The sequence below is a fragment of the Neorhizobium alkalisoli genome, from assembly GCF_007829835.1.
GTDB lineage: Bacteria > Pseudomonadota > Alphaproteobacteria > Rhizobiales > Rhizobiaceae > Neorhizobium.
The window spans coordinates 499,340-607,703 of the sequence record NZ_VIWP01000004.1 but is presented as its reverse complement, the minus strand read 5'-3'; the positions used below and the strand labels follow the sequence as shown (position 1 = coordinate 607,703).

Genomic DNA, 108,364 nt, shown 5'->3' with positions numbered 1-108,364 from the left:
CCAGCCGTCGATCAGGACGAAGAACAGGATCTTGAACGGCAGCGAAATGGAGGTCGGCGGCAGCATCATCATACCCATCGCCATGGTAATCGCCGCGACGATCATGTCGATGACGAGGAAGGGCAGGATGATCAGGAAGCCGATTTCGAAACCGCGCCGGATTTCAGACAGCATGAAGGCCGGGACGAGAACGCGGTAATCGACCCGATCAGCCGTACCGACCGACTGGTTGCGCTCGCGGGCGATCTCGACGAAGAGCGCCAGATCCTTGTCGCGCGTATTGGCCGACATGAAGGTGCGGAAAGGCTCGGCAATCCGCTGTACCGCTTCCGCCTCCTGGATCTGGTTCTGCAGCAGCGGCTGAACACCGTCATTCCAGGCACGATCGAAGGTCGGCGACATGACGTAGAAGGTCATGAACAGCGCCATCGAGATCAGCACCATGTTGGACGGCGAGGACGCGATGCCCATGCCCGACCGCAGGATCGAAAACGCGATCAGGAAACGCGGAAAGCTGGTCACCATGACCAGAATGCCCGGCGCGACCGAAAGGACCGTCAAAAGGCCGAAGGTGCGGATGATCCATGCGGCTGCCGAGCCATCGACCGGCAGATTGAGCAGGTCGGCCGGCGACTGCTGGGCCAGTGCAAGCCCGGGCACTGCCAGCAGGGCGACAATGATGGAAATCAGCCGAATCATACGAGCACACGGATCCTGAACACCTATCTGAAATCCCATCGTCCCAAGGCAAGGTCAACCGCCTAACGGACCGAGGTCGCAGTCGTGAACAGGAAGATGCATCCCCTCGCCTCCAGCGTGCGTCAGGCGTGCCGCAGCTCGCGCGGAAAGACGGTACAGCCTTGCACAAGTCTCGGCGTCTAATCGTTGGAGGATCATTCATTGTGTGGCGAAGGGGGTCCACTCGAATCAGTGACGGCATCGATGACTGCTGACGATCTTCCAGGATCGGTCGGAAAAGACGCGCTCACGCCGCCACGTTTCGCCACATCCCATTCTCTGCACCATCCGGGGTCGTCGCCGCGCGTGGCCCGAAAGACCATCGATCGAGGACATGCCATTGAACTCCGTTAAGCTCAGCGTTTGCATCCCCACCTATAATCGTGCGCGTCACCTGCACGACTGCCTGTCGCGGTGCCTGCGGGAATTCAATTTCGACTTTCCCTACGAAATCGTGGTCTCCGACAACGCATCGACCGACGACACTTATGACGTCGTGCAGGAATTCCTCGCGCAGGGTGCACCGATCCGCTATTTCCGCTCGCAGAAGAATGTCGGGATGATCCCCAACATGAACAGCGCCTTCCGTCTCGGGCGCGGCGAATATCTGACCTATCTTGCCGATGACGACCGCCTGATTCCCGAGGAAGTGGCCAATATCGTCCATTTCCTCGACGCCAACCAGAACGTCACCGTCTGCCACGCACCGTGGTTCATCTATGACGCCGTCGAGGAACAGGATGGCACCCCGTTCTATCGTATCGAGCAGGATACGATATTCCCGAAGCAGAGCTTTGCGGATGTCTTCAATTTCATGTTCCGCGGCCATGTCTTCCCCGAGGTCGCGATCTATCGCGGTTCGGCGCTGCGGGCCGCTTGGGTTCCGCGCGAAATCTGCTTCTTCCCCTTCACCATGCTGGCGCATTTCCTCGACGAGGGTGATGTCGCCTTCCGCAAGACGCCCTTCTATCGTCAGGTCATCCGTTCGGCCGTCGAGCGCGACCGCGCACAGGGCGGCCACGAGATCGCGATGACCGGCTGGGACCAGTATCGCGGCGGTCTCGAATATTTCCTCTATTTCGGTGCCAAGCGCGGCAAGGTCGGCACGAGCGAGAACGACCGGGCAACCCAGGAACATCTCTGCAAGACCTTCACCATGGAGCGCATGGCCGTCGCGATCCGGCTTCTCGTCGCGCAGCGCGAATTCCTGAAATGTTACGAGCTCTACTGCCGCATGGAATTCGGCGGCATGGGCGGTCACAAGCAGCTGGCGGCAATCCGCGATGGCCTGCCGCTTGCAGCCGCGCTCGAGACCCTGGCTGGCCAGCTACATGCCTCTGCAGGTGTCAACCGCCTGATCATTTCTGGCTTTACCGATCCCTGGACGATCAGGGAGCGTCTCGCCAAGGTCCGTTTCCCCGAAAAAGTGACGACGACGGGCGAGCCGACCGACCATACCGACGAGATCATCGAACATTCGGCCGTTCTGGTTTCCCGCGCCGACCAGCGCGACCACTTCCTGTCGCTCGGCTACATGCCGAACCTCGTGTTCAGCCAGGACGATCTGATCAAGACGATCGTCCTGTGATGACGGCGCCGCCGGATCCGGCATTCGGCGGCTCTCATGGAAACCCGGTGGGACATATCGGCCAGAACCGCGGCCGCCGGACAAGGAAAGCCCGATAAGGGAACGCCCTATAGGGAGCAATGAAGTGAAGGCTGTTATTCTCGCCGGTGGGCTTGGCACGAGGATCTCGGAAGAGACCCATCTGAAGCCGAAGCCGATGATCGAAATCGGCGGTCGCCCGATCCTGTGGCACATCATGAAACTCTATTCCGCCCATGGCGTGAACGAGTTCATCATCTGCTGCGGCTACAAGGGCTATGTGATCAAGGAATATTTCGCCAACTACTTCCTGCACATGTCGGATATCACCTTCGACATGGCCTATAACGAAATGCAGGTGCATCGCCGCAATGCCGAGCCATGGAAGGTAACGCTGGTCGATACCGGCGAGGCGACGATGACCGGCGGCCGTCTGCTGCGGGTCGGTGACTATCTGCGCAACGAAGACTGCTTCTGCTTCACCTATGGTGACGGCCTCTCCGACGTCAATATTACCGAACTCGTCAAATACCATCAGGGCCACGGCAAGCTTTCGACCGTGACCGCCGTACATCCCCCGGGCCGTTACGGTGCTCTGCAGAGGGATGGCGAAGCCGTTACCGGCTTTACCGAAAAGCCGCGCGGCGACGGCGGCATGATCAATGGTGGTTTCTTCGTTCTCTCGCCAAAGTGCCTCGACTTCATCGAGGGAGACGCGACCCCCTGGGAATCGGCGCCGATGATGGACCTTGCCTCGAACGGCGAGATGATGGCCTTCGAGCACCAGGGGTTCTGGCAACCGATGGACACGCTGCGCGAAAAGAACATGCTCGAGGATCTTTGGGCCTCCGGCAAGGCGCCGTGGAAGATCTGGTCATGATGCCGTCAGCACGGCCTTCCGCCCGTTTCTGGGCCGGCAAGCGTGTGCTTTTGACGGGGCATACGGGGTTCAAGGGCAGCTGGCTTTCCCTCTGGCTCGAAAAGCTCGGCGCCGAGGTGACCGGCATATCGCTTGCCCCTTCCACCGATCCCAGCCTGTTTTCGCTGACGCGGCCAAAGCTTGCCGCGAGCCATTTTCAGGACATTCGTGATGCCGACACGATGCGGCAACTGATCGATGCCGCAGATCCGGAAATCGTGCTGCATCTGGCTGCGCAGGCGCTGGTTCGCCCAAGCTATCAGGACCCGCTCGGCACATTCGCGACCAATGTCCAGGGCACCGCCAATATTCTCGATGCCATCAGGCATGTCGCTTCGACCCGTGTCGTGGTGGCGATCACCACCGACAAGGTCTATCGCAATCTCGAGCATATCTTCCCTTACCGCGAGACCGACCATCTCGGTGGCCACGATCCATACAGCGCCAGCAAGGCGGCGGCGGAGCTGGTGATCGCCAGCTATCGCGACAGCTATCTGCGCGCGGCGGGCAAGGCCGTCGCCAGCGCCCGTGCCGGCAATGTCATCGGCGGCGGCGACTGGTCCGCCGACCGGCTTCTGCCGGATGCAGTGCGCGCCTGGCAGCCCGGCTCCGTGCTTGAAGTGCGGCGGCCCGAGGCCAAGCGCCCGTGGCAGCATGTGCTGGAGCCGCTTTCGGCCTATCTCGTATTGGCCGAACGGCTCTGGCACGATCCCTCACTGGCCGAGTCCTTCAATTTCGGGCCGGCGAGCCATGAAGCCGCTTGCGTGCGTGACGTGATCGAGATCGCCCGGACCGCCTATGGTCGCGGCGAGGTCGAATATGGCGATGGAACGAGCGGCCCGCACGAGGCGAACTGGCTGGCTCTGGAAACCGCCAAGGCACGGCAACTCCTCGGCATTGCGCCGCGCTGGCCACTGGAGGAGGCCGTTTCCCGCACCATGCTTTGGTATCGCGCTCTCGCCGAAGGCGCCGACGCCCGCACGCTGTGCGAAACCGACATCAATGAATTCGAGAAGATGCAATGAGCCGATTTGAAATTACCGACCTTTCCCTCTCCGGCCTGAAGCGGATCGAGCGCAAGAATATCGGCGATTCGCGCGGTTTCTTTTCGCGGGTATTTTGTGCCGAAGACCTGGCCGAAGCAGGCTGGGTGAAGCCGATCGCCCAGATCAATCTCAACCGCACGAGCCGGACCGGCAGCTTGCGCGGCATGCATTTCCAGTATGCACCGCATGCCGAGATGAAGCTGGTCAATTGCATCAGGGGCCGCATCTTCGACGTCGCAGTCGACCTGCGGGCCGGATCGCCGACCTTCCTGCAATGGCACGGAGAAGAGCTTTCGGCCGAGAACCGCCGCTCGCTGCTGATCCCGGAAGGGTTTGCGCATGGGTTCCAGACGCTGAGCGACGATTGCGAAGTGCTCTACATGACCTCGCACCCTTATGCGCCGGACGCAGAGGGTGGCATTGGCGCGCTCGATCCGATGGTCGGCATTACATGGCCGCTGGAGATCGCCGACATTTCCGAGCGCGACAGCAACCACCCTGCCCTCAGCCAAGCATTCGAAGGGATCAGGCTGTGATCCTTTCCAAAAAGCCGGCGGGCCGGTCATGAGCGCAAAAGTCCTTCTCACCGGTGCAACCGGATTTGTCGGAAGACAGATCCTTCGAGCGCTAGCCGATGCCGGTACATCGGTTCGTGCCGTTGTACGGGAAGGCTCGGAGAGCCGTCTTCCGGCTGACGTTTCCATAGAGAAGATCATCGCAAGCCCGGACATATTCTCCGAAAGCGCCGCGTGGTGGCAGGCAGCCTGCGAGGGGATCGATACCGTCGTCCATGCTGCCTGGTATGCGGAGCCCGGCCAATATCTCCAGTCGCCGCGCAATCTCGACTGCCTGGAAGGCAGCCTGGAAATGGCGAAGGGCGCGGCAGAAGCACGCGTGCGCCGCTTCATCGGTATCGGCACCTGTTTCGAATATGATCTGTCGCTCGGCATGCTGAAAACCGATGCGCCGATCCGGCCGACGACGCCCTATGCCGGCGCCAAGGCCGCGACCTTCATGGCGCTTTCGCAATACCTGCCGTTGCGACATGTGGACTTTGCCTGGTGCCGGCTTTTCTATCTCTATGGCGAGGGGGAGGACGCGCGCCGGCTGGTGCCCTATCTTCACCAGAAGCTTTCCGTCGGCGAACCGGTCGATCTTACCAGCGGCAACCAGATCCGCGATTTCGTGGATGTGGCCGAGGCCGGGCGACAGATTGCCGCCGTGGCGCTGGGAGAGACGAAAGGACCGGTCAACATCTGCTCCGGCATTCCGATTACAGTGCGGCAGATGGCCGAGCGGATCGCCGACGAATATGGCCGCCGCGACCTCCTGCGCTTTGGCGCAAGACCCGACAATCTCATCGATCCGCCCTGCGTCGTCGGGGTAAAAGACCAATCCATTCCGGTTTCCGGACTTAAATGACAGGAACGATTTCCATGACCGAAACGAAAGCCCCAAAGACCGAGTTCGAAAAGGAAGTCGAAACGCGCATCGCCGCCGTGCCGGAAGATGCGAAGCTGAAGAGCGACGTTTCCGCCTTCATGCATTCCTCGATCGAGTCGAAATATTCCTACAATTTCTTCTGGCTCGGCCGGCCGATTATCCAGTACCCGCAGGACATGGTCGCCCTGCAGGAGCTGGTCTGGGAGGTGAAGCCCGACCTGATCATCGAGACCGGCATTGCCCATGGCGGTTCGCTGATTCTCAGCGCCACCCTCCTGTCCCTGCTTGAAATGGCGGAAGCTGCGGAAAAGGGCGAAACGGTCGATCCGAACAAGCCGAAGCGCAAGGTTCTCGGCGTCGATATCGATATCCGCGCCCATAACCGCGCTGCGATCGAAGCCCATCCTTTCTATCCCCGCATCGAAATGATCCAGGGGTCGAGCGTCGCGCCTGATATCATGGACCAGGTCCGCAAGATCGCGTCCGGCTACAAGAAGATCCTCGTCTGCCTCGACAGCAACCACACCCACGAACACGTGCTGAAGGAACTGGAACTCTACGCGCCGCTCGTCAGCGTCGGCAGCTATTGCGTCGTGTTCGACACGCTGGTCGAAGACCTGCCGAAAGAACTGGCCGGCGATCGCCCATGGGGTCCGGGAGACAATCCCAAGACGGCCGTTTTCGAATATCTGAAGACGCATCCCGAATTTGCGATCGACAAGTCGATCGAGAACAAGCTGCTGATCACGGCTGCTCCGGACGGCTACCTGAAGCGCATCGCCTGATACGGCACCATTCGAGGGTCGGACGGGTGATCGTCCGGCTCTCGCAGTTTCACTTTATATATAGGCAATAAAAAAGGCGGCCGAGCCATGCTCAGCCGCCTTTTCCATTTCACATTCAAATCGTGGGTTATTCGATGACGAAGCTGCGCAGCAGGATCTTTGCGACCTTGCCCTGCGAGCGCAGGCTGGCGCGTTCCTGCAGGTCGTCGCGCAAATACTGGAAGCCGCGCGGACCTTCGATCTGCTGCAGCGAAACGGTGCGCAGATAGGCGAGGATATCCTGGTGAACGCTTTCGGCGGTCGCCGCTTCGGGCGGGCCGTTGAAGGCAAGCGCCACTTCGAGCCGTACCCAGTTGTCGGACGGATAGGCAAGATTGGTGGTGATCGGCTCGAGCAGAACGACGCCGTTCGCCTCGGTGGAGATATGGGGAAGTCCCTTCTCGCCACCCTTGCCCTTTTCGCCTTCCTTGGCGGCAGCCTCCGCCTCGGCCTTCTTCTGGTCGGCAAGCGGATCCTTCGGGGCGATCATGCCGCCCACGACCCAGCCACCGCCGGCGCCGACAAGCGTCAGCACCGCCACGCCGGCGATCAGCATCACCAGCGAGTTTTTCTTCTTTTCGGTGCCTTCACCGGGCTGTGCTTCATCCGCCATCTTGGTTTCAGACCTTAAAGCGTCGGGGCCTTAAGCCCCATCATCATCAGAAGGGCGAGAACAGGTCGACGACCTGTTGGCCGACCGGCGGCTGCTGCATTTCCGTCAGGCGGCCGCGGCCACCGTAGGAGATGCGGGCTTCGGCGATCTTGTCATAGGAGATCGTGTTCTGCGAATCGACGTCCTGCGGACGCGCGATACCGGCGACGTTCAGGATACGGATCTCGTGGTTGACGCGGACTTCCTGCGAGCCGCTGATCAGCAGGTTGCCGTTTTCGAGAATGCCGGTGACGACGGCGGCGACGAGCAGATTGAGGGTTTCAGACCGCTTGATCTTGCCCTTGCCGTCGGAATCCGTGTTCGAGTCGGAGCCGAGATCGCCAGTCGCCGCAGCCTTCGGCGTCCAGCCGAAGAGATTGGCAACACCTGCGCTCCAGGTAAGGCTGGTCGAGTTCTTGCGGCTGCGCTCCGTCTCGTTGTCGAAGTTCGCCTTGTCGTTGATCTTGATATCGACCGTCAGGATGTCGCCGACGTTCAGCGCGCGGCTGTCCTTGAACAGGGCTGCCTGGCTGTCGGACCAGAGCGAATAACCGTTGGCCATATGGCGCGGCTGCTTCGGATAGGACGCCATCTGCGTCGTCTGCGTATATTGCAGGCCGCTGCCGATCGGGCTCATCGCGGGGGCGTTGCCGATTTCCTTGATGGTCTGGCTCTGGCAGCCGGCCAGGAAAAGGACGGCGACAATGGCTGGAGCGGTTTTCATCATGTCGGGGCTTTCACGGGCTGGGGACGCTTGGATGTGTTCGGATCGGAGGCCGCCGAAATGATCGTCGAGATCATACCGGCCTTTTCAGGATCCATTTCGCTGAGGAAGAGCGCCGACTGGCGCGCCGGCAGCTGCATGATGATCGCCGCGGCGATCTCCATCTTCATCTGCTCGAGCTGCGGTGCTGCGGCATCCGGCTTCATCGTCTTGAAGATATCGACAAGGCCGGCCTGGGCGCGCTGCACGAAATCGTTGCGGCGCTTCAGCCAGTCCTGATACTCGGTCGTGCGGCTTTCGAGTGTCTTGATGCGATCGTCGACATCGGCCTGCAGCTTTTCCAGCTCCTGCTTCTGCAAGAGATAACGCTGGTCGCGGGCCTGGTCGGCAATATTGCCGCAGAACTTCTGGATTTCGTCCTGGCTGGACGTCGCGGCAAACGAGGCCGGATCCGGCTGCTGCTGGGCGCCTGCCTGGTGAACCAGAGCCAGAAGCGCACCGGCGACAACGACCCGGCGAACGAGGCTGCGGGAAACCGTGAAGGTGATCAGATTATCCGTCATTGGAGAACGAGCTCCGCCTGAAGTGCGCCTGCCGACTTGATGCCCTGCAGGATTGCGATGATACCGTCCGGCTTGACGCCGATCCTGTTGAGGCCGGCGACGAGCGTGCGCAGATCCGGGCCGTTGAGGATCGCCACCTGGCCGCCGTCCTTCATCGCCATGATGTCGGTATTCGGCTGCACGGCAGTCTCGCCATTCGAGAAGGGCTCCGGTTGGACGATCTGCGGCGTCTCGGTGACCTGAACGGTCAGCGTGCCGTAGCTGACAGCGACGCGCGAAACCTTGACGTCGGCGCCGATGACAATCGTGCCGGTCTTTTCGTTGACGACGACCTTGGCAGGCGTGTCCGTCTCGACCTGAAGGTTTTCGATCTCGGCCATGAGGCGGGCAAGATCGGCCGTCTTCGGCTTGGAAACGACCACTTCCTGGCTGTCACGCGATTCGGCGATCGGCGCGCCATACCGGCGAGCGGCGTAATTGTTCACCGTATCGGCGATGCGGACGGCAGTGGAGAAATCCGGGTTGCGCAGCTGCAGCACGAGATTGACCGAATCCTTGAACTTGGACGGCAATTCGCGCTCGATGATCGCACCGTTCGGGACGCGGCCGGCGGTGGTGACACCTTCCGTCAGCGTCGCCGCCTGGCCCTGCGCCTGGAAGCCGGAAACGATCAGCGAGCCTTGCGCAACGGCATAGATCTGGCCGTCCGCGCCGGAAAGCGAGGTCATGACCAGCGTGCCGCCGCGCAGCGAGGTCGCGTCACCCATCGAGCTGACGCTGACATCCAGGCGGCTGCCGGGGCTTGCGAAAGGCGGCAGGTTGGCTGTGACCATGACGGCTGCGACGTTCTTGGCATTCGACTGGCTGCCCTGGGTCGAGATGCCGAGGTTCTGCAGCATGGCGCGCATCGACTGATCGGTGAAGGGTGCGGAACGCAGGCTGTCGCCGGAACCCTGAAGGCCGACGACGAGACCATAACCGATCAGCTGGTTGTCACGGCCGGCCTGCAGCGAGGCAATGTCCTTGATCCGGGCGATGTCGGCGGTGCTTGCCGCCGCTGCGGCGAGCAGGCCAGCGGCCAGCACGAACAGGCCGATAATGCGGGTATATCTCATTGATCAAGGACCTGTACTGAACCGTCGGGCATGACGGTACCGCTGACGGTAATGCCCGAATCGGAATTGCGAACCTTGATGATGTCGCCGACCGCCGCATCGTCGAGCGACATGCCAGCCGCCGAGATCGACATGCCGCCGACGTTGAAGGCAATCCGCACATTCTTGCCGCGGGTAATGGCAAAAGGCTCGCGCAGCCCGGAGAGCGAGATGGTCCGGCCCGGAAGCAGCGTGCGCTTGCTGACCATGCCGGCAACCTGCCGGATCCTCTTGGCGTAGTCGCCGGAGAGGTTCGGGTTGGTGACCTCCACTTCCTGGACGCGGTTCTGGGAAATGACCTCGCCGGGATAGATGATGGAGAGCGGCACGACGGCCGTATTGGACTCGGCAAAGGCCGGCCCGGCCATCACGGCGCAGACAAGCGCCAGAGCCGAGACCGACTTCACTGCTGCATTCACATTCTTCCGGCGAAACCTCATGTCTGCCCGTCTCCTGTTTTATTTCAGGTTCTTGCTGACGATCGAAGCCATCTCATCTGCTGTGGTGATGACCTTGGAGTTCATTTCGTAGGCGCGCTGCGCGGAAATCAGATTGGTGATTTCCTTGACCGCATCGACGTTCGACGATTCCAGATAGCCCTGCTTCAGATAGGCGTAGCCCGGGTCGTCGGGAGCTGCGACCGTGGCCTGACCCGAGGCGAGCGTTTCGCCGAACAGGTTGTCGCCGAGCGGCTGCAGGCCGGCCTCGTTGGCAAAATTTGCAATGGTCAGCTGGCCGACCTGGGTGAACGTGGTGTCGTTGCCGATACGCACGTTGACTTCACCGGAACGGCTGATCTGGATTTCGCTGACATCGGCCGGGAAGGTGATGTTCGGGACGACGGCATAACCGTCGATCGTCACCAGCTGGCCCTGGGCGTTCTGGTTGAAGGCGCCGGCGCGGCTATAGAGCGTCGTGCCATCGGGAGCCTGAACCTGGAACCAGCCACGGCCGACGAGCGATACGTCGAGCGGGTTTTCGGTCTGGGTCAGTTCGCCCTGCGTATGGATGTTACGGACGGCCGAGGTCTGAACGCCGAGACCGATATTGGCGCCTTCCGGCACGATTGCCTGGTTGGCACGGTTCGGCACGCCCTGGGCGCGTTCGCTTTGATAGAGAAGGTCGGAGAATTCCGCACGCGCCCGCTTGTAGCCGGTCGTGTTGATGTTGGCGATGTTGTTCGCAATGACTTCAAGATTGGTCTGCTGGGCATCCATGCCCGTTGCGGCGACGGCAAGCGCTCTCATGTCTTCGTCCTTAAAACTTTAGATCTGCATCTTCGTGATTTCGAGATATGCGGAGACGATCTTGTCGCGGAACGAGAGAGCCGTCTGCAGGGACTGCTGTGCTTCCAGGACGGCATCGACCACTTCGCGGGTGTTCGCCTTGCCCTGGATGCCCTTGAAGGACATCGCTTCCGCGCCCTTCAGGCTGTTGACCGTCTCGGTCGCCATATTACCCAGCATCTCGCCGAAGCTCTGGCCAGTTGCCTGGCCGGGTGTCAGCGCGGTGCTGCCAAGGGCGTTGGCACCCAGCGTGCCGAAAGTGGAAGAGCTCTTGTCGCTCGTGACCTCATCCAGACCACGGGTCAGGGAGAGAGAGCTTACGTTTTGAACCTGGTCAATCATTGTCCGGCCTTCAGGAGATCGATGGTAGAGGCGATCAGTTCGCGCGTCTGCTTGATGGTCTGGAGATTGGCGTCATAGGAGCGGTTCGCTTCCCGCATGTCGGCCATCTCGATCAGCATGTTGACGTTCGGCATCTTGACCATGCCCTTGGCATCTGCAGCCGGATGATCCGGATCGTATTCCTCGACGAACTTCCCCTTGTCGACGCCGATCTTCTTGACGCCAACCACATCGACGCCGCTCGTCTTGTCCAGCTGCTCACCAAACGTGATCAGCTTGCGGCGGTAGGGGTCGGCACCGGGCGTGTCGCCGGTCGAACGGGCATTGGCAATGTTTTCGGAAACGATACGCAGACGCGTGGACTGGGCCTCCAATCCCGATCCAGCGATTTTCAGGGAGGCCGATAGCGGATCCATTTGCTTACCTCTTGACTGTCAGCAGCATCATGCTGTGGAACGATTTGACGAGACCGGTGCTCAGTTCGTACTGGCGCTTGATCTCGCCGCCTTTCGAAAGTTCATCGGCCAGCGATACGGTATTGCCGGATTCCTGCACGCCGATTTCGTTGTCGAGTGCGGCATCCTTGACCTCGACCTGATCGCTCAGCTCGTTGGCGGCGAAATGGGCCGGATTGGTGCGGGCCATCGGGATGTAGCTCTTGTCGAGCACCGCCTCGAAAGGCGTGACATCCTTGGATTTGAAATGTGGGGTATTGGCGTTGGCAATATTGCCGGAAACAACCTCCTGGCGCACGGAAAGCCATTCGGCTTGGCGGGACGCGAGACTGAAAAGCTGAATCGGTTGCATAGGCTTTACTCCATCTTCTATTAGGAGCCTATGCGAGTAACCTTGCGTCGGACTTACGGCTTTCCTGGAACCTGGTCTTTGTAAACTTCACCGCTGGATGTAATGATCACCCAGCGGCCGTCCCGCTGTTCCAGGGAGGCGAGCTTGGTGTTGTCGGGAAGGATTGAGCCGACCCGCACCATGTACATGCCCTTGCCGTCCTCGATCAGAGCTCGGCCGTTGGCGACGTGCAGCAGCTTGAAATTTCCCCTGCCCGGAAACGGTTGATCTTCCACGAGATTACCGTCCCGCTTCTCTCCCAGGGAAGAGGTGGTCGCAGTGGTCAACGCATCCATGGGGTCGGCCGGCGGAATGAAATCCTTGGTATTGTCGATCATCGCCAGTGGAGAGACGCTGAAGACTGCGCGGGGCGCGGTCGGCGGCAGGTCACGGGTGTGATCCATCGGATCGACATTGAGGCCGAACTTGTCCTCGTTCAGAAAGACGTACCATGGGAAGAAAGCCGAGGCCGCAGCAAGGGTTACCCCCGTCGCAACGAGAGCCCGGTCGGCGAAGCGCGATGCGTTCTTCTTCTTTGCCCGTGACATGGATTGGCTCATCTCTTTGCCTTTCATTCCAAATTACCTTCTCGCGATAGCCGATTGCGCTACGGGCTGGCCCGCGGCGGCACGCAGTGCGTTTGCCAGATCGGCATAGGCGTCTTCCGCCGGGTCATCGCCCGGCGTCTGCTTGAGAACATCGTAGATGACCGGCACCTGCTTGATCGCCATGTCGAGATCGGGATCGCTGCCGGGGCGGTAACCACCGATCAGGCGCAGGTCGCGGGTTTCCTCGAAACGGTGGACCAGTGCCTTGAGGCGCGAGACCAGCGTCTTCTGATCCGGCGTCCAGGCCTTGGTTGCCAGACGCGAGATCGAGGCAAGCGGGTTGATCGGCGGATAACGCCCCTCTTCCGCAAGCGAGCGGTCGAGAACGATATGGCCGTCGAGAATGCCGCGCGTGGAGTCGGCGATCGGGTCGTTGTGATTGTCGCCATCGACGAGGATGGAGATGATCGCCGTCACCGTGCCGGTTTCCTCGACGCCCGGGCCAGCGCGTTCGAGAAGGCGCGGCAGCTCGGTGAAGACGGAGGCGGGATAACCACGGGCGATCGGCGGCTCACCGGCGGCAACCGCGACTTCGCGGATCGCATGGGCAAAACGCGTGACGCTGTCTGCGATGAACAGGACGTTGTCACCCTGATCGCGAAAGTGCTCGGCAATGGTCATGGCGACGAGCGGTGCCATCTTGCGCAGCATCGGACTTTCGTCGCTGGTCGCAACGACGCAGATCGATTTCGACATGTTCTCGCCCATCGTATCTTCGATGAACTCGCGCACTTCGCGACCACGTTCGCCGACCAGTGCGATCACCACCTTGTCGAAGGCTTCGGCACGCGCCAGCATGGACAGAAGCGTCGACTTGCCGACGCCGGAGCCCGCGAAAATGCCGAGACGCTGGCCAAGGCAGAGCGGCGAGAAGATGTCGATGGCACGCACGCCGGTCCGAAAACCGTGTTCCACGCGGGCACGGGTCATGGATGGTGGCGCAGTCGTATTGATGGAACGGGCGTTCTGCCCCTTTTCAAGTGGGCCTTCACCATCGATCGGTTCGCAGAGCGAATTGATCGTACGGCCGCACCAGCTGTCATCGGGAGAAACCCGGAAAGCGCCCTGATGGATGATCGTGTCGCCGACACCGATCGGCTCGCCCGGTTCGATCGGGCAGACATAGATGAGATCCGGCTCGACACGCACGACTTCGCCGAGATGCAGGCCGTTCGGGCTGCGATGGGCAACGAATTCGCCGAGGTGGACGAGCTTGGACAGGCCGGTCACGGTATAGTGGCCGGCCGCAATGGTACGTACGCGGCCGCCGTTGACGACCAGCGCCGATGGCTCGGCATAACTTGCGGTCAGCGCGGCGAGCGCGGCGAGCCTGCCGCCCGCAACCGACTGTTCTATCGCTGCTTCGATCATGCCTGCCTACTGCCGATTACGAATTGGAGCCGCCGAGGGTCTTGATCGCATCCTTCATCGAGCTCTCGCTGTCCTGCATCAGGGAGGAGATGCCTTCGAAGGCGCGGTTGACCTGGATCAGCTCGGTCATTTCACCGATGCCGTTGACATTCGACTGCTCGACATACCCCTGGGCGACCGAGGTATCGAAGCGATCAACCAGCGGCTGCGGATTGTCGACCGGAATGACGCCTTCGTTCTCGTAACGATTGAAGCCCTTGGTGATATCGGCCGTGAACAGGCCGAGCGTCGCGACCGCCTGGTCGTTCTGGCGGATGATGCCATCAGCGCCGACCGTCGGCGGGCCGCCGTCGCGATTAAGCTGGATCGGCGCGCCGCCGGCATCAAGCACGGCAAAGCCACGGATCGACTTCAAGGAGCCGTTCTCGTCCATGGTGAAACGGCCGTCGCGGGTCAGAACCTGACCGGCCGGCGTGTTGATGGCGAACCAGGCATCACCCTTGACCGCGAAGTCGAAAGGGTTGCCGGTGCGCTCAAGCTGGCCGGTCTTGGTGGACAGATAGTCATTGCCCTGGGTCACGAAGGCGATCTTGGCGCCGATATCGTTCTTCGTCTTGCTCAACACCTCGTCGAACTTCACTTCCGTGGAGCGGAAGCCGACGGTGTTCATGTTGGCCATATTGTCGGCGATAGTGTTCAGGCGGCGCTCAAGCGCGATCTGGGATGACACACCGACGTAAAGTCCGGATTGCATATCATTTGCCTCCGTGTTCCAGGGTATTGCACGAGACCCGGGCGGTCCGCATGCCGTTTGCATGAAAGGGCAAAACAGCCCCATTCACCGGACATTCCCGTCCAATCCTGGCGGAACCTATTTAAGAAGACTTGCGCGAACCTGTTCGGCCAAGCCCTTGGCCCGGTTCATGCCGCAGCGCACGCCAGAACCAGCCTCACGCAAGCCAGAAGCCGTATCTCGGGGTCAAACAACGATCGGTGAAGGTACGCGATGATTATTATTATTGGTTTCGTGATCATTGTCGGCTGTGTGATCGGCGGCTTCATGGCAGAACACGGCCCTGTCGAAAGACTGTTCCAGCCTTACGAACTGCTGATCATCGGCGGCGCCGGCGTCGGCACCTTCATCATGTCGAATTCGATGAAGGTGGTGAAGGATTCGGGCAAGGCGCTCGGCGACGCTTTCGGCAACAAGGTTCCTAAGGAACGCCACTATCTCGACGTGCTCGGCTGCCTTTATTCGCTGATGCGCGACCTGCGCACCAAGTCGCGAAACGAGATCGAAGCGCATATCGACAATCCGGAAGAATCCTCGATCTTCCAGTCCTCTCCGAGCGTTCTGAAGAACAAGGAGCTGACCTCCTTCATCTGTGACTATGTGCGCCTGATCATCATCGGCAATGCACGGTCTCACGAGATCGAGGCGCTGATGGACGAAGAAATCGACACCATCCTGCACGACAAGCTGAAGCCTTATCACGCGATCACCGCGATCGGCGATTCCTTCCCGGCAATCGGTATTGTCGCGGCCGTTCTCGGCGTCATCAAGGCGCTCGCATCGATCAACGAATCGCCGGAAGTTCTGGGCGAGCTGATCGGCGCGGCACTCGTCGGCACCATGCTCGGCATTCTTCTGTCCTACTGCATCTGCAACCCGATCTGCTCGCAGATCAAGATCGTCCGCACCAAGCAGCACCGCCTCTACATCATCGTCAAGCAGACGCTGCTTGCCTACATGAACGGCTCGGTTCCGCAGGTTGCGCTCGAATATGGCCGCAAGACCATTTCCAACTACGAACGTCCTTCGATCGACAGCGTCGAACAGGAAATGATGAACCCCGGTGGTGAGAAGGCAGCCTGACGATCATGAGTGAAGCGACGCAATCTTCTCCCACGATGGACCTTGCGGTCCTCGCAAAGCTGACCGGCGGCCTTGGCGATCGCAAGACCGTCGAGAAGATCAGCGCCGATTTCGGCAGCCTCTATACGGAGTTCCTGCCGGACGTCTTTCACAGCGAAACCGGTATCCATATCGGCGTCACCTATGGCGGATGCCGCTCCGGCCTGATGACCAGCCTGATCGACGACCTCGGCGACGGCTACGCCCTCAGCGACGGCGCATTGCGCAACTGGTCGCCGAATTTCGTGCTCGGCTGCAACAGCACGTTCATCATGGCGCTGATGGAGCTGATGCTTGGTGCAGCGCCCGACACCGTGCTGCAGTCGACCGAGCGGAAGCTTTCCGATATCGAGCTCGACCTCGCCACGATGGTGTTCGAGCGTATCGCCAACGTATTGCGCTCCGGCGTCAATGCTGCGGGTGGCTTCGAGGCCACTCTCGAAAAGCCCTATAATTCCGAAGGCCGCCCGAAGCCGGAAGTTCCGGCAGCGCCGGAATTCGGCGTGGCGATCCGTATGGGCCTGGAACTCGGCAAGGTCAAATCCGAATTCGCGCTCATCATCCCGCAGCGCGCCTTCCTCAAGACGAATGTGGTTGTGCCGCGGGCAAAGGGCCAGGCCGGCAAGAACCAGCAGGAATGGACCGATCGCATGAACGAGCAGGTTCGCCGCTCGCAGGTGACGCTCGAGGCCCGTATCCGGCTGCAGAAGCTGACGCTCGGCACGATTTCGCGCCTCGCCGTCGGCGATGTCATCGCTTTCAAGGACAAATCCGATGTGCAGGTTCAGGTCAGCGCCAATGGTCGCGACATGTATTCGTGCGAATTCGGGCGCTCGGGCGAGCGTTATACAGTCCGCGTAAAGGATAATATCAGTACTGAAAATGAAATTCTCACACACCTGATAGGCTAGAAGGCGCCCTCTCTGCAGCGGCATTTCCGCGAAGGCAGGCTGACGCAAGTTTCAACGGGAATAATGGTTTCATGGCAACGAAAAAGACCCCCATCACCGAAGACGACTCCCTGATGCCGGTCGGCAACGAAGCCGAGCTGGATCAGGCCATCGACGACCTGCGTGGCGTCTTGAAGGCAGATGAAGACGGTGGCGTGCCTGGTTTCGACGCCGATTTCGGCGCGGCCGGCGGCAGCAGCGATTTTGCGCAGTCTTCCGATTTCGGCGGCGAATTTGGTGCCGATTCCGGCGTGTCTGATTTTGGTGGCGCCAGCTTCGGCGGCAGCAGCTTCGACGACGATATGTCGTCGGGTGGTTCGCAGCGGGAAGCAGGCTCGGCGCTCGATGCCAATCTAGACCTGATCATGGATATCCCGATCGACGTCGAGATCGTGCTCGGCACCAGCCGCATGCAGGTCTCCGGCCTGATGAGCCTTGAAGAAGGCGCCACGATCGCACTCGACAAGAAGATCGGCGAGCCGGTCGAAATCATGGTGAACGGCCGCCGTATCGGCAAGGGCGAGATCACCGTACTGGAAAATGACGATACCCGCTTCGGAGTGAAATTGACCGAAGTCTTGAGCACCAAGCGCGCCTGATCCCGGTGTAGGGACAGAGAGGGAAGACCATGATGGACTTTGAAGATTTCGGGAGCGCAGTGTCAGCGCAACCGTTGTCCCAGGCCGAAAAGGCGGCCGCGGTACTGCTTGCCATGGGCAAGGGTGTCGCCGGCAAGCTGCTCAAGTATTTTACCCAGAACGAGCTGCAGACGATCATCGCCTCGGCACAGACGCTCCGCGCCATTCCGCCGGACGAACTGTTGCAGCTCGTCAACGAATTCGAAGACCTGTTCACCGAAGGCACCGGCCTGATGGACAACGCGGCCGCCATCGAGGGCATCCTCGAAGCCGGCCTGACGCCTGAAGAAGTCGACGGCCTGCTCGGCCGTCGCGCCGCTTTCCAGGCTTACGAATCCTCGATCTGGGACAGGCTGCAGGATGCCGATCCGGCATTTGTCGGCGAATTCCTGGTCAAGGAACATCCGCAGACCATCGCCTATATCCTGTCCATGATGCCGTCCTCGTTCGGCGCCAAGGTGCTGATGCAGCTGCCGGAAGCACGCCGCGCAGACGTCATGAACCGTACGGTCAACATGAAGCAGGTCAGCCCGAAGGCCTCGCAGATCATCGAAAACCGCGTGATCGAACTGATCGAAGCCATCGAGGCAGAACGCAACTCGACCGGTACTGCGAAGGTTGCCGAACTGATGAACGAACTCGAGAAGAAGCAGGTCGATACCCTGCTCGGCTCGCTCGAGGACATCAGCAAGGAATCCGCCACCAAGGTCCGCCCGAAGATCTTCCTCTTCGAAGACCTCATGTACATGCCGCAGCGCAGCCGCGTCATGCTGCTCAACGACATTGCCGGCGACATCCTTACGATGGCGCTGCGTGGCGCAAGCAACGAGATCAAGGAATGTGTCCTGTCGTCGATCAGCCCGCGCCAGCGCCGCATGATCGAATCGGATCTCGGTGTCCAGGGTGCGGCACTCAATCCGCGCGAAGTGGCCATCGCCCGCCGTGCCGTTGCACAGGAAGCGATCCGTCTCGCCAATGCCGGCCAGATCCTGCTCAAGGAAAAGGTCGAGGAAGAAAAGAGCGAAGAAGAGAAGGCCCCCGAGGCGGCCTGATCAAACCATCATGCACGAGGAGAAGACGGAGTGGACTGAAGTCCGCTCCGTCTTTTTTTGTCCGGGATGCCGCATGCGTCCGAAAGACGGCGGCGGTCGACGGGATATCCCCCGGTCTTTTTGTTGACTCGATTACCCGATACCGCCTCACAGGCTAGACTGTCGGTACGGCCGCAGCCGATTCGCTCGATGGAATGGCGCCTTGTCTGACGAAGATAAAGACAGCAAAACAGAAGACCCAAGTTCCAAAAAGCTGTCCGATGCAGCCGAAAAAGGTAACGTTCCGGTCTCTCGCGAAGTACCGCTCTTCGCTTCGATGCTGGCCTTCTACGTCTTTCTCGTATTCTTCCTGCCTTCCGGCTTCGCGCAGATCAGCCAGGTTCTGAAGGATCTCTTCGATCGGCCCGAGCAGTGGCAGATGGAGAATACCCAGGACATGGTCTCGCTGGGCGTCCATCTTGGCTGGGCGATAGCAAGCTTCCTCGCGCCGGTAATGATTCTCTTCATCCTGTTCGGGCTTGGCTCGTCTTTCGCGCAGAACATGCCATCCTTCGTGCTCGAACGGATCAGACCGCAGTTCAGCCGCATATCGCCGGTTGCCGGCCTGAAGCGAATATTCAGCATCACCGGCCTCATCGAATTCGCCAAATCCGTCTTCAAGATCTTTGCGGTGGCGCTGATCATGTATCTCGCCCTGCGCGGCGAATATTTCGCCGTTCTCGACGCGATGTTTTCCGACCCCCAGGTTATCCTGGTGAAGCTCAACGCGATTGCCCGCAAGATGGTGATCGTCGTTCTGGCATCGGCAGCGCTTCTGGCAATCATCGACCTCTTCTGGACGCGGCACCACTGGTACCAACAGCTGAAAATGACCAAGCAGGAGGTCAAGGACGAGTACAAGCAGGCGCAGGGCGACCCGATCGTCAAGTCGAGGCAGCGCTCGATCGCCCGTGACCGAGCCCGCCGGCGCATGATCAGCAACGTGCCCCGCGCCACGCTGGTGATCGCCAACCCGACCCATTATGCGGTGGCGCTTCGTTATGTACGCGAGGAAAGCGACGCGCCCGTCGTCGTTGCAAAGGGCCAGGACATCATCGCGCTCAGGATTCGCGAGATTGCAGAGGAAAACGATATTCCCGTTTTTGAAGATCCGCCGCTAGCGCGCTCCATGTTTGCGCAAGTCTCGGTGGATACTGTCATCCCACCAGTCTTCTACAAGGCTGTGGCAGAACTCGTGCACCGGATTTACGCATCCCGGTCGCTCCAGAAACGGACACGCTAAGCGTCATGAAAAAATGCGCCTATTCCCTCGAACGGGAAAAGATCGTCGCTACCGCCCTCAGCCCCGTCGCATCCGAATTGCGTCTGCTGGACGCTGGCGACCTGATTTCTCTGCTGCGTCTCGAACGCTATAGCAGTCTGTCCGACCTCGTCTCTTCCGCCGCAGAGCTCTATTTCCATCCGGGCACGGTCAGCTTCGGCGCCGGCGGCGATTTCAAGCTTGAATGGAATGGTCAGCCGGAAGTGGTGCTGGACCTGGAAATCAAACCACGTGGCGTCTCCGTCTACGCTCGCCTGACGCTCGCTGACCAGAGCGCGGGACTGGAAATCGACCATATCTCATTCCAGAATCCGTCTGAAAATCCGGATGAAAACACCGATTTTCTGGCCCGCAGCCTGCTCGACGCCAAGTTCGTCGCCGCAAGCTCAACGTCGCACTGACGCCGAAACCACCCAGCAGTCTCCGACCGCCGCGCTTCGCATGTCCGATTGGACGTAAGGCGCCTAGTGAATGTAGCCAAGGCGAATCGCCTTGGCGATCGCCTGGATGCGGTTGACCGAATTGAGCTTGATCGTCGCCGATCCGAGATAGGCGTTGACGGTGTGGACCGAGAGACCGAGCTTTTCGGCAATTTCTTCGCTGATCCTGCCATCACCGGCCAGCTGAAGGCAGGCCACCTCACGCTCGCTCAGTGATTCGGCCGGCATGCTGCGCCGTTCGTCGAGAGCCAGAAGATCCATCATCACCTGGCAGCTTCTCACATGCTGGTCGATGATCAGGTCGCTTTCGAGGGCAAGCGAACCCGCGAGGAAAGCCACATAGCCATTTCCAAGCGCGCCGAGGCGAACGGGAAAGGCGACACCGGAAAAGGGTGTGGCCCGTTCATCGAGCTGCCGCACCAGCGAGGAAAACTCGCCCGCTTCCGAAAAGGCGCCGTTCTCCGTGCCGGTCCAGATCAATGGCAGGACCGACATTTCGATATGGTCGAGAAAGATCTCGCCATACCCTTCCATCAGCTGATCCTGCTGCTCGGCGGCAAGCACGCCCCAGTTCTCCAGCTCGCAGACGAGCTTGCGTTTGTTCGGAAGCCCTGCACCAGCGACCCTGAAGACGGCAAAGTTGCGGGCACGCAGGTTCTTCTGCATCGCGACGAGTTTGGGAAAGACATCGGAACGGCTCGAGGCTCGCTGCAGGCGCAGATACTGGATGCTGCCCGGCCCATCCACAACGCCGCTGCGGGAAAACCCCATGCCCATTTACCCCTGTTCTAAACGAGATTGTTGCGAACTGCGTAAGCAATCGCTTCCGAACGTGTCTTGGTGGCCGTCTTGCGCATCACGCTGGTGATGTAGTTGTTGATCGTGTTGCGGGAGATGCCGAGAATGACGGCGATCTCGTCGCTGGTCTTGCCTTCCGCGATCCAGAACAGGCATTCCAGCTCGCGTTCCGTCAGTTCGAAATCGCGCTCCGCCTTGGCATCGCGCGCTTCGGCAAAACTTGCACCATAGGCCGCGAAAAGTCCGACTTCGCGCAGACGTTCCTGCGACAGGATGATGCCTTCGGAGAAGAGAAGCATCAGAGAGAAACGGGTTTTTCCGACGCAGAAGGTCAGGGCGCAATATTGGCGGCTGATATTGTCCGGCGGAGAAATGTCATCCGGCAGCAGCGAGAAGCTCGGTGTCAGAAGCGACAGGCATTTTTCGAGCTCTGTAGAGCGGGCATATCCACTTGCCAGATCGGCGCCCAGACGCCGCACGAGATCGAAAGGCCAGTTTGAGGTGACGATGAAGTCGAGCCCCTGTTCCTGGACGAGATCGTAACGGGCAAGAAGGAAATGCGATGCGCCGACATAGTCGGCCAGAAGCCGCATCACGGCCTGCACGTTGTTGGATCTGGTGGAAACCGAAAGACGCCTCACGAGCTGCTCGCGCGACATGATCCTGGAGCCAGCCGGATCCTGCGGGCGGCGGCTTTCCGGTGTCCTGTCTGCCTCTGGCAACTCCATTCGCGATCTGCTCCCCGGACACGCTACGACCGCAGTCGCGCGTGTCGGTTTCATCAAACGACGTATGATAGTCCAGCCTGAAATGCCTTGAACCGCCTCCGGATTATCAAACCCGAACCCCAGAATCAAAACACCGCAAACCAAGCTTCTCCATCCTGAAGCCGGAATTTACCGTACGAATCATAGTTATTTTAGGAAATGGTGCAGGAATTGCTATGGCCGCGGGGGAACTTTCCCCGGCTAAAGCCGAACCAACTTTGGCATTGTTATGAGCAGAATCCGCCAAGTATGTGGCAAGGTTGAAAGAAAAGGCCGGGCAAGCCCGGCCTTCCTTGATCATATTTTCGTGATAGGTACTCAGGCTGCCTTGTCGACGGCCCACTTGCGGAGAATTTTTGCGGCCCGCTCTTCGGAGATCTCGACCATGCGGGCGAGGCGTTTCTCCGGACCTTCCTTGACGCGGCGGTTGAAGCTGCCCTCGTCTTCGCCACCCATGAAGTCGTCGCCCCCGTCAAAACCGAAGTCCGAGCCGAAGCCTTCCATGAGCGATGGGCTTGCGCCGCCCGGCGAGAAGTCGGGCAGTTCGAGACCTGCGCCTTCTGTCGCGAGTTCGCCAGCCGCACTGCCACCACCGACGGTGCGGATGAGCGGGCGCAGACCAAGCCAGACCACCAGGAAGGCGACCAGGACGAAGGCGAGCGAGTTGATGATGCCACCGATATTGCGGTTCAGCACTTCCATCATGCTCGGGCCGGTCGCGGCGTCATCCAGCAGCTGGGTCTCGACGAAATCCATGGCGGTCAGCGTCACGACGTCACCACGGTCGGCATTGATGCCGGCGGCCGAGGATACGATCTTCTGCATTTCGGCCAGGTAGGCGTCGATCTTGGCCTGATCGACAGGTTCGCCGACCATCTTGGCGATACGTCCCTTGTTGACCACGACGGCGATCGAGACCTTTTCGATCTGGTAGCCGTTCTTGGTCGTCGCGACGGTCTTCTGGTTGATTTCGTAGTTGGTCTGCTCTTCCTTCTTGTCGGACTGATCGGAAGATTTCGGACCATTATTGCCACCGGCCTGCGGTGCGGCCTGCGGAACGTTCTGTTCGACAGTGGTGGCGTTGTCTGTTTCGGTCTGCTGCGACTTCGAGGCTTCCTTGGTCGTGCGCACCGAGCGCTCGACACGCGAATTCGGGTCGAAGACGGTTTCCTGAGTCTGCTTGGCGTCGGTATTGAGCTGTGCGGTCACGCTGGAGCGAAAGTTGTCCATGCCGAGGAAGGGCGCGAGCGCCTTGTCGATATTGCTTTCGATTTCCTGCTGGACGGACTGGACGACGCCCAGCGAACGGCTGATCTGGCTGTTGCCGCCATCATCACCGGAAGCGAGCAGCTGGCCGGTCGAATCGAGAATCGTCACGTCCTCGACATCGAGGCCCGGAACGGCCGAAGCAACGAGATGACGAATGGACGAAGCGGCCTTGCGGCCGGTGGACGAGCTGGCGCGGATCATGACCGACGCGGTCGGCTTCTGCTCACCACGCCGGAAATTGCCGACATCGGGCATAACGATATGGACGCGGGCTGCGGCAACACCTGCGATCTGCTGGATGGTACGGCCGATCTCGCCTTCAAGGGCGCGGACGCGGGTGACTTCCTGCATGAACGAGGTCAGGCCGAGAGAGCCGACATTATCGAAGAGTTCGTAACCGGCATTGGCGCTGTTCGGCAGGCCACGCTCGGCGAGCAGCAGACGTGCCTTACCGGTCATGCCGACAGGAACCTGCACGCTCTTGCCATCCGTGCCGACTTCAAATGGAAGATTGGCTTCTGCAAGTGCGATGCTGACCTGGTTCAGGTCCGTGGTCTCGAGGCCCGTATAAAGGGTCTCATAGGCCGGTTTGTTCACGTAAAGTGCGGCGGCGAGCACAATAGCCACCGAGACGACGCCAACTGCGCCAAGAGCAATCAATCGCGTCTGGCCCAAATTGGCCAGATTTTTAAAGATTGTTGAAAATTGAGCCAACAGATTCATTCTGTTCCCACATCGTCACACAAGATATCGAGCCTATGCCCGAGGCCAACTTAGTTGCCGAAGCTTGTGCGAGCGTTTCGAAGGCGCAGGGCCTTCGCAGATGCGGTAGAGGGGTGGGAGCCCTGCCGCAGGCCGGTTTTCAGGCCTTATCAGAAGAAATCGAAGTCGCCTGCGGCCTTGTTGATCGGCTGCGAGTGACCGTGGCGCAACCCGTTTGCCAATGCCTTCTGCATGTCGGCAAGCTTGACGAGGCTGAGTGCCGTCGAGACATCGACCTTCCATTCGGTCGGAATGCTCGCGGTGACGGTATCGATGAATTCTGCAAGACCGCGCGTCTTCTGAACCGCGAGGTCGATGCCCTGCAGCACTTTCATGCTGTCGGGATGCTGGAGGATCTGCGGACCGCCGAGTTCCAGAACCTGGGGCTCGATACGCTCGATCAGATAAGCGACGTCGTGAAGTTCCGATACGAGACGCATCAGGACTTCCGGCAGGGATTCCTCGAGGGAAGCGGTGTTCGGGGCGACGATCTCGTTCATGGCTGTCCTCGTATGGATCCCGCTTGCTATGCTTAAAAGAACTCGATCGAATCTTCGACTGGCTTGACGGGAGCACGAACCGGACGCTGTTCGAGCGCAACGGTTTTCTGGGTTTCTGCACCGGTCAGCGGATATTGCCGCGCGCGACCGCTGGAGGGCCAGAATTCGAGCTTGCGGCCGTGATCGCCACCGGTCGAGGAACCGACGATCGGAATGCCTTCATCCTTCAGGAACTGCATCGCGAAGGCGGCATTCTGTTCGCCGACATTGGAAAAGCTGGCAATCGTCTTGGCGCCGCCGAAGATCTTGGCTTCCAGCCTGTCGCGGCGGGCGCCCTGCTTCAGCAGGCCGTTGATCAGCAATTCCATCAGATGAACGCCGTAGCGGGTGGCGTCACCGCCGGAGGTTCCTGCCCCGGCCGTGCCGGGAAGCAGGAAATGGTTCATGCCGCCGACTCCCGTAACGGGATCACGAAGACAGGCAGCCACGCAGGATCCAAGGATCGTCGAAAGGACGACATTCGGATCGTTGACGACCTTCCACTCCCCCTGGATGATGTGAATGCGCCTGGCAGCGGCGGCATCGTTCATTTGAGCGCTCCGAACACTGCCTCGATGGCAGCCTTCATCTTTTCGATGGTGAACGGCTTGGCGAGAACGTTGTTGGCGCCGAGCTGGGCAGCCCGCTGCACAAGAGCGCGGTCGCCCTGAGCCGTCAGGATGATGAACGCCGCCTTCTTGGTGGTCGGGTTGGCGCGTACGGCCTGCAGGAACTCGATCCCATCCTTCTTCGGCATGTTGAAGTCGGAAATGACGAGGTGGTGTGGCTGCTCGGCCATGATCTTCATGCCCTGCTCACCGTCACCGGCGGCAGTGATTTGCTTGAAACCGAGCTGTGTCAGTGCGTCGCTGAGCAGCAGGCGGCTCGTCACCTGATCATCGACGATCAGCACTTTAATTTTTTCAGCGAGGGACATTATTCGGTACCTTCTTTTCGGGCGGCAGTTAACTTCAATATTTCTTCACCGATGGAGCCTAGCGGCAGTTGATGCTCGACGGCCCCAATTTCATGGGCGACCCTCGGCATGCCGTAGACCACACAGGTCTTTTCGTTCTGGCCAATCGTACGAGCGCCTGCGCTGCGCATTTTCAGCAGACCGGAAGCCCCGTCGCGACCCATGCCGGTCAGGATAACCCCGACGGCATTGCGGCCAGCCAGTTCCGCGACCGAGTCAAAAAGAACATCGACAGACGGCCTGTGGCCGTTCACCGGGTCCTTTTCGATCAGCCGGCAACAGGGCGCCGACGGATTGACCACCTGCAGATGCCGTTCGCCACCGGGCGCTAGATAGACCTTGCCAATCTCCAGCCGTGCGCCATCGGTCGCTTCCTGCACTACAGGAGCGCAGATACGATTAAGCCGTTCAGCAAAACTTTTGGTAAACGTGGAAGGCATATGTTGAGTAATTACGGTCGGTGGGCAGTTTTGTGGAAACTTTTGCAGCACTGCGATCAGCGCTTCGACACCACCGGTTGATGAACCGATCGCCACAACCTTGCGGCCGACGCGGTATTCAGTTGCCGGTGTCGCAACCGGAACCGGCGCGGCGACGACCTGCCGGCGACCGGAGCGGGCCGCAGCCTTCACCTTTTCCGCCAGATCCACGAAAGGACGGGCATCGCCCGGAACCGGCTTGCCGACGCAATCGAAGGCACCGATTTCCAGCGCAGCCAGCGTCGCATGGGCGCCGTGATGGGTCATGGTCGAGACCATGATCACCGGCATGGGGCGCAGGCGCATGATCTTCTCGAGGAATTCGAGCCCGTTCATATTGGGCATTTCGATGTCGAGCGTCACCACGTCCGGGTTCAGCTGCTTGATCGCCGAACGCGCTTCCATGGCGTCGCCGGCCTGGCCGATGACATTGACTTCCGGATCGGAATTGAGGACGGCCGTGATCAGGCCGCGCATGGTCGGGCTGTCATCGACGACAAGGACTCGTGCCGGAGCGCTCATACTTTCCTCCCTGCAGACTTGCCGGTGTAGCGGTAAGTCGTGATCCCGATATTATCGAACGCGTTCTTCGCATCACCGGACACCCGTTCGGAGTGGCCGATATAAAGATGCCCCCCCTCGGGCAGCAGCGAAGCGAAACGCGACCAGATCTTCACCTGGGTCGGTTCGTCGAAATAGATGACGACGTTGCGGCAGAAGATCACGTCGAAACCGCCCTTGAACGGCCACTGGGCCATCAGGTTGAGCTCGTTGAAGGTGATCAGCTTCTTGACGCGGTCATCGACCTGGAATTTGCGGCGGCCACCGGCATCGACTTCACGGAACCACTGCTTGCGCATGGCCGGGCTGATCGCTTCCAGAGCGTTCTCGTCATAGATACCGGCGCGCGCCGTGGCGAGGATCTTCGGATCGATGTCGGTCGCAAGAATACGGAAATCGTAATCGGCGGCGTTCTGAAGGGCAGACAGAACCGTCAGCGCGATCGAATAGGGCTCCTGTCCGTCCGAGCAGGCGGCAGACCAGATGCGTACACGACCGCCGCTCTTGGCGCGAGCAATCAGGCCCGGCAGGACTTCGTCGCGCAGGTGCTCGAAATGATGGTTTTCGCGGAAGAAGCGCGTGAAATTCGTGGTCAGGTGCGACAGCATCTCGCGGCGGGCGGCAGCGCCCTCCTGCGAAGAGACCAGCGTGCAATATTCCCGGAAGCCCCTGAGCCCCAGATTGCGGATATGCTTGGACAGTCTCGAATAGACGAGAGAGGCCTTGGAATCGTTGAGATAGATCCCCGCATCCGCATAGATCATCGCAGCGATCTCGGAGAGATCGCGCCGCGTCAGCGGATATTCTCCGCTTGCCAGGACTTCATCCGGCGACTGCCGGCTTTCCATCGCACCTAAAGACATCATGCGGCTTCGCTTTCCTGCTCCGGGAAGAGGGCATCCAGCTCGATCATGCAGATCATCCGCTTATCGATCGCCAATATGCCTCTCGCATACTGCCTCTCGAGATCCGACGAGATCTCGGGGACAGGCTGGATATTGTCGTCGGTAATCGTAAGGATATCGGAAACAGCCTCGACAAGCAGGCCGACGATCCGATTTTTGAACTGAGCGACGATGATCACGTGGCGATCGGTGGGCTCGGCTTTCTTCATGCCGAGCCGCAGCGAAAGATCCACGATGGGCAGGACGGCGCCGCGCAGGTTGATCATCCCTATCACGTAGGGCGGAGCATGCGGCATCGGCATTGCCTGGGTCCAGCCGCGGATTTCGCGGACCGACATGATGTTCACCGAGAATTCCTGATCGCCTATCCGAAAGGCGATCAGTTCCTTGTTTCCCTGGGACATGCTCTTCATGACATCCGACATGCAGGTCAGCCCGTGGCAGCCAGAGACATTTCAGCCCGGAGCGACTGACCGCGGGAAGCGGCGACAACTGCATCGACGTCAAGGATGAGTGCGACGCGACCGTCACCGAGAATGGTGGCAGCTGCGATGCCCGGAACGTGGGTATAGTTGGCTTCGAGCGACTTGATGACGACCTGACGCTGGCCCTGGATGGCATCGACCATCAGCGCGCGCTGACCGCCGCCTTCGGATTCCACCAGCAGAGCGACACCTTCGACCGGGTTGGCCTGGGTGGCGCGGAAGTTGAGGATGCGACCGACATCGACCAGCGGGCAGAAGGAGTTGCGGATCGAGATCAACCGCTGCGTCGCGCCGAAGGAATGGATGGCGGATGCTTCCGGCTGCAGGGTTTCGACGATTGCCGTCAGCGGCACGACCAGGGTCTGGCCGGCGACCGTGACGACCATGCCGTCGAGGACGGCGAGCGTCAGCGGCAGGCTCATGGTGAAGGTCGAACCGAGACCCGGACGCGAGGAGATCGAGATACGACCGCCGAGTGCCTGGATCGAGCGCTTGACGACGTCCATGCCGACGCCGCGGCCGGAAATGTCGGAGATCTGGTCTGCGGTCGAGAAGCCCGGTGCGAAGATCAGGTTATCGATTTCTTCGTCCGAGAGGTTTGCATCCGGGCTGATCAGGTCGTTGTCGATCGCCTTCTGCTTGACGCGCTCGCGGTTAATACCGCCGCCATCGTCCTGCAGTTCAATCAGGATGCGGCCCGAACGATGCTTTGCGGACAGCTTGATCGTGCCTTCCGGATCCTTGCCGGCGGCCTCGCGCTTTTCAGGGCTTTCGATGCCGTGGTCGACGGCATTACGGATCATGTGCGTCAGCGGTTCGGCAATCTTGTCGATAACCGTCTTGTCGACTTCGGTGTTTTCACCTTCGGTGACGAGGCGGATCTGCTTGCCGACCATGTCGGCCACTTCGCGAACGATACGCGACATGCGCTGGAACACCGGCTTGACCGGCTGCGCGCGGATGGCCATGACCGAGTCCTGGATCTCGCGGGTGAGCTGCTGCAGCTCTTCGAGGCCCATGTTGACGGCCGAGGTGCCGGTCGCATCGTTTTCGATGACGCTCTGCGAGAGCATCGCCTGGTTGATGACAAGCTCGCCGACGAGGTTGATCAGGCGGTCGACGCGATCGAGATCGACGCGGATCGTCTGGCCGGCGGCAGCGGCAGCTGCTGCGGCATTGTTCTGGGCGGCGTTGTTCTGGGCTGCAGCGGCAGGCGCTGCGGCTTCCTTCTTTTCGACGCGGGCCGCGGCAGCAGCGACCTTGCTGACGTCGGAAGCAGTCTGTGCGGCGGAAACGGCAGCAGCAACGGTTTCTTCGACAGCCGAAGTCTCCACGGCCGGCTCGTCATCGAGAGCAGAAAGATCGAACGGTACCGGAACCATCGGCAGTTCTTCACTCGTCTCAGCGGCGCCAACCGGCTTCACTTCGAGATCGCAATCCCATTCGGCAAATTCGAAGACGGCGCGGATGTCGTCCTCGCTCTTTTCGGTGGTGACGAAGATCGTCCAGCCGAAATAGGAGGCTTCCGGATCCATCTTGTCGAGGTCCGGGAGAGAATCGATGTCGCAATGAATGCTCATTTCGCCGAGACGCGAGAGATCGCGCAGCAGCAGAGCGGCTTCATTGCCCTTGGAATAGAGTTCGCGGCGCGGCTTGAAGGTGACTTCGAAGGTCGACGTCTCAGGCTCGTCGTCGAAGGAGAACGGGATCGGCTGGAAGCCGCTCTCGTCCGTCGGCGCCGGCATCGGAGCGGCCGGCGCGGCAGCAGCCTTCGGTGCCTCGACATGGGCTGCCGGAGCGAGCGTCTCGCCATTGGCAAGCGCTTCGAGTTCCTTGACCAGGCCGCGGCTTCTCGCCTCGTCGACACCACCGCCATCGCGGGAGGCGGTGACAAGGTCGGCCAGCACGTCGGCCGACTTCAGCATGACCTTAAGAACATCCGGGCCCGGCTCGAGCTTGTTGGAGCGGACGCAGTCCAGCGTCGTCTCGAAGACGTGCGCAAAGGCAACCAGGTCGTCCAGACCGAAAGCACCGGCTCCTCCCTTGATGGAATGAACGGCACGGAAAACGGCATTGACCGTTTCGGGGTCGCGGTCCCCGTCGTTCAGCTTAAGAAGACCCGATTCCAGTTCGGCGAGCTGTTCTTCGCATTCCTGGAAAAAGATTTCTTTGATTTCGTTCATATCCATGGGAAGGAATCCTGGCTCAGGCGGTTACACGCTCGATGGCATCGATCAGTTTGGCAGGGTCGAAGGGCTTGACGATCCAGCCCGTTGCACCGGCCTGACGGGCACGGTTCTTCTTTTCTGCGTCGCTTTCCGTCGTCAGAACGAGGATCGGAACGGCGCGGTATTTTTCGTTGCGGCGAACGCCTTCGATGAAACCGAAGCCGTCAAGGCGCGGCATGTTGATGTCGGTCACGATGACATCAGGATTGCAGCCTTCCAGGACTTCCAGGCCTTCAACGCCGTCCTCAGCCTGAATGGTCTCGAAGCCCGCATTATTCAGGGTCACCAGAAGCATGTTCCGGATCGTCCGTGAATCATCCACGGTGAGTACTTTCTTTTTCATTTCTTAGATCTCCTTAGCGATCAAAGTGTCGAGGTTGATGCCGATCAGCTGCATCGTCTTTTCGAAGGCATCGGAGGCTTTTTCGACGAGGAAGGACTTTTTGTCGGCCTTCCAGGTCTTGGCTCCGGCAGCCAGTACCTGCACGCACTGCACACCCATTCTCTCCACGCCCGAGGCGTCGATCACCACGTTGCTGCCGCGCATGGACATCAGCTTGCCATGCAGAGCCGTTGCTTCGTTGAGGTCCAGGACCGAAGGCAGCTTCAAACTTCCCGATGCGGCTTTCTTGGCAGCCATCAGCTAATTCCTTGTTTCTTCTGGTAGAGGTGAGCAAAATCGTCCGCGCTCTCGGTCGTGATCCGGCCGATGGCTGCAGTCGAAGGTTCAATCCGGGCAGCGGCAGCGCGGGTGCGCGGCGCATCTTCATAACCCTGGTCGTAACGGCCCTGACGGGCGATACGGAATTCGCGAACGGTGCGGCCAAGTTCGAGGATGACCGTGTGCAGCTCGTCGGCATTTTCGCCGGAGCGCTGTGCAAGGGCCGCCGTCGAGGCAAGCTCGCCGCCGATCGTGCCGATATCGGCGGTCACGCGGTCGAGGCCCTCGGCCTGATCGCCGGCGGACCGGGCAATGCCGGAGATGGAATCGTTGATATCGGAAACCTGGCGGACGATACCGTCGATCGCACCCTGCGTGCGGTGAACCATCTCGACGCCGGCATCCACCTGCGTCTTGGTACCGTTGACGAGCGTCTTGATCTCGCGGGCCGCATCGGCGGAGCGCTGCGCCAGCGCGCGCACTTCCTGGGCGACGACGGCAAATCCGCGGCCGCTGTCGCCGGCGCGGGCGGCTTCGATACCGGCATTGAGCGCGAGCAGATTGGTCTGGAAGGCGATCTCGTCGATCACCCCGATGATTTCGCCGATCTTCTCGGCGGACGCTTCGATATCGGCCATGGCATTGATGGCCTGGCCGACGACCTTGCCGCTTTCTTCCGCGGCGCGGCGGGTGGCGGCGGTGGCCTTTTCGGCGGCAACCGTACCGACGGCCCCTTCCCTTACCTGCGCTGCCAGCTGCGACAACTGATCACCGGCATTCTGGAGACGGCCGGACTGTTCCTGAGAGGCGCGGGCGAACGTATTGGAAAGCTCGGAGAGCGAACCGGTCAGGTTTCCGGCGCGCGCACCGGCACCGTCGAGACCCTGGAAAGTGGTGCGCATGCCGCCGAGGGCTTCGTTCAGAAGCTCGGCAAGCTCGCGATAGGCATCCGGCACATCGGCCGGGAGAGAAATGGTCAGGTCACGGTCGGCAAGGGCGGCGATGACCGACATGAAAGTTTCGACGGCTTCGGACTGATCGGCAACGCGCTGGTCGGCAAGAGCGCGCTGGTGTTTCTGGCGCTGCTCGTTGAAGCGCAGCGAGACGGCAATCTCTACATCGACCATGACGAGGCGGATGATCGCGCCGACGAGGTCGAGCATTTCCTGTTCGCGCTTGCGGCCGGTCGGCAGGAAGGAGCGCGAGGTCATGTCGGAAATCGCGCCACTGACGAGATGCTCGAGCATCACGCCATGACCGGCGACATGCCAGCGCGGGTCGAGGCCGATGCGGCTCTCGGTATCCGACAGAAGCTTTACACGCTCGGCATAAAGCGCATCGAAGCGGGCATCCGTCAGGACGCTCCAATGCGAAGCCTGCAGGTCATGCAGGCGTTCGATCTGGTTTTCGCTTTCGAAATTGCGAGCGGCCTCGGACGAGGACTGGAAACGGTGGAAGAGATCGCGCAGGCCGGCCTTCAGATGCGGCTCCAGCTGCGGGCGACAGCGGCGGACAAGATCGCAGAGTTCGCCGTCGAGGCCGGCAAACGCAAGGCGTTCGCCGAGGCTACCCGCCTGGCTCCGTCGCCCCTGTTCTGTCGGCATGTCCTGCACCAAAGCATCTCCGCGTGAAACCGACCAGCCCGTATGGACTGGCGCATTGCTGCCGCGTCAGATGGAACCGGAAAGATACGGATTGGCCGCCAGGACGGACGATAGGGTCCGGACTGGCAATACATTCACCGCAAAGCGTTTCTTGGATCTGAGCATGGCGAATACCGGATCGGTACCGGTACGGCTCTGCGGCTTCATGCCTGGTGGGAGATCCCCCGATCACCCATCCCGCCGTGTCCTCTAATATGTATGGTTAATTCCTTGCGTGAAGGTTAATAGCTGCAACGACTTGAATGCTTTTGATTCAAATACAAACAAGTAATTTCGCACTGCAGCAACCAGTCTTCGCGAAAAACGCGAAGCCTATCAGAGCATTTCAATTTTCCGGCGGATAGATCAGATCGGCGAGCGCGCGCTGGCCGTCTGCGCTGCCGGTCGATGCCAGGGCCTGGAAAATCCTTACTGCATCCGGGCGTCTGCCGACATTCAGGTAGGAATAACCGCGCAATAGCAGAAGATCATTCTGCTCCGGTACGATCTGGGCGCGCTGGTCGAGTGCGATCAATGCCTGGTTATAATGGCCAAGCTTGAAGGCGTTAACGGCGCGGTTGGAAAGAATGGCGCTCTGCAGTTCGACCGCACGCGTGTTCGGCTGTTTTGCCGCAGCTGCTGCCGCAGAAGCATTGTCGGTGAGGCCGACCCTGAGATAGGCGAGGCTGCGGCCATAGGCGGCATCCGAACGCGTGACCTGCGATGAACTCGCAGAAGCGGCCTCGAAGGCCTGAACCGCCTCGAGCGGCCGGTTGAGATCCATCAGGCACCATCCCCTCGAGAGGGACTGTTCCGGAGTGCCACCACGCAGGTCCGCATCCACCGCGCAACCACGCGGCGCGCTGGCGCGGGCCGGCGCAGGTCGCTGCACCCGCGAAGGTGCAGGCGCTGCAGCAACCTGCTGCTGGCGAGGGGCACGCTCCACCGGCTGCTGCTGATAGGCCGGCTGCTGATAGGCCTGCTGGTAGTTTTGTTGCTGGTATGCGGGCTGCTGATAGGCCGGTGACGTATAGGAAGGCGCACGGTCGGGGACCTGCTGGGCCGTGGGTCGATATTGTACCGGCACTTCGGCAGGCTGGCGCGCGCCGCGCGCCGCCGGTTGTCCTGCGGCGGCATTGAGCGGTCTGCCGATTTCGGCAATCCGTTCCGAGCTTTGGCCCCATGTTCGCTGCAGGTTGGCAAGCCCTGCCCTGTCGCCAAGGTCGTTGCGGCTGAGCGCAAGGCCATAGGCGGAGGGCTCGTCGTCGCGTTTCCAGTTCAGCGCCGCGCCGAACCATTCCGCGGCAGTCGCGGGCTGGCGCATGGCACGGGCATACCAGCCGAACTGCTGGGCTGCGGCGGCATCCCGGGCGGCAATGACGATGGGCGCCATGCGCGCCAGGACCGTTTCCTGGATGACGGGCGGCGGATCCTGGGCAAGCAGGTTGGCAACGGAGGCCATATAGGCTGCCTTGGTACCATCCGAAGTGTCGCGCCAGCGGTAAAGCACGTTTTCGGCTTCGCCCGGAGAATTCTGCTTGATCAGCGTCAGCGCGAGGCCCTCGCTGGACGAGGCCGTGTCTTCCTTGGAATGGGCGCGGCGGAACCAGCGCTCCGCACCGCCGAGATTGTCGCGGCGATAATAATACCAGCCGAGCAGAAGCGCGTCGGAAGCCTTGTCCTGCTTGTCGGCCAGCTGTTCCAGCCGCGTCAGGTACTTGTCCGGCACGACGAGCTTGGGATCGGTATTGCCATCGGCGACGAAACGGCGGGCGAGGTCGTCCCGCAATGTCTCGAATTCCGGCTGGCCACCGGGCGGCGTGCGTTCCTTGGCCAGCAAGGTATCCAGCATGTCCGGCGGCAGAAGCTCGCTTGCCTTCTGCACCGTCGCAACGCGTTCGGCCGGGCTGTCGCAATTGTCCAGCACATAGGCATAGGCGTCGCGCGCGCGGCCCTTCTTGTCCGTGTCGGCAAAGGCTTCCGCTACGCGCCAAAGAACATCGGTTTCGGCGCAGGTCAGCAGGCTCGGATTTTCGGCAGCGGTGCGGATGACGGCCTCGTAATCCTTCCTGTCGGAGGATGCCGTCAGGCTTGAGCGTGCTTCGGCGAGCTTCAGGCGATCCAGCAGATCCTGCGGCACCTGCCAGGCGGGTTCGGTTGCCTGGCGCTGGGCGATCGCCTTGCGCAGGTCCTCATAACGCGACTGCGCATAAAGCTGCCACATGTTTTCCAGCTGTGGATCGCCATTGGCACGTACGGCCAAAGGATCGGCCGGCGGCGTCCAGGTCGGATAGAGGGCGCGAAGGCGCGATATTTCGGCCTGCAGCCTTGCGGCGTCACCCCTTGCGGCGAAATAACGGAGCGCGCTCTCATCGACGACGGGTGCGTCGGGATCAGCGGGCACCTGCGGTGTAACGAGCGCCTGGGCGATCGTGGTCAAGCGGGATGGTTCTGCCGTGCCCGGCTGCGCGGGTTGACTGTTCTGGTTCGCCGACGGCGCTGTTGTCATCGACTGCGCGACGACCAAAGGTGCAGGCAAGGGTTGAGAGACTTCGCCGACATTTCCGGAGGGGGACGATAGGCGCTGGGTCTTTCCATCCCTTAAGGCAGGGTCGGAAAATTCCGGATCGCGCGCGCTTACGGTTCCGGTCAACGGCCACGAATCGACCGCCGGCTGCCGGTGTTCATGCAGGAGCCACCCAGCTGTCACGCCAGCTGCGGCCAAGGAGATCAGCCAAACCTTCATCGGTTCTCCGGTCCCGACTATCCGCGGTTCCGTCCCGTCTGGGGACAATGCAGATGGTCTTATTTCACTTTTCTAAATAATGCTGCAAGATGGTTAACGAACAATTTAGATTTGTCCTACCAAGATTGGTAAGGTTGACGCGATCCTGCTTCGCTACGTCAGAGTACCAAGTTCAGATTAATGCGGCGACCATCGGACGATGAGCGTCCGTAGGTTTATGAGAACGTTATGATGAACGAATACGCGACCTCTGTCGATCGAACAGTCTGTGGCCGGCTCCCTTATGTCGCTGCTTTTTTCGTGATCCTGCCACTTGCGCTTGCAAGCTGCGGCGGGCAGCCGATACAGCCCGGTGCTATGGCCAAGATGGTGCCGCCAGAACAGGCGATCGCCATGCCGCCACCGGCCGGTCCCTCGATCGTCAGCGTGATCGACCGTCGATATGACAATGCGATCGAGCAGGAAATCTACCTGGCGACTTCCGCCGTCACGCCGGGGCAGAATTTCCTCAAGGTGCAGATGTTCGGCACCGCGAGCCCGTTCCGCTACAGTTCCAACAATCTTGGCGCCGGACAGGTCAGCCAGAGCCGGATCGCCTCGGAAATGGCGTCCAGCCTTCGCGGCGTGTCGATGGTGCGCTCACAATTCTACGTGCAGAACAGCTATGGCCCGTTTGGTTATGCCTTCGGACGCAGCGCCGGCGACCTTTGCATGTATGGCTGGCAGCAGATCCGCTCGCCGGCGGAAAGCATATCGCCGATGAACAATTACGGCACCGTCCAGGTCCGCGCACGTATCTGCGAGGCCGGCGCGACGGAGCAGAAGCTGCTCGCCTTCATGTATAATTTCACCATCAATGCCTCCGTCGATTCGATGGGCTGGAACCCTTATGGCCAGCCGGCGCCGATGGCCCCCGGCTTCGGCATGAGTGGCGCTCCGAGCTATCCGCGCCCGGCATCGACCGAGGCAATCGTGCCGGTCACACCGCAGCGGCCGACGACGATCATGCGCCGCGCGCCGGCAGCTGCACCGGTGCGAACCGTTACCGCCGCGCCGGCACCCGTCCAGACAGAACCTGCCGCACCGCTCGTTCGCGTGCCGACCGTGTCGGGCGCATCCGGCCGATCGCTGGCTTATCCGGTCGCTCCGACGGCCGGCGTTGCTCCGCGGACCGCACCGCCCTCGTATCCCGGCACATCACCGGTGCAGAACTCCGTGCGTGTCCCCTCTCCGTCCTGCTCGACCGGAACGGAGGGATCCGATGCTAGCTGCCGCTGAGATCCGTTTCCCGACCCGGTTTTCCAGGCTCCAAAGGTAGCCCGCCCATGCGCACAGTCATCTCCGCCGCCATATGGGCTGCCGCCAGCGCGATGATCGCGCTTCTGGTGACGCTGCCGATCAATACCCGCACCCAGCTTATCGCCAGCATCATGGTGGTTCTGGTGATGAGCATCATCAAGCTCCTGAACGCCGAAGGGAAATGGCGGCTGGTCGCGCTTTCCTTCGGCACGGTCATGGTGTTCCGCTATGTCTACTGGCGCACGACGAACACGCTGCCGCCGGTCAACCAGCTGGAAAACTTCATTCCCGGCCTGCTCGTTTATCTCGCCGAAATGTACAGCGTGGTGATGCTGGGCCTCAGCCTCTTCGTCGTCGCCATGCCGCTCACACCGCGCAAGGCAGGCGACCGCAACAAGGGCGAGCTGCCGACCGTCGACGTCTTCGTGCCATCCTATAACGAGGACGAGGTGCTGCTGGCCAATACGCTGGCTGCTGCCCGCAACATGGATTATCCGCCGGAAAAGCTGACCGTCTGGCTGCTCGATGACGGCGGTACGGTGCAGAAGCGCAAGTCTGCCAATGTCGCCGATGCCCGCGCCGCGGAAGCGCGCTACAATTCGCTGCGCCAGCTCTGCGAGGAACTCGGCGTCAAATATCTGACGCGCGAACGCAATGAGCATGCAAAGGCCGGCAATCTCAACAACGGCCTGGCGCATTCGACCGGCGACCTGATCGCCGTCTTCGATGCCGACCACGCACCGACCCGCGACTTCCTGCTCGAAACCGTGCATTTCTTCGAGAAGGAGCCAAAACTCTTCCTCGTGCAGACGCCGCATTTCTTCCTCAATCCGGATCCGGTCGAGCGCAATCTTCGTACCTTCGAGAAGATGCCGAGCGAAAACGAGATGTTCTACGGCATCATCCAGCGCGGTCTCGACAAGTGGAATGCCGCTTTCTTCTGCGGCTCTGCGGCGGTTCTGAACCGCAAGGCGCTGGAAGTCTCGAACGGCTTTTCCGGGGTCAGCATTACCGAGGACTGCGAAACCGCGCTCGACCTGCATGGTCTCGGCTGGCACAGCATCTATGTCGACCGGCCGCTGATCGCCGGCCTGCAGCCTGCGACCTTCGCAAGCTTCATCGGCCAGCGCTCGCGCTGGGCACAGGGAATGATGCAGATCCTGCGCTTCCGCTTCCCGCCCTTGAAGCGCGGCCTCTCCTTCCCGCAGCGCCTTTGCTACATGTCATCGACGCTGTTCTGGCTGTTCCCCTTCCCGCGCACGATCTTCCTGTTCGCGCCGCTATTCTATCTGTTCTTCGACCTCGAGATCTTCACCTCGTCCGGCGGCGAGTTCCTCGTCTATTCGCTGACCTACATGGTCGTGAACATGCTGATGCAGAACTATCTCTACGGATCGTTCCGCTGGCCGTGGATCTCGGAACTCTACGAATACGTCCAGACGGTGCATCTTCTGCCCGCCGTCGTTTCGGTCATGCTCAACCCGAGCAAACCGACCTTCAAGGTGACGGCAAAGGACGAATCCGTTTCGGTCAGCCGCCTTTCGGAAATCAGCAGACCGTTCTTCGTGATCTTCTGCGTGCTCGTCATCGCCTTCATCATGAGCGTCTACCGGGTCTATACCGAGCCCTACAAGGCGGACGTGACGCTGGTCGTCGGCGGTTGGAACCTGCTCAACATCATCATTGCCGGCTGCGCGCTCGGCGTCGTTTCCGAACGCGGCGAGCGGCAATCTTCTCGGCGTATCCGGGTCAGCCGGCGCTGCGAATTCGGTGTCGACGACCGCTGGTTCACCGCAACGATCGAGGACGTTTCCGTGCATGGCTCGGCGATGCAGGTCTATACGGAAGGCTTCAAGGACCTTGCCGTCGGCAAGCGCGGCCTCATTCGCTTCCAGCCCTTCAGCGATCTGCCGGTCAGCGAGCTGCCGGTCGAGATCCGCAATTTCGAAAGCCTTGGCGACGTGACGACGATGGGTTGCCGCTACACGCCGGAAAAACCGACGGACCACAGGCTGATTGCCGACCTTATCTTTGCAAATTCCAGCCAGTGGACACAGTTCCAGACGTCGCGGCGCAAAAACCCCGGCCTGTTGCGCGGCACGATCTGGTTCCTCGGTCTGGCGGCCTATCAGACGACGCGTGGCCTTGCCTATTTCCTGAAGGACCTCGGCCGAAGCCGGGCGGGGAACGAGGGTTAGATAATGGCCATGATGAAACCCCTCGCATTTCTGTTCGTCCTCGTCGCAGCCTTTCCTGCCTGGAGCCAGTCGCCGTTCGACATGTCGCCCGAGCGGCCGGCGCAGCCTGCCGCCCCGGCACCGCCTCCAAGGCCAGCACCGCTACAGCCAGCTCCGCAAACGGCGCCGCAAGCGGTAAAGCCCGTAGCACCTTCTGCTCCGGCACCCTTTTCCGCGGCCTCGCCACCGAAGCCGGTATCGCCTCCCCCGGCCAATGCGCCTGCAGTTGCACCACCGGCATCTGCCCCCCCACCGCTGCAGCAGCCGAACGCCATCGGCGGCACAACAGCTCCGGCAGCCACTAGCCCTACGGCGCCTGCCAATGCACCGGCCAATGTCGATGTGGCGGATGGGACGCGCCGTTATCTGGTGCCTGCCGAAACACTGCGCATCAATGGCGAGATCGGCCAGCGGTCGTGGTCGATCCATCTGACCGCAGAACAGGCCGCAGCGCCGACCAAGCTGCATTTCAGCTACCAGAACTCCGTCTTCGTGGCGCCGGAGGCCTCGCGGCTTTCCGTCAACATCAACGATGTCGAGATATACAAGGATCGGATCTCCGCCTCCGACCGACCCGCCGAACACGTGATCGACCTGCCGGCCGGTATCCTGAAGGCGGGCAGCAATGTCATCCGCTTCGGGGCCGACCAGCGCCACCGTACCGATTGCACGATCGAATCGACCTTCGAGCTTTGGACCGCCATCGACCCGGAAAAGACCTACCTGTCGTTCGATGACCCCAAGGTCAGCCGCCTGAACCGGCTCGACGACCTGCGGGCCGTCGGCGTGGATGGCCATGGCAATACCCGGTTCCGGCTGATCGTGCCGGCGCTCGACCAGATCGGCGCGACCGACGTACTGATGCGGCTGACACAGGCGCTGTCGCTGATGAGCGGCATGCCGAACCAGTCATTCGACTTCCAGAAATCTCCGCAAGGGCCCCTGCAGGCAGGCGAGCTGATGGTGTTCGTCGGAACGCCGGAGGAACTGAGACCGCTTCTGCCGAACCTGACGGCTGCTGCCTCAAGTGCCGCTGTCGCGAGCTTTGCCGAATATCCGGCCAATGCCGGCGCATCGGTTCTGGCCTTGTCGGGCCCGAGCTGGCCGGCGCTTCAGGGGCTGATCGACAGTTTCGCAGCCTCGGTCGATACGACCGGCACCCAGCGCCGCGAGACCCTGGCCACCGCCAACTGGCGTGGTCTCGATACGCCTTTCCTGTTTTCCAACAGCGTACTCGACTTCTCCTCGCTCGGCATCCAGAGCCAGGAATTTTCCGGCCGACTGTTCCGCACCGAGTTCACGATTGGGGTTCCTGCCGATTTCTACGCGAACGCCTATGGCGAGGCGCGCATCCTGCTCGACGCCGCCTATGTGCCGGAAGTGCAGGCGGGCAGCCATATCGACGTCTTCGTGAACGGCAATATCGCCTCCACCATACCGATCACCTCGAATGGCGGGGCAGTACTGCGGCATCTGCCGATCAAGCTGACGCTCCAGCACTTCAAGCCGGGCGTCAACACCATCGTCCTCGAAGCCTCGCTGATCACCGCAGCCGACAGGGCCTGCGCGCCCGGCGCGACCGGCGAGAACAAAAGCCGTTTCGCCCTGTTCGGCAGCTCGCAATTCGAAATGCCGGATTTCGCCCGCATCGCCCAGGTGCCGAACCTTGCGGCAACGGCCGGCACGGGCTTCCCTTATGGCCTGGGCTCCGACCCTGTTTCGCTTTTCCTCGGCCGGATCGACGAAAAGACACTGAGCTCGACCGCGACCCTGCTCGGCAAGATCGCCGTAGCATCACACCGGGTCATGCCGATCAGCGTGACGATATCGACAGCCAGGATTGCCGGACGGAATGCCATATTCGTCGGCTCGATCTCGGAATTTCCGGCCAATGTTCTCAGCCAGCTGAAGATCGACCCGTCGAGCCGCAACAGTTGGAGCGAGGAGCTCAACCGCGCGCCGGCGCCGCAAAAATCCCTGACCTTGCAGGACTGGCAGCAGCGCAACGGCGACAACTTCATCAGTCGCCAATTCTCCGGGCTGGCTGATTGGGCAAAGCGCAACTTCGACCTCTCCGCCACCATGCTGCGTTTCGCGCCGCCGACCGATGAAATGTACAGCCCGCCGAAGACGGCGGACATGATCCTGGCGCAGGACAGCGATCCGACCGAACTCGGCACCTGGACGGCGCTGATCTCGACCGACGACGATTCGCTCTACGAGGGCATGAACGCTTTCTCGACACGCCAGGCCTGGGACAGGCTCGCGGGCCGCATCACAGTCTATAACGGTCCGAATACGGATACGGACGTGATCCCGGTCAGCTGGTTCCGTTTCATGCCGACGGCGCCCTTCTCGATCTTCAACGCCCGGCTGATCGCGGCAAACTGGCTTTCAGACAATATCATGTCCTATGGCCTGCTTCTGGTCGCAGGCGCGGTTCTGCTGGGGCTTGCGACCGGTGGCATGCTGTCGAGGCTCGGCCGCAAATAGGAGGCTCAGGCAGGGCTTGCCTGAGCACCTGTCCTGGCGCCGAATTTCCGGCTGAGATGCGGCGAACCTGAAAGGCCGAAACGCCAGGGGAGATCGACGGCCCGCGATATGCCGATGCGTGGGCCGGAAACGACAAGCGGCGTATTTTCACGCGGCTTCAGAAGAAATGGTGCTGCGAACAATGACAGGCCGTTATGCTCCATGCCGACGCCCAGCGCCTGGCAGACCCGGCCCGGGCCCGAGCAGAGCAGCAACGGCTCCGGGCGGCCACGGCGGCGCTCCATCTCCTCAAGTCCGAAAACCGGCTGCAAGGCGCGGATAAGGACGGCGCTGCCCGGCCGGCAGACGAAATTGAGACACCAATGGATGCCGTAGGACCGGTAGACATAGGCATGGCCGGGCTGACCGAACATGACGGTGGTCCGCGGTGTCGGCCCCCGGAAACTGTGGGAGGCGGGATCATCCGGCTCATAGGCTTCCGTTTCGACGATGATGCCGCCGACGCCGGCCACACCGAGCCCGATGCCGATCAGGTCTGCCGCAACGGCAACAGCACCTCTGTCGAAAAAGCTTTGATCCACACGCCCATCCCGGAATGCAAGGGTCACCCTGCCGGCCGCAGCCGGCAGGGTGCCGAGAACATCATGTTCCCGGGTCCGCGAGGGACGATCTTTTTGAGCATCCCGCCAAGGGAAAGCAAAGTGCGAAATCTTGCCGCGCCCCTGAAGGGCAAGCGCATTGATCTGTCGCAATGCCTGCGCCGATAAATCGGCCGCCGGCCGCTACAGGAACATCGCAGCCGCAAATGAGCCCAGATAGAGGGCGATGATGAGAGCCGCTGCGGCAGCTATGACATTGGTAATCATGTCGTCCATGGATGTTCTCCCGCGAAATCGAGAACCTATACGACGGAGATGGAAAATAAGTTTCAGCGATTGCTTAAATAAATAAATGCCCGTGTTTTCGGGGCTTCACGGATGCGTGAAGGGGCCGAAGATGAACGGCAGACAACGGGACATTACGTATAGGTTTAGCTTTGATGTCCTATCATCATGGCGTTCGCCCGCGAATCGCCTGCGATCCGGGACAAGATCAGGAGGAAAGAATGCCGACCTTTTACGGTGACGACCGCGCCAACATCATCTACCAGGACGACTATGATTCCGACCTGACGATCTATGCTTATGGCGGCAACGACAAGATCTATCTCAATCTTGTCGGCGACTATGGCGGGTTCAACACCGTTTATGCCGATAGCGGCGCCGACCTGGTGAAGAACTGGTTCGAGGGCGGCAACCAGATCGATCTCGGCTCCGGCAACGACACCTATATCGGCATCGGCTTCTCGACCTCCGCCAGCTATTACGACGTCGTCTATGGTGGCAACGGCAACGACACGTTCGACGTGTCGACCTATCACAGCAGCTATTACGGCGAAGCGGGAAATGACTCGTTCTTCTCCGTCGGCTTTGCCAATAATTTCTACGGCGGTTCCGGCATAGACACGATCAGCTACGAATCCCAGGACGATGACCCGGATCTCGGTGGCAGCGGCGTGCTGATCGATCTCGGCAAGGGTTATGCCGCGACGGATGGCTCGAGCGACACCGAAACCCTGTCGAGCATCGAAAACGCGATCGGCACCGGTGCCGGCGACGAGATCTACGGATCGTCCGTCGCCAACAAGCTCTGGGGCGATGGCGGCAATGACGTGATCTACGGTCTCGGCGGCAATGACACGCTTTACGGCGGCGGCGGCAAGGACGACCTCTATGGCGGATCCGGCAAGGACAAGCTTTATGGCGGCGCCGGCAGCGACTATCTCTGGGGCGGCTCGGGCGCCGATACCTTTGTCTTCACCTCGGTCAGCGATTCCAAGGCAGGCGCCTCGCGCGACGTGATCAAGGATTTCAGCCGCGCCGAGGACGATTATATCGACCTGCGCCAGATCGACGCCGACACGACCCACCGCGGCAACCAGGCCTTTGACTTCATCGGTTCGAAGGCGTTTTCGGGTGAAGCAGGCGAATTGCGGTTTAGCGCGGGGATTGTTTCCGGCGACGTCGATGGCGACGGAAGGGCGGATTTCCAGATCAAGGTTGCGGGCCTGACGAAGATGTATGCGAGCGATTTCTTCCTGTGAGGAAGGGATAGGCAGCCGAAAAACGGAAAACCCGGGTAGACTTCCGTCTGCCCGGGTTTTCAGCTTTTTGGACTACCTAGAAACCGGGTCAGATCTCAGCATCGGCCGCGCGAATGACTTTTCTGAAAGTCAGAGAAATTCTTCTTCCGCGGGCTATTTTCATACCATCCACAAGGTCCGACTTGCGCGCGGGTATCTCGTGGGTCCAGTCATATCGGCCGGCATCTTTCAGCACGATGGCGGAACGCGGCAGAAGGGGAACGCTCAGCACCTGAGCTCCATCAGTTTTGCGAAATATCATTTCGCAGGCCGACAACAGGCTGACGGAAACAATAGTGTCGTCAAAACAGGGGACGCAATCAACATGGGCGCTGATCCCCTGCCCCGGAAGATATTCGTTGGCAATCGCCTGATCCGGCAGGCTATTGCAATGCCCCCCGGCTACCAGCCGCTCTGCGAAGAACGCCAGCCAATCCGGTAACTCTCCCAGATAGGCGTCCGGAGCGATGGTGCGCGCTTTGTAATCGTATCGGTAACCGAAATGCTGGACCCGGCGTTTCAGCACATTGCTCCACTCGCCAGCGTCCAGGCGGGCGAGAAGAGCTTCTTCCTCCACGGCGGACAAGAAGTTCTGAAAATAGGCAATGCCCGGCGGCAGAGGCGGCGCAATCAACACGCTATTCATTTGCGATGAGCCTCCTCTTTGCGTTGAAATACATACGTTACGAACTCATCACCTTCATCAAGCGCACTGACCCCATCTTCTTTCGTCTTCACATGTGAATAACCGGGATAGTCCGCAGTATAGAAAGGACGTGCGATTGGAGGAGCATAACTATTGCGCTCGGATGCTCCATCCATATCAAAAGCACCATCGTAATGTGAGCTGTTTATAACGGTTATCGCGACCTGCCCGCCAACAACAAGGCGCTCTGCTGCACTCCTTAGAAAGCGCCGCACCAAAACGTGGTTTGGGTTTCGCCCGTAGCGCGGTTCTCGGCTGCCAACATTTGGGAATTGAAAGATGATCAAACTAAATTTCTTCTTATCAAACCAGCGCGATAGATTTGTTGCATCGACGCCGGCCACCGTCTTAACACCTCTGCGGCGAAGGGTTCGCGCATTCCGGCTGGTAATTTCCAGATATTCTTTTTCATTTTGGAATGTTGTGGCCGTCATGTTCGCCGCCTTGCTTCCGACCAGACCGGAAAGCGAGACTGAAAAGCTCAGATTTCCCTCTCCAACCAGAAGAATTGATCCCGATCTCACAGCTGAAGGGAAATCAAACGGATCTTTAAAATCCAGGGTCCGCTTCAGCGCGATAGCCGAGAGCCTAAACCTTTGCCACGCCAAATCACGGCTTACTTTGCTGATTATATCGGCAGCTACTGATATCATCGATAAAGTCCTCGCTTTTGTCCCCGAAGAAGTATCTCACGGGCTGGAAGGAGGGGGATGAAGTATTGAAAAATTATTTTCTTGCTGATGTTTTGGAATAAACCGCTACACGACAGCCCTCCAACCCGGAGAACAAAATATCGAACACGGTACAAACAAAAATGGTGCCCGGAGGCGGATTTGAACCACCGACACGCGGATTTTCAATCCGCTGACGAATGACCAAATTTCAACGCCTTCGAATTCTCCATTTCGTCTAGAAATCGAACCGAGCTCAACCGCTTAGCTCCATTATGTCTAGAACGGCGGCGTCCCAAGGTACCGAACCTACGACCCGGTTGATACCACCCAATGTGAACTGCACTATCAACGACTTAACCACCTGCCGGCTTCTGCCAGCGGGTCGCGCCATTGTGCGCCGAAAGGAAAAAATGAGAGTTCTGTACTGCCATCCGACGCGTGAGTCTGGACCGAAGGACTGTGTGGCCTTCGTCGACATCGAGTTGAACGAGCACATTCGTCTCTATGGCTTGCGTTTGCTGCGGCAGCCTGACGGCGCCCACTACCTTTTCGCTCCACAGGCTGGTCATCGCCGCACCGCTACGTTTTCCAAGCCGATGGCTGAGCGCCTGACCGCCCTTGCGGTCGAAGCGATAAAGGTCGCACGCAATGGCCAATAACTTTGCGACTATCGACTGGGATGACTTCGACGAGGGCAGCACCGTCTTCCAGTCGATCTCGGCTCACCTAACCGCACATTCGGCACAGAAGTCCACGAGGCATAAATACTGGCGAATGCCCGGTTGGATCGGCGCAGGCGACCTGACAGCGATCTTCGGCCCCAGCGAGGCGGGCAAGTCCGTGTTCTCGGTCGACCTCGCTTGCCGTCTCGCTGCAGGCTGGGACTTCGGCACCATACGCGACCGGCCTTCCTACAACATCCTGTATATTGCTGCCGAGCGCGGCGACCAAGTGCGCCGCCGCGTTGATGCCTTTGTCAAACACCATGGCGGCGAGCCCTTCGGTAACCTCATGATCTATGATGGCCCTATCGACCTTTGCGAAGAGCACTTCCTGCGCGCTGTGATCCGCACAGCCTCGCAATCTTTTCCTGACGAGTACGGCGCAGAGGTTGTCATCATCGACACTCTGGCCGCCGCTATGTCGGCATCCGACAGCAACCCGGAGGCGATGCACAAGGCGGTTAATAGCCTCACCGATGCCGTTCGCCACGGCAATCCGGAAGCGCATTGCTCAGTTATCGTTGTGCACCATTCGCCTGTCAGCGGTGAGGCTCGCATGCGCGGGGCTGGCCAGCTTCAAGGTGCGGCGGACATGACAATCCACGTCACCCGCAAGCGCGGCGTGTCGGTTGCTAAGGTGGCGAAGAACAACGAAGGGCCTGATCGGCCTATCCGAACCTACCGCATGGAGACTGTCAGCCTTGGCCGAGCGGCTGCAGATGAGCCCGAGACGACTGCACCGGTTCTGATCGAAGCGCAACAGACCGCAACAGAAAACGACAAATCGAAGCCGTTGCGTCGTCATCGTGAGGCAGTGGATGTGTTGCGCGGTGCGATAGCAGCCAACGACAACAAGCCCGTAACCGAAGAGCTATGGCGCGCGGCCGTTTACCTGGCTGCAGGCAACATCTCCGAAGGCGGAAAAAGGCTTAAGTTTTCGCGACATAAAGAGATCATCGAGGCAGGTTTCGCGGTTGAGGATGCTGGCCTTTTTCAGCTTTCATGACCGCAACAGAACGCAACGAAACGCAACAATTGTTGCGCAACTGTTTCTCGTCACCTCATTGGCCGACACCGCAACAGAAAAGCGCAACAACACAACACCCCTCTTTAGAGGGTGTATGTGTTGCGCCTGTTGCGTGTTGCGGCCTTAGGTGATGTTGCGGAGGAGTAAGTGAAAATAGCCTCGCCTCAGGCATCAGGACATCGCCGACCGCTTGGTTGTACTCTTTGTTTAACCAAAGTCGCCAGTAGACTTTGCGTTGATCTATCGCGGATTGTAGTGTCGACCAAGGGCATTTCATGGGGCACATTTAGACAATGCGCAGTTTTGTTACTTCCGCAGTTTTTGGCTTTTCATTCGGGTTATCAGCGCTTTCTGCATTGGCGCAATCCAGCGTCACCGTCGAGCACTCAAACGGGCTTATCGAAAGCTACCGGGCCTATATCGGACGTGACGATCTGTTCAATTCGAGCGGCGTTCGGCTTACCAAACCGTGGCAGATCATTCGTCAGGACCGCGCGAATTTCTATGTCTATGGCATTCGCGACAGGGACGACGAGGCGGACACATTCTTCGCTGATGCGGCTAATCGACAGGCGCTCGAAGTCATGCTTCGTAACGGGAGTATGAGCGGCGAAGCTGCGAGGATGATTGTGCAGGGCGGCGTTTGGATCGATGTCGAAATCTACGGTCGCGGGTCATCCGGCCGGTGGATTAACGTTACGGTTAGGGACTAAAATTTATCGCCGGCAATGGTGCCGGTGAAATCCGGCACGGCGCTTCCGCACTTCTCCGCATTTTAGTGACCGGCTCCTGAAGCCGATATCCCATTCCGCTCAAAACGCAGCTTTTCTGTGACTTCGGCGTGGTTCATTCGCGACAGGGAAAAGTGTAAAGCATTGCGTTGAGCATGACATAGTTTAGCATCTGAAGACTCTCCTTTCCGCCCTCTGGATGTTTGGAGACGTAGCCGGACAGAACAGAAACGTACGTCTCAGGAGTGAACACGAGGCGTGGTGGGGGGCACACAAGCTGCCCTCTTTTTTTGGAATCCAGGTAGGCACTAACCCAGACGATTGTGTCACCAGCCGCGTTGATCATCAATTTCGCCGTCAGATCAGTACGCGCTTTTTCTATAGTAGCGCCCACGGTTATTCCTTGGGCGGCCAATGGCCATGCCGCGAATATCCCTGCACACGCCAAAGTAAACGCAAGCCTCATCACTCAATTCCCTCACTTTGAATCAGTATGAAAGCGTTGTATTCCCAAACCAGTCGGAACCTCGACAGCGGCCGGACATTCTAGAGGGACTAGGATTGATCAAATGGTCTTCGCAAAGGTGCCCCCCGACATTGCAGCCACCACGACGCGACAATGGAGCGTGCGATGGAGGTGGGCAGGTGAGGATGACGTTCCATTTCGCCGAGCAGATATTACACAATTCAAAAGCGCAACTATTGATTGATTTCTTGTAAAATATATGAATTATTGGTGTGCTTCATTATTAACGGGTGCCCCATGCGAATTGCCCGAATTCTTGCCCTGCGGCTGCTTGCAATATTACTCCTACCCACTGCCGCTATCGCGGAAGATAACTGTAAAGATCTGTTGGCATCTGGCCTTTACGACAGCACAGTAAGTCTTACCAAAACGCAGCGCGCCTCTGCGGAGCAGGCTTTTTATTGCTCGTCTTCCTTAGAGGAGGCTAAATCATACTATCAAAAATCTAAATCGTCGAGTGGAGGCGGCGGAGGTGGTGTAAGTTACGGCCCATTCTCGTTAAGCGGGAGTGCTAGTTCAGCAAACGCTGAGAACCTTACTCAGGAACAATATAACAAGTGGAAGTCCGAAAAATGTGGAAATAAATCTGCAGAGGATTCAGCTCAGGAGTTTTATTTCGTCAGCCAGAATTTAGTAAATTCCACCGTTGCGAATAGTTGGTTGCAGTGCATGGCCAAGAGGGAAGGATTTTCCTGTTGGGCTACTCCTCAGGATGACGATGTGTTCGTCAGATTGAATTGGAAAAGAAATTCATTGTCGAAGGCAAAGGTGACGATGAGCTATGTTGCCAATGGAACTTCCCAGTACGACGGAGCACAGGCCGGAAAATTGGTAACACCTGAATACGAATTAAACCCTGGCACCATCGAAATACCTATTAAAAGGACGGATTTGAACGCGAGTGTGCGCGCTACAATTAACTTGGTACATGACGGTTTCAACTATTCGTGCACGGTGTTCGCCCCATCGTTAGTGAAAACCCCATCGACGCCCGCCGCCGATTACGCATCTGTCGAGCCGAAATTGGTTCTCAAAAAGACCGTTGGTTGCGACGTCAAGGCGATGACGGTTGACTGCGAACGAAACGCGAGCGCTACGCCGACGCCTGGCCACGTGCTATGTAATGCTACATTTTCCGCCACAGCGGGGCCAACTCAGAACGCAAGTCACAAACTCCTTTCATCGCTTCAGTTTGCGGAAGTCACTGTTACAGTCAAAACTGCGCAGATGTTTTTTGGGCCCGGACAATGGTTGATTGGCGATTTCCTCGTGACAGAGGTGCCTGCCGAAATTCCGAGTGACATTCGAAAAGCAAAAGGGTGTGCTATCTAGATGGGGGTTAAACATCAGACGAGCTCTTGCTAGTGTCGCCTGATCGGACACCGCCTCCAGGCCGACCACGCATCGGGAGGGGTGGGTAAGATCTCTGGCCCTCACGGCTGCCGTACCGGCGGTGTCCAAACGAACTAACGCTAACACAGAAAAACTCACGCGCGCGATCACGCGTGGCGCACGCGCGCGAGAAAATATTGAGTTTTTTGGCTTGTTGGGCGTGTCAGTGTGCGGCTTTAAGGAAGGCCTGCCTAGCTTCATCGTTCGAAAGACGCCCCTCGGCGGCGGCTGAGCACTTTGCCCAAGCTTCGCCCCATTGGTCGCTGCGCTTTGCGTGCTGGAGGAATGTCCGCGCCTGCGCGGCTGAGGCCACCGTGATCGTGAGGCCACCGTCGTTCACACGAACCGGTTTTTGCCATTCGTTTGACATTGGAACTCCTCTCATTGTTACCGGGAGAAATAATCCGTGAGCAATGTGGTGCCTTTAGGGCGACGCGGTCGATGTACCGCGACACATCAGGATTGACGGCAGCCAATGTGAACGCCCCTATTGACCTGAGATTTTGCGACCTACATCGTCGTCGCCTTAGCTAAAAAAGAGCCCGAAGCGGCCGCACCCTCCGGATCATAGGTGACAGCATGATCAACGACGAAATCCCGGTCTTCGACCGCCGCGACACGATGCCCGCCCTTTCCGACGATGCCGACAGCCAACAATGGCAACCGTGTCGTTCTCCACCTATGCGCAGCGTTACGGCCAAGCTTGTCAGCGACGGTCCGTCAGTCACATGGCGCCTGGATGCCCAAGCAGCGAGACTCACGTCCAATGCCTACCGTGGTCAGGCAGATAACGATAACTTCGATTGGCCACTCCAAAAGCTTCTGGTGACAGAGCGGAATGACCGTTGCCTTCAGCTGGCGCGCCGATATCGAGATCTGCACGATAACGCGACGCGGCCGACACAGCTAATCGGCAAAGAGGCTGATAACCTTTACATCGTCCATCGCACTGACGAGGATGGCAAATCCAAAGGAGTGAAGGTTGTCACCGGCAAGAAGGCAAACGTAGACCGCCCTGCCCGGCGGATCGTCATGGCCGGATCTGAAACGAAGACGCGCGCGGCAGCCGTCCCCAAGAATTGGAACGGCGACTGGCCTATCCTCTCTGCGATTGACGCGAAGAGGGAACTCGCCTTCCTCCGCTCCAAACTGGCCTTTGTGCCGAAGATCCTGGACGCGTTCGAATGGGCCGTTTGCGACAACCTGACCTTGGCTGAGATCGGCGAACGCCTCGGAGCAGGCAGTAAGGGGGGCAAGGGTGAAGCACGCGCCCGTATCTTCGATGGTTTTGGAATCGTGGACCGGTATTGGCAGCTAGGCAACGTGACGGAAAAATCTTCCGTCACGTCGTGCTTGCCGTGGCAGGAAGGTGTGCCACTCCCGGCAGGCTTCTATCGTTCGAAGCTTCAGCCAGACAGGATATTCCCGCAGGCTGCCGCATAGGGGTACCCCTTTTCGGAACGCCAAAGGGTAAGGGAGAGAAAGGGTCGCGCAAGCGGCCCTTTTACGTTCAGGGCGCTGTCACCGCCCCGAAGTGGGCGGCCGCGCGTGGCCGCTCACGATCCTACACCGGCGACCGTTGATGTATCGGCGCCGTTTAGATCTCCCGCTGGCAAGCGGGGTTGATCGAACCTCGCTCCGCTTCGGCCGGTGGTGAGGTCACCGCTTCAAGAAAGGCGTCGGCGAAAGCCGGCGTCTTTTCTTTTAACCTCAATTATGGAGATGGCACGCAATGCCGAAAATCCAGCCCGGCGCTGCAGAGCGCGGGAACGTCATCGCGCATGAGCTTGGTCTCCCGCGGTCGATTGTCACCAACACCATGCGGAAGATGAAGGAGGCCGGCCTAATCGCCGCCGCTCGTCCTGTCGCTCCCACTCTCTACAGCCGCGATGTCGCCCGCATCCTGCTCGCGCTGTGCGCTCCCCTGCCCGTCAATGCCCCATTTGTGCAACACAAGCTCGGCTCTCTGGTCAGGTTGTCCGGCGACGGCGCCGTCAATGCCGAGACTGAATTGACCGATCTTCTCGATGAGTCAGCCGGCCTTGTCGCGGGCGATATCGACTTCCGAAAGGGCGAGATCCTGATCAGCTCGGATGCCGCCTTCATGGTCGTCTCCGGCGAGCGAGCCGGAGGCACTGTGGTGAACCGGACCTATCGCGCCGAAACCGACCTGCCCGGCATGCGCCGCATCGTACAAATCACGCTGCCCGCGCTGCACCGCATCGCGCAGCAGCTTCTGTGAGGTGAAAATGGATATCAAAGACCTCGTGATCCCGCCCCCGGAAGATCGATCGCCAGAATTGGTCCGCCTGAACACCAGGCGAGCGGAACTGGCCTCTCGATATGACGAGATCAATGCCGAACAGCGCACCGTTCATGCTCAAGCCATGACGGCCGCGCCGGCTGACCTCCGCAAGGATCGAGTGGCAGCTCTTATAGAGGGCGCACGCTTCGAAATGCCGCCGTCGGCACGGGAACAACTAAGCCGGCTGGCCGACGAGCGTCGCGACATCGAAGAGGCTATGCACGAACTCGACAACATGATCCGCGATGAGCGGAAGGCAGCATCTCGCGTCGTGTCAGCAGAATTCGTCGACGTCTACAAGCAAATTGCCGTAGAGTTCCATGCTGCTCTTCTGGCAGCAGCTAAGGCCCACGCGAAGATAGGTGAATTGCACCTGAGCCTCGGGAAGGCTGGTGTCGAGCCACACGGCATGATCGACCCAGCCCAGCACTTGTTCGGAGCGCCGCTTTATCGGCACAACGATGCCTGGCTTGTAATCCGCAGTGGTGTCGATGATGGCCACCTAAAGGCATCAGATATTCCGAAGGAGTTCCGATGAAGGAGCACGAAACTGGCCGCGCCAGCCCGCCCGACACTGAATTCAAGGTGCCGGAAAGTCTTACGAAAATTAATGCGATAGCTCTAGCGACGAAAGCACTTCGGAGATGGGTGAAACCGGATGAGCGAACGGATACAGAATAAATTCTCGCCCTCAATTATTACGGACGATGGCCGATTTTCCGGTTATGGCGCTGTATTCGGGAATGTGGATAGCCACCGAGACGTGATCGAGCGAGGTGCCTTCCTCTCTAGTCTCGCTGCATGGAAGACCAGAGGAAAATTGCCGCCGATGCGCCTTATGCACGGAAGCGCCGGCAATCCGTTCCAACACGACGACCTTCCAGTCGGGAAGTGGCTCGATATGCGGGAGGACACGAAGGGGCTTTGGGTTGAGGGCCAGTTATTGGCTCTTGATACGGACCAAGGTCGCCGTCTCAGGTCTTTGATGGCAGCGTCATGCTTAGACGGCCTCTCCATCGGTTGGATCCCGCGTAAAACACGGGCAGGAACCGGACGCATAAAGCGTTACCTCGTGGAGGTCGATCTACGCGAGCTATCGCTTGTTGACGAACCTTCAAATGACCTAGCGCGCGTCGCGCCACTCTCATCTTCCGACATGGCATTTGAAAGGCTGCGAGACAGTCTCGCCACCGTGAAGACAGCGACATCGTCGAATTACGAAGCCGCTGCAGCCAGACTGCGCACCGCAATCCAGCGGGTCGCCGCGGAACAGAAATAGGATTTCTCATGCCCCTCAGCGGCGCACATATCATTGCTGGATACGCCAGCACTTTCCGCCCAGAGCGAAACGAGCCGATCTTGGGCAAGGTCGTCTGGTCCGAGTCACCAGCGACCGGGGTGACTACCACCAGAACCGCTCCCCTGCCTCACGACACCATGGGCCAGGCCATCTTCCGGCTGCGCTCATCTATGGATGCTTACTTCGCCATCGGTCCCAATCCCAATGCTTCAGCCAGCCCTCGCGTCTTCGTACCGGCCAATACCGACTACGACGTATACGTGGAGCCGAATGATAGAGCCCAGTGGGTTGCGGCATGAGGCATCGCACGGACGATGACGCTGAACGCCCGCCCAAGGCACACGCGAGAGAAAGGCCGCCGGAACGCGAAGTGTGTCAGGCTACGGTGCAATTCTACGAGCGTTACCTGCCTCAGCTAGTACCTCGCGAGTATCGGAGTTAGTGCCTGACATCGCCGCAATCCGGCAGATGTATCAAACGGCCGCGTGGCGCCGGCTCCGTCGTCACCAGATCACGGAGCAGCCGCTTTGCCAGGTCTGCCTCGATGACGAAATTGTCGAGGTCGCCACTGCCGTCAGTCATCGGTCACGGCATGATGGTGACCCCGCTATGTTCTTCGATCCCGACGAGATGATCAGCCTATGCCGGCCTCACCAAGAGGCTGCGCGGGTGGCGAAAGGATTGTGACGGGAGGGGGTGCCGAATGCTCGCCGGCACCGAATACCTTTCAAACGTTGAGAGCGGCGATGAATCTCAAGCTAACGTCGCTGCTTTCCAATACGTCTCATATGCATGAACCTTCAATGGAGCGATATCCGCATCGGCTTTGATTATTGAGGCGGGAGAACGACGGGCGAAATCTTTTAAAGATTGCGTCAATGTCCATACCGCAGACTGGTCCACAATGATGAGCCGATCATGTAAAGCCTTGGGCGACGTCAACCGTGCCTCTAAGGGACGCTGTGAACCGAATTGAAGTGAAAACGCTTTTGCGGCCGGCGAGAACCCAGGCCGAACATAGGCCTTATCCGTAAGCAATTCGACGGTGATTTTTTCAGGTGCGAGTACGGCGAAGTCAGTGAGCATTGTCTCATCCATGTAAGGATCAATGATCCTCACAGAATGGGTAGCCGTCTTGAGAAGATTTCCTACGGCAACGTGTGCATCGAAAGAGTTCCCCACCGCGATAAATGCTCCACGGCTGGCGACTGGGGCATTCACCTCATATTGCGCGAGGGCTGTGTACAAAAGAAACAGGAATTCATTTCTGTTTGCCTCACTGGAGTTGCCTTGAACGATGTAATTGGCCATCACTTCAAACCGTCTGAGATCCATATCGGTCTTGAATTTCTTCACGTGGCTCTGAACGCGCGCTAGCCAGTGTAATGTTTGCGGCGTGATCTCTTTCGGTGTCAGTGCCGGCATGGTCTCAACGAGTCGGCCCAAGTATTCATATGCTTCAGATTCATTCATAGCTAATCTCCCACAAGCCTCAGCTGAATACCGAAACGCGCGTAAATTTCCGGTTACGTGCGCGCCACAAGGAAATCCACAATCACCGGCCATTTCACCACCGCCCTCGCGGTGCCGTGCCGTCGTGCCCGCAGGAGGCCGCATGGCTCACAACAAAACAACGGTTGAATAGTAATGAGAAAACGATCTCTTGTAATTCTGGGTAGCGCAATTTGCGGCGCCCTTGTTCCGTCAATGGTTCTCGCCGACCCCATAACGACGGCAGTAGTGGCTGCATTCGGTTTGTCTGGCGCAGCCGGTACTGTGGTCTCTGCGTTGCTCACCGCTGGATTGAGCATACCGACATCTCGCGGGTTGAAGCTGACTATCATGGAGGAAATCTATGACTGCGATTAACGTCCTCGTATCGGACAGACGAGTGCAAATAGTTTCTGATGGCGCAGCTTCGTACCGTGGCCGGCTGCATAAGCTCGTCAACAAAGTGGTTCCCGTTCCCCATTTAAGTTTGGCTGTAGCATTCAGAGGAAAAGGTCGCGATTTTCCTGAAATTCTGCGTTTAGTAGGCGAGTACAGCAATTTCGATGATCTAAAGCGAGATTTACCGAAGCGCTTGCGGAAGCGGTTTGGCTGGCGACGGATGTTCGGTCGGTTTTTCGATTTCGACATATACATAGGCCACGTTGGTGCAGGCGTCGCAAGCGCCGTGTTCCTTTGCTCCCACAACGGCAATGCCGAAATGAAGGCCTACGAGTGGACCGATATTCCTTGGGTGCTTTTTAGCCCCGACTTGCCCGCGGACGATCAAACATTCGGCCGTGCGTGGGTAAGCGGCCTAAAGCTAATGGACGATAGGGCCGCTGTGGATGCCGTAGATCGCCAGAGATCTGTGAGCTTTGGCCACGACCGAAAGGGTAGTGATTGGGGCGGCGTAGGTGGCTTCGTTCAGATTACCACGATTGGCGGCCGTGGCATCGAACAGCGTATCGTGAAGAGATACAGCGACCAAGTTGGCGAGATGCTCGGCAGGAGTGGCGCTTGAGCAGCTAATGCCCGACCACAAGCGATATTTAGCGATTCGAACTGTAACGATCTCGAATGTAATCGTTGAAATAGGAGCCCGCCGAGCGCGCGTTGATGAGACCAATATAAACCTGCTCCGGCACATGGTAGTAGTCGTACGGCCCGCCGCTCTCGACAAACCATATACTCAGCGTGCTTGTCGCGTCGTTGTATTCGGCGCGACCTATTGCCGAGGATTTCAGATTGGGCATTCATATATCTCCCACAACGAGCTGCCACCGGCGATCTAGCTGCACGGTACTAGATTAAAAGTCGAATGAGAGCTGATCCGGATGGGACCGCCAGTGAGCACACACATGCTCCAAGCGGTTGAACCTCCGGCGGACATATGCCCGCACTCTCACCAACTTCGATCTCAGCCTTCTGTTCATGGCTGATTTCTCCCTTAGGCTTTCAGCGAGACGAGCTCGCCACTCCAGGACTGCAGAACGCAGCCCCGCGCCCCGTGCTGAGCAACAGCCGAAGCTACCGAAAACCAAAGTGCCGATGGCAACCCGCCCAAAACTAGGCGATTCGCGCCAAAATAGTCCATCGCGATAAGTTCGCGTCTGTAGGAAATCCACAATGACCGACCACTTTACCACCGCCACCGCGGCGGCGCGCCGCTGTGCGCGCAAGCTTCTTCGCCAAGACGTACCACCGACAATCATCGCTGATGGGCTCATCGATCAAGCGCTTGCCATCTGGGCGGCCGAAACGGGCCGAGCCGAAGATGCCGTAAGTATGTTGGTCGCCTGGGTATCCGTAAGGGATGCCCGATAATGGCGGCGCAAGATCTCGAAAAGCTTGTCGTGCAGCTTTCTGCTGACATTCGGAAGTACGAGAACGCGCTTACCAGAGCTCAGGGCGTCACCAATCAACGCGCCCGAGCTATCGAAACGCGCTTCGCCAGAATGAACAAGACAATCAATTCTGGTGCGTCCGCCGCCGCGATCGGGGTCGGGAAAGCGTTTGCATTGGTCGGCGGCGTACAGGGATTCAAGTCGCTTTCCGATGCCGCCACCGGCATCGACAACGCCCTAAAGGTGGCCGGGCTGTCGGGGGCGGAGCTGGAGAGCGTTTACCAGCAGCTCTATGCTGCGGCCACGAAGAATGCCGCACCCATCGAGACCCTAGTTACGATGTACGGCCGGCTGGCACTGGTCCAAAAGGAGCTAGGCGTTTCCCAGCAGGACCTCGTCAGTTTCTCGGGCAACATTGCATTGGCGCTACGCGTCGGCGGTTCGAGCGCGCAGGAGGCAAGTGGCGCTCTCCTGCAATTGTCTCAGTCTCTAGGCGGCGGCGTTGTTCGCGCCGAAGAGTTCAACTCTGTGCTTGAAGGCGCCCCTACTATCCTTCAGGCTGCAGCCGCCGGCATCAAGGAGGCTGGTGGGTCAGTCTCGAAGCTCCGCCAGATCATGTTGGACGGCAAACTTTCGTCCAAGGCGCTCTTCGATGGCTTTCAGGCAGGCGCACCAATCCTCGAGCAGAAGGCAGCCGGAGCGGTCTACACAATCGACCAGCGCATCGGCAACCTGCGGACTTCCCTGGTGAACGCGGCGCGCGACTTCAATCAATCAGCCGCGGCTGGTGAAACATTTGGCTCCGCCATTGATCAGGTCGCGCAGTTCATCAACGGCATAAATTTTGACAGTCTGATAGGTCAGTTGAAGGGCGTCATTGCAGAATTGAACGCCGGCATTGCTACCGCAAATGGCTTCGGCCAAGCGATCGGGCGTCTCTCTGGCCTTGAGAACGTGGGCAGCTTCCTCACCGGAGGGTCGGGGAAGAAGGAGTTCTTCGGCGGTGCCCTGACCATCACTTCGACCAAGGCCATTACCGACCGCATCAATAGCGCCTTCGAGGGCGAAATAGATCAGGTCAGCGGTCTTACCGCAGACGCAATCAAGAATAGTGTTTTGGGAAAGCCAGGCGGCTTGCCTGTACGCACGACGGACAAAGGCGCCCGCTTGCCGCCGGCTATTTTGCCAATCACATTGGACGACCCCGAATATGTCGTTCCAGGCTCCGGCAATCCGCCAGGTAAAGGCGGCGGATCCGGCAAGGGGCATGACAGCTATCAGTCTGAGATCGATTCGATCAAGGAACGCACGGCTGCGCTACAGGCTGAGACTGCTGCGCAGGCGACGGTCAATCCGCTGATCGACGACTACGGCGCCGCTCAGGCCCGCGCTCAGACAGCGTCTGACCTGTTCACCGCGGCGCAGAAATCTGGCACGGCCGCCGGCAAGGAGCTTGCTGACGTTCAGCAGCTGCTTTCCGGCAATTTCGCCAATCTGTCTCCTGCCGCTCGGCAGCAGGCAGAGGCGATGCTTGCCCTTGCCGACGGCTACGCGAAGGCGACAGCAGAGAGCCAGAGGTTGGCAGCGTCACAGGACCAGATGCGCGATGCAGCGCAGCAGTTCGCGGATGCCGGCAAGGACGTCACCAAGGGTTTCATCAGCGACCTCATGGATGGCAAGTCTGCGGCTGACGCATTGGGCGGCGCGCTGAAGAAGGTTGCCGATATCCTTCTTGACCAGGTGCTTGACGCGATCTTTCAGGTCAAAGGCGCAGGCGGTTCTGGTGGCGGCGGCCTTGGCGGTCTGTTCTCGTCGATCTTCGGCGGTGGAAGCTCTTTTCCGGCCGCACCGAGCGTCGGGCTGTTCGCCGACGGTGGTTACACCGGCCCGGGCGGCAAGCACTCGCCTGCGGGCGTTGTCCATAAAGGCGAAGTAGTATGGAGCCAGGCGGATATCCGTCGGGCCGGCGGCGTTGCAGCCGTTGAGGCTATGCGCCGTGGGGTGGCTGGCTACGCCAATGGCGGGCCGGTCGGAATGCGGGCGCCTTCGTTGCCTTCCATCAGGCGCGGAGGCGGACAAAACGTCAGTGTTCGCAGCGAGGTCGAGGTCAGTGTGTCTGATAGCGGCGAGCTTCGTGCCTACGTCAAGCGCACGTCGGCTGAAACCGCCGAGGGCGTCAGCCGTCAGCACATCGCAAAATTCAGCGAGAAAGACCTGCCGAACCGGTTCACCCAAATCGAAGGGAACAGGCGGAAACGATGACGCAGGCGTGCATCAGTTCCGCCAGCTCTGACCCAGCTCCTGATCGAACCACATCTCGGCATCATAGTTCGCGCCCATTGTGGACCGAAAATCGAGACAGTCGCTGTAGCCGTTCTCACGCAGCCAATTGCTGAACGTTCCAAAGCTAGGATGCTCTTGCTCATTTCTAGAAAGGGTCGCAAACCAGGTCGTACTCAATGACCGTATAGCTTTTTCGGCTTCGGCTCTTTTCATGTGACCACCTTTAGGACCAGTCATCCACAATCGATTTGACGGCTCCGTCAAATTGAGTTGCGATATGGACGGAGATGAGTAACGTTAAATGTAACGGCGTCCAGGGAGAAGGCGACTGCAATCACCCTCTCCCCTTCGCGGTTGCCGTACCAAGTAGTCGAGGAGCGACCATTTAAGCGTTTGTGAGGCGCGGTCGTTTCCTTGACTAACTCGGATACTATGCCTGAAAGCGGCGCTACTTTGGGGGCAAGACACCCCTAATCCACAGGCAATTTTGTTCCCTATTTGTTCGAATTTACTCCTATACCAGCGTCAACTGTTTTGTTAGGCCGGATATGATCTACATTTAGGTGGCTGGCCTTTCACCCGGCACGACCGTGATAGCCTTACCAAGCCGCCTAAGAATTGCACCGGCCGCAAAGATCAACCACCCTCCGCACCAAAGGATGGCGACGGTGGTTTCCTGAAAAGCGGTCTTCGCTATGCCGATGTACAGCACGGCAAGTATCACCGTCAGCAGCCCGACAACCTCGAATAGTTTCCCCATAGTCCCCTCCTGATTATCTTAACCGTGCCAGAGCCAGGGCTTTGGTACAAGACCGCGAAATATGAACGAAGAGATTTAGGGCGCGCTAAAGCTTTCCCCCGGAGGGGATGCGCTTGCGCTAATGATGCTTAATGGCTAATTTGTCCGCGGGCGTAGAAACCCGGACCTGTGAGAGGCGTGTCGTTCGATTGGCGTCGAAGACCCGCTATATAATGCGAACTGCGCCTTGGCGGGCGTCGTCGCAATGGTGAACGCCTTGGCGGGCGTTCCAACTCGGCCGACAATATGGCCGGGGGCGAACGCTATGTCCAGTGGGGAAACCCTAAAATCGTTCGGCGCGTCTCACAGGCGTGTTTCTAACCCCCGGCTGCCGGTCCGTCACCGGCGCGCGGGCCGTAGAAAGCCCTTTCCTGTGAGCACCAACTATGACCATCACATCGAATATGATTCCTGACTTCGCCCAGGACGAAATCTTCGCTGCCGATCCGCCAATGAGCGCGGAGGAGATCAAGCACAGATTTTGCCCGAAGAACGCGTACGCCGAATGGCTTTGGAACGAACTCAAGTTTCTCAATCGGGAATTGGGGTACGATTCGCGGATCGGCCTTTACAGCCCTACGGGCACCATAGGCGGCGATTTCCACTTCCCGCGCGACCATCGTGACTGGTCGGACGTACCTCCGCCCTCGACGCGCGCCGAGACGATACTGCGCGTGCTTGGCATCATCCCGCAGGAAGACATCGCGACAGCCGCCTGATTCTTCGCTGGCGCCGGTGCTCGCCGCCGGCAGAGAGGGCCGTCTGGTCGAAAGACTGGGCGGCTTGCTCTCCAATCTTGACAAATTTGTATTTCTCATATATGGGGAGCGTCCACCTTAATTCCCGCCGCGATCCTTTCGGTTAGCGGGCGCCGGTTCTGCCGGTGGTGCGTAGCCCATAGAGAAGTCAACACATGAACAACGCTTTTTCACCTCGCGGAATAACCGCGTCGTCTTTCTTGCGTCGTCCGGTTGGCCGGCGGCGCGCACCATTGAGGAGAACCCATGTCGACCAAAGCCACGAATTTTGTGCCCCAGAGTGATGCATCCAAGAAGGCCAGCAGTGCCGCCCTGCGACGCTTTGCGTTCGGTGCCATGACTGAGCTTTACAATGAGCAGCAGGCGGAGGCCGCAAAGAAGGCTTCCGGCAAGTAATGCGCGCCGCCAATGACAATGTGCCCTTGCGTCTTCTCACCAAGACGCAAGCGGCACGCTATTGCGGCCTGAGCCTTCCATCTTTCGATTCGGTATGCCCGGTGCGAGCAATCGCACTGGGCGTTGGCGTTCGTTGGGAGCGCTATGACATCCGTGAGGTCGACGCCTGGATTGACAGTCTAAGGCCCGGTGAAGCACCGTTGCGGACCGCCGACTCTCTCCTGGAAGCGCTATGACCGGAACCGTTGTCAGAGTGAAGGGCCTCAAGCGCTACTTCGAACCGAAGACCGGCAAGTGGTATGCCTACCACCGCAAGACGGGAAAGCGGCTCAATGCGGAGTTCGGCACGCCCGAATTCTTCGCAGAGCTAGAGGCGATCGATGCGGCTACAAGGGGGCAGGAAGCGAAGGCAGGCACGCTAGGCGCGCTCATCGTGTCCTACCGTAAATCGGCGGGCTTCCAGATGCTCAAGAGCCGCACCAAGTCGGACTATCAGAAGGTTCTAACCTATCTGCAGCCGCTTGGACCGGCGCCGTTGTCCGAGCTTTCGCAAGGGTGGGTGGCCCGCCTAAGAGACAGGACCTTTGAAAAGAAGAAGCGGAAGTTTGCCAACTATACGCTGACCGTCCTTTCCATTCTCTTTGAGCACGCCATTGAGCAAGAGCTCATGGCGAGCAATCCCGTGGCCAAGGTGAAGCGCGTCCGCAAGGCGACCGACGCACCAGAAGCTAACCGGCCTTGGCTGGACTTCGAACGCGATGCGGTGGCCGCTGCGCTCCCGGCTCACATGCGCCTTCCTGTGGCCTTGATGATGTATTGCGGGCTCGACCCTCAAGACGCACTTGAACTGCCGCGCACGGCCGTTTCTGGTGGCAAGCTGGACACGCGCCGAGGCAAGACTGGCGTTCCCGTTTGGGTGCCGCTGCCGACACCTGTGCTTGAAGTCCTTGCCGTAGAGCCGAAGCACGCGACGACGACATTGACGCTATGTGCGAACAGCCGCGGCAAGCCGTGGACCGGTTCGGGCTTTAGGGCCTCCTGGCGCCCCATCAAGTTGAAGCTGGAGGAAGAAGGCAAGATCCAGCCTGACCTCACGCTCAAGGGCCTTCGCCATACCGTGGCAACCATCCTCGCCGAAATGGGCAAGGACTACGCGACCATCGCTCAGATGCTCGGCCAGAAGACCGAAGCCATGGCAAAGCACTATTCCCGCCGCGCCGATATGTCGAAGAAGATGGCCGAAACCATGGGCGACCTTGAGGCAGAAGTGAACAGACGGAAAACAACTAGCGTCTAGAAACGCGAATAACGGCGTCTAGAATAGTTGTCGCAACGAGTTGACAACAGAGGAGATTGTTAAGAAATGCCAAGCCGTTAGGAATGGTGCCCGGAGGCGGATTTGAACCACCGACACGCGGATTTTCAATCCGCTGCTCTACCAACTGAGCTATCCGGGCATCTCGGCTTTTTCAAGCCTAACCGATCTTGGTGGACCGGCGGGGGAAGCGTTTCCCCCGGAAGCGAGCGGGTTATAACATCTTGTTCGGCCATGTCCAGCACCCCGAACGACTTTTTTGACAGGTTTGCGAAAAAACGAAATTTTCCTGCAAAATCAGTGGGGCAGCCGGGGACAACCCAGCGTCAGTCGTTGCCGTCCGGCTTGCTTTCGTCGTCGGCGACCGGAATGGAATAGGTTCCGCTCACCCAACGCGACAGGTCGAGCGTGCGGCAGCGGTCGGAACAGAAGGGATAGTCTTCGCGCGAGGAAGGCTTGCCGCATTCGGGGCAAGGCCTTGTCTTGCGAAGCGGCTCCACCTTGCCACCTGTCTTGATCGGTTGGGCCATGGTCAGCCCTCCGGCCAGGCGTGAGAGACATCGAAACCTTCGCCGGCCAGAAGTCCCGTCACTTCATAGAGCGGCAGGCCGACGACATTGGTGTAGGAGCCGATCAGCTTCTGCACGAAGGCGCCGGCAATGCCCTGGATGGCATAGGCGCCGGCCTTGCCGCGCCACTGGCCGGATTCGATATAGTGGTCGATCTCGCGGGCCGAGAGGCGCTTGAAGCGCACCTTGGTCTGCACGACCTTCTGGCGGAACTGGCCGCCCGGCGTGACGAGGCAGATGCCGGTATGCACCCAGTGGCCGCGGCCGGAGAGGAGATGCAGCGCAGCACTCGCCTCTTCGGTATATTCGGTCTTTTCCAGGATGCGGCGGCCGACGGCAACGACCGTATCGGCCGACAGGATATAGCTGTGGCGCCAGACGGGATCGTTGCGCACGACGGCGAAGGCGGCTTCCGCCTTTTCGGTCGAGAGCCGGCGGGCGAGCGAGCGCGGATGCTCGGCGCGTTTCGGCGTCTCGTCGATATCCATCGGCATCAGCCGTGCGGGCTCAATGCCCGCCTGATTGAGAAGATCGAGGCGGCGCGGAGAACCCGAGGCCAATATCAGCTTCTGCACCGGATTTTGTTCGAGCGCCATGGGATCCCGTCTCTGGCCGCCTTTGAGGCAAGGCTTACTTGAAGCGGTAGGTGATGCGACCCTTGGTCAGGTCGTAAGGGGTCATTTCAACGAGAACCTTGTCGCCGGCGAGCACGCGGATGCGGTTCTTGCGCATGCGGCCTGCCGTATGGGCGATGATTTCGTGTTCGTTCTCGAGCTTGACGCGGAAAGTCGCGTTCGGCAGGAGTTCGGTCACGATGCCCGGAAATTCAAGGACTTCTTCTTTAGCCATCTATCAGTTTTCTTTCTGTGTGTTGAATACCGGGCCGGCGACAATCTCGCCCTCGCCCCGAAATTTGCGCGGAAACTACACAATCACGTCGGCTTTGTGAACCTCGCTTGATCGCGTTTGTTCACGACTGCATTTTACAGGCTTTTCAGGCGGTTTCGGCCGGATGGCGGCTGTCGTCGGAAAGCCTTTCCTCGATCAGCCGCCAGAGATGGTCGCGAACCTCGCGATAGGCATCCAGCATCTGCTCTCGGGTGCCGGTGGCAACCGTCGGATCCATGGTCGGCCAGTAGACGACGTCGATCGCGTTGGATCGGGTCAGTTCCAGCGCCGTGTGATGCGCTTCCGGCGTCAGCGTGACGATCAGGTCGAAGAAATCATCCTCCAGTTCCTCCAGCGTGCGCGGCTGGTGGCGGCCGATCGAAAGGCCCATTTCCTCCAGCACCGCATCCACGAAAGGATCCCGCTCGCCCGAGCGGACACCGGCGGACTGTATATAGATATCGGATGGCAGGACACGTTTTGCAATGGCTTCGGCCATTGGCGAGCGGATTGCGTTCCAGCCGCACATGAAGAGGATGGCGCCCGGCTTCTTCGCTTTCCGTTCGAGAGGGGCGGTCACTTCCATCGTCAGCCGCGCCAGTAGAGCACGCAGACCAGCGTGAAAAGCCGCCGCGCCGTATCGAAATCGACGCGGATCTTGCCGTCCAGGCGGTCCATCAGCGTCTGCGAGCCTTCGTTGTGCATGCCACGCCGGCCCATGTCGATCGCCTCGATCCGGCTCGGCGTCGAGGACTTGATCGCCTCATAATAGCTTTCGCAGATCATGAAATAGTCTTTGATGATCCGGCGGAAGGGTGTCAGCGACAGGATATGGGTGGCAACCGTCTCGCCGTCGTCGGTGGTGATGCCGAGCACCAGCTTCGTCTCGGCGAGCGACAGTTTCAGCCTGTAGGGGCCGCCTTCATGGCCGAACGGCTCGAAGGAGTTTTCCTCGACGAGGTCAAAGATGGCAACCGCCCGCTCATGTTCGACATCAGGGGTCGACCGCCCGATCGAGTCGTCGAGAACGACATCCGAGAGCCGGAAATCCCCTTTTGCCATCCATCAGCCTCCGTCAGCAGGACCCGCATTGAGGCGGATCGCAACGGACCGTGCATGCGCATCGAGCCCTTCGGAATTGGCAAGCGTGATCGCCGCCGGCGCCAGCTGGCGCAGCTGTTCGGGGCCGAGCCTGAGGATCGAGGTGCGTTTGACGAAATCGAGCACGCCGAGGCCGGAGGAGAAACGCGCCGAACGCGCGGTCGGCAGAACGTGGTTGGAACCGCCGACATAATCGCCGATCACTTCCGGCGTATGGCGGCCGACGAAGATCGCGCCGGCATTGCGGATGCCGGGCATCAGCGCATCCGGATCGGCAACGGCGAGTTCCAGATGTTCTGCGGCGATGCGGTTGGCGAGTGGCAGGGCGGCCTGAAAATCCTCAACGAGGATGACGGCACCGAAATCTCGCCAGCTGGCAGATGCGGTCTCGGCGCGCGAAAGCGTCTTCAGCTGGCGTTCGACGCCGGCTTCGACCGCGCGGCCGAATTCGGCATCATCGGTCATCAGGATCGACTGGGCGCCGGCATCGTGTTCGGCCTGAGCCAAAAGGTCGGCTGCCAGCCAGTCGGGATCATTATCGCGGTCGGCGATGACCAGCACTTCGGAGGGGCCGGCGATCATGTCTATGCCGACAGTGCCAAAAACCTGGCGCTTGGCAGCGGCCACATAGGCGTTGCCGGGGCCGACGATCTTTGCGACCGGAGCGATTGTCTCGGTGCCATAAGCGAGCGCCGCGACGGCCTGGGCACCACCGACACGATAAATTTCCGTGACGCCGGCAATGCGGGCGGCGGCGAGAACGGCGGGGTTGATGGCGCCGCCACCGGCCGGCACGACCATGACGAGGCGCGGCACACCGGCAACCTTGGCCGGCACGGCATTCATCAGGACGGAGCTCGGATAGCTTGCCGTGCCGCCCGGCACGTAGAGGCCGACCGCCTCGATCGCCGTCCAGCGAGAGCCGAGGCCGACACCGATCGCGTCCTCGTAGATATCGTCCTTCGGCATCTGCCGGGCGTGGTGCTTTTCGATCCGCTCGGCTGCGAGCTTGAGGGCATCGATGACTTTCGGATCAGTTGCCGCAAAGGCTGCATCGATATCGGCTTCGCTGACACGGATGCCGGCCTTGGCCAGATCGATACCATCGAAACGGGCGGAATAATCGATCAGCGCCGCATCGCCACGGGCGCGCACGTCATCGATGATGGCGCGCACCACGGCATTCACATCTTCCGAGACTTCCCGCTTGGTCGAAAGGAAAGCGGTAAAACGCGTTTCGAAATCCTGCGATGCCTGCTCAAGCCAGATTGCCAAGCGAAAAGTCCTTCCATGCGTTCCCCGTCAAAGACGAGGCATGATCACTGAGAGCCGGCACACCCATCAGCACGGGCAATCGCCAGACATGAGGCTGGCGGCGGATCAGGGATGACGCGGCTTGGAAGCGGTTTCCCATGCGCCGCCGATATCCGCAAGTGCCACTTCGATGCATTCGACATCGAGCGCGATGCTTGCCTTGCCGGAAAGAAGCAGCTCGATCGTGCCCTCTGGGCCCTCGCCCTTCTGGGTGAAGCTGATCGCCAACAGCGACTGGACGTCGTCCTTGTGATTGCGCTCGATACCTGTGGAACGCACCGCCTCGACACGCTTGAACACGAGCGCTGCCCGATGCCGCTCAAAACCTTTGCGCTTCTTGCCGGCCTTCTCCCAGTCGAAACGGTTTGCGGCCAGCGAAAAGTTCTTTTCCGTGGCCGACCAGCGGATATCGCCCACCTTGAAGACGGCGTCCTGCATATGCGCGGAGATGACGGCAAGGTCATCGGTATCGAGCGCCATCAGTTTCAGCTCGGTCATGCGTTTCGTTCCATTCTGGCCATCTCGCTGGCCGTTTCATTCGGACCCCAGGCCCCTGCAGGCCGGCCGGTTGTGCTGTTGAATTTGAGATAGGATGGCAAAGGCAAAGAAGCAACGGGAGATGAGGCCAGTTACTGCCGCCAGCGGCCGAAACACGAATCACCGCGCGGGCCCGCTGCCAAAGAGCGGCCAAACGCGTGATTTACCAGAATTGACAATCGTCAAATCAGCTACTGATATGCTGGCGATGCAGATTCTTCGCCATATCTACAATTACTTCGTCTTATATAACGAGATACTTACCATTTCCTCCAACAGTGTCCGACAAGCACGGCTTTCGGGCGGTGGGGGAAGTTGAGCAACTCGGCGGAAGGGGCACCATGCGAGTAGAGCTTCAGCGTGAAATACTGGATATGCTCGCGCTCGGCTGTACGGTCGAGCAAGCCTGCAATTACATCTGCAACTACGCGGAACAGTGTGCCGAAGGTGTGCTCTGCTCGATCGTCACCGTCGACCGCGACGGATTGATCCATCCGCTTGCGGGTGCAAGCATCGCCCCGGCCTATTCCGAAGCACTTGACGGGATCATGATCGGGCCGGGTGTCGGCACCTGCGGTACGGCCGCCTTTCTGCGCCGGCCGGTCACCGTCGACAACATTTTTACCGATCCCTATTGGGCGCCCTACCAAAACCTTGCCGAAATACTTGGCAGGGAACATGGCGTAAAAGCCTGCTGGTCCAGCCCGATCATGCAGAGCGACCGGCGCGTGCTCGGCGCCTTCGGGTTTTATTACAAGGAGAACCGCGGGCCGACGAGCGAAGAGCGGGCGATCGTGGCGGAATGCGTGGCGCTTTGCGCGCTCGTGCTGGAACGCGAAGAGGTCCGGGCCGAGAACCAGCGGCTTGCCTATTTCGATCCGCTGACCGGGCTTGGCAACCGCACCAATTTCATCCGCACGCTTGAAGCCGAGGCGGCAAGAGCCGTCAGGCCATTCGGCGTGCTGCTGATCGATATCGACCATCTCGGCCGCATCAACGACGCTTTCGGCCACGCCACCGGCGACAGGCTGATCATCGAAGTCGGCGATGCGATCGGCCGGATTGCCGGACGTGAAATGACTTTTCGGGTGGATGCGGACGAATTTGCCGTTCTCGTCCAGGGCGACCCGGCTTCCGATCTGCCGGCAATCTCCAAGCGGATCCGGCGGGCGATGGAGCAGAACCCGTTGCAGGAAGGCGACCACAGCCTGCCGCTTTCGGCGAGCCTGGGCGGCGCGATCTGCGACCCGTCCGAGAATGCAGACGTTCCGGCCTATCTGAAACACGCCAATCTCGCACTTCACCATGCCAAACGGACGGCGCGCGGCAATTTCGTTCTTTATAGCGGCGATCTCGCCGGCGCGATCACCCAGCGGTTCAACACGCTGCAGACCGTCACGCGGGCGCTTGCGGAAAACCGGGTCGAAGCCTTCTACCAGCCGATCGTCCGGCTCGATACGCGCCAGATCGTCGGCCTGGAAGCGCTCTGCCGTATCCGCACCGATGACGGGCAGATCATTTCCGCCGGTGCCTTTGCCGAAGCCCTGCAGGACCTGTCGATGGGGCATCTGCTCACCGACCGGATGCTCAGCCAGGTGGCCCGCGATCTCAGCGGCTGGCTCCATCAGGGGGCACCGCTGCACTATGTCAGCGTCAATGTCTCGATGGCCGATTTCGACCAGGGCGACCTGCGCCAGCGCATCGGCGAGGTGTTTTCGCAGCATGGCGTGCCGGCCGGCAATGTCGTGATCGAGGTCACCGAATCCGTCTACATGGACGATGGGGACCGCAAGGTTGCCGGTACGATCGAGGACATGCGTTCCGACGGGCTCAAGGTGGCACTAGACGATTTCGGCACCGGTTATGCCTCACTCACCCATCTCCTCAATTTCCCGGTCGATATCGTCAAGATCGACAAGACCTTCGTCGACCGCATGTCTGGCGGCGCCGGCGAGGTGATCATCAAGGCGCTGCTCGACATGGCGGCCGGTCTTGATGTGCGTATCGTCGCGGAAGGTGTCGAGACCGCCGACCAGGCCCTGCGCCTGCAACGCCTCGGTTGCCGTTATGCCCAGGGCTATCTGTTCGGCCGCGCCGTCGACCATGATGCGATGACAAAGATGCTGCTGCAGGCCAAACAGCGTATTCCCGCCTGACACCACAAGCCGGCATGAAACGGCCCGAAATCGTTTCCGATTCCGGGCCGGGAAAAACAGTCAGCTCGACGCTTATTTCGGGAAATCGGCCGAGAGGCTGAGATCCTTCAGCCCTTCGATCTCGGCAAGCCGTTCCTTCAGCTTGCCGGTAATGCCGTTATAGGCAAGCTCACCCAGCACAAGATGCCGCGGCGGATTGGTGCTTTCGACGACCTTGATCATTGCCTCGCCTGCCCGCACCGGATCACCCGGCTGCTGGCCGCTATAACCTGCCGTCGCCGACATACGGGCGCCGGCCGTCTCGGCGTAATCGGCAATCGTCACCGGCGTCTGCTTCAGTGAGCGACCGGCCCAGTCGGTGCGGAACGGCCCTGGTGCCACGCAGGTGACCTTGATACCGAGCGGTGCGCCTTCGGCCGCAAGCGAATCCGAAAAACCTTCGACTGCATGCTTGGTGGCGGCGTAATAACCGGAGCCCGGAAAACCAACGAAACCGGCCTGCGAGGTGAGGTTGAGGACATGGCCCTTGCGACGGGCCCGCATGCCCGGCAACACGGCGCGGGTCATGGCGAAGAGGCCAAACACATTGGCATCGAACATGGCGCGGATCTCGTCTTCCTCGCCCTGCTCGATCGCGGCCTGATAACCGTATCCGGCATTGTTGACGAGAACATCGATACGGCCGAATTTTTCCTCGGCGGCTTTCACCGCAGCGGCGATCTGGCCGGCATCGGTGACATCGAGATCAAGCGCAAGCACATTGTCATGGCCGGCGACGAGATCGGCGAGACGCGCCTTGTCACGGGCCGTCACGACGGTCGGCCAGCCATGGCTGATCGTGAGTTCCGCAAGGTCATGGCCAAAGCCTGTCGAACAGCCGGTGATGAACCAGACGGGGGAAGAAACATCAGTCATTCGGGAAATCTCCGAGGGAAAGCCGGATCATGCAATATGAGGCGGGAGATAAAGGGATGCGTTTCCAGACATAGGGATGCAAAAAGGGACGGCAAGGTTTCCCTCGCCGTCCCTCTTCAAAAAACAGTGTGCCCGGAAGGAGCGATCAGCCGCTGACGCGTTCGACCACAGCGCCGCAGCGGGTGAGCTTTTCTTCCAGCCGCTCGAAACCGCGGTCGAGATGATAGATGCGGTTGACCATGGTCTCGCCTTCGGCGGCAAGGCCGGCGATGACGAGCGACACGGAGGCACGCAGGTCGGTCGCCATGACCGGAGCGCCCTTCAGGCGCGGCACGCCTTCGATACGCGCCATCTGGCCGGAGAGCGAGATGCGGGCGCCGAGGCGGGCAAGCTCCTGCACGTGCATGAAGCGGTTTTCAAAGATCGTTTCGGTAACGTGCGAAACGCCCGAAGAACGCGTCATCAGCGCCATGAACTGGGCCTGCAGGTCGGTCGGGAAGCCCGGGAAGGGTTCGGTGACGATATCGACCGGCTGGATGCCATTGCCGTTGCGCACGACGCGCAGGCCACTTTCCGTCTGCGTAATCTCGGCACCGGCAAGGCGCAGCGTATCGAGCGCATTATCCAGCAGCGAGGCATCGGTATCCTGCAGCAGCACATCACCGCCGGTCATGGCGACGGCCATGGCATAGGTGCCGGTCTCGATGCGATCCGGCAGGACACGGTGGCGAGCGCCATGCAGCGAGTCTACGCCTTCGATGGTGATCGTCTTGGTGCCGGCGCCGGAAATCTCTGCGCCCATGGCCGTCAGGCATTTTGCCAGATCGACGATTTCGGGCTCGCGGGCGGCATTGTCGATGATCGTCGTGCCCTTGGCGAGCGTCGCCGCCATCAGGAGAACATGCGTCGCGCCGACCGAGACCTTCGGGAAGGTGTAATGTGTGCCGACAAGGCCGCCGGCCGGTGCCGTGACATTGACATAACCGCCATCGATCTCGATCTCGGCGCCAAGCGCTGCCAGGCTCTCAAGGAAAAGATCGACCGGCCGTGTGCCGATGGCGCAACCGCCCGGCAGCGAGACACGGGCGCGGCCCTCACGGGCAAGAAGCGGGCCGATGACCCAGAAGGAGGCGCGCATCTTCGAGACCAGCTCGTAAGGCGCGACCGTATCGACGATCGTACGGCAGGTGAAATGGATGGTGCGGGCATAACTTTCCGACTGGCTCTCGCGACGGCCATTGACGGAAATATCGACGCCGTGATTGCCGAGGATGCGCAGGAGCTGCTCGACGTCCGCCAGATGCGGCACATTTTCGAGCGTCAGCGTATCGCTGGTCAGAAGCGAGGCGATCATCAGCGGCAGTGCGGCATTTTTCGCGCCCGAAATCGGGATTGTGCCACGCAATTCATTGCCGCCGGAAATTCTGATGCGATCCATGGTTGGTATACTCTTCCTCTCAAGCGCGAAAGGTTGCGTCCTTAGACGAATTCCGCTGCTGCTTCAATCTGTGTCAAAATATGCGCCGGTAAAGCCCGCACCCCCGCAAAGCCCGTTGCTTACGCATAGGTCAGGATGATTCGTCCGTTTTTGCGGCAGGCAGCCCTTGCGTCTCATCCGCCTCGCCGGAACGGCGGGCGCGGGCCTGGCCCTTGCGGCGCATCAAATTCTCGCGCAGCTTGGCTGCGGCGCGCACCTTTCGCTCCTGCTCGCGCCTTTCGGCAGCGGTAAGGCTTTTATCCTGCGAGTTCTCATCTTTTTTCGGCATGTTTCTCCATAACGAAAAAGCGACGCCGGTGAAAGGAGACAGCAAGTTTTCCGCAGGCTTGTGAAAGAACTTGGATTTTGCCGCTTGCACTGGCGATGAACCTATGGCAATAGCCCCCTCGCTGGCGACACGATCTACCCGCGCCGGCCTGAATGCTGCTATAGCTCAGGGGTAGAGCACTCCCTTGGTAAGGGAGAGGCCGAGAGTTCAAATCTCTCTAGCAGCACCATCCACCCCCTCTGAAAAGACTGACGTTTTCGTTGTTTTAGAGCCTTACGACAAGGCGTCTCCCAATGCGCGAAACGACGGAACATAATGCGAAATCACGCGCATAAACGTGCAAATCACGTGCAGTGCGTTCCTAGTTCGTTCGCGATTTTGCGAACGTTCAGCCCATAGTTTTGCGTTGAGGGTTATCATGGAAATGTCGTTCCGGACGGCGATCGCCGCCCCATCTCTGCATCCATCTTACGTAAGCCGCACCTTCGCGGAAGCTGCAGCCAGCTACATCGAACATGGCGGGGAAGTAAGGTATCTGGAAAAGATCCTTCCGCATCTTGGCCCCAAACACATGGCCGAGATTTTCCCTTTCGATATCCGCTCCCTTGCGGACAAACTTTATCCAACACAAAGCAACGCCACCAAAAACAGGTGCGTCGTCACACCCGTCAGGGCGATCTGCCATCATGCCTACGACCGAGGCTGGGGGCCGCCGTCGCGCATTCGTAATTTCAGGGAGGAAAGGCCGAAGAGGAAGAAGGCTGCGTCACAGGCTTGGCTGCACGCTTTCGTTCGGCAGTGCGAGGAGGATGGGCTTCATCACCTCGCCGGCCTAGTGCTCTTCATGAGCCAGACGGGCGCGCGAATATCAGAAGCCGTTGCACTTAAATGGAGTGAGGTGGATATGGTCAGCAGGACTGCACTGCTGCTCAAAACAAAAACGGAGCGAAATTCGCTCCGTCATCTCACCGACCAGCTTGTTGCTAGACTCTATAAGCTCCGAGAAGCCGCTGAGCCTTGCGACCACGTCTTCCGGTATAAAAATCGCCACGCGGTCAACGAGCGGATCTTCGCTGTCTGCAAACGCGCCAAGATCACTTATAAATCATCGCACACCTGCGGGAGACATGCCTTTGCAAACATCACGCTTGGCATGGGCATCGACATAAAGTCAGTGATGGATGCCGGAGGATGGCGTAGCACCTCTATTTTTCTCGGCGTCTACGTAAACCCGAGAAATGCCGGCCGGATAGTTGCCGACCGGCATAATCTCTATCAATACGAGAGCGACCTATAGATATCGCGCCTTCCGGATCGACTAATGTGGTACGATGTCTACAATCCTACCGAACCAATCGAAAGGAACTTCCCGTGGAGACGGACACCGAAAAAGAAAGTAGGGACATTCCCGCGGATTTGCGGCGGCGCGTCTTAGTCGAAGCAGGTCACCGGTGCTCGATACCAACTTGCCGCGAAATTTACGTCGATATCCATCACATCGAGCCATGGGCAAAAACTCGCAAACACGAGTACCACAATCTAATATGCCTATGCGCAAATTGCCACAGAATGGCTCATGATGGAAAAATCGACCGAAAGAGCCAGTACCTGTACAAAGCCAATGTTCGTTACGTGCATGACAAATTTAGCCAACTGGAAGTAGATATTCTTCTAAGCTTATCAAGAGAACTACCAGGCTTTGAAATTGCTTTCCCGGTCTTCAATTTGATCCTCATTAACAGGATTATCGCAGCTGGCCTCCTCACCCTTAGACAACCTTCTGGCGGAACAATGCAATTCGGGATGGATACGAGCCCCCGATTCCTAAGCCTATCTGCCGCTGGCAAGAAGTTCTTGGAAGAGATCAGCGCCCACGAACTTTAACCGCATCCGATTGCGGCAATCCACGTTACGGATAAAATCGCGTCATCGTCGTCCAGAACGGATGGCAGCGGTGAAACACCTGCACGAAACTGTTCTGCCGGACTTCGCCGGCAGGCATCGTAAGGCGCCACGGCCCCGCCCGTTGCGTGCCGACCGGCCGGTTCGGGCTTGATGTATCCTCAGGGTCCTTGACCGGCGTCATCGAGATCCGCTCGAAATCATTCGCCTCACTCCCGCGATACCACGCGATGCCCATGTACTCGCACCCGCGCAACTTCGTGAACTCCGCTCGCACCAGGCTTGTGTCAGGCGTCAACTCGCGGACCTCGGTTATGGTCAGCTTGCTTAGCACGGGGCGATATCGGGTCTCGATATCCGGCCCCAAGAGAAAGAAGCTGTAGAGGCCGCAAAACAACCCAATCGAGCCGAACAGGGTTTTGAGAAGCGCCAGCCCGCTCGGAATGGGCAAAGCGTCAAGGAGTTGGGGGCGGGACATTAAGCCCTCCTTTCACAATGAAGGTTACGACCGCTGCAATCAGAGCGCCGAAGAAGGCCAGCAGCGCCCACTTTCCGAGGCTCCAGAGATCTGAAACCGATTGCTCGGTTCGCTCTTGGTTTTCCTCGAACCTCTTGTCACGCTCGTCGCGGACAGCCGCCTGCGTCTTCAGGTCTGCGACTTCCTTGGTCAGTACAGTCAGGCTGGCGGCAAGCTGGGTATGGTCTTTGCGCAGAAGATCGATGCTGTCGGAGTTGGTCATTTCGATGGGAACCCCACAGCTGGCATGAGCATGAATGCGGAAGCGATAACGAGCGTCTTGACTCTTTCTGAATATGAGAACATTCAGAGAACATGACCGATCAAAATTTGATTAAAGCGTTCGATGAATGGTGGGCCAGCAGTCCGGATCGCATCCCGACGAAGAGAGCGCGCGCCAATGCCTGTCTGGCATTTCTTGCCGGCTGCAAGGCTGCGACAACGACCAAAAGCTACCGTTTTCAGGCTGGACGATGGATTGTGACCGTCTCGGCTACAACTCTCGCCGAGGCTCAACGCCTTGCTTTGAGGAAGCTTGATCAGCGAGCGGAGAGGATCGGCGCCAGCCGGCCGCCTAATGGCTGGCAGATCCGTCAGGTGATGCCATGACCCTTCCGAGACTGAAAGACTACCGCGCCGACACAATCGATATGTCGTGCCGCCGTTGCGATCGGCACGGCGTCTATGACCGCAAGGCTCTGGTCAAGAGGTTCGGCGCAGCGATCGAGTTCGTCGAGCTTCGACGCATACTGGCAATCGGCTGCGACCGTCGGGGCACAGACCGGTGCGAGGCCTGCTTTCCGTGTCTCTTGACCGCAAACATCCTGATCGAGACAAGACGATGAGCGACGGGCTGTGACCAGCAATGGCACATGGGCCGGCATGATCGCGCTGAATATGCGATACGATGTCTTTTGCGAGCCCTGCCGGCGCAGCGTTGAGATCGATATGACGAAGCTGCCGCCAGAGGGTAGAGCGATTAACGTTACTTTCCGATGCGATCAATGCGGCGGCCCCGGTCGGAGCATCGTCAGCCACCGAAGTGTTACCATGTCGATTCCAAGAAACCGGCCGCTACCCCGCATATGACGCTTAAGCGACAAGAGATCACGGTGATTCGCGCTAACGTTAACCAGTTTGACGAAAACACAGTTTTTTTGCCTAATCATTTCAATGGTTAGGAACGAATTAACTTTCGAGCAAGTTTCCAAACGAAAAATATCGTGTGATAACGCGCAAAAAATAGGGAGAGCGTCATGACCATCACGACTAAATCAGATCCCCGATTTGAGCAGTTAGAGAGCATAGAGCGGCAAGTTAAAGATATCCCGAATATAACTCAGATCATGGATATCGTAGCAAAGACCGAAAAGTTGAGTGAAATTTACAGCGCGTACACATCAGTAAGTTCGGTTTCTCAGCCGCTCTCAAACGTTCAATACGCTAGTGTTACCCGGTTGATCTAATGCCGAGCTGGGGGGAGATCGGTAATGAGATTGCTGCTGGCCTTCAGGAAACTGGGGGCACAGGTGTTTATCCAGACGGTGTGGGTGTAATTGATCGGGTCCGGAGAACGCACTTAGCCAGAGTAAGTGAGCTAACAGGCCGCCCTACGGTATTATATGCAACGAGATGGACGATCAGTGGATCGCCTTTTTCTGCGCCGCCGGACACACTTTCGATAGTCTATGAAGACGTCCACGGCTTTATGGAAACGATGCATGGCCTAGGCTCCGATGAGCTAAATCTTATAATCCATAGCCCGGGCGGATCTCCCAACGCTGCTGCCGCAATCGTTCAATATATCCGTTCGAAATTCTCGAATGTAGTTGCGTACGTGCCGCATATGGCCATGTCTGCTGCTACGATGATCGCCTGTGCGTCCGATAGAATAGTGATGGGACGGCATTCCTCAATCGGCCCTGTAGATCCGCAGTTCAATATGCAGACGAGCCTTGGCGTTAGGATGGTACCGGCTCAGGCAATTGTTGCGCAGTTTGAGAAGGCCAAAGAGGAATGCAGAGATCCAGCGAAACTGGCGGCCTGGGCGCCTATGCTTGCTCAATATGGACCCGATCTCTTGGTGGCGTGCAGCAACGCTCAGGAGCTCTCTAAACAGCTCGTTACAGAATGGCTCAGCACATGGATGTTTGCGGGAACAGAAAACCCGAAAGAGCGTGCGAGTGCATTAGCCGAATGGCTCTCCAACCATGACGAATTCAAAGACCACGGAAGACCTATATCCCGCGACGAGGCTGTTGCTCATGGTCTGTTTGTAGACCCGCTTGAGCAAAATCAGGAAATCCAGGACGCGGTTCTGTCTGTCTTCCATGCTACATCCCACACATTCGCTGCGACAGCCTGCGCCAAAATCATCGAGAACAACATCGGGAAAGCGTTCTTGAAGATGCTCAACGTGGGATTTGCCCCACAATAGAATGTTTGGCGGGGGGGCTTGTGATTTGCGGCTGGGTTACTGGCCGAGCGGTTTCTTTGCGACCCAGCGGCCATAGAGCGAGAACGCCGCGCCGGCCATCACGCCAGCGCCCGTCACGACAGCCGTAATCAGGCCCTGCTCTTCGGGGCTGAAACTGTGGCCGATGATCGGGCCGATCACGACGGATGCCATGGCAACATAGTTGCCGACCGTCACACGCGACTGATACCAGGGCTCGGAATTGGTGACATGAGCAACGACCGGCGCAACCTCGGCCAGAACCTTCGACGTGACCTGCGGAACATCCGCAGGACTCATCTTCGTCGTGAATTCCTCGGCCGCCTTCGCCGCCCCCTTCTGGACAGCGGCGCGAACTACATTTTCGACTGCAGACATGGGAGACCCTTTCACAGGAGAGATTTGACCATGGCGCGCATCTGATCGCCGATGACGATTGAGCCTTTGATGCTGTCATCGAAGGGAAGCCGGGAAATGTCCCACTTGCCCCTCTGCGTGATGCCGAGCGTTTCCTGCACCTCGGCATGACTGAGGACCGTCTTGCGATCGACTTTGATGCCGTAGCGCTTGCAGAGCTGCGCAAGGACGGAGGCGAGCGCATCCCATTGAGCGCGCGTGATTGGCTGCTTGCCGGGATTGAACGGACTTTCCACCGCGAGCGCCATGCCGCAGAGCGAAACGCCGATCGAGCCGGTATTGCAGTTGAGGGTATGGGCCGCATACCCCTTCTTGGCCGCAGGCTCGCTGTTCAGGTCGATGGAGGGAAGGCCGCGAACAAGCTTCCCGTCACCCTCGATCAGGACGTGGTAATGCTCCTTGTCGAGTTCGCTCGCCTTGTTCTGCCCTGCGGTCCAGTGGAAGATAATGCGACTGATCTTTGCCGCCGGTAGCCAGGCGTCGGGAATATCGGATGACCTGATCGGAACAGAAGGCGCAGGCACGGAAACCTTGACGCCACGCCGGGTTTCAAGTTCGTCGAGCGCTGCACCAACCGCGGCCAGCGTTTCGCCGCCGGGATCGCCATCGGCGCCATAGGTTGGGAGAGGAAAGCCAAGCGCCATCAGGCGCCGCTGCAGAGACTGCACGGTCGTGTTCATTGTTATGTCCTATGTGCGATGATCGGCCCTTGCCGAGTGGTTATGGCGACGAGACTGCAGCGCGATCAGATGATATTGTAATGCGTCCGCATGCCGTTCATCAGGTTTTCCAGCAGAGCAAGGTCCACGGCAGTCCGATGGAAGCTGCGCGAGAAGGCCAGCGTCTTGCCGATATTCCCCTTCCAGGCGGTTGCCGTGGCGCCGATCGCATATCCGACAGACAGGCGCGTCATCCGGCTCAAGACCGGATTCGTGTTGACATCACCCGACGCGACCGGAGCGGCCGTCGTGTTGATGTAGACGCGGGTCTGCCCAACGGCAGCATCGTAGGAATAGGCCAGTACGAAAGGTATGTCTGCCGCCGGCACGCTGGCCAGATCGAGGTTTGCGCCGCCGGTTCCACCGCCTGGCCGGAAGCTCATGCCCTTGGTCGAGGTGCCGAAAAAGCGGACGAACTGCTGGAAAGCCGGGACATCAGGATTGTAGGCGGACCAGAGGATGCCATCCGTCGTGCCGGCACGCATCGCCGCCGCGAGATCGCAGGCACAGACGAAGGTGAAGCTTGCAGAATTGCCGAGACCACCCGGCCCAATGTCGAGGCCGTACGCATCGCCCGGGCACTTGAGAACATTCCGGCCGCCGTATTTGCCGGCAACCGTGCCGATCGTCATGGAGGCCGTCAAGGGATATGCGATCAGGCGTCCGTCACCCTTGGAGCGGCTGATCTCACCCTTTGCCTTCAGCTTTTCCGGATCGAGATAATGCTCAAGGCCCGGCATCTGCGCTGCGGCGACATCCACCGCATCCTGCGTGATCGGCGGCAGGCCATTGCCGTTGAATACCGGGCCTGCGTTGACGCTGACAAGCTGTCCTACCATTGCTTTCTTCCTTACAGAGTGACGGCGATGCGCTGGTGGCACGCCCAGTTATACATTTTCTGTCCGAGACGATCGGTGTCGGGGGATGTATCGCGAAGGCAGCAGCGGGCGCCGACAGCGCGGCCGGTTCCCGTGCCTGCCGCCGCGTCGAGAGCCACACGGATTGCCTGATCGGTACCGGTCGGAACCGCAGACAGCGTGATCAGCAGCGTGGTTGCCGATGCGATGGCAACCGAGTTGATGGTGACGGTATTGCCGTTGCCTGCGTCCGACCATTTGAAGCCGTAGCTTCCCGGGTCGGTCACGCCCACGGTGTCCAGGGTCAGTGAGCCGGACGGGACATTGTAGGTCACGAGAACCTGCGCCCCGGTTCTGACGGCGGAGAGAGCGTAGAGAGGCTTTGGCGAGCTGCCGGCCATCAGCTGTCCGATTGCCCGACCCATCATCGCGCCCTGCAGATGCTGGCCATTGGCGTCCATGTGGGCGCCGTCGACATAGGTGTATTGGTACTTCGGGCCGATCAGCACGCACTTGGTCGGGTTGGCGAGAAACGCGGCGAGCTGATCAAGCGGAACGTTCGGGCCTGCGCTATAGTTCGGGAACGAAGCGAGTTGCGAATAGACGACCGGAACCTGTCCGCTAGCCGGCAGGCCATTCATCTGGCCGACCAGAGCGGTAATGTCGGTCTGAAGCTCCTGCAGCGCCGCCAGATAGACGCCGGCAGCACCGCCCGCATTGCCTTCGCCTTGGTCCCAGCACAGTGCAGGGATCTGGAAATCGAGCCCCAGCATCGCAGCCTTGAGACGTGCTCGCCAGCATCCCAGAACAAGGTTGTTCCAGGCAATGGTTCCCTTCTTGACGGTGGCATAGTCTGCGCTGCCAATGCCGTAGAGAGCGCCGAGTGCCGCGTCCTGGATCGGGCGAACGCCTGTCAGCTGATAGAGCGAGGACGTCATGTGCGTCTCGCCATTGCCGCCGGAGCGGATTTCCTGAGCGTCAACGATATCGTTCAGGAAGTAACCCGGGATCGGCCGAAAGTACTGTTGGTTCTGGTCATTGCCGAGCACGCGCGGACCAATGCCATACATCAGCGCCCGGCCTGCGCGCGGCGGCGTGGGTGTCAGAACCGTGGCGTTCGCCGCTCCGACACTGTTGGACTGGCCGGAAGAAGGCAGGTGAAGCAGGCGCGAAACGTCCGCCGAAATCGTGTCAGCCGATCCGATAAGGGGAGTTTCGATCGTCAGGCCGGTCGGCGTCCCATCGTCGATGATCAGACGCAGCAAACCGCCGGCAAGGCTGACATGGGCGATGTTGCCGGTGTTGGTGAGCTTGGAGATGCGCTTTGTCGCGGCAGACCAGAGGTAGGCATTTCCTCCCGAGACCCAAGCCGTGTATCTCGTCACGATGAGATCGACATCGTCATAGTCGGTGGCCGAGATCACCCGCCCCGCATAATCCGTCCTCACCGTCTTGTAGTCGGCATGCATGAGGGCGTTGAAGGTTTGCCCCGCGATCTCTACCCCGCCATCGTGCCGGAAACCGAGGCCTACCGTGCCGGATTCACCGCCGATCACATGCGAATAGGTATCATCGAGCAAGGGTACTTCATTCGAACGAAGCAGCCACGCCCGCCCGTCGAAATCCAGCGTCATCAGCGGCTTTCCGGTCGTCTGGTCGACGACGCCCCAGGACGCATATTCGGAAAGGAGGCCCTGCAGGTCCCTGATGGATACGATATCAAACGCAGCCTGCTGCGCGATCGAAATCGGCTTATTGGCGTCGGACGTGTTGTTGACGTTGTTCAGCGCCAGCATCACCTTAACGGCAACTGCGGTCAGGTATTCGATAACACCTGTCCCGGCGGTCTGCCGTCCGAGAATGGTCGAGGTCGGTGCGCCGTTCGGATCGAAATAGTTGCCCACACGACGCCACCCCGCAGGCGACGCGCTCCAGCGATAAATGCCGGCATTGTTGACCGTGCCACCAGCGACCGGATCGGTATGCGTGCCAGCATCGGACGGGACTTCTGCGGCCTGGCCAACCTTCGTGCCAGTGACGGAGGCCAGCGCCGCCCACGACTCCATTCGAATGCTGCCGGCAAGGGCCGCGTCGATCGAGGCCTCAAGTTCGGTCGTATAGGTCTGAACCTCTTCGTTCACGACCCTGCGCGCAGTGCCATTGGAATTCGTCGGCGCGAACACTTCCGCGCCCCGGCGTGTGAGACCAAGTGCCATGTTTTCTCTCTAGATTGGTTGGTTTGCCGCCCTTACGACGAGGCTATCGTTCGGCTGTAGGTGCGCGCCGGCCCCGCGGAACCGTCACTGACAATGCTCTGGATCTGCCATTCCACCTGGTTTCCCAAGCTGCCGGTGTATGTGTTCGCTATGGTCACGACTTGGCCCGGACGGACATTGGTGTTGCTGATCGTCACGAACGAACCCCATGCGGCACTGGAATTGGCACGGGTTCGGCGCTGCAGCCTCAAGGCAGCCGTGCGCAGCTCCGGAGCGCTGAACGTGCCGGTCAGTGTCGCACTGGTGTCTGTTCCGCCAACGACCGCCGTGACCACGGTCGGCGCTGCAGGCGCGGTAACGCTGACGGTCGGGACGACGGTCAGGTAAGGAGAAAAATAAGACCCGTCATCGCCCTTGAAGACGCGAACACGTGCATCGATCGTCCGCCCCGTCGCGTCGCCGCCGGCCCACGCCATCGTTGCGGCATTGGCATTCGGATATTCGACCATTCCCTGCCACGACGCCGGCAATCCGGATGTGTAGACCCGGTAGTTTGCCTCGGCGACGTCGTAATCCTGACTTGGAAGCGCGAAGGAGATCCGCAGTTCCCGGCTGCCATCCGGATAGGTGATCTGCAGGGCAGCAGTTGGCGCGGCCGGCGTCACAAGGTCCGTTTCCGATCCAAAGTCTGGAATAGGAGCCGGCGCTACAGCCTCCATCGTGGTCGGGTTCCATGCCGGCAGGGCAGGCCAGACCGAGAAAGGAATTTCGACCATACCCTGGTCGTCATCAACGCGCGGCGCCTCAAGCCGCAGAGGCAGGACGTCGCCAAGATCCGGAAGCGTGACTTTCCCGTAAAGGCAGCCCCACGCTGCAAGGCCCACCATGTCGAGGTTCATGACGCCGGTATCGGCGCGGGCCTGCACGAACTTGCGGCGACCAATCACCTGCGCCTGACCGGCATCCGGGCAGAATGGAAGATCGATATCGAGATACTTTTCACCGTATCGGGTGATTTCATCCTCGACGCTTGCCCATGCAATCCCTGTCAGGTCGATCTCGGCGCTGTCATAATTTCGCTCGGCCGAATAGAAGGTGATGCGGCAGATATTGGGCCGCTCGACCGCTTCCGGCCCGCTACGCCAGGTCAGTTCGTAATTGTCCGAGGGCGTGAAATCGATCTCGCTCACATGCGTATCATCGATCAGCTGGAACCAGATTTTTCCGGCATCGGTCACGCGGAGCTCTACCCCAACCGAATCCATCAGCTGCTGCATCACGTCAGCCCGCGCCGTTTCCCATCCCCAGACACCACAGGCGCGTGCGCGTTTTCTCGTGCCTGTTTTCGTCGCGACAAGCGCGTCGGCTTTGGTTGCCTCAGCTGCGATCAGGTCCCAATCGAACATCGAGTAGAGAAAGGCGGAATCCCGTCGCAACACGTGGGCGCAGGCAAGGATGCCATTGTCCGACCATTTCCAGGTCGAACGGTCCGTTCCTGACTGGCTACTGTCGCGCGGATCATAAATCAGGGAGGCGCGAACCGTCTGCTCGGTGTCGGGAACGCCACCCTGATAGAGCGTGAAATATTTCGTTTCCTTGAGCCCGGGATTGTACCAGAGGATGAGCGACTGGAAGATGCCGCGCACCTGGTGGTCGGTTGTCCAAAGCGTCGGGAACAGGGACATGAGCCCACCCCACGCAGTTTCGTTCCCGGTCCCGATCTTGTTCTTCCAGTTTGCCCACGAGCCACCCTGCCGGGACCATGGAGGAGACGTCACGTTGCCGTCGTCATCAACCGCCACTTCACGCCCGCCGATGAAATATTCCTCGATCGCGTCGATCGGACCCTGCAGCCGGCATATCAAGCGGGCACGTGTCGATCCGTCCGAATTTCCGAAAGCCTTGACGCCGCCGACGCGGACACGGCCGATACCTTCCTGTACCTGCGCTTCGCTTGTCTCAAAGGTGCTTTTGGCGTCGGATGCCTTGATACCCGGAACGCTTTTCGCCCCCAGCAGGGATGCGCCCACCGCAAGAGCCGGTACGGCAATCAGCGAGATCGCGTTGGCGATGGCGCCCGGAACGCCGATCGTGTAGAGCGCCGAAAAGATAGCAAAGCTGATCGGCTCGGCATGCGCCGGGGTTGCCCCGACATAGGCCGCCGAAGCAAGCAGAATGATGCGCGTAAACTTCACTGGACCGCCCATACCTTGACGATGGTTCGCGGCCGAGGCCGCAGCAGGCGCGCGCCGGTCGGCTCCGCCCGCCATGCGAAAATGCCGTGGTTCAAAAAGATGCCGCCGATCTGGCCGGCAAAGTGCGTGTCGATAATCCCGACATCGCCGGCTTGCGGCTCATCGAACCGTTCATGTAGCCCGTATTTCGAGAGCGCACCCGACCAGAGCGCCGCCAGCGAACCGGCCTTGGCTATATGCGCCTGCGCCTCTTCCCGCGACCGCCAGGCAGGCAGCGCCATGCGTCGGCCGCGAACGCTCTCGACCCACGCCCTTGCCCATGCCGTGCAGTCGCTTTCGCCCCAGATGGTCGGCTGCTCGAACGCAGCTTCTGCATAGGCATTGGCGCGCACCGCCATGTCGTCCGCTAACGTCATGCCCTGATCAGCTCCTGAATTTTGGTGCCGATGAAATCGAGCCCCTTGTCACCGGGGTAGCGCCGCCGCTGGTCGGCCGGGTTCCATTTGCCGCCGAACTGGTAGCTCTGGCTCTGCCAGGGGCCTTCGATCGAAAAGGCGATGGTGCGGATGCCGGTCCCGGCCCAGCGAATGACCGGCGAGGACAGCTTGCCGGGCCAAAGCTTTTTCATGCCGCCGGACCAGGGCTGCGCCGTCTCCTGGTCGAAGGCGCACCAGTAGACATCAGCCCGCCGGCCTTCCAGTTCTCTCGCGACAGTCTTCACCGAACGCAGGAAATCGACATTCACGCCGGCAATGACGATATCGATCTTGGCCGCAACCCCGAACCGGGGCTCTTCGACCGCGCCGATGGAGACGAGCTGCGAGCCGCCCGGATCGGTAATGCCACGCCATTCGGCGCCAGCGATCTTGACGCGGCCAGCGCCACTATGAAGGCGAGCAGGGCCTGACGGCAGATCGAGCAGCGCGAACCAGACACGTGAAATATGGGGCCGGCGCAGATATGCGCGGTCGGCTTGGGAAAACAACGTTGCCATGCGATCCTACTGGTTTGCCGCCGTCCAGGCGTTCAGCTCACGTCGATGAAGGGTGACGAGATTGGCCACATCGATCTGCATGGCCTCTTTTTCTTCCAGGGACAGATCATCATCCGCCCGTCCCGGGATCGGATTAAGTGCCGCATTTAGCTCCGAGGCATGGATGGCCGCGAGATCCCGGCGGCTCATCGCCTCGACGTCCTCAAGCGTGCGCGCCATCGGCCTAATCCAGGAAGTAATCTCGCACGTCGTAATCGAACACTTCGACCAACGAGATGCTGAGATTTTCAAGATGCGATGGACCGCGCTCGGCGTCGGGCAGGTTATTGGCCATCAGGCGCATGGCCATGACCGGATAAAGGGTTGAAAAACTGCCGGAGGCGATATCCTTGCGGAGCGGCGGCCAGATCCGGTACTGCCCTGCGGTCTCCATCTCTTCCGTGATTTCGTAGAGGCCGAAATGAAGCGGAGAGAATCCGATCCAGTCACCCATACCGAGCAGTCCGCCCCAGAAAGCCGTACTCAGCCGGATCACCGTCGCATCCTGCGCTGCGCTCGACGCCACCGGAACAAGCGGCTTTGTCAGCTGCCAGTTTTCCCCGTTCGACCAGCCAAGCCCGTTCGAAAAAGGCATGCCGTCCTGTATCTGCTGCTGCGTGATCGAGGTGCCGGCCTCCGCGAACTTCATGCCATCCCAATCGCAGATCGAAACACGGACGGCATTGGCACCCTTGTTCAAGGCGGTGATCAGCCCCCGCGCCCTGCGGGCTGGAGCGCCCCGCAAGGGAGGAAAGGTGATCTGCATGGCGCGCGCCCCAAACGGGGAAGCAATCGTCTGCGTGAAATCGCCGATTGTCGTATCCGATGAGGCGCCGACCGCCTCCGGACCCGCAAGCCATTTCCATCGGTTCCAGCGCAGGCCCAATGGCCAGGAAAGCAATCTCGCCATCAGGGCCTGGTCTTTCTCGTGTTCTGTTGATGCTGGCGGCCGGCGACGCGCTTGCTTTCCGTGCGATCGCGCTGCTGCAGGCCGCGCTCGAGTCGCGACACCGCCGCCTGATCGGCGCCGCGTGCATCGATATGATAGGTCGGCGCATAAGTGCCGCCAGACGAAGACGATCCGGTTCGGCGCATCGTCGGCATCAGGGGTGCAGAGAGATTGGAGACATAGCCGCCATCCTTGAGCGCAGGCGCACCGCTATTGATCGCCTCAAGCAAGGCCCGGTGTTTTTTCGTCGCCGCAGCGTTGACCATGAATTCGCCGTTCGAACCCCAGAGCAGGACCTTGTCATCGCGAGGTCCGCCCGGGCCGCTGATCCTGCCGCCACCCGCCTTTTTCTGGATCGGGCCGCCATTCTTCAGACCGAAAAGGGAGAGGATGCCGCTACCCCCGCCGCCACCGATCCCGAAAAGGGAATTCAGCGAGGCGTCAATCAGCTTGTCGACGACCTTGTCGAGCGCGTTGGAAAGCGCCTCTGCAGCGGAGACGCCGTTGCGCAGATCCGAGATGAACCCCGATGCCACATCCTTGGCATCGCTCTTGAACTCATCGGCCGACTGCTTCACCCGATCCTGCGCGGCCTGCAGCTGTCCGGCGGCTGCAGTCGCTTCGCCCTGACCCTGCGCCAGCGCACGCATGGCGAGCGCCTGTTCGCGAGCAACGGGAGACAGGCCGGAAAGATCGCCCGTCAAAAGCTGCTGGACGCTCGAAAGCTCCCGCCCGGCCTCGGTGCCATCTTCCTGCGCAGCCGTCAGCAGTTCCGAAGCCATCTGGAATTCGGAGAGCTTGCGACCGTAGTCGTCGACAAGCGGGTTGAGCTGCTGGCGAATGCCGGTCTCTTCCTTCAGGCGCTCCAGGTAGCGCTGCTGGTCCTGCAGCGTTTTCGAAAAATCGTCACGCGCATCGAGCCGCTGCGTCCCGGCCGTCGTCATCCCGGCGCGGCGCTGGCCATAGGCAATCACGTCGTCGACGGTGCGACCGCCGCCGAGAATGGTCGGATTGGCGGCCACCGCGCCCTTGTCCAGCACCGATGATGCCAGCGTGCCGGGTGCAGCCTTCAGGACGTTGATTGCCCCCTGCGGCCCGAGGAAATGCGCGAGCTGCAGTTTGTACTCGTCTGCAGCGCCTGTGACCGAGATCCCTGCGGCCTTGAGCGCGTCAGAGTTTTCCCGCGCATACGCCTCGATCATAGCCTTAGATCGTTCGGCATTCGTGCGCAGCGCCAGGATTGCCGGATCGGACATGCCTTTTGCCTCATCAGGAAAATACTTCTTGAAGAGGTTGAGCCATGTGCTTTCGATAAACTGACCAAGACCCGTGGCTGAACTGCTCGGATTCTTCGCGTTGGCATTGCCGCCGGACTCCGCGCCGGCCACACGGCCGACAAAACCGGAAATGGCAGAATTCCCTGCACGAGCGTCGAGATTTTCCTGCGCCTGCTGGCGGATCTGAGCTTCCGACGCGATCGCGCCACCAACCACTTTAGAAATCGCCTCGCGAAGGCGTTTCATCTCGTCTTCCAGATCCTTCTGACTGTCTGTCAGCTGGTTGACGCGTTTTTCCTCGTCGAGAATCTTCTGACCTTCACTCTGTTGCCGGGTTACTTCGGCTTGCGCCTGTCGATCGGCATAATCAGCAGGAAGGGTGAAGCTACGCGTGCTCGCAGACAAGCTGTCTTTAGTTCTTGTTGCGAGCTCTCTTATAGCGCGCATTTGGGGAAATACTTCGCGCAGCTTCTCTATAAGCGCCCGCATTCCTGCGCTGACATCAACCTTGCCGATTTCATCTAGTCGAGTTCTGACTTGATCGAGTGAAAGCTTTCCGCCCTCAGCCTGATCAACAAGCTCCTTTAATTGCTTTGCTGCCCCGATATCGTTTGCGTTTCGATTCGGACCGGATCGCATTGCCGCGTTGATCTGTGCCCTGACATCGCCAAGCGTGTCGGCGCCGGCAAGACCAAGATAGTTCATGATGCTACGACCATTCATTCGGTCTAGTTCGTCGTTGATATCCGCGAGACGCTGACGCAGCTGGTCAGGTGCAAGCTTATCGAGTGATTTTGCAACGTCATCGACTTTACCGCCAAGACGCTCGGCGTTTATGCCGAGTGCGTCCATCTCCTGCTTCAGTCGTTCTGTACGTGCCGCAGCATCAATAGCCTTTCCGCCGAAGTAGGTAACAGCACCTACTGCTGCGACCCCTATGATAGCTGCGATCGGGCCGGCCGAAGCCCCCAGCAAAGAGAAAGCTGCACCAAGATCGCCAATGCTTCTGACCTGCTTGAAGAGCGAAAGGGCCTGCACCACGGCGCGCGCCGCCACCGCGCTGTCTCGAAGGCCGCCAATCAGTTTGGAAATAGAGCGCCCTACAAGCACTCCGGCGATAACCCCAGCAACCGTGACCACCGTATCGCCTACGACATCGAAATTGTCCGCCAGCGCGTTCAGACCCAACGCCAGCTGGCGCGAGGCGCCGAGGCTGCTATCGGCGGAACCGACATAGCGGATCAGGGCATTCTGGACCTTCGTGAAACCCTGTTCGATTGTCTGCGTCGAATTCGCCGCCATGGACTCGATCGAAGGCAGGCCCTTGAGGAAAGCCTGGAAAAACTGCTGGCCAGACACCTTCCCGTCATTGACCAGCTCTTTCAGCTTGCTGACCGAACCGCCCGCTGCATCGAGACCATTGGCGACCGCCATCAGGATAGGGCGCGCACCCTCATTGACGGAATTGAACTCTTCCGCCTGCACGCGGGCCGATCCGAGCAACTGCCCCAGCTGCGTCAGAGCGCCGGAAGCCTCTGGCGCCGACGTTCCCGCTACCCGCAGTGCAACAGCAACGCCGTCCGAAAACTTGATCAGGTCATCCTGCGACGCCCCGAGATTGTCAGAGGCCTGCGCTGCTTTGCCGAACAGACTTGCAAGCGCGGCAATCGGTGTCGCATTCCTCTGCGCCGACTGGTACAGCTGGTCGAGCACATTGGCCTGGTTGCGCCCCGTGACACCGGCAACGGCGAGACTGTTTTTCGCAGAAGTCCACGCATCGGCATATTTCATGACTTCTTGCACAGACAGCGCCGCCGCGACGCCGGTCAGCGGTGCGACAAGACTGGCCGCTGCACTCTTACCGATCTGGCCAAGCCGCTTATCCATTTGACTGGCACGGTTCTCGATCGCGCGAAACTGACGATTGCTGACACCTACAGCCCTTTGCGTGGCTCGCTCGTATGATTTAAGGTCAGCGGAAAGCTGAACAACGAGCTTTTCAATATCAACAACAGCCATGATTTTTCTCAGGGGAATTTATGTTTGGGAGAAAGTTCTACTGTGTTGCAGCGCTATTCATTGTCGCTGCTGGTCCTGCGACTTCTGCATCAGCGCAGCAAGCCGCGAAATTCTCGCCGGTTAAGCTGACAGCTGAACAAGTAAACACGGTTCAGAGAGGCGTCCGCAAAAGCTTGAAAGATCCGGAAAGCGCCCGTTTCGGTGGTTTTGCGGCAGCAGCAGAGAGCCCGAATGCTATAACGGTCTGCGGGGTAGTGAATGCAAAAAACAGCTATGGCGGCTACACAGGGAACCAACCGTTCATAGGCTTACTCTTCGGAAAATCATATCTAGTGGGTAAGATCGGCGGCTCTCAACAGGAGGCGGCCGTAGTGATCACAATGTGCCGTCAGCGCGGAATGGACGTGCGCTGACACAACCTCGCATCACTCATTGATCCAATCCCACAAGTCGTCTTCTTCCGCCTTCGTCATTCCTTCCTCGGCGCCATTCGCTTTCTGGAAGCCGTCGAGAGCGGCAAAATATTGCCACATCGACATGGCGCGAACATCTTGCGGCGTGAAGCCCATGACCGCGCCATTGCCATAGATGGCCGCAAATCTCAGCTTTCCGTTAGGAAGGTCGTCAAGCTGGGTTCCTGACTTGCGGCCTCTGACTCCCCCACCTCACCCTCTTCCGGTGCTCCTGCCAGGCCAGCCGACAGGATGCCCTGAGCATAGGGCACGTTTTCAGCCGGCGGCCGATTCTGGACGTAGTCGCGCACCTTCTTGAGGGCGTCGGCAGGTTTCATGCCACCACCGATCAGGCCAAGCCGAATGGTGTGAGCGATATCACCCATAAACCACTGTTCGGACATCAGCCGATTGAGGATGACATAGGGTCCGGCATTGCAGGCTTCTTGCAACAGTTCCAGCTCACCCCAGCCGAGGCGGAAGGTGTAATCACCGTCCGCCCATGGCAATGTAATTTGCGCGTCGCGCATCAGGAGACGACACGCGTCATCTTGCCGTCGCTCTGCAGGGAGACGGTGCCTGTTGCACGGCGGTTGTTGATGCCGGTGACTTCGAGGCTTTCGACATGAGCCTTGCCGGTCCAGGTGATCGTCTTGGCGGGAAATTCGGCGACGACCTTGATCGGCGTCGAATCTTCGCTCTCGACAGCATCCAGCCAGGTTTCGATACTCTCCTCGGCAATAACGGTTTCACCGCCGATCGACATCGACAGCGAGGTCGCATCGCGGCCCATCCAGGATACCTGATCCGGATCATCGCAGTCCGGCAACTGGAATTCTTCCAGACCCTTGTTGAAGGTCAGCGACCGCTGCGTGAGGCCGCACGGTACGGCATACACGGTCGGGGTTGCGTCATCGCCGAGCATGACCTTGATCCGGCCGCCCTTGATGCCTGTTGCTTCTGCCATGATCTATCTCCTTCGATGGCATGCCAAAACGCCCGCCGAGCGGCAGGAATTGAATTGATTGATGTCGGCTTACTTGCCGGCCGCCACAGCCCTGGCGGCGTTGCGGGTCGCCTTCCGGATGGCGCGCTTGGCCGGCTTCTTGTTTGCCCGCCAGCTAACGTAGAAGAAGGGCTGCGCGCGCGTGCCGGGGTTTTGCGATCCGGCATATAGACCCTTGTTGATATGGGGCGCCGTTCCGAACTCGACCCAGCGCGCCCAGTAGGCTTCGTCGTTGCCGGCATAGATCGTAATCGTCAGATCTGCACCGAGACTGGCCTTTGCCGTGGCAAGGACCATGGAACCCTTCGGCGCCTTACCCCATGTCCAGCCGATGCTTTCGCGAAGCGCCCCGGATTCGACAGGGACGAGATTTTTCATCATCGCGACGATATCGTCGGCAACAGCCTCCATTTCGGAGCGAATGTTATCGACGACGAGCTTCGGCAAGCGCCTGAGCTTGCGCTCAAGCCTCGCCAGATTGAGGATCTTCGCCATCCGACTTCTTTCTGGCCGGTGCCTTGACTGTGACGGCCTTGCCGGCGGCGATTGCCTGGTCAGCGCAGGCCCGGCGCACGGAAAGCTGCATGCCGGCGCGGTAGGCGATCAGCGAACTCCGCGTCGGGCGGAAATCGAAGTCTTCAGTGAAACGAACCCAGGCCATTATTCCTCCAGCTCCGCCGTTACCTGCACGACGCCATGGGCTGTGATGTTGTCGCGGTCGATGAAGGAGCGCATCAGGACCACGTTCAGGGAAATGAGCGCGCCACTGGAAAGCGGGCCTTCCTTTTCGTGCAGGGCGCCTTGGACCGCATCGACAAGCCTCTTGCAGCGCCAAAGCTTTCCGTCGTCGCGGGTCCAGCAATCGATCTGCACCGTCTCATCACGCCCACGCATGCATTCGGCATCGATCAACTCGATATCCGAAGCACCAAGGCTGATATAGGGAAACGACGTTTTCGACGTCGGGCCATCAATGACCCGATCCGCAACGATCGCTGCGACGGCATTATCTGCCTTCAGCAGCGAAAGAATAAGGTCCTGCAGGGCAACGGAAACACTCACGTGGCAACGCCGCCTTCCACGGTAAATTCGAGATAGAGCCGATCATCGGTCGGGACCGGACCGGAGCGGATATTAAAAATCTCGCCGGACCTAATATCGCGCATGCGCCAGGTCGGATCGATTAGCCGCGAAGCCGATGTGCTGCGAACCGTGACGACGATCGGCTGCGTGCCGGCAAGCCGGGCCGCCTGCACCGTCTCGCCACCGCGCAGGTAAAGGAATTTTGCCCAAACCTTTGTGGCGACATCATCGTCCGCAAAGCCCTCGACGATACCGCCATGACCGTCATCCGCCTGCACGGGGGAATCGAAAGCCACGCGCTTATCCAGATCACCAGCCTGCATGATCACACCCGCAGCCAGCGATAAGGATTGATGAGCAGTTGCGCCGCCTTCGGCAGACCTTCGCCGCCACTGCGGTTTTCATAGAGGTCGCTGACAACCATCAGAGCTGCGACCTTGAAGACACTTTCGGCGCCGAGCGGCACGAGCGCAATATTGCAGTACTGAAGGACCGATTTTTCAGCGGCGTCCATATAGGCCTGGATCGTGACGTCGTCATCGCTCGAGTCGACGTGCAGATGAGATTTTACCTCATCCAGCGTGTAAAGCGGGCCGACTTCGGTGATGACGACGTCGCTCATCGCTCAGTCCTTTTTCATGCCGAGGCTGCGTTCAACAGCCTCCTGGCCGCTCATCGTCGGATCATTGAAATCGATCCGGTTCTGATCCGCGGTGGTGTTGCGGCGAGGGTCGGCGTCGACGGCCGGATGCGAAAGATCAACATCCGGCACGATCTGCTGAACGGCACCAGACGTATCGATCTCCGTCGCTGGAGCGATATCCGCCATCTGACTGCCGGTATCGGCAGTAATTGCGCCAGTATCGCCCGACAGATTTGCACTTTCCGAACCGTCGCTCTGCTCGGACTTTGCCTTGGCAGCGACCGCGGCAGTAGATTTCGTTTTCGAAACGGCCATTGCGGCCTCCTATGATAGTTTAACGGGAAGCAAGGGGCGCGGACGCCCGTTGCAGGGTCAGAAAATCAGGCAGAGATCTTCAGCGCGCGCATCGGCTCCGGGTTGTAGACGCCACCGCCGACACGCTTCGTTACGTAGAAAAGCACATAGGGCTTGGACGAGTACGGGTCGCGCAGGACGCGCGTACCGATGCGGTCGACGACGATGTAGGTTGCATCCATATCCCCGTAGAGCGCCGCGATGTTTCCGGCGGCCACGGTCGGCATGTCGGGGACTTCGACGATCGCGGTTCCCAGCAAAGTGGACGGCTGACCTTCGACCAGGCTCGGCTGCCAGAGATAGTTGCCGCCGGCATCCTTCAGCTTGCGGAAGCTCGCAATGGAAAGCCGGTTCATGTAGAACTTGGCATTGCCGGCAAGCTCGCCCGGCAGGTCGTAAACCATGTCGATCAGGCCGTCATAGGTCACGGTTGCCGCAGCGCCGGAATTCTTGACGCCGATGGCGCCCCACGGGTGCTTGGCAGCATTGGCTGCACCCGTGACGTAGGTCAGGATGCCGAACGGCTTGTTCACTCCGTCGCCGCCAACAAAGGCGATACCTTCCTGGCGAGCAAACTCGGTATCGACCTCGTCAGTGATCCAGACCTCAAGATCGACAGCAGCGTCGTCGAGCATCTGCTGCGTGGCGGCCGGCATGGCATAAAGTTCGCCGGGCGTGAAATCGAGCGGCGCGAAGGCCGGCGTGCTGGTCTGCGGGCGGGACGCCGTTTCGCCCACCCAACCGGAACCGAAAGCGCGGTCGGTATACATCTTCTTGAAGCCGGCCGTCGAAATACTGATCACGCGGGCATTGCTGCGGATGGGCGAGATGCGCTTCAGCTTCCCGGTCAGAGTGCGGTCCCATTCGATCGGGGCAATATAGCCGCCATCGGCGTCGGTACCCTTCTGCATCGCCGCCGAAACATCGCCGCGGCGCATGTGGGCCTTGAAGGCGTTCAGGTATTCCGGATCTTCGGGAAGGTCGCCGACCACGCCATTGGCTGCAGCAACCTTGGCGTTGAGATCATCGACAGCCTTCTGGAAGTTCTTTTCCATCGCATCAATGGAGGCGTTGATGCGATCGACCTTCTCGGCGACAACCACATCGGCCTTGCCCTTCAGGTTTTCGTCATTGGCCTTCTTAAACTCCTCGAAAGCCGCCTGGATCTGCGCCAGCATGGCTTTCGGGTCGGATACGTCGGCGCGCGGCATGGTCATAACGGCGCGCGGACGCGCGAGCGCGAAAGCGCCCTTGGCGAACTGTACGGTCATAAGGATCTCCCTAATTAGACCTGATTGAGGAAAGAAGTCCGGACAGCCCGGACCAGTCGTCTGCGCCAGCGCCCGGCGTGGCTTCAAGAGCAGCGCCCGGCGTGCCCTTGATCTTGTTCAGGCGAGCGCGCGCATCGGTACGCGACATGCCCGCCGAGACGAGGGAAAGTTCCATCGCCCGAATATCGTTGAGGTCTCTATCCAGAGCCTTCGCATTCTCATCAACCGTGACCGTATCGGCCGGCAGCAGGGCATCCGCGAACCCGCGATCGATAGCCTGGGAGCCGGACATGAAGGTCTCGGCATCCATCCACTTCGCGATCAGCTTTGCGTCCTGCTTGCTGCGCGCGGCATAGACATCGACCATCGCGTTATCGAAAGGCTCAAGCCATTCGGCAGTTTCCCGCATATCGTGGCGGTTCCCCATCGCCATAACCCAGCAATTGTGGATCATGATGAAGGAGGCCGCGCCGATCTCGATCGTGTCGCCCGCCATGGCAATGATGGATGCGGCCGAGGCCGCCATGCCCATGACCTTGACCGTAATCGGCTGAGGGTGTTCGCGAAGCACGTTATAGACAGCGATGCCTTCGAACATGTCCCCGCCGGGGCTGTTTATCTGCACCACGATAGGCTTGGGACCAATCGCGCGCAGCTGCGCCGAAACCTTCTTGGCGGTAATGCCGCCCCCCGTCCAGAAATCCTCTCCGACGACATCAAACATAGTAATGACGTTATCGCCGGTCTCCAGTGCTCGCACGCCAGCGGCATCATCCAGCCACCGGTCGAATACTGCCGGCTTGGTAAAAGCAGACACATCCCGATTTGCTGGAAGAGGAAGCGCGTTCGGGCGCGACATGCCTTGCGGCCTGCCGATTGCACCACGCGGCGGCCTCAAAACTGAAGAGCCAAGCACGACGGCAGATGGCTTCGGCTTGTCGCCGGCAGGCTTGTTGTTCATCATCACGTCCTCGATAGAATTCGGCTTTGGTTCAGGACGCTGGATCGTCCAGTGTCGGCCCGCCGTTATGGCCCATCATCTGGTTCGGCGGCGCATCACGCTTGGGAAGGTCCATGGTGGCACGGGCCTCGTCGTACCAGATCCACGGCTGATGCCCGCCAGATCCCAGAGCCTTCGACAGATAGTCGGCCTGGTCTTTCAGAGATCCACGCAGAAGGGCACCAGGATTGAACTTGGCTTCATAGGTTTCCATTTCGTCATCGGTAAGCAGACTGCGCTCTACCGCCTGCTGCCATGCCTCGAACCATGGGTTCAGGGCATAGGCGACGAAGAATTGTCCCAGCGCTTCGATGCCAGAGCCCCAGCTGGTCTCGTCAACCATGAGAAGCGGACGAGGCACGCCAGAAATTCTGGCGATCTCTTCAACCTGAAGCTTGCGGATTGCGGAAAGCTCCGAATCCCGGGCCGATTGGCTATAGGCCTTCCACTCCATTCCTTCTTCAAGAATGAGGTTCTTGCCGGCATTATCGGAGCCTTCCTTCTCCGAAAGGCTCGCCTTCAATCTCTCATAGGCTTCGTCAGAGAGCTTCCCCTTGTGGGAGAGAGCGCCACCGACCATCGTGCCATTACGGTAGAGCCGGCCAGCTGCCAATTCCGCGCTAAGCGCAAGGCCAATTGATTCCTTGGCCTGCTTCACCAGCGAAAAGCCGCTGATGCCGTCGAGCGACATTCCGCGGAGATGGAAGATATCGGCGGCCTTGAAACGCTGGGTCCGGCCGTCACGGCTGTAAACGTATTCCAGCTCCGCGCTGTCATTGAGCTTGACTGTCATCCCGCGCGGATCGAGCGGGAGAAGAGAGAGGACCTTCGCGCTCCCCGTCCGAACACTGGTCGATCGAACGATGCGGGCGTACGCATTGCCGTACACAAGCGCCCGAAGCTGCATCATGGCGCGAAAATCGAATGCACTCTGGTAGCCGTTCGGACGGCGATGCAGGACCTTGAACAGCGGGTGGTCGGTCGCTTTCTCGGTGGTTTCCTTCTCAAGCAGGTGCAGCGGCAGCATGCCGATGCTGTTCGAAATCAGGCTGACCGCGCGAAACATCGACGGATTACGCAGAGCCGTTTCCGGGTTCACCGTGAAGCCGCTGGCAGTCATCATCCCATCGCGCAGCAATTCTATGGCGCGGGGATCGTCGAGGTAAAAGACATCTCCCGACGATACGTTGACGACATCAGCCCGAGGCTTCGGCTGCGAAGCGGCACGGAAACCAAAGCGCTCAAGGATGCTCATCTTTTCAAATCATCCTTATGCCGCGAGTTTCGTAGACCGATCGGCCAGGTGCAGTCGGGTTCCGAGCCATCAAAGTGACGGAATTGAAGAACGCCATGGCGGGGTCGATTTTCGCGTCGCCAGCGGTCTGTTTGGTTGCGCGAATGGCGGTTGCAGTTGGCTCAATCTTTAAATTGGAGATGCACCAAGGCATCAAAATGCCACCACAGTGCTTTATCAGGCCACTTGCCACACGACGCTCCGCACTCTTCAGCGCGTTCATCATTCCGTAACCTTGGGGGGCCGCAACTAACAGGCCAGCATCCTGACTGACCTCTATGTCTTCAAGAGCGTCAATGAATTCACCCAAGCCGGCCGCGTCTGCAGCGACGCCGCCAAGCAAACCGCGATCCTTGATCCTCTGGATGATTTCGATGATCGAACCGACATCCTCCAAGGCATCATCGACGATTGTCAGCTCACCAGCCTTAGAGAAATCAGAGAGCATCGGCGCGATCTTCTTCCGACGATCCAGTACGCCGCGATGACACCAGGCATGCGACCATGAAAGCCACCGCTTCATGTATCGGGTGGACCATACCCCATCGATCTTGACCCTGATCGGTATCTCCGCCGGTTCCCGACCCAATACGTTCAGTCCCGCCAAGTCATCAAGGCCGCCACCGTCGAAACCAACAACAGCTACCTCGCTGCGATCCAGCAACCGCTCCAACGCTTCGAAATGACCGAGTGCGGACAATTCTTCATCGCCCGCCTTTTCCCAGTAGTTTGCACCAGGCCAACGGTTCTTACGAAGCCGCATGCCAATCTCGATGTTAAGGTGCTTGGCAAGGAAACTCTGAAGGGTATCGCCTTCCTCGTCTTCCCCGCTTTTGACCCTCAGCAACTTGCGCTCAAGCCACTCCTTACTTACCGACCGACCCATGTTCGGGTTGGTGACATAGAAGTTCGCAGGGTCAAGATAGGCCTCACTGTCGATCATCGAGTCAGGAAACTCGTAGAGGACAGGGAGACTTCTGGGGTCGCTGATCTTGCCGTCTCGGACGTCTCGGAAATATTCGAGCCGTTCTTTGAATACACCAGCCGGAACCTCATCTGACTGGGTCGAAATGTAAATAACGAAGCCCTCTGGGCGGGAAATAAGGCCGCCTGTCGCTTCCTGCAGCATTGCGCCTGAGCCTGGACGCTTTCCGAAAAGCCATAGCTCCTCGACCAATACGAAAGCAGCCTTTTTGCCGCCAACCGTACTGGCATCTGCAGAAACAACCTTCAGAACAGCATTCGTCGTCAGGTGAGTGATCTGCCGAAGGTTATCTTGGACATGCAGAAGGTGAACAAGCTCAGGATCGGCCCGCACCATGTCGGCGGCAGGCTTGAAAGAGTTCCCCGCAATCTCCAGCGTTGGCGCAACGATCAAAAGCTCGGCAGAGTGGCGCCAGTTTCGGATCAGTGCCGTCAGCATGATGCCAGCTGCGAGCGTCGATTTGATATTCTTCTTCGAGATAAGCAGGAAGAATTCTTCAATCAGTCGCTTTGCGTTCCGGTGGTCGTAAGCCCCAAAGACAGCACGGACGAAATCGAAGACATAGGCCTCGCAAGCTTCGCCGAAAGTTGGCTGGCCCGCCACATCGACGATACGAAGAGACTTGAACACCGCAAGCGCGGCCTCGGCCTCGTCTGGGAAAAGCGGCTCAAATGGAACGAGGGATTTGCGCTCGACAATCCTCTGTTCCCAGTCCGGGCAGGCGGTAGACCACTCCATCAGCCGTTATCGACGATAAGTTTGGGAGGCGTCGGAGGCGCAAACTTGCCTCCAATGTTCTGTGCCGTAATCTGCCGCTGCTCCTTTTTGCCAAGCTTCGGAGCTTTCTCGGCCTTCGTCGACCCGCGATGGTCAACCCGCTTTTGCGCGCTCTCAGCCCGAACCTTGTCGAGCGTATTGAGTGCCGCATTCAGCGCCGCGGCGTTCCCACTAAGCCCCTGCTGAATTTGGGTCACACGAAGCTTGGTCCGAAGGCGATCGAGCATCAGGTCACGCTGCTTGAGCAAGTGCAAATAATGTTTTCGAAAAGTCGGGACAGACAGACCAAGCGTTGCGGCAACCTCTTTATTGGACTGTCCTGACGCGAGTAACACCATGACAAATATGATGTTTTCTTCTGATGGCTTATGCTCTGGCCGACCAAGCTTAGGGTCCGAGGTCAGCAGAGGGTTGCCAAAGAGGTCTAAATCTTGGTCCATCAGAAAAAAAATATCATGGTGAGAGGGGCGCGGGTCTAGGGGTGGAGGGTCTTCCAGACTTTCGACCCGCCCCCCCCTTGAGGCTCTAGGGGTCCGGTTGGGCCTCTGCGGGCATGTCGACGGTCACCGTCGAGCCTGCGACCGCTCTTCCTTCTGCTTCAGCCGGTCATGACATGGCTTGCACAGGCACTGCAGGTTCTGATCATCCCAGAACAACCGCTCATCACCATGATGCGGCGTCTTGTGGTCGGCGACGAGCTGCGAGGTGTCCGCCTCGATGCGTCCGCATCCAACCATCTGGCAGGTGAACATGTCCCTGACCAACACAGACATGCGCAGCTTCTGCCATCGTGCCGTCTTGTACCACTTACGGTGCTCAAGGTTGGCGTCGCGCTCACGATGGCGGGACTTTTCATCACCAGCCACACGACCAAGACGTGATGGCATCGTATTCAGTCTGGGGGGCAAGGACTTGAGACGAGGCATATCCTTAGAACACAAAAGGCGACCTCTCGGCCGCCTGTCGTCGTCATCTCATAGCAGTAGCACTGACCCTGAATCGGTGCCTCACATGTGGAGGCTTAGGGCTGGGTCCTACCGGCGTACCCACCTGGAAGCTTTCGCTTCACTCGCTCTCGGTCAAAGCCGATCACTCAAAGGCTCGCAATCAGGATCATAGGATCATCCGTAGGCTGATTTTTACTCATACTTTTTCGATCTGCGCAACATCTAATTCGACAGGCGTTGCACGGCCGAAGATCATCACCTCCACCCTGATGCGACAGCTCTCACCGTCAAAGTCCGTCACTGTTCCGGGGAAACTCGCAAAGGGTCCATCTATCACTCTAACAGGTTGTCCAACAGGGTAGTCAGCAGGAGCCGGTGGCCTATGATCGTACTCGCCGGCCACAGCTTTCTCAATGAACTTACTTACGAATTTGTCCGGCACTCGATACGGTTTTTCGGCAGTTCCTATCACATCCAAAACCCTCTCAAACCGCCTCAATCCAGCCATGGCACCAGGCGCTGGAACGCACCTGACCAGCACATAACCGGGCAGCACCGGCAACGTCGGAGCGGGAATGATCCGGTGCCTTTTCATGATTTTGTCGCCCTTGCGCGTCGGAACCAACGCCTGAACTTTCGCATCAATCAACGCGCTTTCCACAAGGAACTCACGTCCAGCTGTAGTCCTTAAGCAGAACCAGGCGGCCAGATGAGGGTATTCGTCAGCGATTCGCCTACTGGCAAGTCCGAGCTGATTGATTCGGATGGCCTGCGCCCGTTGCGCATTCTCGACCTTGAGCAGTGCGTAGTCGCGGATCTCGACCTCACCATTCGCGAAGTTGAAGAAGCTGCCCCGCTTATGCTGCATCGTCATCGCTCCGCTCCATCGAAATTGCATCCATGAAATCGTATAAAGCCTGCTCTGGGTCGTTGCCGGCAGGGAAGAAGTACCTTTCCATGTTGTCGGGGAACCAAGGCCACGACCGTCTCTCAAAGAGCTCCATCCACCCGGAAAGGGCATGCGAGCCCGCATCAATCGTGGCAAACGTCTCCGATATTTTCAGAAGCCAATCGGGAACCAATATCCGGCTCTTTCCGGCCATGGCGTTCACAGCAGGCCAACCCCACCTCTTGCGATGATCACTCCGGATCTTCACCGACATCTTTCGCTCAGCGTCGGTCGCGTCCGGATGCTCTCCCGCCTCGCAGACCAACTGCAGCGCAGCTGGCATGGTAGGAAGATGTCCTATTGGCTGAACCAGCTCGTAGAGCCTCAGAGCATGTCCTGCCCTGCTGAAGCGGGTGTATGCCTCCGGCCGCTTCGGCTCAGCAGCTATGCCTATGTCAGTCAGCCGTTCCCATCTGCGCTCGCGCAGATAGACCGCAAAGGAACAGACGTTGTTCTTGCGCTCCTTGCAGTTTCGCACAAACAGCGGCGCCATTTGCAGTCCAGCCTGGCGCGCATCGTCGGGCAGCTCAAGCGCCGCCTTTTCAACCTTTGGGATGCTGTCGGACAGGAATGTTGGCCATTCCCGATGCACCTTGCGCACCTCGCGCAGAACGCTCTCCTTGGAAGCTTCAGGCGCCATTCTGCCCCTCCGTACGCTCGTGAGAGGTCATATGACGTGTGACGCCCCGAACTAGCGCCCTGACGCGCTCTATGCTCTCAGCACTTGGCGCAGGGCGCTTTCTGATATCCTGCAATTCCATCTTGGTCTGACGTATCTCCTGGCTACGGCGCAGGTCAGCCCTGATCAAAGCTTCTTCGGCTCTGACCATCTGGGCAAACTCGGGCGGCTTGGGAAGAAACCCGTGCTCACGCTCGTATTCCCCACGCAGGAGCTTTTTCGTTACCTTTTCGATCGACGAATAAGGCAGGCCACACAGGGAATACCCGTAGATCGCAGGGGCCCTCTCAGGCTCGATTGGCGACGGCATGGCAAGTCCTGCCGCCATAAGCGATCTCAGGAAGCCCGCGACATCTCGGTCAGTGGCGGGGGCGAGCTTTTCCCGTAGCGCCGAAATCTGAGCGTCCAAGTTCGATATCGTGATGTCTGTCGAAACTTCCGTACCCATCGTCGTCTCCAGTGATAACCTGATCGAGTGCGGCTTTCGCCGCGTCTTGCCTTCGCTGAAAGTCACTCTGCCTCGGCGGCGATCTTCCCCGAGCGCCACGGCTTTCGAGCCAGTCGGGCTCGAATCCCTGCCAACCATTGCCGATCATCACGTCGGCCGCCGAATTAGGGTTAGGCATCAGCGCAAATCGTCGTGCCAGCAATTGCGCCGCGTACGGGGTCAACGGTTTTCGGATTTTCTTCCGGTGCTCGATCACGGCATTGGCATGATCGGCGTCGAGGACCACCATCAGCTCATCCCGAGCTGATCGCATCGCGCCCGGGGGAGTATCAGGTTGCTGACAATCAGTATTTTCTAGATTTAAGTTATTACTAAGTGCCGATTTTACCGGCGACGGCGAAACCGGCGACGGTGTTGCCGTCGCCGGTAAATCAGTCTGCGGTAGAAATGCAACACTATTTCCGCTGTTGGTGGCTTCTACGCTTCTCGGCTCATCGAAAATCACCAGAACGGATGAGCCAAACTTGCCATCGTCCCGCTGTTGCTCTCGTTCTGCATATCCATGCTTGACAAGCTCAGCGATCATCTTGCGGGCCTTATCGCGCCCGCAATTGCCCTTTTTGGTAATATCACCGATGACAACCGTCCAGTTATCCGGCTTGGAAAGCAGGTAGCTCAGCAGCCAGCGCGCCTCCATGGAGAGGCGGTCATCCTCAAAAACGTGATTTGGGATTGCGGCATATCTGGCGTTTCGGACGCCGCGCCTGATGGTGGCTTCGGAGGTCACTGGATCAATCCCCCAACCCAACTGGCTCAAGGCCTTCGGCAACGCGCCAGAGGCGACCGTTGGCGGTCGAGAATGCCATGAAATGCATAAGCTGGCCGTCTTCGCGCCGCTCCGCCCGTATTACGGCAAGGATGCTCTCGATGTAGGCAAGGCCCTCACGAAAACCTGTGCATTGGAGCCACCGACGAATGAACCCTTCGTCCCGAGAGAGGTCGTCGAACGGGCAGCGAAGAAGCCAGCGCGCCATGTCCTGCGGCGTCTCACATTCGGAAATGTCGAAAGATCGAGGTGCGGTCATTCTGCGGCCTCCCGATCCTGAGCATCGCCGGCCTCGAAACCCCAGAAATGCCACTGGCCATTCAGGCGGATATCGCCCTGGGCAAGGCTTTCGCGCCGCTGGAAAAGCTCCAGCTTGCGCATCGTCGGATGCAGCCGCTCGATCTCTTCTGCGAACCAGACTGGCTTTCGGCTGTGCTGTGTCTTCTTTTCCGTGTAGAGGCTCGGCGGCTTTGCCGTATAAAGGTCGATACCCGGAAACTCACCGCGCTTGCAGATCAGCAGGTGCTCTGTGCGGTCGCGGACCTCGCGCCCCATGCCGATATCGACCTTGTCCCATGTAATCGCGGTCACATAGGCAAACCCCCACGCCTCAATGATGCGAATGGCATCGCGAAACCGGTTCGTCGTCGTCCAGAAATAAAGCTTGGCATCTCGGGTAAAAGGGCTTTTCTCCCCGGCGCACAGCCTCATGCCTTCGTCGACCGTCATGGACGGATACTTGAGACCCTTATCCTGCCCGGTCTCGTTGCTGTAAGCCTCCTGCTCCCAGGGGAAATCGCAATAACCGAGCGGGAAGGCTGCGCGGGGCATCTCACCAGCGGAAACCTTGCCTTGCTGGGCGATCAGGTTGATCATGTTCGTGCGACTGGCGCGGTTTATCGAAAGGCGCCTGTTGCGCAGCTCCTTGGCCCGCGCGGCAATCTGCCTTTCCTCGGCGCGAATGGCCTCGTCCTGCGCTTGCCGCTCCAGATACGAGATTTCCGCCCCTGCGCTGACCTTGATCCTGCCGCTGTCGATAGCCTGGATCAATGCAAGCGAGCCATGTTCGCGAATGCGTTTCGCCGAAACCACTGCCCGTTCCGAAATGGACAGCCGGCGCGCAGCCTCGCGGGTCGGCAAATTTGCCGACCCGGCGCTGGACTGGTTCATGCCGCGCTCCCAATCGACGATTTTGGCCGCGACCATGGCGCGTTGGCTTTCCGTCAGATGGCGCCGCCTCAGATTGAGAGACAAGACGAAGCCAAGCGGGTCATCACCGCGATACTCGCTGTATTTCGGCACGATCCCGGCGCGATGGCACGCTTCTTCGCGGTTTCGGCCGTCAACAATCTGGCCCTGAAAGATCCAGACCGGATTCTCCTGCCCGCGCGCTGCGATGTCATCTGAAAGCTCGTTCAGTTCCGCGTCGCTCAGCATGGGGAAGAGGTCTGCGAGCGCATGGTGCGGGAAGCGCTCGCCTGTTGGCGGCGCTATCGTATCCCGCTCCGGCACGGATTGCGGTTCGGCTGCAGATCCTGCGAAGCGCTCCCGGGCAGCGTCGGTCGGATAATATCGGCCGGAATCTCGTAGGTCCCGGCGAAACAGCCCGTACGAATCGAGCCTGCGGCAACGATTTCTGTCATTCTCATTTTTGCCCGCGTCGAAAACGCCGTCGCGAACTGCAATAGAAACCATTTCGGCCATGCGCTCGCTGAGTTTCTGGCTTGCGCTCATAGCGACGTCCTTTTCTGGATGGAGCGCAGGACGGCTGTCGCGCGGCGACCCTTCGCCAGGCGCTCCGCGATCTCGCGTGGATCAAAGGGAAAATCCGCCTGCGCGATGGCGCGGCGGATACGGTCTGGCAGGGCATCGAAACTGTGCATGATCTCGATGCGCGGCGCTGGCGCGAGAATGTTGATCATTCGCACCTCGCCAGCTTATCGAGATAGGCTTGCCCAACATCGGTGATGGAGAAATTGCCGATGCCTGGCGCGCGGCGGATGAAGCCGGCGCGCAGGCACGAGTCGGCCAACGTCAATTCGTCAGGTTCCGCATGCAGCGGCTCTCCGGCAAAGCTGACACGGCGAAGGAAAGTGCGGGTTGCGCCACCAAGCGGTTTCGACATCACTCGCACCCCTCGGACAGATTCGTCAGCAGCTCTTCCAGCTCGCGCTGCAGCTCGCGAACCTCGACGGTGATCCGCTTGCGGTCCGCGGCGTCGATCTTGCCGTCTGCGCGAGCGGTGCGAAGCGCGTGAATGACGTCCATGGCTTCCTTCATCAGGTCCATGGCGTCATCATCGGTAATCTTGCGCCTGCCAGCGGCCGGCTGGTCGACCAACTCCAGCCGGTAACCGAGTTGCCGCGCCATTTCCTCGACGATCAAAGGTTTTCCGGCGCGGCGATCCGCCTCGACGGCGATATCGACCGGTATCAGCTGTTCGAAGTTCTCCTCGCTGGTCGAGGCGTATTTCGAGAGCTGCGAGACGACGACGCGCGTCAGCTTCGCAAACGACGTCATGCCGCCGCCGAGCTTGAGGCAGGCGTCGGTAATGCCTTTCAGGCTGAGAATATCTTCTGCGAGAATGCTGCGAATGGCGCGCACGAAAGCACCCCTGAATTGCGTCAAGGAAAATCTGATCGGTGAAGGATTCGATGAAGGCCGTGCGAGCTTCGCTTAAAACGGCCTGATCAGATCACGGAGGCCCGCAGGGATATGCCGAATATGCAAAAAGAAGTGGAGCCGGGGTCCGCCGGCCTGATGAGGCCCCGGCTCCAGTTGCCGCGCATGCCGGGGAACATGGCATTGCGCGGGTTCGGGCGGCACAGCGGGAGGAGGAGCTGGCCACCCATGAGGATGGGAATGGCCTACCCGCCACGATTGACGAATAGGCCCGACGCTGCTTCCCTGCAGTTGTCCTACAAACAGAGAAAGGCAGTGCCAAATGAAATTCAACCTGACGGAAGACAACGGAACACTGGTGGGCTCGGTCCACATGCTCAACATGCTCGTCGGCGCGATTCTTGCGGCAATTCCGCAAGGCGAAGCGATCATTTCCAAGATGCAAAATGTGCCGGAAGGCTTGTCGACGGCGGAGGATGGTACCCCTATCAAAGGTGTGGAAGGCCAACGCCTCAGAGACATGACCGAGGGGGCGCGAGACACGTTGGATGGGATCTCGAACATAGTTCGCCAGATGAAGGGGCATCTATAAGACTCCCACTACGAACGATCGAAGAGATCCACTCGCATCAACGCGGGTGCAGATCGATATGGCAACTGCTGCGCTGGCTGACGATCCATCCGCCTGGCGCAGCTCATGCCGACACTCGCGGACAAAGCTTTCAAGCTTCCCGTCTTTGGCGAGGTGCACCTGAATGTCGACCGAGAGGACCGAGGAAGTCATTCTGCGGCCTCCGAGTTGGATTGCTGCGAAGGTCGCGGAAAACTGTGAGGCCAAATCGCATTGGCCGGCCAGCTTGCTGACATCCATTTTAGCGAGGCTTCAAGACGCTTTGCGCCGATATCCGCCCCACCGCGAAGCTGACTTATCCGCTTTCCATCATTGAACATGCGAGAGGAAAGCGTGGATTCCGAAACCCCCGCCGCCTCGCAATAAATCTCCACAATCAAGAGAAATGATGAAATGAGTGTCATGGATTACGTATCCGGTACATGTACCGATTTGTCAACGGTCTATGTACCTGATGCAGGCACGGCTTCCTATCGGTATATTTACCGAATGAACGAAAACACGACACAAGCTGTGCTAGATCAAATCCTTAGCCGCGTTCAGTCCCGCCTCGATAAGCTGGGGATCAAAGAGCACGCGGCCGAGATGAGTGCGCACGCAAAAGCTGGCACGATACGGAATTGGCGTAGAGGGGCGATGCCCCGCATCGAGACTTTGCAGACGATTGCTCCGGCGCTTGGTACGACACCGGAGTGGCTTGCATATGGTGCTGGGCCAGAAGATGCCACAAATTCCGCGATGGTAAGACCGTCTATAGTAATTCCCAAAATATCTTGGGTGAGCGCCGGTGAATTGACAGTTAATGATGCAGTGATGCCCACAGACGATTTCGACTTCGTCTCTGCAACTGGGCTGCCTGATGGTGAGTGGTATGCGTTCGATATTCCAGACGGCTACGATTCGATGGACAGAATATCTCCGCCCGGCTCAGTGATATTGGTGAACCGAAAGAACACAAAGCTATTGCCGAACGCCTGCTACATCATCATCGACCATGATGGCGGAGCCACCTACAAGCGATATCGCCAAAGTCCCGTGCGATTCGAGCCCGTATCAACAAATCCCTCACATGAGCCCCTGTTCCCAGATGAAGGGAACATGCCGAATATCTTCGGGCGCGTGATGCGGTCATATGTTGACATGTAATTCCAAATTTTCCCCGGCGCTGATTAGATCGAAGTCGGAATACTCGCTAGCAACATCTAATGCCCATCCGGTATCGCAACCGGATGGGCGTCTAGCAATATTCGGTATATGTACCGAATAACTATTGACCCGGTACATAAACCGAATTACCTTCTCTCCATCCGGCCCCGCTGAGCCGGACACCAACCGCCCGAGAAGGATCTGCGCAAGCCGCCAAACCTGCGCAGATCCAGGGGCGATCAACTGGAGAGAGACATGCGCGTTCAAAATCACAGTGCCTATCCGCAGTGCCGCAATCGCGACGAACAGGTTGCCTGCGTCGGCGAAGCCATGCGCCGCCTCGGTGAAGGCTGCACCCGCCAGGACCTGAAGAACTGCCTCGGCATCACCGATTCCCAGCTCGAAAGTGTCGTCGATGACGCGCGTGCCTATGCCGTCGAGGCAAGCACGACCCAGACGCGCGCCACGGTCCCGGCCCGCCGCGCTGCCTGATCCGCTTCGGTGCCCGCCTGCGTACCCCTCGGCGAAAGCCGCGCAGACGGCATCCGAAACGGATCGGAGGTTTTCATGCCCGGTATATTCATTTTCCCAATCGCGCCTGATCGCCCGGCAATCCTGCCGGATCTGGCGATCGTTGCCGCTACCGCTTTCACGTCGCTTTGCTGCGCCGTGTTCGCCCTGGTCGGAGCGATACTCTGATGGCGGGCGAAGCAAAGCTTGATCTCTTCGGTTTTCCGCTCGCGGAACCGCGCGAACTGCCCGGCGACGCCGATCAGGTTCGGGAGATCTATGATGCGATGGGCTCAGGTGAGCCGATGCGCGAGATAATGGAAATGTTCTACGCGCTTCATGGTCGCGAATATGGCCTCCGTCCGCCGGTCGCTGAGCTGCGACATGCGCGCCGCGTTGCCGGTGGAGGCATTGGCCGTGGCTGAGCAAGCGATTTTCCGCGTCCATAGAGCCGAGATCCTGCCAGCCCTTTCGGCTGTCTGCGAGGCGTCGGATCGAGGAGCAAAAATCCCGATCCTTTCGCATGTCCTCCTGAAACCGGCTGGAGATCAGTTGCGCCTGCGTGCAACTGATCTCGATGTCGAGATCGCCGCGACCTGCGACCTGCTGTCAGCCGAGAGCGATTTCGGCTTCGCCATTTCGGCCGCTGATCTGCTTGGTATCGTCAAGAGCCTGCCCGAGGCCGCCGAGATCGAGTTCCTGCATGGCCGTGCGGAAGGACAAATCATCCTGCGGACGCGGTCTTCGCGGTTCACGCTGCTGAGTCTGCTGGAGGCTGACTTCCCTTCCATTGTCAGCTTCCTGAAAGGGGACGCCTTCACGATTGATGTAGCGCCGCTGATGTCGGCGGTGGGCAAGGTCATGTTCGCGACGGACAAGGCGGACAGCGGCCGACCATACACGCTTGGCATCTATATCGCCCCCGAGCGCGGCGGCAGTCAGCTTCTTGTGGCTGCGACGAATATGCGCTCGCTGGGCGCCGTGCGGATTCGCACCCAGACCGAAGCGAGTTTCGAGCCGGTCCTGATACCGAGCAAGCTGGCGCAGACAATGCGAAAGATCTTCTCCGATGAGAAGGCGTCGGCCAGCCTGGTCATTTCCAACAACCTGATGTCGGTCACCTGTGGCGGCGTCTCCATTTTCTCGCGTCTGATCGACGGCGAGTTTCCGGTGAAGATCTTCGATACCGTGCCAAAGGCGGCCGAGTTCGACGTTATCGCCACCGTCGATAGCCTCAAGTCATGCGTTCGCCGCATTCTGCTTGTCGCTGGCGACCTGATGAAGGAAGGTATCCGCCTTACCCTCCGTCGCGGTTCGCTGCAGTTGGAGCTGGTGAACGGACATGGCGAATCCGCCGTGGAGCAGGTGCCAGTCGCCTTCGATCATGACGCTGATTTTGCCATCGGCCTGAACGCCAAGATGCTTGGCAGTTTGCTGGACAGCGTGTCGACGCAGGATGTTCGCATAGGCCTCACGAACGCGGGCAATACCGTGTTTCGCCCGACGACGGACGTCGACGACACTTTCGCCATTGCGCCCATGGCTGCGAGAGGAGTGGAGGCATGATGCGGACCAACGCCGGATTGCCAAACTACGCCGCGGAATGCGCGATGAAGTGCGCAGATCCGGCGTTCAAGCGCTTCCTCTGGGAGCATCACGGGTTCGACATTTCTGACCGGGAGCGCATTGCCTGTCAGATCCGCGAGTTTCTGGATGTCGAATCTCGGTCTGATCTGAACGCTGATCAGTTGGCGGCAGACCGCTGGCTCTCCATGCGGGCCAGCTTCGAAGCCTGGATGATCGTAGCATGAAGAACGACGATCATCCCTGCTTCTCGTGCCACCTGCCGGACTGCGATGACGAGAGTTACCGCTGCCCTCTGCGTCGTGCCACCCGCTTCTTCCAATCTGCAACGCGCCGGGGCGACCCAATCAGCGATGAACTCAGGCGCGCTCGCAACATCGCCTATGCCGAACTCTATAGGCCCGGTCAGTATGTTTCTCACGCTGACCGCAAGTCTCGCACCCTCTAGGAGGCTTCACAGTGAGCGACACCAAACCAGTCAGCAATCCGGCAGGCTTCCAGCTTGGAGCCAAGCATGATGACCGACACAGCCTCATCCATGATGTTCCGCTCGGCAAGACCTACAGGGTTCGCATGGACGTCTGGGGCGATGATCATCGTGAACGTGCAGATGCGATCGTCGCAGCTGTCAACGCAGCGACATACCCATCGCCCAAAGACCATTCGCTGCCGATCGGCGACAACCACCCTGACGCCCTAGCAGTCGATCGCTTCGCTGCTGCAATGAAAGCAAAGCTCGCGGCAAAGCGTGCTGAGGGCCGCAGCGGATGGGATGACAAAGACGATTGCTCTCAGCTTTTCCTGTCACAGCTGCTCCGCGAGCATGTCGAGAAGGGCGATCCTCTCGATGTCGGCAACTTCGCAATGATGCTCCACCAACGCGAGGAGCGGATCGCCTCTCTCCTCGAAACACTCCAGGGAGAATGATCCATGAGCCGCATTTATCTCGCATCGTCTTGGCGGAACCAGTACCAGCCAGACGCCGTCACCATGCTTCGCGCTGCTGGGCACGAAGTTTACGACTTCCGCAACCCGCCAAATGGCGTGAAAGGATTTGCGTGGTCGGAGATCGATCCGGATTGGAGCGGCTGGAAAGCGAGCCAGTATCGCGAGCTTCTGACCACGCATCCGATCGCTGCTCGTGGCTACATGAACGATTTCCGTGGCATGGAATGGGCGGACACATGTGTCCTGCTCCTGCCGTGCGGTAGATCTGCTCACCTTGAAGGCGGCTGGTTCGCCGGACGTGGCAAGCGCCTGATCATCTGGACGCGCGACGGTGAAGAGCCCGAGCTGATGGCGCTCATGGCCAACCACATCGTCACCAGCGCTGAAGAACTGCTCGATGCTCTGGGAAGGATCGCGGCATGACCGCCAAAACAATCGACGCCATCATGGAGCAGGCGCAGGTATTTGCCTCAACATATTCGTTGGTCGGCGGCGGCTTCGACGATGGCACGAAGATGGAGCAATCGGAAGAAGAGAAGGCAGAGCTTCGCCGGATGGTCGAAGCGCTGTCCGCCCCGCCCGAAACTCCTTTGCACGTGACCAACCCGGCCACAATCGCGCAGTTCGTCGGTACCCTTGCTGATCACGGCGTCAAACTGCCGCTCCTTCC

126 protein-coding genes, 2 tRNA genes and 1 pseudogene (1 of these 129 only partly in view) are annotated in these 108,364 nt (G+C 59.4%); 47 read left to right on the top strand and 82 right to left on the bottom strand.

The genetic code is table 11. From position 1 onward, the window contains the following. Positions 1 to 699 carry the 5' portion of a flagellar type III secretion system pore protein FliP gene (fliP, locus tag FHW37_RS18810; RefSeq protein ID WP_145639123.1) on the bottom strand. The gene continues 39 nt to the left of window position 1, outside the view, so the window shows 699 of its 738 coding nt (coding positions 1–699); it begins with the start codon at positions 697 to 699; its stop codon lies off the left edge, out of view. 379 nt (positions 700 to 1,078) lie between these two features. Here fliP and FHW37_RS18805 point away from each other — a divergent pair, with 379 nt between their 5' ends. From FHW37_RS18805 to FHW37_RS18780, 6 genes are all read left to right on the top strand, one after another. Further along, positions 1,079 to 2,326, top strand: coding sequence for a glycosyltransferase family 2 protein (locus FHW37_RS18805; RefSeq protein WP_145639121.1), 1,248 nt, complete (start codon positions 1,079 to 1,081; stop codon positions 2,324 to 2,326). Positions 2,327 to 2,450: 124 nt separating this feature from the next. Continuing rightward, positions 2,451 to 3,224, top strand: coding sequence for a glucose-1-phosphate cytidylyltransferase (gene rfbF, locus FHW37_RS18800; RefSeq protein ID WP_145639119.1), 774 nt, complete (start codon positions 2,451 to 2,453; stop codon positions 3,222 to 3,224). After that, positions 3,221 to 4,288, top strand: a complete 1,068-nt coding sequence (gene rfbG, locus FHW37_RS18795) for a CDP-glucose 4,6-dehydratase (RefSeq protein WP_145639117.1) — start codon at positions 3,221 to 3,223, stop codon at positions 4,286 to 4,288. The genes rfbF and rfbG overlap by 4 nt, the downstream gene beginning before the upstream one ends. After that, complete coding sequence (rfbC, locus tag FHW37_RS18790) at positions 4,285 to 4,845, top strand: dTDP-4-dehydrorhamnose 3,5-epimerase (RefSeq protein WP_145639115.1); 561 nt, start codon at positions 4,285 to 4,287, stop codon at positions 4,843 to 4,845. The genes rfbG and rfbC overlap by 4 nt, the downstream gene beginning before the upstream one ends. 28 nt (positions 4,846 to 4,873) lie before the next feature. Continuing rightward, a complete protein-coding gene (locus tag FHW37_RS18785; protein WP_145639113.1) occupies positions 4,874 to 5,731 on the top strand; it encodes an NAD-dependent epimerase/dehydratase family protein in 858 nt (285 codons plus the stop codon). Positions 5,732 to 5,745: 14 nt separating this feature from the next. After that, positions 5,746 to 6,537 (top strand): cephalosporin hydroxylase family protein, encoded by a 792-nt coding sequence (locus FHW37_RS18780; protein WP_145639112.1) that lies wholly within the window; start codon positions 5,746 to 5,748, stop codon positions 6,535 to 6,537. 127 nt (positions 6,538 to 6,664) lie between these two features. On the opposite strand, the gene FHW37_RS18775 is transcribed toward FHW37_RS18780, so the two are convergent. Genes FHW37_RS18775 through flgF form a run of 12 tightly spaced genes read right to left on the bottom strand, consistent with a single transcriptional unit; the run spans position 6,665 to position 14,876 of the window. Beyond that, positions 6,665 to 7,189, bottom strand: coding sequence for a flagellar basal body-associated FliL family protein (locus tag FHW37_RS18775; protein WP_145639110.1), 525 nt, complete (start codon positions 7,187 to 7,189; stop codon positions 6,665 to 6,667). A gap of 46 nt (positions 7,190 to 7,235) precedes the next feature. Further along, positions 7,236 to 7,955: a flagellar basal body L-ring protein FlgH gene (gene flgH / locus FHW37_RS18770; protein WP_145639108.1), complete on the bottom strand. Its 720-nt coding sequence runs from the start codon at positions 7,953 to 7,955 to the stop codon at positions 7,236 to 7,238. After that, positions 7,952 to 8,515 carry a MotE family protein gene (locus FHW37_RS18765; protein ID WP_145639106.1) on the bottom strand — a complete coding sequence of 188 codons (564 nt, stop codon included), beginning with the start codon at positions 8,513 to 8,515 and terminating at the stop codon, positions 7,952 to 7,954. The genes flgH and FHW37_RS18765 overlap by 4 nt, the downstream gene beginning before the upstream one ends. Then, a complete protein-coding gene (locus tag FHW37_RS18760) occupies positions 8,512 to 9,630 on the bottom strand; it encodes a flagellar basal body P-ring protein FlgI (protein WP_145639105.1) in 1,119 nt (372 codons plus the stop codon). The genes FHW37_RS18765 and FHW37_RS18760 overlap by 4 nt, the downstream gene beginning before the upstream one ends. Continuing rightward, a complete protein-coding gene (gene flgA / locus FHW37_RS18755; RefSeq protein WP_145639103.1) occupies positions 9,627 to 10,109 on the bottom strand; it encodes a flagellar basal body P-ring formation chaperone FlgA in 483 nt (160 codons plus the stop codon). Before flgA ends, FHW37_RS18760 begins: the two co-directional genes overlap by 4 nt. Positions 10,110 to 10,127: 18 nt before the next feature. Continuing rightward, positions 10,128 to 10,916: a flagellar basal-body rod protein FlgG gene (flgG, locus tag FHW37_RS18750; protein WP_145639101.1), complete on the bottom strand. Its 789-nt coding sequence runs from the start codon at positions 10,914 to 10,916 to the stop codon at positions 10,128 to 10,130. Between the two features lie 18 nt (positions 10,917 to 10,934). Further along, entirely contained in the window at positions 10,935 to 11,297 is a 363-nt protein-coding gene (locus FHW37_RS18745; protein ID WP_145639099.1) for a flagellar hook-basal body complex protein FliE, read from the bottom strand. Continuing rightward, the gene (gene flgC, locus FHW37_RS18740; protein ID WP_145639097.1) at positions 11,294 to 11,713 is read right to left on the bottom strand and encodes a flagellar basal body rod protein FlgC; all 420 of its coding nucleotides are present in this window, start codon (positions 11,711 to 11,713) and stop codon (positions 11,294 to 11,296) included. Before flgC ends, FHW37_RS18745 begins: the two co-directional genes overlap by 4 nt. A gap of 4 nt (positions 11,714 to 11,717) precedes the next feature. Then, the gene (gene flgB / locus FHW37_RS18735; protein ID WP_145639095.1) at positions 11,718 to 12,104 is read right to left on the bottom strand and encodes a flagellar basal body rod protein FlgB; all 387 of its coding nucleotides are present in this window, start codon (positions 12,102 to 12,104) and stop codon (positions 11,718 to 11,720) included. 53 nt (positions 12,105 to 12,157) lie between these two features. Then, positions 12,158 to 12,691, bottom strand: coding sequence for a flagellar protein (locus FHW37_RS18730; protein WP_246690820.1), 534 nt, complete (start codon positions 12,689 to 12,691; stop codon positions 12,158 to 12,160). Positions 12,692 to 12,724: 33 nt separating this feature from the next. After that, positions 12,725 to 14,122: a flagellar protein export ATPase FliI gene (fliI, locus tag FHW37_RS18725; protein ID WP_145639091.1), complete on the bottom strand. Its 1,398-nt coding sequence runs from the start codon at positions 14,120 to 14,122 to the stop codon at positions 12,725 to 12,727. A 16-nt stretch (positions 14,123 to 14,138) separates the two neighbouring features. Next, entirely contained in the window at positions 14,139 to 14,876 is a 738-nt protein-coding gene (gene flgF, locus FHW37_RS18720; protein ID WP_145639089.1) for a flagellar basal-body rod protein FlgF, read from the bottom strand. A 252-nt stretch (positions 14,877 to 15,128) separates the two neighbouring features. Between flgF and motA the strand changes: the two genes are divergently transcribed. The 6 genes from motA (at position 15,129) to FHW37_RS18690 (ending at position 20,399) form a co-directional block, all read left to right on the top strand. After that, the gene (gene motA, locus FHW37_RS18715; protein ID WP_145639087.1) at positions 15,129 to 15,998 is read left to right on the top strand and encodes a flagellar motor stator protein MotA; all 870 of its coding nucleotides are present in this window, start codon (positions 15,129 to 15,131) and stop codon (positions 15,996 to 15,998) included. Between the two features lie 5 nt (positions 15,999 to 16,003). Next, entirely contained in the window at positions 16,004 to 16,948 is a 945-nt protein-coding gene (locus FHW37_RS18710) for a FliM/FliN family flagellar motor switch protein (protein ID WP_145639084.1), read from the top strand. Positions 16,949 to 17,019: 71 nt separating this feature from the next. Next, entirely contained in the window at positions 17,020 to 17,586 is a 567-nt protein-coding gene (fliN, locus tag FHW37_RS18705; RefSeq protein ID WP_145639083.1) for a flagellar motor switch protein FliN, read from the top strand. A gap of 29 nt (positions 17,587 to 17,615) precedes the next feature. After that, the gene (gene fliG / locus FHW37_RS18700) at positions 17,616 to 18,677 is read left to right on the top strand and encodes a flagellar motor switch protein FliG (protein WP_145639081.1); all 1,062 of its coding nucleotides are present in this window, start codon (positions 17,616 to 17,618) and stop codon (positions 18,675 to 18,677) included. 202 nt (positions 18,678 to 18,879) lie between these two features. Further along, the gene (gene flhB, locus FHW37_RS18695) at positions 18,880 to 19,959 is read left to right on the top strand and encodes a flagellar biosynthesis protein FlhB (RefSeq protein WP_145639079.1); all 1,080 of its coding nucleotides are present in this window, start codon (positions 18,880 to 18,882) and stop codon (positions 19,957 to 19,959) included. 5 nt (positions 19,960 to 19,964) lie between these two features. Next, positions 19,965 to 20,399 (top strand): hypothetical protein, encoded by a 435-nt coding sequence (locus FHW37_RS18690; RefSeq protein ID WP_145639077.1) that lies wholly within the window; start codon positions 19,965 to 19,967, stop codon positions 20,397 to 20,399. A gap of 63 nt (positions 20,400 to 20,462) precedes the next feature. On the opposite strand, the gene visR is transcribed toward FHW37_RS18690, so the two are convergent. The 14 genes from visR to FHW37_RS18620 all read right to left on the bottom strand — a co-directional run bounded on the left by visR (position 20,463) and on the right by FHW37_RS18620 (position 34,951). Further along, positions 20,463 to 21,209, bottom strand: a complete 747-nt coding sequence (gene visR / locus FHW37_RS18685; RefSeq protein ID WP_145639076.1) for a transcriptional regulator VisR — start codon at positions 21,207 to 21,209, stop codon at positions 20,463 to 20,465. Between the two features lie 17 nt (positions 21,210 to 21,226). Beyond that, positions 21,227 to 21,964: a transcriptional regulator VisN gene (visN, locus tag FHW37_RS18680; protein WP_145639074.1), complete on the bottom strand. Its 738-nt coding sequence runs from the start codon at positions 21,962 to 21,964 to the stop codon at positions 21,227 to 21,229. Between the two features lie 357 nt (positions 21,965 to 22,321). Next, a complete protein-coding gene (fliF, locus tag FHW37_RS18675; RefSeq protein WP_145639072.1) occupies positions 22,322 to 23,995 on the bottom strand; it encodes a flagellar basal-body MS-ring/collar protein FliF in 1,674 nt (557 codons plus the stop codon). A gap of 149 nt (positions 23,996 to 24,144) precedes the next feature. Next, positions 24,145 to 24,534 (bottom strand): chemotaxis protein CheT, encoded by a 390-nt coding sequence (gene cheT, locus FHW37_RS18670; RefSeq protein ID WP_145639070.1) that lies wholly within the window; start codon positions 24,532 to 24,534, stop codon positions 24,145 to 24,147. Between the two features lie 32 nt (positions 24,535 to 24,566). Then, complete coding sequence (cheD, locus tag FHW37_RS18665) at positions 24,567 to 25,124, bottom strand: chemoreceptor glutamine deamidase CheD (protein WP_145639068.1); 558 nt, start codon at positions 25,122 to 25,124, stop codon at positions 24,567 to 24,569. Continuing rightward, positions 25,121 to 25,510, bottom strand: a complete 390-nt coding sequence (locus FHW37_RS18660; RefSeq protein ID WP_145639066.1) for a response regulator — start codon at positions 25,508 to 25,510, stop codon at positions 25,121 to 25,123. Before FHW37_RS18660 ends, cheD begins: the two co-directional genes overlap by 4 nt. Next, the gene (cheB, locus tag FHW37_RS18655) at positions 25,510 to 26,550 is read right to left on the bottom strand and encodes a protein-glutamate O-methylesterase CheB (protein WP_145639065.1); all 1,041 of its coding nucleotides are present in this window, start codon (positions 26,548 to 26,550) and stop codon (positions 25,510 to 25,512) included. The genes FHW37_RS18660 and cheB overlap by 1 nt, the downstream gene beginning before the upstream one ends. Continuing rightward, entirely contained in the window at positions 26,547 to 27,455 is a 909-nt protein-coding gene (gene cheR / locus FHW37_RS18650; protein ID WP_145639063.1) for a protein-glutamate O-methyltransferase CheR, read from the bottom strand. Before cheR ends, cheB begins: the two co-directional genes overlap by 4 nt. Next, positions 27,452 to 27,919, bottom strand: a complete 468-nt coding sequence (locus FHW37_RS18645) for a chemotaxis protein CheW (RefSeq protein WP_145639061.1) — start codon at positions 27,917 to 27,919, stop codon at positions 27,452 to 27,454. Before FHW37_RS18645 ends, cheR begins: the two co-directional genes overlap by 4 nt. A 5-nt stretch (positions 27,920 to 27,924) precedes the next feature. Beyond that, positions 27,925 to 30,168, bottom strand: a complete 2,244-nt coding sequence (locus FHW37_RS18640) for a chemotaxis protein CheA (protein ID WP_145639059.1) — start codon at positions 30,166 to 30,168, stop codon at positions 27,925 to 27,927. Positions 30,169 to 30,184: 16 nt separating this feature from the next. Continuing rightward, the gene (gene cheY1 / locus FHW37_RS18635; protein ID WP_007753206.1) at positions 30,185 to 30,550 is read right to left on the bottom strand and encodes a chemotaxis response regulator CheY1; all 366 of its coding nucleotides are present in this window, start codon (positions 30,548 to 30,550) and stop codon (positions 30,185 to 30,187) included. A 3-nt stretch (positions 30,551 to 30,553) separates the two neighbouring features. Continuing rightward, positions 30,554 to 30,847: an STAS domain-containing protein gene (locus tag FHW37_RS18630; protein ID WP_145639057.1), complete on the bottom strand. Its 294-nt coding sequence runs from the start codon at positions 30,845 to 30,847 to the stop codon at positions 30,554 to 30,556. Beyond that, on the bottom strand, positions 30,847 to 32,472 hold the full coding sequence (locus tag FHW37_RS18625; protein WP_145639055.1) for a globin-coupled sensor protein: 1,626 nt from the start codon (positions 32,470 to 32,472) through the stop codon (positions 30,847 to 30,849). Before FHW37_RS18625 ends, FHW37_RS18630 begins: the two co-directional genes overlap by 1 nt. A 385-nt stretch (positions 32,473 to 32,857) precedes the next feature. Continuing rightward, positions 32,858 to 34,951, bottom strand: a complete 2,094-nt coding sequence (locus tag FHW37_RS18620; protein WP_246690819.1) for a cellulose synthase — start codon at positions 34,949 to 34,951, stop codon at positions 32,858 to 32,860. Between the two features lie 534 nt (positions 34,952 to 35,485). Here FHW37_RS18620 and bcsN point away from each other — a divergent pair. The 3 genes from bcsN to FHW37_RS18605 are packed head-to-tail and all read left to right on the top strand — an operon-like array spanning position 35,486 to position 41,286. Next, positions 35,486 to 36,535 carry a cellulose biosynthesis protein BcsN gene (gene bcsN / locus FHW37_RS18615; protein WP_145639051.1) on the top strand — a complete coding sequence of 350 codons (1,050 nt, stop codon included), beginning with the start codon at positions 35,486 to 35,488 and terminating at the stop codon, positions 36,533 to 36,535. A 47-nt stretch (positions 36,536 to 36,582) separates the two neighbouring features. Continuing rightward, complete coding sequence (gene bcsA / locus FHW37_RS18610) at positions 36,583 to 38,754, top strand: UDP-forming cellulose synthase catalytic subunit (RefSeq protein WP_145639049.1); 2,172 nt, start codon at positions 36,583 to 36,585, stop codon at positions 38,752 to 38,754. Between the two features lie 9 nt (positions 38,755 to 38,763). Next, entirely contained in the window at positions 38,764 to 41,286 is a 2,523-nt protein-coding gene (locus FHW37_RS18605; protein WP_145639047.1) for a cellulose biosynthesis cyclic di-GMP-binding regulatory protein BcsB, read from the top strand. A 5-nt stretch (positions 41,287 to 41,291) separates the two neighbouring features. Here the strand turns inward: FHW37_RS18605 and FHW37_RS18600 are convergent, their stop codons facing one another. After that, a complete protein-coding gene (locus FHW37_RS18600; protein ID WP_145639045.1) occupies positions 41,292 to 41,867 on the bottom strand; it encodes a DNA-3-methyladenine glycosylase in 576 nt (191 codons plus the stop codon). A gap of 524 nt (positions 41,868 to 42,391) precedes the next feature. Here FHW37_RS18600 and FHW37_RS18595 point away from each other — a divergent pair. Next, entirely contained in the window at positions 42,392 to 43,429 is a 1,038-nt protein-coding gene (locus tag FHW37_RS18595) for a calcium-binding protein (protein ID WP_145639043.1), read from the top strand. An 88-nt stretch (positions 43,430 to 43,517) separates the two neighbouring features. Here the strand turns inward: FHW37_RS18595 and FHW37_RS18590 are convergent, their stop codons facing one another. Further along, on the bottom strand, positions 43,518 to 44,114 hold the full coding sequence (locus tag FHW37_RS18590; RefSeq protein ID WP_145639041.1) for an alpha-ketoglutarate-dependent dioxygenase AlkB: 597 nt from the start codon (positions 44,112 to 44,114) through the stop codon (positions 43,518 to 43,520). Beyond that, on the bottom strand, positions 44,111 to 44,827 hold the full coding sequence (locus FHW37_RS18585) for a class I SAM-dependent methyltransferase (protein WP_145639039.1): 717 nt from the start codon (positions 44,825 to 44,827) through the stop codon (positions 44,111 to 44,113). The genes FHW37_RS18590 and FHW37_RS18585 overlap by 4 nt, the downstream gene beginning before the upstream one ends. Positions 44,828 to 45,309: 482 nt before the next feature. Between FHW37_RS18585 and FHW37_RS18580 the strand changes: the two genes are divergently transcribed. The 4 genes from FHW37_RS18580 to FHW37_RS18565 all read left to right on the top strand — a co-directional run bounded on the left by FHW37_RS18580 (position 45,310) and on the right by FHW37_RS18565 (position 49,186). Beyond that, positions 45,310 to 45,507: a hypothetical protein gene (locus FHW37_RS18580; protein ID WP_246690817.1), complete on the top strand. Its 198-nt coding sequence runs from the start codon at positions 45,310 to 45,312 to the stop codon at positions 45,505 to 45,507. Beyond that, positions 45,497 to 46,576, top strand: coding sequence for an AAA family ATPase (locus tag FHW37_RS18575; RefSeq protein ID WP_145639035.1), 1,080 nt, complete (start codon positions 45,497 to 45,499; stop codon positions 46,574 to 46,576). Before FHW37_RS18580 ends, FHW37_RS18575 begins: the two co-directional genes overlap by 11 nt. A gap of 314 nt (positions 46,577 to 46,890) precedes the next feature. Continuing rightward, positions 46,891 to 47,310, top strand: a complete 420-nt coding sequence (locus FHW37_RS18570) for a hypothetical protein (protein WP_186458315.1) — start codon at positions 46,891 to 46,893, stop codon at positions 47,308 to 47,310. A gap of 781 nt (positions 47,311 to 48,091) precedes the next feature. Then, the gene (locus FHW37_RS18565) at positions 48,092 to 49,186 is read left to right on the top strand and encodes a hypothetical protein (protein WP_145639034.1); all 1,095 of its coding nucleotides are present in this window, start codon (positions 48,092 to 48,094) and stop codon (positions 49,184 to 49,186) included. Positions 49,187 to 49,409: 223 nt separating this feature from the next. Here FHW37_RS18565 and FHW37_RS18560 read toward each other — a convergent pair whose 3' ends face one another. Further along, complete coding sequence (locus tag FHW37_RS18560; RefSeq protein WP_186458314.1) at positions 49,410 to 49,616, bottom strand: DUF982 domain-containing protein; 207 nt, start codon at positions 49,614 to 49,616, stop codon at positions 49,410 to 49,412. A gap of 209 nt (positions 49,617 to 49,825) precedes the next feature. On the opposite strand from FHW37_RS18560, the gene FHW37_RS18555 reads away from it, so the two are divergent. The 4 genes from FHW37_RS18555 (at position 49,826) to FHW37_RS18540 (ending at position 52,830) form a co-directional block, all read left to right on the top strand. Then, positions 49,826 to 50,689, top strand: coding sequence for a hypothetical protein (locus FHW37_RS18555; protein ID WP_145639030.1), 864 nt, complete (start codon positions 49,826 to 49,828; stop codon positions 50,687 to 50,689). A gap of 289 nt (positions 50,690 to 50,978) precedes the next feature. Further along, positions 50,979 to 51,488 (top strand): hypothetical protein, encoded by a 510-nt coding sequence (locus tag FHW37_RS18550; RefSeq protein ID WP_145639028.1) that lies wholly within the window; start codon positions 50,979 to 50,981, stop codon positions 51,486 to 51,488. Between the two features lie 7 nt (positions 51,489 to 51,495). After that, positions 51,496 to 52,089, top strand: coding sequence for a hypothetical protein (locus tag FHW37_RS18545; RefSeq protein WP_145639026.1), 594 nt, complete (start codon positions 51,496 to 51,498; stop codon positions 52,087 to 52,089). Positions 52,090 to 52,209: 120 nt separating this feature from the next. After that, positions 52,210 to 52,830, top strand: coding sequence for an HK97 family phage prohead protease (locus FHW37_RS18540; RefSeq protein WP_145639024.1), 621 nt, complete (start codon positions 52,210 to 52,212; stop codon positions 52,828 to 52,830). A gap of 459 nt (positions 52,831 to 53,289) precedes the next feature. On the opposite strand, the gene FHW37_RS33645 is transcribed toward FHW37_RS18540, so the two are convergent. Beyond that, a complete protein-coding gene (locus FHW37_RS33645; protein ID WP_186458313.1) occupies positions 53,290 to 53,433 on the bottom strand; it encodes a hypothetical protein in 144 nt (47 codons plus the stop codon). 171 nt (positions 53,434 to 53,604) lie between these two features. Next, positions 53,605 to 54,324 (bottom strand): phosphatidylserine/phosphatidylglycerophosphate/cardiolipin synthase family protein, encoded by a 720-nt coding sequence (locus tag FHW37_RS18535; protein ID WP_145639022.1) that lies wholly within the window; start codon positions 54,322 to 54,324, stop codon positions 53,605 to 53,607. A gap of 382 nt (positions 54,325 to 54,706) precedes the next feature. Between FHW37_RS18535 and FHW37_RS18530 the strand changes: the two genes are divergently transcribed. Next, positions 54,707 to 55,363, top strand: coding sequence for a hypothetical protein (locus tag FHW37_RS18530; RefSeq protein WP_145639020.1), 657 nt, complete (start codon positions 54,707 to 54,709; stop codon positions 55,361 to 55,363). 28 nt (positions 55,364 to 55,391) lie between these two features. Here FHW37_RS18530 and FHW37_RS18525 read toward each other — a convergent pair whose 3' ends face one another. Next, a complete protein-coding gene (locus FHW37_RS18525; RefSeq protein WP_145639018.1) occupies positions 55,392 to 55,595 on the bottom strand; it encodes a KTSC domain-containing protein in 204 nt (67 codons plus the stop codon). A gap of 570 nt (positions 55,596 to 56,165) precedes the next feature. On the opposite strand from FHW37_RS18525, the gene FHW37_RS18520 reads away from it, so the two are divergent. Beyond that, positions 56,166 to 58,448 (top strand): tape measure protein, encoded by a 2,283-nt coding sequence (locus tag FHW37_RS18520; RefSeq protein ID WP_145639016.1) that lies wholly within the window; start codon positions 56,166 to 56,168, stop codon positions 58,446 to 58,448. Positions 58,449 to 59,028: 580 nt separating this feature from the next. Here the strand turns inward: FHW37_RS18520 and FHW37_RS18515 are convergent. Continuing rightward, complete coding sequence (locus FHW37_RS18515; RefSeq protein WP_145639014.1) at positions 59,029 to 59,229, bottom strand: hypothetical protein; 201 nt, start codon at positions 59,227 to 59,229, stop codon at positions 59,029 to 59,031. Positions 59,230 to 59,654: 425 nt separating this feature from the next. On the opposite strand from FHW37_RS18515, the gene FHW37_RS18510 reads away from it, so the two are divergent. The 3 genes from FHW37_RS18510 to FHW37_RS18505 all read left to right on the top strand — a co-directional run bounded on the left by FHW37_RS18510 (position 59,655) and on the right by FHW37_RS18505 (position 61,719). After that, positions 59,655 to 59,987: a hypothetical protein gene (locus FHW37_RS18510; protein ID WP_145639012.1), complete on the top strand. Its 333-nt coding sequence runs from the start codon at positions 59,655 to 59,657 to the stop codon at positions 59,985 to 59,987. Positions 59,988 to 60,272: 285 nt separating this feature from the next. Beyond that, a complete protein-coding gene (locus FHW37_RS33640) occupies positions 60,273 to 60,422 on the top strand; it encodes a hypothetical protein (protein ID WP_186458312.1) in 150 nt (49 codons plus the stop codon). A gap of 232 nt (positions 60,423 to 60,654) precedes the next feature. Further along, entirely contained in the window at positions 60,655 to 61,719 is a 1,065-nt protein-coding gene (locus FHW37_RS18505) for a tyrosine-type recombinase/integrase (RefSeq protein ID WP_145639010.1), read from the top strand. Positions 61,720 to 61,803: 84 nt separating this feature from the next. Here the strand turns inward: FHW37_RS18505 and FHW37_RS18500 are convergent. From FHW37_RS18500 to FHW37_RS18465, 8 genes are all read right to left on the bottom strand, one after another. Further along, a tRNA-Phe gene (locus FHW37_RS18500) sits at positions 61,804 to 61,879 on the bottom strand. A gap of 184 nt (positions 61,880 to 62,063) precedes the next feature. Further along, entirely contained in the window at positions 62,064 to 62,267 is a 204-nt protein-coding gene (gene yacG / locus FHW37_RS18495) for a DNA gyrase inhibitor YacG (protein WP_145639009.1), read from the bottom strand. Positions 62,268 to 62,269: 2 nt separating this feature from the next. Continuing rightward, positions 62,270 to 62,902, bottom strand: a complete 633-nt coding sequence (locus tag FHW37_RS18490) for a Maf-like protein (protein WP_145639007.1) — start codon at positions 62,900 to 62,902, stop codon at positions 62,270 to 62,272. Between the two features lie 34 nt (positions 62,903 to 62,936). Then, entirely contained in the window at positions 62,937 to 63,155 is a 219-nt protein-coding gene (infA, locus tag FHW37_RS18485) for a translation initiation factor IF-1 (RefSeq protein WP_007759621.1), read from the bottom strand. 145 nt (positions 63,156 to 63,300) lie between these two features. Further along, on the bottom strand, positions 63,301 to 63,780 hold the full coding sequence (locus FHW37_RS18480) for a low molecular weight phosphatase family protein (protein ID WP_145639005.1): 480 nt from the start codon (positions 63,778 to 63,780) through the stop codon (positions 63,301 to 63,303). Positions 63,781 to 63,782: 2 nt separating this feature from the next. Then, on the bottom strand, positions 63,783 to 64,256 hold the full coding sequence (locus FHW37_RS18475; protein WP_145639003.1) for a UPF0262 family protein: 474 nt from the start codon (positions 64,254 to 64,256) through the stop codon (positions 63,783 to 63,785). A 3-nt stretch (positions 64,257 to 64,259) separates the two neighbouring features. Next, positions 64,260 to 65,570 (bottom strand): histidinol dehydrogenase, encoded by a 1,311-nt coding sequence (gene hisD, locus FHW37_RS18470; protein ID WP_145639000.1) that lies wholly within the window; start codon positions 65,568 to 65,570, stop codon positions 64,260 to 64,262. A gap of 105 nt (positions 65,571 to 65,675) precedes the next feature. Beyond that, the gene (locus FHW37_RS18465) at positions 65,676 to 66,107 is read right to left on the bottom strand and encodes a DUF2948 family protein (RefSeq protein WP_145638997.1); all 432 of its coding nucleotides are present in this window, start codon (positions 66,105 to 66,107) and stop codon (positions 65,676 to 65,678) included. A 380-nt stretch (positions 66,108 to 66,487) separates the two neighbouring features. Between FHW37_RS18465 and FHW37_RS18460 the strand changes: the two genes are divergently transcribed. Further along, positions 66,488 to 68,302, top strand: a complete 1,815-nt coding sequence (locus FHW37_RS18460; protein ID WP_145638996.1) for a bifunctional diguanylate cyclase/phosphodiesterase — start codon at positions 66,488 to 66,490, stop codon at positions 68,300 to 68,302. Positions 68,303 to 68,374: 72 nt separating this feature from the next. Here FHW37_RS18460 and FHW37_RS18455 read toward each other — a convergent pair whose 3' ends face one another. The 3 genes from FHW37_RS18455 to FHW37_RS18445 form a co-directional block, all read right to left on the bottom strand. After that, positions 68,375 to 69,217, bottom strand: a complete 843-nt coding sequence (locus FHW37_RS18455; RefSeq protein WP_145638994.1) for an oxidoreductase — start codon at positions 69,215 to 69,217, stop codon at positions 68,375 to 68,377. 145 nt (positions 69,218 to 69,362) lie between these two features. Next, positions 69,363 to 70,655: a UDP-N-acetylglucosamine 1-carboxyvinyltransferase gene (gene murA, locus FHW37_RS18450; RefSeq protein ID WP_145638992.1), complete on the bottom strand. Its 1,293-nt coding sequence runs from the start codon at positions 70,653 to 70,655 to the stop codon at positions 69,363 to 69,365. Between the two features lie 130 nt (positions 70,656 to 70,785). Further along, the gene (locus FHW37_RS18445; protein WP_145639343.1) at positions 70,786 to 70,983 is read right to left on the bottom strand and encodes a hypothetical protein; all 198 of its coding nucleotides are present in this window, start codon (positions 70,981 to 70,983) and stop codon (positions 70,786 to 70,788) included. A 154-nt stretch (positions 70,984 to 71,137) separates the two neighbouring features. On the opposite strand from FHW37_RS18445, the gene FHW37_RS18440 reads away from it, so the two are divergent. The 3 genes from FHW37_RS18440 to FHW37_RS18430 all read left to right on the top strand — a co-directional run bounded on the left by FHW37_RS18440 (position 71,138) and on the right by FHW37_RS18430 (position 72,867). Continuing rightward, positions 71,138 to 71,212: transfer RNA gene (locus FHW37_RS18440), tRNA-Thr, on the top strand. Positions 71,213 to 71,401: 189 nt separating this feature from the next. Then, positions 71,402 to 72,280 carry a tyrosine-type recombinase/integrase gene (locus FHW37_RS18435; protein WP_145638989.1) on the top strand — a complete coding sequence of 293 codons (879 nt, stop codon included), beginning with the start codon at positions 71,402 to 71,404 and terminating at the stop codon, positions 72,278 to 72,280. 74 nt (positions 72,281 to 72,354) lie between these two features. Beyond that, a complete protein-coding gene (locus FHW37_RS18430; RefSeq protein WP_145638987.1) occupies positions 72,355 to 72,867 on the top strand; it encodes an HNH endonuclease signature motif containing protein in 513 nt (170 codons plus the stop codon). Positions 72,868 to 72,892: 25 nt separating this feature from the next. On the opposite strand, the gene FHW37_RS18425 is transcribed toward FHW37_RS18430, so the two are convergent. Together FHW37_RS18425 and FHW37_RS18420 are read right to left on the bottom strand one after the other, a co-directional pair. Next, entirely contained in the window at positions 72,893 to 73,363 is a 471-nt protein-coding gene (locus tag FHW37_RS18425) for a hypothetical protein (protein ID WP_145638985.1), read from the bottom strand. Next, the gene (locus FHW37_RS18420; protein WP_145638983.1) at positions 73,341 to 73,625 is read right to left on the bottom strand and encodes a hypothetical protein; all 285 of its coding nucleotides are present in this window, start codon (positions 73,623 to 73,625) and stop codon (positions 73,341 to 73,343) included. The genes FHW37_RS18425 and FHW37_RS18420 overlap by 23 nt, the downstream gene beginning before the upstream one ends. Before the next feature lie 92 nt (positions 73,626 to 73,717). Here FHW37_RS18420 and FHW37_RS18415 point away from each other — a divergent pair, with 92 nt between their 5' ends. From FHW37_RS18415 to FHW37_RS18400, 3 genes are all read left to right on the top strand, one after another. Continuing rightward, the gene (locus FHW37_RS18415; protein WP_145638981.1) at positions 73,718 to 74,011 is read left to right on the top strand and encodes a hypothetical protein; all 294 of its coding nucleotides are present in this window, start codon (positions 73,718 to 73,720) and stop codon (positions 74,009 to 74,011) included. Between the two features lie 647 nt (positions 74,012 to 74,658). Continuing rightward, positions 74,659 to 74,868: a hypothetical protein gene (locus FHW37_RS18405; protein WP_145638977.1), complete on the top strand. Its 210-nt coding sequence runs from the start codon at positions 74,659 to 74,661 to the stop codon at positions 74,866 to 74,868. Positions 74,869 to 75,110: 242 nt separating this feature from the next. Beyond that, a complete protein-coding gene (locus tag FHW37_RS18400) occupies positions 75,111 to 75,839 on the top strand; it encodes an SDH family Clp fold serine proteinase (RefSeq protein ID WP_210249303.1) in 729 nt (242 codons plus the stop codon). A gap of 36 nt (positions 75,840 to 75,875) precedes the next feature. Here FHW37_RS18400 and FHW37_RS18395 read toward each other — a convergent pair whose 3' ends face one another. The 10 genes from FHW37_RS18395 to FHW37_RS18350 all read right to left on the bottom strand — a co-directional run bounded on the left by FHW37_RS18395 (position 75,876) and on the right by FHW37_RS18350 (position 87,407). Next, on the bottom strand, positions 75,876 to 76,235 hold the full coding sequence (locus FHW37_RS18395) for a hypothetical protein (RefSeq protein WP_145638973.1): 360 nt from the start codon (positions 76,233 to 76,235) through the stop codon (positions 75,876 to 75,878). Positions 76,236 to 76,246: 11 nt separating this feature from the next. After that, the gene (locus FHW37_RS18390; protein WP_145638971.1) at positions 76,247 to 76,954 is read right to left on the bottom strand and encodes a peptidoglycan recognition protein family protein; all 708 of its coding nucleotides are present in this window, start codon (positions 76,952 to 76,954) and stop codon (positions 76,247 to 76,249) included. A 65-nt stretch (positions 76,955 to 77,019) separates the two neighbouring features. Then, positions 77,020 to 77,832, bottom strand: coding sequence for a hypothetical protein (locus tag FHW37_RS18385; protein WP_145638970.1), 813 nt, complete (start codon positions 77,830 to 77,832; stop codon positions 77,020 to 77,022). An 11-nt stretch (positions 77,833 to 77,843) separates the two neighbouring features. After that, the gene (locus FHW37_RS18380) at positions 77,844 to 80,066 is read right to left on the bottom strand and encodes a hypothetical protein (RefSeq protein ID WP_145638968.1); all 2,223 of its coding nucleotides are present in this window, start codon (positions 80,064 to 80,066) and stop codon (positions 77,844 to 77,846) included. Positions 80,067 to 80,098: 32 nt separating this feature from the next. Continuing rightward, positions 80,099 to 82,261: a phage tail protein gene (locus tag FHW37_RS18375; RefSeq protein WP_186458310.1), complete on the bottom strand. Its 2,163-nt coding sequence runs from the start codon at positions 82,259 to 82,261 to the stop codon at positions 80,099 to 80,101. Then, positions 82,258 to 82,677, bottom strand: a complete 420-nt coding sequence (locus FHW37_RS18370; protein ID WP_145638964.1) for a DUF6950 family protein — start codon at positions 82,675 to 82,677, stop codon at positions 82,258 to 82,260. The genes FHW37_RS18375 and FHW37_RS18370 overlap by 4 nt, the downstream gene beginning before the upstream one ends. Continuing rightward, positions 82,674 to 83,255 (bottom strand): transcriptional regulator, encoded by a 582-nt coding sequence (locus FHW37_RS18365; protein WP_145638962.1) that lies wholly within the window; start codon positions 83,253 to 83,255, stop codon positions 82,674 to 82,676. Before FHW37_RS18365 ends, FHW37_RS18370 begins: the two co-directional genes overlap by 4 nt. 6 nt (positions 83,256 to 83,261) lie before the next feature. Further along, a complete protein-coding gene (locus tag FHW37_RS18360; protein WP_145638960.1) occupies positions 83,262 to 83,474 on the bottom strand; it encodes a hypothetical protein in 213 nt (70 codons plus the stop codon). A 4-nt stretch (positions 83,475 to 83,478) separates the two neighbouring features. Continuing rightward, positions 83,479 to 84,204, bottom strand: a complete 726-nt coding sequence (locus FHW37_RS18355) for a hypothetical protein (RefSeq protein ID WP_145638958.1) — start codon at positions 84,202 to 84,204, stop codon at positions 83,479 to 83,481. After that, positions 84,204 to 87,407: a tape measure protein gene (locus FHW37_RS18350; protein ID WP_186458309.1), complete on the bottom strand. Its 3,204-nt coding sequence runs from the start codon at positions 87,405 to 87,407 to the stop codon at positions 84,204 to 84,206. Before FHW37_RS18350 ends, FHW37_RS18355 begins: the two co-directional genes overlap by 1 nt. Before the next feature lie 152 nt (positions 87,408 to 87,559). Here FHW37_RS18350 and FHW37_RS18345 point away from each other — a divergent pair, with 152 nt between their 5' ends. After that, positions 87,560 to 87,952, top strand: coding sequence for a hypothetical protein (locus FHW37_RS18345; protein WP_145638954.1), 393 nt, complete (start codon positions 87,560 to 87,562; stop codon positions 87,950 to 87,952). Positions 87,953 to 87,964: 12 nt separating this feature from the next. On the opposite strand, the gene FHW37_RS33630 is transcribed toward FHW37_RS18345, so the two are convergent. The 23 genes and pseudogenes from FHW37_RS33630 to FHW37_RS18240 form a co-directional block, all read right to left on the bottom strand. After that, on the bottom strand, positions 87,965 to 88,108 hold the full coding sequence (locus FHW37_RS33630; protein ID WP_186458327.1) for a hypothetical protein: 144 nt from the start codon (positions 88,106 to 88,108) through the stop codon (positions 87,965 to 87,967). A gap of 32 nt (positions 88,109 to 88,140) precedes the next feature. After that, positions 88,141 to 88,521 carry a gene transfer agent family protein gene (locus FHW37_RS18340; RefSeq protein WP_246690816.1) on the bottom strand — a complete coding sequence of 127 codons (381 nt, stop codon included), beginning with the start codon at positions 88,519 to 88,521 and terminating at the stop codon, positions 88,141 to 88,143. Next, the gene (locus FHW37_RS18335) at positions 88,521 to 88,958 is read right to left on the bottom strand and encodes a phage tail tube protein (RefSeq protein ID WP_145638950.1); all 438 of its coding nucleotides are present in this window, start codon (positions 88,956 to 88,958) and stop codon (positions 88,521 to 88,523) included. Before FHW37_RS18335 ends, FHW37_RS18340 begins: the two co-directional genes overlap by 1 nt. 69 nt (positions 88,959 to 89,027) lie before the next feature. Then, positions 89,028 to 89,492: an HK97 gp10 family phage protein gene (locus FHW37_RS18330; protein WP_145638948.1), complete on the bottom strand. Its 465-nt coding sequence runs from the start codon at positions 89,490 to 89,492 to the stop codon at positions 89,028 to 89,030. Further along, on the bottom strand, positions 89,461 to 89,658 hold the full coding sequence (locus tag FHW37_RS18325; RefSeq protein WP_145638946.1) for a hypothetical protein: 198 nt from the start codon (positions 89,656 to 89,658) through the stop codon (positions 89,461 to 89,463). Before FHW37_RS18325 ends, FHW37_RS18330 begins: the two co-directional genes overlap by 32 nt. Further along, on the bottom strand, positions 89,658 to 90,059 hold the full coding sequence (locus FHW37_RS18320) for a DUF3168 domain-containing protein (RefSeq protein ID WP_186458308.1): 402 nt from the start codon (positions 90,057 to 90,059) through the stop codon (positions 89,658 to 89,660). Before FHW37_RS18320 ends, FHW37_RS18325 begins: the two co-directional genes overlap by 1 nt. Continuing rightward, positions 90,056 to 90,403: a head-tail adaptor protein gene (locus tag FHW37_RS18315; RefSeq protein ID WP_145638942.1), complete on the bottom strand. Its 348-nt coding sequence runs from the start codon at positions 90,401 to 90,403 to the stop codon at positions 90,056 to 90,058. The genes FHW37_RS18320 and FHW37_RS18315 overlap by 4 nt, the downstream gene beginning before the upstream one ends. Before the next feature lie 2 nt (positions 90,404 to 90,405). Further along, positions 90,406 to 90,702, bottom strand: coding sequence for a head-tail connector protein (locus tag FHW37_RS18310; protein ID WP_145638940.1), 297 nt, complete (start codon positions 90,700 to 90,702; stop codon positions 90,406 to 90,408). Positions 90,703 to 90,705: 3 nt separating this feature from the next. Further along, positions 90,706 to 91,038: a hypothetical protein gene (locus FHW37_RS34120; protein WP_246690815.1), complete on the bottom strand. Its 333-nt coding sequence runs from the start codon at positions 91,036 to 91,038 to the stop codon at positions 90,706 to 90,708. Positions 91,039 to 91,103: 65 nt separating this feature from the next. Then, positions 91,104 to 92,348, bottom strand: coding sequence for a phage major capsid protein (locus FHW37_RS18300; RefSeq protein ID WP_145638938.1), 1,245 nt, complete (start codon positions 92,346 to 92,348; stop codon positions 91,104 to 91,106). Positions 92,349 to 92,358: 10 nt separating this feature from the next. Next, positions 92,359 to 93,309, bottom strand: coding sequence for a head maturation protease, ClpP-related (locus FHW37_RS18295; protein ID WP_246690814.1), 951 nt, complete (start codon positions 93,307 to 93,309; stop codon positions 92,359 to 92,361). Between the two features lie 31 nt (positions 93,310 to 93,340). After that, positions 93,341 to 94,603, bottom strand: coding sequence for a phage portal protein (locus FHW37_RS18290; RefSeq protein ID WP_145638936.1), 1,263 nt, complete (start codon positions 94,601 to 94,603; stop codon positions 93,341 to 93,343). A gap of 4 nt (positions 94,604 to 94,607) precedes the next feature. Beyond that, positions 94,608 to 96,365 (bottom strand): terminase large subunit, encoded by a 1,758-nt coding sequence (locus FHW37_RS18285; protein ID WP_145638935.1) that lies wholly within the window; start codon positions 96,363 to 96,365, stop codon positions 94,608 to 94,610. Continuing rightward, on the bottom strand, positions 96,365 to 96,844 hold the full coding sequence (locus tag FHW37_RS18280; protein ID WP_145638933.1) for a hypothetical protein: 480 nt from the start codon (positions 96,842 to 96,844) through the stop codon (positions 96,365 to 96,367). The genes FHW37_RS18285 and FHW37_RS18280 overlap by 1 nt, the downstream gene beginning before the upstream one ends. A 123-nt stretch (positions 96,845 to 96,967) precedes the next feature. Beyond that, complete coding sequence (locus tag FHW37_RS18275; protein WP_246690813.1) at positions 96,968 to 97,291, bottom strand: HNH endonuclease; 324 nt, start codon at positions 97,289 to 97,291, stop codon at positions 96,968 to 96,970. Between the two features lie 256 nt (positions 97,292 to 97,547). Further along, positions 97,548 to 98,225, bottom strand: a complete 678-nt coding sequence (nusG, locus tag FHW37_RS18270) for a transcription termination/antitermination protein NusG (RefSeq protein ID WP_186458306.1) — start codon at positions 98,223 to 98,225, stop codon at positions 97,548 to 97,550. Then, positions 98,209 to 98,940, bottom strand: a complete 732-nt coding sequence (locus FHW37_RS33625; protein ID WP_186458305.1) for a hypothetical protein — start codon at positions 98,938 to 98,940, stop codon at positions 98,209 to 98,211. The genes nusG and FHW37_RS33625 overlap by 17 nt, the downstream gene beginning before the upstream one ends. A gap of 824 nt (positions 98,941 to 99,764) precedes the next feature. Further along, a pseudogene (locus tag FHW37_RS18265) lies at positions 99,765 to 100,214 on the bottom strand (helix-turn-helix domain-containing protein); the annotation flags it as partial. 4 nt (positions 100,215 to 100,218) lie between these two features. After that, positions 100,219 to 100,512 (bottom strand): hypothetical protein, encoded by a 294-nt coding sequence (locus FHW37_RS18260; RefSeq protein ID WP_145638927.1) that lies wholly within the window; start codon positions 100,510 to 100,512, stop codon positions 100,219 to 100,221. Next, the gene (locus tag FHW37_RS18255; protein WP_145638925.1) at positions 100,509 to 101,987 is read right to left on the bottom strand and encodes a Spo0J and IME4 domain-containing protein; all 1,479 of its coding nucleotides are present in this window, start codon (positions 101,985 to 101,987) and stop codon (positions 100,509 to 100,511) included. The genes FHW37_RS18260 and FHW37_RS18255 overlap by 4 nt, the downstream gene beginning before the upstream one ends. Continuing rightward, complete coding sequence (locus FHW37_RS18250; RefSeq protein WP_145638923.1) at positions 101,984 to 102,175, bottom strand: DUF6525 family protein; 192 nt, start codon at positions 102,173 to 102,175, stop codon at positions 101,984 to 101,986. Before FHW37_RS18250 ends, FHW37_RS18255 begins: the two co-directional genes overlap by 4 nt. Next, complete coding sequence (locus tag FHW37_RS18245; RefSeq protein ID WP_145638921.1) at positions 102,172 to 102,378, bottom strand: hypothetical protein; 207 nt, start codon at positions 102,376 to 102,378, stop codon at positions 102,172 to 102,174. Before FHW37_RS18245 ends, FHW37_RS18250 begins: the two co-directional genes overlap by 4 nt. Next, complete coding sequence (locus tag FHW37_RS18240) at positions 102,378 to 102,857, bottom strand: phage regulatory CII family protein (protein ID WP_246690812.1); 480 nt, start codon at positions 102,855 to 102,857, stop codon at positions 102,378 to 102,380. The genes FHW37_RS18245 and FHW37_RS18240 overlap by 1 nt, the downstream gene beginning before the upstream one ends. A 340-nt stretch (positions 102,858 to 103,197) precedes the next feature. Here FHW37_RS18240 and FHW37_RS18235 point away from each other — a divergent pair, with 340 nt between their 5' ends. Then, positions 103,198 to 103,467 carry a hypothetical protein gene (locus tag FHW37_RS18235; RefSeq protein WP_145638919.1) on the top strand — a complete coding sequence of 90 codons (270 nt, stop codon included), beginning with the start codon at positions 103,198 to 103,200 and terminating at the stop codon, positions 103,465 to 103,467. A gap of 188 nt (positions 103,468 to 103,655) precedes the next feature. Here the strand turns inward: FHW37_RS18235 and FHW37_RS18230 are convergent, their stop codons facing one another. Further along, entirely contained in the window at positions 103,656 to 103,910 is a 255-nt protein-coding gene (locus tag FHW37_RS18230; protein ID WP_145638918.1) for a hypothetical protein, read from the bottom strand. Here FHW37_RS18230 and FHW37_RS18225 point away from each other — a divergent pair. The 9 genes from FHW37_RS18225 to FHW37_RS33615 form a co-directional block, all read left to right on the top strand. After that, entirely contained in the window at positions 103,909 to 104,652 is a 744-nt protein-coding gene (locus FHW37_RS18225; protein ID WP_246690811.1) for a LexA family transcriptional regulator, read from the top strand. The two genes, FHW37_RS18230 and FHW37_RS18225, sit on opposite strands and share 2 nt — an antisense overlap. Before the next feature lie 255 nt (positions 104,653 to 104,907). Continuing rightward, entirely contained in the window at positions 104,908 to 105,144 is a 237-nt protein-coding gene (locus FHW37_RS18220) for a hypothetical protein (RefSeq protein ID WP_145638917.1), read from the top strand. A gap of 75 nt (positions 105,145 to 105,219) precedes the next feature. Beyond that, positions 105,220 to 105,351: a hypothetical protein gene (locus FHW37_RS34500; protein WP_281407261.1), complete on the top strand. Its 132-nt coding sequence runs from the start codon at positions 105,220 to 105,222 to the stop codon at positions 105,349 to 105,351. Next, positions 105,351 to 105,587, top strand: coding sequence for a hypothetical protein (locus tag FHW37_RS33620; protein WP_186458304.1), 237 nt, complete (start codon positions 105,351 to 105,353; stop codon positions 105,585 to 105,587). The genes FHW37_RS34500 and FHW37_RS33620 overlap by 1 nt, the downstream gene beginning before the upstream one ends. Beyond that, positions 105,547 to 106,728, top strand: a complete 1,182-nt coding sequence (dnaN, locus tag FHW37_RS18215) for a DNA polymerase III subunit beta (protein ID WP_186458303.1) — start codon at positions 105,547 to 105,549, stop codon at positions 106,726 to 106,728. The genes FHW37_RS33620 and dnaN overlap by 41 nt, the downstream gene beginning before the upstream one ends. Next, positions 106,725 to 106,973 carry a hypothetical protein gene (locus tag FHW37_RS18210; protein ID WP_145638913.1) on the top strand — a complete coding sequence of 83 codons (249 nt, stop codon included), beginning with the start codon at positions 106,725 to 106,727 and terminating at the stop codon, positions 106,971 to 106,973. The genes dnaN and FHW37_RS18210 overlap by 4 nt, the downstream gene beginning before the upstream one ends. A 232-nt stretch (positions 106,974 to 107,205) precedes the next feature. After that, entirely contained in the window at positions 107,206 to 107,673 is a 468-nt protein-coding gene (locus FHW37_RS33950; protein WP_210249302.1) for a hypothetical protein, read from the top strand. Between the two features lie 3 nt (positions 107,674 to 107,676). Next, entirely contained in the window at positions 107,677 to 108,117 is a 441-nt protein-coding gene (locus FHW37_RS18200) for a hypothetical protein (RefSeq protein ID WP_145638911.1), read from the top strand. Continuing rightward, on the top strand, positions 108,114 to 108,364 hold a 251-nt coding region (locus tag FHW37_RS33615), incomplete at its 3' end, for a hypothetical protein (protein WP_210249301.1). The genes FHW37_RS18200 and FHW37_RS33615, both read left to right, overlap by 4 nt.

What these genes read in the sequence shown, in the direction of transcription:
- rfbG (WP_145639117.1), top strand. Translation starts at nt 3,221, where the DNA reads ATGATGCCGTCAGCACGGCCTTCCGCCCGTTTCTGGGCCGGCAAGCGT.
- rfbC (WP_145639115.1), top strand. Translation starts at nt 4,285, where the DNA reads ATGAGCCGATTTGAAATTACCGACCTTTCCCTCTCCGGCCTGAAGCGG.
- FHW37_RS18785 (WP_145639113.1), top strand. Translation starts at nt 4,874, where the DNA reads ATGAGCGCAAAAGTCCTTCTCACCGGTGCAACCGGATTTGTCGGAAGA.
- FHW37_RS18780 (WP_145639112.1), top strand. Translation starts at nt 5,746, where the DNA reads ATGACCGAAACGAAAGCCCCAAAGACCGAGTTCGAAAAGGAAGTCGAA.
- FHW37_RS18775 (WP_145639110.1), bottom strand. Translation starts at nt 7,189, where the DNA reads ATGGCGGATGAAGCACAGCCCGGTGAAGGCACCGAAAAGAAGAAAAAC.
- flgH (WP_145639108.1), bottom strand. Translation starts at nt 7,955, where the DNA reads ATGATGAAAACCGCTCCAGCCATTGTCGCCGTCCTTTTCCTGGCCGGC.
- FHW37_RS18765 (WP_145639106.1), bottom strand. Translation starts at nt 8,515, where the DNA reads ATGACGGATAATCTGATCACCTTCACGGTTTCCCGCAGCCTCGTTCGC.
- FHW37_RS18760 (WP_145639105.1), bottom strand. Translation starts at nt 9,630, where the DNA reads ATGAGATATACCCGCATTATCGGCCTGTTCGTGCTGGCCGCTGGCCTG.
- flgA (WP_145639103.1), bottom strand. Translation starts at nt 10,109, where the DNA reads ATGAGGTTTCGCCGGAAGAATGTGAATGCAGCAGTGAAGTCGGTCTCG.
- flgG (WP_145639101.1), bottom strand. Translation starts at nt 10,916, where the DNA reads ATGAGAGCGCTTGCCGTCGCCGCAACGGGCATGGATGCCCAGCAGACC.
- FHW37_RS18745 (WP_145639099.1), bottom strand. Translation starts at nt 11,297, where the DNA reads ATGATTGACCAGGTTCAAAACGTAAGCTCTCTCTCCCTGACCCGTGGT.
- flgC (WP_145639097.1), bottom strand. Translation starts at nt 11,713, where the DNA reads ATGGATCCGCTATCGGCCTCCCTGAAAATCGCTGGATCGGGATTGGAG.
- flgB (WP_145639095.1), bottom strand. Translation starts at nt 12,104, where the DNA reads ATGCAACCGATTCAGCTTTTCAGTCTCGCGTCCCGCCAAGCCGAATGG.
- FHW37_RS18730 (WP_246690820.1), bottom strand. Translation starts at nt 12,691, where the DNA reads ATGTCACGGGCAAAGAAGAAGAACGCATCGCGCTTCGCCGACCGGGCT.
- fliI (WP_145639091.1), bottom strand. Translation starts at nt 14,122, where the DNA reads ATGATCGAAGCAGCGATAGAACAGTCGGTTGCGGGCGGCAGGCTCGCC.
- flgF (WP_145639089.1), bottom strand. Translation starts at nt 14,876, where the DNA reads ATGCAATCCGGACTTTACGTCGGTGTGTCATCCCAGATCGCGCTTGAG.
- motA (WP_145639087.1), top strand. Translation starts at nt 15,129, where the DNA reads ATGATTATTATTATTGGTTTCGTGATCATTGTCGGCTGTGTGATCGGC.
- FHW37_RS18710 (WP_145639084.1), top strand. Translation starts at nt 16,004, where the DNA reads ATGAGTGAAGCGACGCAATCTTCTCCCACGATGGACCTTGCGGTCCTC.
- fliN (WP_145639083.1), top strand. Translation starts at nt 17,020, where the DNA reads ATGGCAACGAAAAAGACCCCCATCACCGAAGACGACTCCCTGATGCCG.
- fliG (WP_145639081.1), top strand. Translation starts at nt 17,616, where the DNA reads ATGATGGACTTTGAAGATTTCGGGAGCGCAGTGTCAGCGCAACCGTTG.
- FHW37_RS18690 (WP_145639077.1), top strand. Translation starts at nt 19,965, where the DNA reads ATGAAAAAATGCGCCTATTCCCTCGAACGGGAAAAGATCGTCGCTACC.
- visR (WP_145639076.1), bottom strand. Translation starts at nt 21,209, where the DNA reads ATGGGGTTTTCCCGCAGCGGCGTTGTGGATGGGCCGGGCAGCATCCAG.
- visN (WP_145639074.1), bottom strand. Translation starts at nt 21,964, where the DNA reads ATGGAGTTGCCAGAGGCAGACAGGACACCGGAAAGCCGCCGCCCGCAG.
- fliF (WP_145639072.1), bottom strand. Translation starts at nt 23,995, where the DNA reads ATGAATCTGTTGGCTCAATTTTCAACAATCTTTAAAAATCTGGCCAAT.
- cheT (WP_145639070.1), bottom strand. Translation starts at nt 24,534, where the DNA reads ATGAACGAGATCGTCGCCCCGAACACCGCTTCCCTCGAGGAATCCCTG.
- cheD (WP_145639068.1), bottom strand. Translation starts at nt 25,124, where the DNA reads ATGAACGATGCCGCCGCTGCCAGGCGCATTCACATCATCCAGGGGGAG.
- FHW37_RS18660 (WP_145639066.1), bottom strand. Translation starts at nt 25,510, where the DNA reads ATGTCCCTCGCTGAAAAAATTAAAGTGCTGATCGTCGATGATCAGGTG.
- cheB (WP_145639065.1), bottom strand. Translation starts at nt 26,550, where the DNA reads ATGAGCGCTCCGGCACGAGTCCTTGTCGTCGATGACAGCCCGACCATG.
- cheR (WP_145639063.1), bottom strand. Translation starts at nt 27,455, where the DNA reads ATGATGTCTTTAGGTGCGATGGAAAGCCGGCAGTCGCCGGATGAAGTC.
- FHW37_RS18645 (WP_145639061.1), bottom strand. Translation starts at nt 27,919, where the DNA reads ATGTCGGATGTCATGAAGAGCATGTCCCAGGGAAACAAGGAACTGATC.
- FHW37_RS18640 (WP_145639059.1), bottom strand. Translation starts at nt 30,168, where the DNA reads ATGGATATGAACGAAATCAAAGAAATCTTTTTCCAGGAATGCGAAGAA.
- cheY1 (WP_007753206.1), bottom strand. Translation starts at nt 30,550, where the DNA reads ATGAAAAAGAAAGTACTCACCGTGGATGATTCACGGACGATCCGGAAC.
- FHW37_RS18630 (WP_145639057.1), bottom strand. Translation starts at nt 30,847, where the DNA reads ATGGCTGCCAAGAAAGCCGCATCGGGAAGTTTGAAGCTGCCTTCGGTC.
- FHW37_RS18625 (WP_145639055.1), bottom strand. Translation starts at nt 32,472, where the DNA reads ATGCCGACAGAACAGGGGCGACGGAGCCAGGCGGGTAGCCTCGGCGAA.
- bcsN (WP_145639051.1), top strand. Translation starts at nt 35,486, where the DNA reads ATGATGAACGAATACGCGACCTCTGTCGATCGAACAGTCTGTGGCCGG.
- bcsA (WP_145639049.1), top strand. Translation starts at nt 36,583, where the DNA reads ATGCGCACAGTCATCTCCGCCGCCATATGGGCTGCCGCCAGCGCGATG.
- FHW37_RS18605 (WP_145639047.1), top strand. Translation starts at nt 38,764, where the DNA reads ATGATGAAACCCCTCGCATTTCTGTTCGTCCTCGTCGCAGCCTTTCCT.
- FHW37_RS18595 (WP_145639043.1), top strand. Translation starts at nt 42,392, where the DNA reads ATGCCGACCTTTTACGGTGACGACCGCGCCAACATCATCTACCAGGAC.
- FHW37_RS18590 (WP_145639041.1), bottom strand. Translation starts at nt 44,114, where the DNA reads ATGAATAGCGTGTTGATTGCGCCGCCTCTGCCGCCGGGCATTGCCTAT.
- FHW37_RS18585 (WP_145639039.1), bottom strand. Translation starts at nt 44,827, where the DNA reads ATGATATCAGTAGCTGCCGATATAATCAGCAAAGTAAGCCGTGATTTG.
- FHW37_RS18575 (WP_145639035.1), top strand. Translation starts at nt 45,497, where the DNA reads ATGGCCAATAACTTTGCGACTATCGACTGGGATGACTTCGACGAGGGC.
- FHW37_RS18570 (WP_186458315.1), top strand. Translation starts at nt 46,891, where the DNA reads ATGCGCAGTTTTGTTACTTCCGCAGTTTTTGGCTTTTCATTCGGGTTA.
- FHW37_RS18565 (WP_145639034.1), top strand. Translation starts at nt 48,092, where the DNA reads ATGCGAATTGCCCGAATTCTTGCCCTGCGGCTGCTTGCAATATTACTC.
- FHW37_RS18560 (WP_186458314.1), bottom strand. Translation starts at nt 49,616, where the DNA reads ATGTCAAACGAATGGCAAAAACCGGTTCGTGTGAACGACGGTGGCCTC.
- FHW37_RS18555 (WP_145639030.1), top strand. Translation starts at nt 49,826, where the DNA reads ATGATCAACGACGAAATCCCGGTCTTCGACCGCCGCGACACGATGCCC.
- FHW37_RS18550 (WP_145639028.1), top strand. Translation starts at nt 50,979, where the DNA reads ATGCCGAAAATCCAGCCCGGCGCTGCAGAGCGCGGGAACGTCATCGCG.
- FHW37_RS18545 (WP_145639026.1), top strand. Translation starts at nt 51,496, where the DNA reads ATGGATATCAAAGACCTCGTGATCCCGCCCCCGGAAGATCGATCGCCA.
- FHW37_RS18540 (WP_145639024.1), top strand. Translation starts at nt 52,210, where the DNA reads ATGAGCGAACGGATACAGAATAAATTCTCGCCCTCAATTATTACGGAC.
- FHW37_RS33645 (WP_186458313.1), bottom strand. Translation starts at nt 53,433, where the DNA reads ATGACTGACGGCAGTGGCGACCTCGACAATTTCGTCATCGAGGCAGAC.
- FHW37_RS18535 (WP_145639022.1), bottom strand. Translation starts at nt 54,324, where the DNA reads ATGAATGAATCTGAAGCATATGAATACTTGGGCCGACTCGTTGAGACC.
- FHW37_RS18530 (WP_145639020.1), top strand. Translation starts at nt 54,707, where the DNA reads ATGACTGCGATTAACGTCCTCGTATCGGACAGACGAGTGCAAATAGTT.
- FHW37_RS18525 (WP_145639018.1), bottom strand. Translation starts at nt 55,595, where the DNA reads ATGCCCAATCTGAAATCCTCGGCAATAGGTCGCGCCGAATACAACGAC.
- FHW37_RS18520 (WP_145639016.1), top strand. Translation starts at nt 56,166, where the DNA reads ATGGCGGCGCAAGATCTCGAAAAGCTTGTCGTGCAGCTTTCTGCTGAC.
- FHW37_RS18515 (WP_145639014.1), bottom strand. Translation starts at nt 59,229, where the DNA reads ATGGGGAAACTATTCGAGGTTGTCGGGCTGCTGACGGTGATACTTGCC.
- FHW37_RS18510 (WP_145639012.1), top strand. Translation starts at nt 59,655, where the DNA reads ATGACCATCACATCGAATATGATTCCTGACTTCGCCCAGGACGAAATC.
- FHW37_RS33640 (WP_186458312.1), top strand. Translation starts at nt 60,273, where the DNA reads ATGTCGACCAAAGCCACGAATTTTGTGCCCCAGAGTGATGCATCCAAG.
- FHW37_RS18505 (WP_145639010.1), top strand. Translation starts at nt 60,655, where the DNA reads ATGACCGGAACCGTTGTCAGAGTGAAGGGCCTCAAGCGCTACTTCGAA.
- yacG (WP_145639009.1), bottom strand. Translation starts at nt 62,267, where the DNA reads ATGGCCCAACCGATCAAGACAGGTGGCAAGGTGGAGCCGCTTCGCAAG.
- FHW37_RS18490 (WP_145639007.1), bottom strand. Translation starts at nt 62,902, where the DNA reads ATGGCGCTCGAACAAAATCCGGTGCAGAAGCTGATATTGGCCTCGGGT.
- infA (WP_007759621.1), bottom strand. Translation starts at nt 63,155, where the DNA reads ATGGCTAAAGAAGAAGTCCTTGAATTTCCGGGCATCGTGACCGAACTC.
- FHW37_RS18480 (WP_145639005.1), bottom strand. Translation starts at nt 63,780, where the DNA reads ATGGAAGTGACCGCCCCTCTCGAACGGAAAGCGAAGAAGCCGGGCGCC.
- FHW37_RS18475 (WP_145639003.1), bottom strand. Translation starts at nt 64,256, where the DNA reads ATGGCAAAAGGGGATTTCCGGCTCTCGGATGTCGTTCTCGACGACTCG.
- FHW37_RS18465 (WP_145638997.1), bottom strand. Translation starts at nt 66,107, where the DNA reads ATGACCGAGCTGAAACTGATGGCGCTCGATACCGATGACCTTGCCGTC.
- FHW37_RS18460 (WP_145638996.1), top strand. Translation starts at nt 66,488, where the DNA reads ATGCGAGTAGAGCTTCAGCGTGAAATACTGGATATGCTCGCGCTCGGC.
- FHW37_RS18455 (WP_145638994.1), bottom strand. Translation starts at nt 69,217, where the DNA reads ATGACTGATGTTTCTTCCCCCGTCTGGTTCATCACCGGCTGTTCGACA.
- murA (WP_145638992.1), bottom strand. Translation starts at nt 70,655, where the DNA reads ATGGATCGCATCAGAATTTCCGGCGGCAATGAATTGCGTGGCACAATC.
- FHW37_RS18445 (WP_145639343.1), bottom strand. Translation starts at nt 70,983, where the DNA reads ATGCCGAAAAAAGATGAGAACTCGCAGGATAAAAGCCTTACCGCTGCC.
- FHW37_RS18435 (WP_145638989.1), top strand. Translation starts at nt 71,402, where the DNA reads ATGGAAATGTCGTTCCGGACGGCGATCGCCGCCCCATCTCTGCATCCA.
- FHW37_RS18425 (WP_145638985.1), bottom strand. Translation starts at nt 73,363, where the DNA reads ATGTCCCGCCCCCAACTCCTTGACGCTTTGCCCATTCCGAGCGGGCTG.
- FHW37_RS18420 (WP_145638983.1), bottom strand. Translation starts at nt 73,625, where the DNA reads ATGACCAACTCCGACAGCATCGATCTTCTGCGCAAAGACCATACCCAG.
- FHW37_RS18415 (WP_145638981.1), top strand. Translation starts at nt 73,718, where the DNA reads ATGACCGATCAAAATTTGATTAAAGCGTTCGATGAATGGTGGGCCAGC.
- FHW37_RS18405 (WP_145638977.1), top strand. Translation starts at nt 74,659, where the DNA reads ATGACCATCACGACTAAATCAGATCCCCGATTTGAGCAGTTAGAGAGC.
- FHW37_RS18400 (WP_210249303.1), top strand. Translation starts at nt 75,111, where the DNA reads ATGGAAACGATGCATGGCCTAGGCTCCGATGAGCTAAATCTTATAATC.
- FHW37_RS18395 (WP_145638973.1), bottom strand. Translation starts at nt 76,235, where the DNA reads ATGTCTGCAGTCGAAAATGTAGTTCGCGCCGCTGTCCAGAAGGGGGCG.
- FHW37_RS18390 (WP_145638971.1), bottom strand. Translation starts at nt 76,954, where the DNA reads ATGAACACGACCGTGCAGTCTCTGCAGCGGCGCCTGATGGCGCTTGGC.
- FHW37_RS18385 (WP_145638970.1), bottom strand. Translation starts at nt 77,832, where the DNA reads ATGGTAGGACAGCTTGTCAGCGTCAACGCAGGCCCGGTATTCAACGGC.
- FHW37_RS18380 (WP_145638968.1), bottom strand. Translation starts at nt 80,066, where the DNA reads ATGGCACTTGGTCTCACACGCCGGGGCGCGGAAGTGTTCGCGCCGACG.
- FHW37_RS18370 (WP_145638964.1), bottom strand. Translation starts at nt 82,677, where the DNA reads ATGACGTTAGCGGACGACATGGCGGTGCGCGCCAATGCCTATGCAGAA.
- FHW37_RS18365 (WP_145638962.1), bottom strand. Translation starts at nt 83,255, where the DNA reads ATGGCAACGTTGTTTTCCCAAGCCGACCGCGCATATCTGCGCCGGCCC.
- FHW37_RS18360 (WP_145638960.1), bottom strand. Translation starts at nt 83,474, where the DNA reads ATGGCGCGCACGCTTGAGGACGTCGAGGCGATGAGCCGCCGGGATCTC.
- FHW37_RS18355 (WP_145638958.1), bottom strand. Translation starts at nt 84,204, where the DNA reads ATGGCGAGATTGCTTTCCTGGCCATTGGGCCTGCGCTGGAACCGATGG.
- FHW37_RS18350 (WP_186458309.1), bottom strand. Translation starts at nt 87,407, where the DNA reads ATGGATAAGCGGCTTGGCCAGATCGGTAAGAGTGCAGCGGCCAGTCTT.
- FHW37_RS18345 (WP_145638954.1), top strand. Translation starts at nt 87,560, where the DNA reads ATGTTTGGGAGAAAGTTCTACTGTGTTGCAGCGCTATTCATTGTCGCT.
- FHW37_RS33630 (WP_186458327.1), bottom strand. Translation starts at nt 88,108, where the DNA reads ATGGGCTTCACGCCGCAAGATGTTCGCGCCATGTCGATGTGGCAATAT.
- FHW37_RS18340 (WP_246690816.1), bottom strand. Translation starts at nt 88,521, where the DNA reads ATGCGCGACGCGCAAATTACATTGCCATGGGCGGACGGTGATTACACC.
- FHW37_RS18335 (WP_145638950.1), bottom strand. Translation starts at nt 88,958, where the DNA reads ATGGCAGAAGCAACAGGCATCAAGGGCGGCCGGATCAAGGTCATGCTC.
- FHW37_RS18330 (WP_145638948.1), bottom strand. Translation starts at nt 89,492, where the DNA reads ATGGCGAAGATCCTCAATCTGGCGAGGCTTGAGCGCAAGCTCAGGCGC.
- FHW37_RS18325 (WP_145638946.1), bottom strand. Translation starts at nt 89,658, where the DNA reads ATGGCCTGGGTTCGTTTCACTGAAGACTTCGATTTCCGCCCGACGCGG.
- FHW37_RS18315 (WP_145638942.1), bottom strand. Translation starts at nt 90,403, where the DNA reads ATGCAGGCTGGTGATCTGGATAAGCGCGTGGCTTTCGATTCCCCCGTG.
- FHW37_RS18310 (WP_145638940.1), bottom strand. Translation starts at nt 90,702, where the DNA reads ATGAGCGACGTCGTCATCACCGAAGTCGGCCCGCTTTACACGCTGGAT.
- FHW37_RS34120 (WP_246690815.1), bottom strand. Translation starts at nt 91,038, where the DNA reads ATGGCCGTTTCGAAAACGAAATCTACTGCCGCGGTCGCTGCCAAGGCA.
- FHW37_RS18300 (WP_145638938.1), bottom strand. Translation starts at nt 92,348, where the DNA reads ATGACCGTACAGTTCGCCAAGGGCGCTTTCGCGCTCGCGCGTCCGCGC.
- FHW37_RS18295 (WP_246690814.1), bottom strand. Translation starts at nt 93,309, where the DNA reads ATGAACAACAAGCCTGCCGGCGACAAGCCGAAGCCATCTGCCGTCGTG.
- FHW37_RS18290 (WP_145638936.1), bottom strand. Translation starts at nt 94,603, where the DNA reads ATGAGCATCCTTGAGCGCTTTGGTTTCCGTGCCGCTTCGCAGCCGAAG.
- FHW37_RS18285 (WP_145638935.1), bottom strand. Translation starts at nt 96,365, where the DNA reads ATGGAGTGGTCTACCGCCTGCCCGGACTGGGAACAGAGGATTGTCGAG.
- FHW37_RS18280 (WP_145638933.1), bottom strand. Translation starts at nt 96,844, where the DNA reads ATGGACCAAGATTTAGACCTCTTTGGCAACCCTCTGCTGACCTCGGAC.
- FHW37_RS18275 (WP_246690813.1), bottom strand. Translation starts at nt 97,291, where the DNA reads ATGCCATCACGTCTTGGTCGTGTGGCTGGTGATGAAAAGTCCCGCCAT.
- nusG (WP_186458306.1), bottom strand. Translation starts at nt 98,225, where the DNA reads ATGACGATGCAGCATAAGCGGGGCAGCTTCTTCAACTTCGCGAATGGT.
- FHW37_RS33625 (WP_186458305.1), bottom strand. Translation starts at nt 98,940, where the DNA reads ATGGCGCCTGAAGCTTCCAAGGAGAGCGTTCTGCGCGAGGTGCGCAAG.
- FHW37_RS18260 (WP_145638927.1), bottom strand. Translation starts at nt 100,512, where the DNA reads ATGACCGCACCTCGATCTTTCGACATTTCCGAATGTGAGACGCCGCAG.
- FHW37_RS18255 (WP_145638925.1), bottom strand. Translation starts at nt 101,987, where the DNA reads ATGAGCGCAAGCCAGAAACTCAGCGAGCGCATGGCCGAAATGGTTTCT.
- FHW37_RS18250 (WP_145638923.1), bottom strand. Translation starts at nt 102,175, where the DNA reads ATGATCAACATTCTCGCGCCAGCGCCGCGCATCGAGATCATGCACAGT.
- FHW37_RS18245 (WP_145638921.1), bottom strand. Translation starts at nt 102,378, where the DNA reads ATGTCGAAACCGCTTGGTGGCGCAACCCGCACTTTCCTTCGCCGTGTC.
- FHW37_RS18235 (WP_145638919.1), top strand. Translation starts at nt 103,198, where the DNA reads ATGAAATTCAACCTGACGGAAGACAACGGAACACTGGTGGGCTCGGTC.
- FHW37_RS18225 (WP_246690811.1), top strand. Translation starts at nt 103,909, where the DNA reads ATGGATTACGTATCCGGTACATGTACCGATTTGTCAACGGTCTATGTA.
- FHW37_RS18230 (WP_145638918.1), bottom strand. Translation starts at nt 103,910, where the DNA reads ATGACACTCATTTCATCATTTCTCTTGATTGTGGAGATTTATTGCGAG.
- FHW37_RS18220 (WP_145638917.1), top strand. Translation starts at nt 104,908, where the DNA reads ATGCGCGTTCAAAATCACAGTGCCTATCCGCAGTGCCGCAATCGCGAC.
- FHW37_RS34500 (WP_281407261.1), top strand. Translation starts at nt 105,220, where the DNA reads ATGCCCGGTATATTCATTTTCCCAATCGCGCCTGATCGCCCGGCAATC.
- FHW37_RS33620 (WP_186458304.1), top strand. Translation starts at nt 105,351, where the DNA reads ATGGCGGGCGAAGCAAAGCTTGATCTCTTCGGTTTTCCGCTCGCGGAA.
- dnaN (WP_186458303.1), top strand. Translation starts at nt 105,547, where the DNA reads ATGCGCGCCGCGTTGCCGGTGGAGGCATTGGCCGTGGCTGAGCAAGCG.
- FHW37_RS18210 (WP_145638913.1), top strand. Translation starts at nt 106,725, where the DNA reads ATGATGCGGACCAACGCCGGATTGCCAAACTACGCCGCGGAATGCGCG.
- FHW37_RS18200 (WP_145638911.1), top strand. Translation starts at nt 107,677, where the DNA reads ATGAGCCGCATTTATCTCGCATCGTCTTGGCGGAACCAGTACCAGCCA.